The organism is Kitasatospora sp. NPDC058032, from assembly GCF_042885845.1.
Classification (GTDB): domain Bacteria; phylum Actinomycetota; class Actinomycetes; order Streptomycetales; family Streptomycetaceae; genus Kitasatospora.
The window spans coordinates 406,726-498,304 of sequence record NZ_JBHVRK010000003.1 but is presented as its reverse complement, the minus strand read 5'-3'; the positions used below and the strand labels follow the sequence as shown (position 1 = coordinate 498,304).

At 73.8% G+C, this 91,579-nt stretch carries 84 protein-coding genes and 1 tRNA gene (1 of these 85 cut by a window edge); 40 read left to right on the top strand and 45 right to left on the bottom strand.

Going from position 1 to position 91,579, the window contains the following annotated elements:
* Positions 1–228: 228 nt before the first annotated feature.
* Together ACFVUH_RS07775 and ACFVUH_RS07770 are read left to right on the top strand one after the other, a co-directional pair.
* A complete protein-coding gene (locus ACFVUH_RS07775) occupies positions 229–1,323 on the top strand; it encodes a hypothetical protein (protein WP_387911804.1) in 1,095 nt (364 codons plus the stop codon).
* A gap of 221 nt (positions 1,324–1,544) precedes the next feature.
* Positions 1,545–2,966 (top strand): C40 family peptidase, encoded by a 1,422-nt coding sequence (locus ACFVUH_RS07770; RefSeq protein WP_387911802.1) that lies wholly within the window; start codon positions 1,545–1,547, stop codon positions 2,964–2,966.
* A gap of 19 nt (positions 2,967–2,985) precedes the next feature.
* On the opposite strand, the gene ACFVUH_RS07765 is transcribed toward ACFVUH_RS07770, so the two are convergent.
* A complete protein-coding gene (locus ACFVUH_RS07765) occupies positions 2,986–3,711 on the bottom strand; it encodes a dienelactone hydrolase family protein (protein ID WP_387911800.1) in 726 nt (241 codons plus the stop codon).
* A 133-nt stretch (positions 3,712–3,844) separates the two neighbouring features.
* Between ACFVUH_RS07765 and ACFVUH_RS07760 the strand changes: the two genes are divergently transcribed.
* Complete coding sequence (locus ACFVUH_RS07760) at positions 3,845–5,173, top strand: GNAT family N-acetyltransferase (RefSeq protein ID WP_387911799.1); 1,329 nt, start codon at positions 3,845–3,847, stop codon at positions 5,171–5,173.
* Between the two features lie 61 nt (positions 5,174–5,234).
* Here the strand turns inward: ACFVUH_RS07760 and ACFVUH_RS07755 are convergent, their stop codons facing one another.
* Positions 5,235–6,032, bottom strand: coding sequence for a TetR family transcriptional regulator (locus ACFVUH_RS07755; RefSeq protein ID WP_387911797.1), 798 nt, complete (start codon positions 6,030–6,032; stop codon positions 5,235–5,237).
* 180 nt (positions 6,033–6,212) lie between these two features.
* Between ACFVUH_RS07755 and ACFVUH_RS07750 the strand changes: the two genes are divergently transcribed.
* Positions 6,213–6,755 (top strand): GNAT family N-acetyltransferase, encoded by a 543-nt coding sequence (locus ACFVUH_RS07750; RefSeq protein WP_387911796.1) that lies wholly within the window; start codon positions 6,213–6,215, stop codon positions 6,753–6,755.
* On the opposite strand, the gene ACFVUH_RS07745 is transcribed toward ACFVUH_RS07750, so the two are convergent.
* Positions 6,740–7,228 (bottom strand): macro domain-containing protein, encoded by a 489-nt coding sequence (locus ACFVUH_RS07745; protein ID WP_387911794.1) that lies wholly within the window; start codon positions 7,226–7,228, stop codon positions 6,740–6,742. The genes ACFVUH_RS07750 and ACFVUH_RS07745 overlap by 16 nt on opposite strands.
* Before the next feature lie 10 nt (positions 7,229–7,238).
* Positions 7,239–8,471, bottom strand: a complete 1,233-nt coding sequence (locus ACFVUH_RS07740; protein ID WP_387911793.1) for an MFS transporter — start codon at positions 8,469–8,471, stop codon at positions 7,239–7,241.
* Between the two features lie 160 nt (positions 8,472–8,631).
* Between ACFVUH_RS07740 and ACFVUH_RS07735 the strand changes: the two genes are divergently transcribed.
* Positions 8,632–9,597, top strand: a complete 966-nt coding sequence (locus tag ACFVUH_RS07735) for a LysR family transcriptional regulator (protein ID WP_387911791.1) — start codon at positions 8,632–8,634, stop codon at positions 9,595–9,597.
* Between the two features lie 257 nt (positions 9,598–9,854).
* On the opposite strand, the gene ACFVUH_RS07730 is transcribed toward ACFVUH_RS07735, so the two are convergent.
* Positions 9,855–10,469 carry a YceI family protein gene (locus tag ACFVUH_RS07730; RefSeq protein WP_387911790.1) on the bottom strand — a complete coding sequence of 205 codons (615 nt, stop codon included), beginning with the start codon at positions 10,467–10,469 and terminating at the stop codon, positions 9,855–9,857.
* Between the two features lie 171 nt (positions 10,470–10,640).
* On the opposite strand from ACFVUH_RS07730, the gene ACFVUH_RS07725 reads away from it, so the two are divergent.
* From ACFVUH_RS07725 to ACFVUH_RS07710, 4 genes are all read left to right on the top strand, one after another.
* Complete coding sequence (locus ACFVUH_RS07725) at positions 10,641–11,747, top strand: MerR family transcriptional regulator (protein ID WP_387911789.1); 1,107 nt, start codon at positions 10,641–10,643, stop codon at positions 11,745–11,747.
* 88 nt (positions 11,748–11,835) lie between these two features.
* Positions 11,836–12,249 (top strand): helix-turn-helix transcriptional regulator, encoded by a 414-nt coding sequence (locus ACFVUH_RS07720; RefSeq protein ID WP_355357719.1) that lies wholly within the window; start codon positions 11,836–11,838, stop codon positions 12,247–12,249.
* A gap of 20 nt (positions 12,250–12,269) precedes the next feature.
* On the top strand, positions 12,270–12,806 hold the full coding sequence (locus ACFVUH_RS07715) for a hypothetical protein (protein ID WP_387911788.1): 537 nt from the start codon (positions 12,270–12,272) through the stop codon (positions 12,804–12,806).
* Between the two features lie 113 nt (positions 12,807–12,919).
* On the top strand, positions 12,920–13,273 hold the full coding sequence (locus ACFVUH_RS07710) for a DUF2516 family protein (protein WP_355358864.1): 354 nt from the start codon (positions 12,920–12,922) through the stop codon (positions 13,271–13,273).
* Positions 13,274–13,373: 100 nt separating this feature from the next.
* Here ACFVUH_RS07710 and ACFVUH_RS07705 read toward each other — a convergent pair whose 3' ends face one another.
* The gene (locus ACFVUH_RS07705; RefSeq protein ID WP_387911785.1) at positions 13,374–14,879 is read right to left on the bottom strand and encodes a PP2C family protein-serine/threonine phosphatase; all 1,506 of its coding nucleotides are present in this window, start codon (positions 14,877–14,879) and stop codon (positions 13,374–13,376) included.
* 240 nt (positions 14,880–15,119) lie between these two features.
* Here ACFVUH_RS07705 and ACFVUH_RS07700 point away from each other — a divergent pair, with 240 nt between their 5' ends.
* Positions 15,120–15,671: an O-acetyl-ADP-ribose deacetylase gene (locus tag ACFVUH_RS07700; RefSeq protein WP_387911828.1), complete on the top strand. Its 552-nt coding sequence runs from the start codon at positions 15,120–15,122 to the stop codon at positions 15,669–15,671.
* Positions 15,672–15,789: 118 nt separating this feature from the next.
* Here ACFVUH_RS07700 and ACFVUH_RS07695 read toward each other — a convergent pair whose 3' ends face one another.
* Positions 15,790–16,623, bottom strand: coding sequence for a class I SAM-dependent methyltransferase (locus ACFVUH_RS07695; RefSeq protein WP_387911783.1), 834 nt, complete (start codon positions 16,621–16,623; stop codon positions 15,790–15,792).
* A gap of 225 nt (positions 16,624–16,848) precedes the next feature.
* Here ACFVUH_RS07695 and mshA point away from each other — a divergent pair, with 225 nt between their 5' ends.
* Positions 16,849–18,210: a D-inositol-3-phosphate glycosyltransferase gene (gene mshA / locus ACFVUH_RS07690; protein WP_387911827.1), complete on the top strand. Its 1,362-nt coding sequence runs from the start codon at positions 16,849–16,851 to the stop codon at positions 18,208–18,210.
* A gap of 98 nt (positions 18,211–18,308) precedes the next feature.
* Positions 18,309–18,866: a YbjN domain-containing protein gene (locus ACFVUH_RS07685; RefSeq protein WP_387911782.1), complete on the top strand. Its 558-nt coding sequence runs from the start codon at positions 18,309–18,311 to the stop codon at positions 18,864–18,866.
* Positions 18,867–18,879: 13 nt separating this feature from the next.
* On the opposite strand, the gene ACFVUH_RS07680 is transcribed toward ACFVUH_RS07685, so the two are convergent.
* Complete coding sequence (locus ACFVUH_RS07680; RefSeq protein ID WP_387911781.1) at positions 18,880–20,190, bottom strand: MDR family MFS transporter; 1,311 nt, start codon at positions 20,188–20,190, stop codon at positions 18,880–18,882.
* A gap of 149 nt (positions 20,191–20,339) precedes the next feature.
* Between ACFVUH_RS07680 and ACFVUH_RS07675 the strand changes: the two genes are divergently transcribed.
* Positions 20,340–21,098 (top strand): phosphoglyceromutase, encoded by a 759-nt coding sequence (locus tag ACFVUH_RS07675; RefSeq protein WP_387911779.1) that lies wholly within the window; start codon positions 20,340–20,342, stop codon positions 21,096–21,098.
* A 233-nt stretch (positions 21,099–21,331) separates the two neighbouring features.
* Positions 21,332–21,919, top strand: a complete 588-nt coding sequence (locus ACFVUH_RS07670) for a lytic polysaccharide monooxygenase (protein WP_355357742.1) — start codon at positions 21,332–21,334, stop codon at positions 21,917–21,919.
* A 161-nt stretch (positions 21,920–22,080) separates the two neighbouring features.
* Here ACFVUH_RS07670 and ACFVUH_RS07665 read toward each other — a convergent pair whose 3' ends face one another.
* Both ACFVUH_RS07665 and phoU read right to left on the bottom strand, forming a co-directional pair.
* A complete protein-coding gene (locus ACFVUH_RS07665; protein ID WP_355357745.1) occupies positions 22,081–22,257 on the bottom strand; it encodes a hypothetical protein in 177 nt (58 codons plus the stop codon).
* Positions 22,258–22,448: 191 nt separating this feature from the next.
* Positions 22,449–23,132, bottom strand: coding sequence for a phosphate signaling complex protein PhoU (gene phoU, locus ACFVUH_RS07660; protein ID WP_355357748.1), 684 nt, complete (start codon positions 23,130–23,132; stop codon positions 22,449–22,451).
* A gap of 307 nt (positions 23,133–23,439) precedes the next feature.
* Here phoU and ACFVUH_RS07655 point away from each other — a divergent pair, with 307 nt between their 5' ends.
* Together ACFVUH_RS07655 and ACFVUH_RS07650 are read left to right on the top strand one after the other, a co-directional pair.
* Positions 23,440–24,723 (top strand): ATP-binding protein, encoded by a 1,284-nt coding sequence (locus ACFVUH_RS07655; protein ID WP_355357751.1) that lies wholly within the window; start codon positions 23,440–23,442, stop codon positions 24,721–24,723.
* A 2-nt stretch (positions 24,724–24,725) separates the two neighbouring features.
* Complete coding sequence (locus ACFVUH_RS07650; RefSeq protein ID WP_030305055.1) at positions 24,726–25,418, top strand: response regulator transcription factor; 693 nt, start codon at positions 24,726–24,728, stop codon at positions 25,416–25,418.
* Positions 25,419–25,508: 90 nt separating this feature from the next.
* Here the strand turns inward: ACFVUH_RS07650 and ACFVUH_RS07645 are convergent, their stop codons facing one another.
* A complete protein-coding gene (locus ACFVUH_RS07645) occupies positions 25,509–26,168 on the bottom strand; it encodes a DUF461 domain-containing protein (protein ID WP_387911777.1) in 660 nt (219 codons plus the stop codon).
* Between the two features lie 416 nt (positions 26,169–26,584).
* On the opposite strand from ACFVUH_RS07645, the gene ACFVUH_RS07640 reads away from it, so the two are divergent.
* From ACFVUH_RS07640 to ACFVUH_RS07610, 7 genes are all read left to right on the top strand, one after another.
* The gene (locus ACFVUH_RS07640) at positions 26,585–27,067 is read left to right on the top strand and encodes a CarD family transcriptional regulator (protein ID WP_030244332.1); all 483 of its coding nucleotides are present in this window, start codon (positions 26,585–26,587) and stop codon (positions 27,065–27,067) included.
* A gap of 258 nt (positions 27,068–27,325) precedes the next feature.
* A complete protein-coding gene (ispD, locus tag ACFVUH_RS07635; RefSeq protein ID WP_387911826.1) occupies positions 27,326–28,093 on the top strand; it encodes a 2-C-methyl-D-erythritol 4-phosphate cytidylyltransferase in 768 nt (255 codons plus the stop codon).
* A gap of 4 nt (positions 28,094–28,097) precedes the next feature.
* Positions 28,098–28,625, top strand: coding sequence for a 2-C-methyl-D-erythritol 2,4-cyclodiphosphate synthase (ispF, locus tag ACFVUH_RS07630; RefSeq protein WP_387911775.1), 528 nt, complete (start codon positions 28,098–28,100; stop codon positions 28,623–28,625).
* A 146-nt stretch (positions 28,626–28,771) separates the two neighbouring features.
* Positions 28,772–29,167 (top strand): PPOX class F420-dependent oxidoreductase, encoded by a 396-nt coding sequence (locus ACFVUH_RS07625; protein ID WP_355357758.1) that lies wholly within the window; start codon positions 28,772–28,774, stop codon positions 29,165–29,167.
* Between the two features lie 117 nt (positions 29,168–29,284).
* The gene (cysS, locus tag ACFVUH_RS07620; RefSeq protein ID WP_355357761.1) at positions 29,285–30,679 is read left to right on the top strand and encodes a cysteine--tRNA ligase; all 1,395 of its coding nucleotides are present in this window, start codon (positions 29,285–29,287) and stop codon (positions 30,677–30,679) included.
* 138 nt (positions 30,680–30,817) lie between these two features.
* Entirely contained in the window at positions 30,818–31,813 is a 996-nt protein-coding gene (gene rlmB, locus ACFVUH_RS07615; RefSeq protein ID WP_355357764.1) for a 23S rRNA (guanosine(2251)-2'-O)-methyltransferase RlmB, read from the top strand.
* A 259-nt stretch (positions 31,814–32,072) separates the two neighbouring features.
* The gene (locus tag ACFVUH_RS07610) at positions 32,073–33,869 is read left to right on the top strand and encodes a DoxX family membrane protein (protein WP_387911772.1); all 1,797 of its coding nucleotides are present in this window, start codon (positions 32,073–32,075) and stop codon (positions 33,867–33,869) included.
* A gap of 100 nt (positions 33,870–33,969) precedes the next feature.
* On the opposite strand, the gene ACFVUH_RS07605 is transcribed toward ACFVUH_RS07610, so the two are convergent.
* From ACFVUH_RS07605 to ACFVUH_RS07595, 3 genes are all read right to left on the bottom strand, one after another.
* Positions 33,970–34,773, bottom strand: coding sequence for an NDP-sugar synthase (locus tag ACFVUH_RS07605; protein WP_387911770.1), 804 nt, complete (start codon positions 34,771–34,773; stop codon positions 33,970–33,972).
* 137 nt (positions 34,774–34,910) lie between these two features.
* Complete coding sequence (locus tag ACFVUH_RS07600) at positions 34,911–35,354, bottom strand: hypothetical protein (RefSeq protein WP_355357773.1); 444 nt, start codon at positions 35,352–35,354, stop codon at positions 34,911–34,913.
* Positions 35,355–35,538: 184 nt separating this feature from the next.
* Positions 35,539–36,630, bottom strand: a complete 1,092-nt coding sequence (locus ACFVUH_RS07595) for a sn-glycerol-3-phosphate ABC transporter ATP-binding protein UgpC (protein WP_355357776.1) — start codon at positions 36,628–36,630, stop codon at positions 35,539–35,541.
* Between the two features lie 288 nt (positions 36,631–36,918).
* Between ACFVUH_RS07595 and ACFVUH_RS07590 the strand changes: the two genes are divergently transcribed.
* Positions 36,919–36,995 (top strand) — tRNA-Thr (locus tag ACFVUH_RS07590).
* 54 nt (positions 36,996–37,049) lie between these two features.
* On the opposite strand, the gene ACFVUH_RS07585 is transcribed toward ACFVUH_RS07590, so the two are convergent.
* Positions 37,050–37,850, bottom strand: coding sequence for a hypothetical protein (locus ACFVUH_RS07585; protein ID WP_387911768.1), 801 nt, complete (start codon positions 37,848–37,850; stop codon positions 37,050–37,052).
* 204 nt (positions 37,851–38,054) lie between these two features.
* Between ACFVUH_RS07585 and ACFVUH_RS07580 the strand changes: the two genes are divergently transcribed.
* From ACFVUH_RS07580 to ACFVUH_RS07570, 3 genes are all read left to right on the top strand, one after another.
* Positions 38,055–39,425, top strand: coding sequence for an MFS transporter (locus ACFVUH_RS07580; RefSeq protein ID WP_387911766.1), 1,371 nt, complete (start codon positions 38,055–38,057; stop codon positions 39,423–39,425).
* 3 nt (positions 39,426–39,428) lie between these two features.
* Entirely contained in the window at positions 39,429–39,662 is a 234-nt protein-coding gene (locus ACFVUH_RS07575) for a hypothetical protein (protein ID WP_355357785.1), read from the top strand.
* Positions 39,663–39,762: 100 nt separating this feature from the next.
* On the top strand, positions 39,763–40,314 hold the full coding sequence (locus tag ACFVUH_RS07570) for a methylated-DNA--[protein]-cysteine S-methyltransferase (RefSeq protein WP_387911764.1): 552 nt from the start codon (positions 39,763–39,765) through the stop codon (positions 40,312–40,314).
* A 19-nt stretch (positions 40,315–40,333) separates the two neighbouring features.
* On the opposite strand, the gene ACFVUH_RS07565 is transcribed toward ACFVUH_RS07570, so the two are convergent.
* The gene (locus tag ACFVUH_RS07565) at positions 40,334–41,455 is read right to left on the bottom strand and encodes an ATP-grasp domain-containing protein (protein WP_387911762.1); all 1,122 of its coding nucleotides are present in this window, start codon (positions 41,453–41,455) and stop codon (positions 40,334–40,336) included.
* Between the two features lie 349 nt (positions 41,456–41,804).
* Here ACFVUH_RS07565 and ACFVUH_RS07560 point away from each other — a divergent pair, with 349 nt between their 5' ends.
* Together ACFVUH_RS07560 and ACFVUH_RS07555 are read left to right on the top strand one after the other, a co-directional pair.
* Positions 41,805–43,226 (top strand): family 2B encapsulin nanocompartment shell protein, encoded by a 1,422-nt coding sequence (locus tag ACFVUH_RS07560; protein WP_387911760.1) that lies wholly within the window; start codon positions 41,805–41,807, stop codon positions 43,224–43,226.
* A 65-nt stretch (positions 43,227–43,291) separates the two neighbouring features.
* The gene (locus tag ACFVUH_RS07555; protein ID WP_355357797.1) at positions 43,292–44,341 is read left to right on the top strand and encodes a family 2 encapsulin nanocompartment cargo protein polyprenyl transferase; all 1,050 of its coding nucleotides are present in this window, start codon (positions 43,292–43,294) and stop codon (positions 44,339–44,341) included.
* 105 nt (positions 44,342–44,446) lie between these two features.
* Here the strand turns inward: ACFVUH_RS07555 and ACFVUH_RS07550 are convergent, their stop codons facing one another.
* Positions 44,447–45,487 (bottom strand): NAD-dependent epimerase/dehydratase family protein, encoded by a 1,041-nt coding sequence (locus ACFVUH_RS07550; RefSeq protein WP_387911758.1) that lies wholly within the window; start codon positions 45,485–45,487, stop codon positions 44,447–44,449.
* A gap of 219 nt (positions 45,488–45,706) precedes the next feature.
* Between ACFVUH_RS07550 and ACFVUH_RS07545 the strand changes: the two genes are divergently transcribed.
* The 3 genes from ACFVUH_RS07545 to ACFVUH_RS07535 all read left to right on the top strand — a co-directional run bounded on the left by ACFVUH_RS07545 (position 45,707) and on the right by ACFVUH_RS07535 (position 49,180).
* Complete coding sequence (locus ACFVUH_RS07545) at positions 45,707–47,041, top strand: DUF1254 domain-containing protein (protein ID WP_387911756.1); 1,335 nt, start codon at positions 45,707–45,709, stop codon at positions 47,039–47,041.
* A gap of 70 nt (positions 47,042–47,111) precedes the next feature.
* On the top strand, positions 47,112–48,452 hold the full coding sequence (locus ACFVUH_RS07540) for a DUF1254 domain-containing protein (protein WP_387911754.1): 1,341 nt from the start codon (positions 47,112–47,114) through the stop codon (positions 48,450–48,452).
* Between the two features lie 56 nt (positions 48,453–48,508).
* Entirely contained in the window at positions 48,509–49,180 is a 672-nt protein-coding gene (locus ACFVUH_RS07535) for a GAP family protein (RefSeq protein WP_387911753.1), read from the top strand.
* 155 nt (positions 49,181–49,335) lie between these two features.
* On the opposite strand, the gene ACFVUH_RS07530 is transcribed toward ACFVUH_RS07535, so the two are convergent.
* Positions 49,336–51,150, bottom strand: a complete 1,815-nt coding sequence (locus tag ACFVUH_RS07530) for a hypothetical protein (protein ID WP_387911751.1) — start codon at positions 51,148–51,150, stop codon at positions 49,336–49,338.
* 159 nt (positions 51,151–51,309) lie between these two features.
* On the opposite strand from ACFVUH_RS07530, the gene radA reads away from it, so the two are divergent.
* The gene (radA, locus tag ACFVUH_RS07525; RefSeq protein ID WP_387911749.1) at positions 51,310–52,809 is read left to right on the top strand and encodes a DNA repair protein RadA; all 1,500 of its coding nucleotides are present in this window, start codon (positions 51,310–51,312) and stop codon (positions 52,807–52,809) included.
* Positions 52,810–52,997: 188 nt separating this feature from the next.
* Entirely contained in the window at positions 52,998–54,056 is a 1,059-nt protein-coding gene (gene disA / locus ACFVUH_RS07520; RefSeq protein ID WP_380682789.1) for a DNA integrity scanning diadenylate cyclase DisA, read from the top strand.
* 138 nt (positions 54,057–54,194) lie between these two features.
* On the opposite strand, the gene ACFVUH_RS07515 is transcribed toward disA, so the two are convergent.
* On the bottom strand, positions 54,195–55,094 hold the full coding sequence (locus ACFVUH_RS07515) for a hypothetical protein (protein ID WP_387911748.1): 900 nt from the start codon (positions 55,092–55,094) through the stop codon (positions 54,195–54,197).
* Positions 55,095–55,276: 182 nt separating this feature from the next.
* On the opposite strand from ACFVUH_RS07515, the gene ACFVUH_RS07510 reads away from it, so the two are divergent.
* Positions 55,277–56,230 (top strand): A/G-specific adenine glycosylase, encoded by a 954-nt coding sequence (locus tag ACFVUH_RS07510; RefSeq protein WP_387911746.1) that lies wholly within the window; start codon positions 55,277–55,279, stop codon positions 56,228–56,230.
* An 89-nt stretch (positions 56,231–56,319) separates the two neighbouring features.
* Here ACFVUH_RS07510 and ACFVUH_RS07505 read toward each other — a convergent pair whose 3' ends face one another.
* Positions 56,320–57,948 carry an MDR family MFS transporter gene (locus tag ACFVUH_RS07505; RefSeq protein WP_387911745.1) on the bottom strand — a complete coding sequence of 543 codons (1,629 nt, stop codon included), beginning with the start codon at positions 57,946–57,948 and terminating at the stop codon, positions 56,320–56,322.
* Positions 57,949–58,202: 254 nt separating this feature from the next.
* On the opposite strand from ACFVUH_RS07505, the gene ACFVUH_RS07500 reads away from it, so the two are divergent.
* Positions 58,203–58,829 (top strand): helix-turn-helix domain-containing protein, encoded by a 627-nt coding sequence (locus ACFVUH_RS07500; RefSeq protein ID WP_355357830.1) that lies wholly within the window; start codon positions 58,203–58,205, stop codon positions 58,827–58,829.
* 17 nt (positions 58,830–58,846) lie between these two features.
* Here the strand turns inward: ACFVUH_RS07500 and ACFVUH_RS07495 are convergent, their stop codons facing one another.
* From ACFVUH_RS07495 to ACFVUH_RS07380, 24 genes are all read right to left on the bottom strand, one after another.
* Positions 58,847–59,716, bottom strand: a complete 870-nt coding sequence (locus ACFVUH_RS07495; protein WP_387911744.1) for a M23 family metallopeptidase — start codon at positions 59,714–59,716, stop codon at positions 58,847–58,849.
* 425 nt (positions 59,717–60,141) lie between these two features.
* Positions 60,142–62,496 carry an immune inhibitor A domain-containing protein gene (locus tag ACFVUH_RS07490; protein WP_387911743.1) on the bottom strand — a complete coding sequence of 785 codons (2,355 nt, stop codon included), beginning with the start codon at positions 62,494–62,496 and terminating at the stop codon, positions 60,142–60,144.
* Between the two features lie 345 nt (positions 62,497–62,841).
* Positions 62,842–65,361: an ATP-dependent Clp protease ATP-binding subunit gene (locus ACFVUH_RS07485; protein ID WP_355357836.1), complete on the bottom strand. Its 2,520-nt coding sequence runs from the start codon at positions 65,359–65,361 to the stop codon at positions 62,842–62,844.
* A gap of 590 nt (positions 65,362–65,951) precedes the next feature.
* The gene (locus tag ACFVUH_RS07480; protein ID WP_355357839.1) at positions 65,952–66,302 is read right to left on the bottom strand and encodes an Lsr2 family protein; all 351 of its coding nucleotides are present in this window, start codon (positions 66,300–66,302) and stop codon (positions 65,952–65,954) included.
* Between the two features lie 91 nt (positions 66,303–66,393).
* A complete protein-coding gene (locus tag ACFVUH_RS07475; RefSeq protein ID WP_355357842.1) occupies positions 66,394–66,930 on the bottom strand; it encodes an amino-acid N-acetyltransferase in 537 nt (178 codons plus the stop codon).
* Positions 66,931–66,939: 9 nt separating this feature from the next.
* The gene (locus tag ACFVUH_RS07470; protein WP_387911740.1) at positions 66,940–67,401 is read right to left on the bottom strand and encodes a BlaI/MecI/CopY family transcriptional regulator; all 462 of its coding nucleotides are present in this window, start codon (positions 67,399–67,401) and stop codon (positions 66,940–66,942) included.
* 118 nt (positions 67,402–67,519) lie between these two features.
* Positions 67,520–67,642 carry a hypothetical protein gene (locus ACFVUH_RS07465; RefSeq protein WP_355357848.1) on the bottom strand — a complete coding sequence of 41 codons (123 nt, stop codon included), beginning with the start codon at positions 67,640–67,642 and terminating at the stop codon, positions 67,520–67,522.
* A gap of 4 nt (positions 67,643–67,646) precedes the next feature.
* A complete protein-coding gene (gene lysX / locus ACFVUH_RS07460; RefSeq protein WP_387911738.1) occupies positions 67,647–69,203 on the bottom strand; it encodes a bifunctional lysylphosphatidylglycerol synthetase/lysine--tRNA ligase LysX in 1,557 nt (518 codons plus the stop codon).
* A gap of 180 nt (positions 69,204–69,383) precedes the next feature.
* A complete protein-coding gene (locus tag ACFVUH_RS07455) occupies positions 69,384–70,136 on the bottom strand; it encodes a hypothetical protein (protein ID WP_355357851.1) in 753 nt (250 codons plus the stop codon).
* A gap of 86 nt (positions 70,137–70,222) precedes the next feature.
* Positions 70,223–71,458 carry an ABC transporter permease gene (locus ACFVUH_RS07450; protein WP_355357854.1) on the bottom strand — a complete coding sequence of 412 codons (1,236 nt, stop codon included), beginning with the start codon at positions 71,456–71,458 and terminating at the stop codon, positions 70,223–70,225.
* Positions 71,455–72,171 (bottom strand): ABC transporter ATP-binding protein, encoded by a 717-nt coding sequence (locus ACFVUH_RS07445; protein ID WP_387911825.1) that lies wholly within the window; start codon positions 72,169–72,171, stop codon positions 71,455–71,457. The genes ACFVUH_RS07450 and ACFVUH_RS07445 overlap by 4 nt, the downstream gene beginning before the upstream one ends.
* 86 nt (positions 72,172–72,257) lie before the next feature.
* Entirely contained in the window at positions 72,258–73,907 is a 1,650-nt protein-coding gene (locus ACFVUH_RS07440) for a peptidoglycan-binding protein (RefSeq protein WP_387911736.1), read from the bottom strand.
* Positions 73,908–73,997: 90 nt separating this feature from the next.
* The gene (locus ACFVUH_RS07435) at positions 73,998–74,942 is read right to left on the bottom strand and encodes a hypothetical protein (RefSeq protein ID WP_387911734.1); all 945 of its coding nucleotides are present in this window, start codon (positions 74,940–74,942) and stop codon (positions 73,998–74,000) included.
* A gap of 109 nt (positions 74,943–75,051) precedes the next feature.
* A complete protein-coding gene (locus tag ACFVUH_RS07430) occupies positions 75,052–75,882 on the bottom strand; it encodes a hypothetical protein (protein ID WP_387911732.1) in 831 nt (276 codons plus the stop codon).
* Positions 75,883–76,117: 235 nt separating this feature from the next.
* Positions 76,118–76,540 carry a hypothetical protein gene (locus ACFVUH_RS07425; RefSeq protein WP_387911730.1) on the bottom strand — a complete coding sequence of 141 codons (423 nt, stop codon included), beginning with the start codon at positions 76,538–76,540 and terminating at the stop codon, positions 76,118–76,120.
* Between the two features lie 144 nt (positions 76,541–76,684).
* Positions 76,685–76,966, bottom strand: coding sequence for a LuxR C-terminal-related transcriptional regulator (locus tag ACFVUH_RS07420; protein WP_387911728.1), 282 nt, complete (start codon positions 76,964–76,966; stop codon positions 76,685–76,687).
* Positions 76,967–77,145: 179 nt separating this feature from the next.
* Positions 77,146–77,940: a type III pantothenate kinase gene (locus ACFVUH_RS07415; protein ID WP_355357872.1), complete on the bottom strand. Its 795-nt coding sequence runs from the start codon at positions 77,938–77,940 to the stop codon at positions 77,146–77,148.
* Between the two features lie 81 nt (positions 77,941–78,021).
* Positions 78,022–79,014, bottom strand: coding sequence for a carboxylating nicotinate-nucleotide diphosphorylase (gene nadC, locus ACFVUH_RS07410; RefSeq protein WP_355357875.1), 993 nt, complete (start codon positions 79,012–79,014; stop codon positions 78,022–78,024).
* Between the two features lie 4 nt (positions 79,015–79,018).
* Positions 79,019–80,695: an L-aspartate oxidase gene (locus ACFVUH_RS07405; RefSeq protein ID WP_387911726.1), complete on the bottom strand. Its 1,677-nt coding sequence runs from the start codon at positions 80,693–80,695 to the stop codon at positions 79,019–79,021.
* A 15-nt stretch (positions 80,696–80,710) separates the two neighbouring features.
* Positions 80,711–81,160 carry an aspartate 1-decarboxylase gene (gene panD / locus ACFVUH_RS07400; RefSeq protein WP_355357881.1) on the bottom strand — a complete coding sequence of 150 codons (450 nt, stop codon included), beginning with the start codon at positions 81,158–81,160 and terminating at the stop codon, positions 80,711–80,713.
* A 57-nt stretch (positions 81,161–81,217) separates the two neighbouring features.
* A complete protein-coding gene (gene panC, locus ACFVUH_RS07395) occupies positions 81,218–82,123 on the bottom strand; it encodes a pantoate--beta-alanine ligase (protein WP_387911724.1) in 906 nt (301 codons plus the stop codon).
* The gene (locus ACFVUH_RS07390; protein WP_387911722.1) at positions 82,123–83,079 is read right to left on the bottom strand and encodes a Rossmann-like and DUF2520 domain-containing protein; all 957 of its coding nucleotides are present in this window, start codon (positions 83,077–83,079) and stop codon (positions 82,123–82,125) included. The genes panC and ACFVUH_RS07390 overlap by 1 nt, the downstream gene beginning before the upstream one ends.
* 96 nt (positions 83,080–83,175) lie before the next feature.
* Positions 83,176–83,868 carry a response regulator transcription factor gene (locus ACFVUH_RS07385; RefSeq protein ID WP_355357890.1) on the bottom strand — a complete coding sequence of 231 codons (693 nt, stop codon included), beginning with the start codon at positions 83,866–83,868 and terminating at the stop codon, positions 83,176–83,178.
* Positions 83,869–83,927: 59 nt separating this feature from the next.
* On the bottom strand, positions 83,928–85,160 hold the full coding sequence (locus ACFVUH_RS07380) for a sensor histidine kinase (RefSeq protein WP_355357893.1): 1,233 nt from the start codon (positions 85,158–85,160) through the stop codon (positions 83,928–83,930).
* 139 nt (positions 85,161–85,299) lie between these two features.
* On the opposite strand from ACFVUH_RS07380, the gene ACFVUH_RS07375 reads away from it, so the two are divergent.
* Complete coding sequence (locus tag ACFVUH_RS07375; protein WP_387911720.1) at positions 85,300–86,355, top strand: SAM-dependent methyltransferase; 1,056 nt, start codon at positions 85,300–85,302, stop codon at positions 86,353–86,355.
* Positions 86,352–87,521, top strand: coding sequence for an NADH-quinone oxidoreductase subunit D (locus ACFVUH_RS07370; protein WP_355357899.1), 1,170 nt, complete (start codon positions 86,352–86,354; stop codon positions 87,519–87,521). The genes ACFVUH_RS07375 and ACFVUH_RS07370 overlap by 4 nt, the downstream gene beginning before the upstream one ends.
* Before the next feature lie 46 nt (positions 87,522–87,567).
* Here ACFVUH_RS07370 and ACFVUH_RS07365 read toward each other — a convergent pair whose 3' ends face one another.
* A complete protein-coding gene (locus ACFVUH_RS07365) occupies positions 87,568–88,491 on the bottom strand; it encodes a hypothetical protein (RefSeq protein WP_387911718.1) in 924 nt (307 codons plus the stop codon).
* 218 nt (positions 88,492–88,709) lie between these two features.
* Between ACFVUH_RS07365 and ACFVUH_RS07360 the strand changes: the two genes are divergently transcribed.
* Positions 88,710–89,066, top strand: a complete 357-nt coding sequence (locus ACFVUH_RS07360; protein ID WP_355357902.1) for a hypothetical protein — start codon at positions 88,710–88,712, stop codon at positions 89,064–89,066.
* A gap of 105 nt (positions 89,067–89,171) precedes the next feature.
* Positions 89,172–91,579, top strand: the 5' portion of a protein-coding gene (locus ACFVUH_RS07355) for a toxin glutamine deamidase domain-containing protein (RefSeq protein ID WP_387911716.1). 532 nt of this gene lie beyond the right edge of the window; 2,408 of the gene's 2,940 nt are visible here — the first part of the coding sequence; it begins with the start codon at positions 89,172–89,174; its stop codon lies off the right edge, out of view.

Here is a 91,579-nt window from a genome sequence, read left to right as displayed (position 1 = left end):
ATCACCCGGGCCGCCGCGATCGCGATGGCGCTGGCCATCGGCGTGAACCTGGGCGGTGAGATCGCCCGGCTCTTCATGAAGCTCCCGGTCGGGGGCGAGCGTCCCTCGCTCGCCCCGGTGATCCCCCGCCGGGCCGCCAAGCGCACCCGCGGCTTCTGACGCCGGGCGTTGGCCCCCGGGCCATGTCGCGGCAGGTCGCACGCAGCACCAGGAACGAAGGTAAGAGCCATGACCACACTGCTGGACGGCTATCGCGAGCACATCGTCGCCACGCACAAGCAACCGCTGTTCCTGCTGCTGGTCGGGTTCACCACCTCCTTCGTCTTCATCCGGTTCAGCGTGCGGATGATCAGGGCCCAGGTGCGCTGGTGGCCCGGCAACGTGACGCCCGGCGGGCTGCACATCCACCACATGGTGTTCGGCCTGGGATTCCTGCTGGCCGGTGGCATCGGGGTGTTCGCGACCTACGGCGGGCACCCGTGGATCGACGTCTTCGGGCTGCTCTTCGGCATCGGCTGCGGCCTGGTGCTGGACGAGTTCGCGCTGATCCTGCACCTGGACGACGTCTACTGGAGCGAGCAGGGGCGCAAGTCGGTGGACGCGGTGATCTTCGGCATCCTCTTCACCGGCCTGCTGCTCGTCGGGTACGTCCCGCTCGGCGCCGAGCCCACCGGGGAGACCAGGTGGGGGCTGGTCACGGTGATCTCGGTGAACGCGCTGGCGATGGTCGTCACCCTGCTCAAGGGCAAGGTGTGGACCGGGCTGCTGGGCATCATGGTGCCCGGCCTCTCCTGGGTCGGCGCCGTCCGGCTGGCCCGCCCGAGCAGCCCCTGGGCGCGCTGGCGGTACGCCGCGAGTCCGCGCCTGCGGGCCCGGGCGCTCCGGCGCGAGCGCCTGCTGCACCGGCGTGCGGACCAGGCCCGCACCTGGCTCTTCGACCTGATCGCCGGGGCGCCCGACAAGGTGCCGGCCCACCACCCGGCGGCCCACCGGGTGGCCGAGCAGATGGCCGCCCGGGCCACCGCGCACCTGGACGCGCACGCCGCCCGGGCGCTGGCCCGGCGGTCCGCCCGGCTGGCCGACCGCCGTTCGGCGGCGGGCACCGCGGAGCACCCGTCGGGGAGCCGCCGCAGCGCCGGGGCCGGTGCGCCCGGCGACGGCGGGCCGACCGCCCGGGCGGGGCGGCACGGCCGGTCCCAGCAGCGACGGCGGGCGGTCCGGGCCGGCCGCAGCCGGACGTACGCGGTGGGCCCGGCCGGCCAGGTGACCCGGCCGGGCCGGCACCGCTGGCTGCGGCCGCGGACCCGCAGGATGAGCCGGTAGCGGGCGCGCCCGGGCGCACGGTAGCCCGGCTGGAGGCGGCTGCAGTCTGATCATCTGATGGTCACTCGGTTGGTGGCGCGGGCTTGAGGCATGAAAGCGCCTCGGCTTGAGAACATGGCGTTCAGTGACCGCCTTGTCACGGAATGGGATGGTTCGTCGGCCCGTCGGCCCACGTGTGCGTGGCCGCTCCACTCCCTCGTGGCCGTTCGAAGGGATGAATCGTGGCGCGCAGGCTCCTGCCGACCCTCCTGTTGTCCCTCGCCCTCTCCCTCGCCGCCCTGCTCGGACTGCTCCCCGCCGCGGTGTCCGTCACGGCGGCACCGGCCCCGTTCGCTCCGGCCGACGTGCCGCCCGGTGCGCCGCCGGTCACCGTGCCGCCGGTCACCGTGCCGCCCGGGGCCGGGGACCAGGCCTACCCGTCCGCCGAGGAGATCGACCGCGCCCGGGCCGAGGCCGATCGCCGGGCCGGCGGCGTCACCGCCATCGAGGCCGCGCTCACCGCCGCCAGGACCAAAGCCGACCAGGCGGCCCGGACCGCCGAACAGGCCGTCGAGGCCTACAACGGCGCCCAACTCGCCCTCACCCGGGCCCGCACCGAGGAGTCCGCCGCGGCCGTCCGGGCCGCAGCCGCCGAGGCCGAGCGGTCCGAGGCGGCCGAGGAGGCCGCCGCCCTGGCCGCCGAAACGTACCGGCAGGGCACCGGCGCCGAACTCTCCGCGATCAACGCCCTGCTCGGTGCGCGCGGTCCGCGCGAGGCCGGGGACCGGGCGGCCGTGGTCGGGATCGCCAGCCGCCGCACCCGGCAGATCCTCGACGCGGCGGTCTCCACGGCCGCCGCGGCCGCCCGGGCTGCCGCCGCCGCGCGCACCGCGACCGGGGCCGCCGAACGTGCCGCCGCCGCGGTCGGCGCCGCCCGGCAGCGCGCCGAGGCACGGCTGGCGGACCAGCAGAACCAGGTCACGGCCGCCGGACTGCGGCGCGAGCAGCTGCTCACCGAACTGGCCGCCGCCCGGAACACCACCGTCGAGCTGGAGCGGCAGCGGCGCGAGGCGCTGGAGGAGATCGCCGCCCGGGAGGCCGAGGCCGCCGCCCGCGCCGCCGCCGAGAAAGCGGCAGCCGAACGCGAGGCGGCGGAGCAGGCCGCCCGCGAGGCCGAGGCCAGGGCCGCCGCCGAAGCTGCCAAAGCCGCCGAACGGGACGCGGCTGCGGCCGAGGCCGCGCGGACCGCCCCGCCCACCGGCTCCGCCGCACCCCCGCCCCCGGAGCGCCCCTGGTCGGCCGAGGGCGCGGCCGAGGCCATCGCCTTCGCCCGCACCAAGATCGGTCTGCCCTACGTCTGGGGCGGCGAGGGCCCGGGCGGCTACGACTGCTCCGGGCTGACCATGATGGCGTGGCGCCAGGGCGGCAAGCGGCTCAACCACTTCGCCGCCGACCAGTACGCCCAGTCCACCCCGGTCACCTACCGCCAGCTCCGCCCCGGCGACCTGGTCTTCTGGAGCGCCACCGGCCGCGCCGCCGACATCCACCACGTCGGCCTCTACATCGGCGACGACCAGATGATCGAGGCCCCCCGGGCCGGCCGGCCGGTCAAGCAGGCCAGCCTCTGGATCATGGGCACCCCGGACTTCTACGCCCGCCCCTGACCCCCGGCCGGGCGCCCGTTCACTCCGTCACCGGCAGGCACTCGGCGAGCAGGCCGAGGACGTCGCGCCAGGCCCGCTCCGCGTGCCGGGGGTGGTGGCCGACACCGGGGAGCACGGTGTGGTCGACCGGCGGGTGGTGGAACGCGTGCAGCGCCCCGCCGTAGACCACGAGGCGCCAGTCGACACCCGCGGCCTGCATCTCGGCGGTGAACGCCTCCCGCTGCGCGGGCGGCATGATCGGGTCCTCCGACCCGACCCCGGCCCACACCGGGCAGCGGATGAGCGCCGCCTCGCCCGGCCGGCCCGTGGTCAGGGCGTTGACCGTTCCGATCGCCCGCAGGTCGACCCCGGCGCGGCCGAGTTCCAGGGCGATGGCGCCCCCGGTGCCGTAACCGACGGCGGCGATCCGCTCCGGGTCGGTGCGCGGTTCGGCGCGCAGCACGTCGAGCGCCGCGTGGCCGATGTCCCGCATCCGCTCGGGGTCGGCGAGCAGCGGCATCGCGCGCGCCAGCATCTCCTGGGGGTCGGTGAACCAGCGCCCGCCGTGGAGGTCGAAGGCCAGTGCCACGTAGCCCAGTTCGGCGAGGGCGTCGGCCCGGTGGCGGTAGACGTCGTTCAGGCCGGGCCCCTCGGGGCCGAGCAGGACCGCCGGGCGGCGGCCGGTTCCGGAGGGGAGCGCGAGGTGTCCGATCATTGTCAGTCCGTCGGCCGGGTAACTGACCGTGTGGGTGGTGATCGTCGTCATGGGCCGGACTCTAGGACGGCCGGCGCCCGTCCGGGCCGGTCTTCGCCGAGGGCGGACGGAACGGGTGGGGCCCGTGCTCCGCACCCGGAATAATTGGGATGCCTTCGCCGAAATCCCGCCGTACGGTGAGCGAATGGGCAACGAGACGAACGACGGCCCCCGCGATCCGGGCAGTGGCCGTCTGAAGGAACAGCGTTCGAAGGAGCAGGGCGACATCGTCGACGGGATCGAGGTCCGGGCGGTCGGCGAGGACGAGGTCGAGGCGTGGGACCGGGCGCTGGTCGTCGGCTTCCTGCGGCCGCACGTCGGCCGGGCGACGGAGTTCCGCCGCCGGCAGTGGAAGCCGGACCGGATGCTCGGGGCGTTCGACGACGGCCGGATCGTCGCCACCTTCCGCAGCTTCGACGCCGAACTGACCGTGCCCGGCGGCGCCGTGGTGAAGGCCGACGCGATCACCGCCGTCACCGTGACCGCCACCCACCGGCGGCGCGGCCTGCTGCGCCGGATGATGACCGGGGATCTCGCCGCGGCCCGGGAGCGCGGCGCCGCCGTCGCGATCCTGATCGCCGCCGAGTACAACATCTACGGCCGGTACGGCTTCGGCCCCGCCACCCGCGGCCACGGCTGGAACATCGACCTGCTCCGCGCCGGCGGCCTGCGGGCCGGCCTGCCCACCGTGCCCGGCGGGCGGATCGACCTGGTCGACATGGCGGAGCTGCGCAAGATCGGCCCCGAGCTGTTCGACCGCTGGCGGGTCACCCAGCCCGGTGTGATCGACCGCGACGAGCTGACCTGGCAGCGCCACACCGGTGAGATCGAGGTGCCCGGCTTCGACTGGAAGGAGCCCTTCGCCGTCGTCCACCGGGACGCCGAGGGAACCGCCACCGGCCTGGCCGTCTACAAGATCGACGACACCTGGGACGGCTCCTACCCGAACTGCACGCTCACCGTCCTGGACCTCTTCGCCCTGGACCGGCCGACGGCCCACGCGCTGTGGAGCTACCTCTTCTCGGTCGACTGGGTGCGCAAGGTCTCGGTGGAGAACGTCGGACCGGACGACCCGCTGCCGATGCTGCTGAACGAGCCGCGCGCCGCCACCCCGCACGTCGACAACGCCGACTTCATGTGGCTGCGGGTGCTGGACGTCGAGGCCGCCTTCAGCGCCCGGACGTACGGCGCGCCCGGCCGCGTGGTGCTGGAGGTCGAGGACCGGGAGGGCTACGCCGCCGGCCGCTGGGCGATCGAGGTCGCCGCGGACGGCACCGGCCGCTGCACCCGGACGACCGACGAGGCCGACCTGGCGCTGGACGCCTCGGCGCTCGGCACGCTCTACCTGGCCGGCGAGACGCTGCCCCGGATCGCGCTGGCCGGCCTGGTCACCGAGCTGCGCCCGGGCGCGGTGGCCGCCGCGGACCTGCTGTTGCGCAGGCCGCTGCTGGCCTGGAACATCGACGGATTCTGATCGGTCGTCACCCCCGGTCCGCGTGGCCGGGGGCGTCCGCCGTGCGGTGGCCGTTCCGCGGCTACTTCACCGCGGTCTTCCCGATGGTGGGCAGGATGAAGTCCTGGATGAGGCCCTTGGCGTCACGGACGATCGGCCGGAACACCCGGTAGCGCGAAAGGTTGATCACCCGGGCCGCCATGGGCACCGACCGCCGGACGAACTCCCGGGTGCGCTCGGTGTCCGGGGTCCGGTCGAAGACCCAGTAGAGCACCACGATCATCAGGTACAGCCACAGCACGTCGGGCAGCAGGTCGACCAGTTCGGCGTCCAGCTTCGGTGCCAGCTCGGAGCCCTGCAGCACCTCGCGGAACAGCTCGACGGCCGTCGCCCGGGCCGGGTGGGACTCGTTGGAGAACGGGCTCAGGGAGCTGTTCGGGTCGGCGGCGGTGCGGAAGAACTGGGCGGAGAACTCGTGGTACGGAGCGGCCGTGTCGAGCCAGGAGGCGAGGGCGATCTCCAGGCGCTCGCTGAAGTCCCGGGTGTGCGCCATGCGGTTCCTGGCGTCCGCCGCGTGCTCGTACGTCATGCGGTCGTAGAACCCCTGGATCAGGAATTCCTTGGCCGAGAAGTAGTAGTAGGCGTTGCCGACCGAGACGCCCGCCTCGGTGGCGATGGCGCGCATGGTGGTCTTCTCGTAGCCGCGCTCCTGGAAGAGCCGCATCGCGGTCTCCAGGATCAGGGCCCGGGTCTGCTCACTCTTGTCGGTCTTCGGCTGCGCGCGGCTGCCGCGGGACTCCGCGGGGGATCCGGCGCCCCCGTCCGCGCCGTTGGTGCCGTTCGCCGTGTTCGTGCCGTTCGTCGCTGCCAGGTCGTCCACGGCCCCGAGCCTAGCCCGATCGGATCAGTCCCAGGCGGTGTCGGCGCTCGCGGCACCGGACGCCCCCTCCGCGTCCGGTGCCGACGCCGCCCCACCACATTTTTCGAACGTGTTCAAAGGCATGTCCTGACTCTAGGTCAGCGCTTGAACGCGTTCAAGCGCGAATGAGAGGCTTGTCGAATGAGCACCGTGATCCGTCCGGGCGGTACCCGGGACGCCGAGACCGTCGCCGAACTGCACGCCGCCAGCTGGCGCACCGCGTACGCCGGCATCGTCCCCACCGAAGCGCTCGGCGACGGACTGGCCGCCGAGCGGCGCGAGATCTGGGAACTGCGGCTGGCCGCCGACTACGGCGGCCCGGAGAACACCCCTGAACTGCTGATCGCCGAACGGGACGGTGACGTCGTCGGGTTCGCCTACCTCGTCCCGCACTGGGACGGCCGGTTGCTGCTCGACAACCTGCACGTCCGCCCCGGGCTGACCGGCGGCGGCATCGGCCGGGAGCTGCTGGCCGCCGCCCGGGCCCACATGGCCGACCGCCACCCCGGGACGGACCTCTACCTGGAGGTGCTGCAGGCCAACACCCGCGCGATCGCCTTCTACGAGCGCGAGGGCGCCCACCGCACCGCCGCGCGCGAGGGCGTCTTCCCCGGCGGCCACACGCTGCCCGAGTACGAGTACACCTGGCCGGCCTCCGAACTCGCCCGTCAGTCGCGGTCGTAGACCGTCACCGGAACCCCCCGGCCGGTCAGCCGGGCGGTCACCAGGGGCTCCACCGACTCCCAGCGCCCGCCCGCCAGCCCGCACCCGATCCGCGGCATGTGCACGGACGCCCCCAGGTCGAGCGCGTGCCCGGCCAGCGTCGCCAGTGCGGTATCGATCGCCTCGTACCGCACCGGCGGCCCGGAGGAGCGGCCGGTGCGGATGCCGCGCTGGCCGACCATGTTGGCCACCCAGAGGTACTTCTCGACCCGCACCAACTGCACGGCGCCGAGCCCGAAGTCGTTCCCCGCCCGCTCGCGGTGCCAGCGCCGGTACGCCTCCTCCGGCTGCGGCCAGCGTCGGGAGACGGCCAGCACGAACCCCTTCCCCCAGCCCCCGACGTCGTTGCAGACGTGCGCGATCACCTTCACCCCCTTGCCCAGGGGTGCCGTGGCATCGCCACGGACGTAGCCGATGGTGCTCGCTGTCGTCATGGCCCGAAGGTTAGTGCGAGGCACCGACAACGCCTCGGGGAGCTTCCGCCGGTACGGCCAGCAGGTGGTGGCCGGCGAGGCCGATCAGTAGGGCGAGCGCCGCCGCCCCCGCCGGGATCCAGTAGCCCGCGCCGGGTCCCGCGTGCTCGGCGACCGTGCCCGCCAGTGCCGAGCCGGCCGAGATGCCGACCACGATGCCGGACACCGCGATCGCCATGCCCTCGTTCAACTGCCGCTGCGGCAGCAGCTCCTGGAGCAGCATCATGCCGGTGACCATGGTCGGCGCGGTCCCCGTCCCGGCCGCGAACAGCGCCACTCCGAGCAGGACGAGTCCCACGCCGCCCAGTCCGGCCGCCAACGGCAGCAGCAGCAGTCCCGCCATCGCCGCGAGGCCCCGCAGGAAGCGGACGCCCGCCGGCCCGTTCGGCCGCAGCGTGCCGAACACCAGCCCGGCCACGCAGGACCCGGCCGCCACCAGGGCCAGCAGACCGCCCGCGACCGGCCGGTGCCCCAGCGCGTCGGCGTAGGCGACGGTGGTCAGGTCGAGCGCGCCGAAGATCATGCCGGTGCTGAGGAAGGTCACCGTGAGCACCCGCAGCCCCGGTACCCGCAGCGGGGAGCCGTGCCGTCCGGCAGCCGGGTGTCCGGCGGTCGGCGGTTCGGTGCGGCGCTGGGCCGCGAAGAGCAGCCCGCCGACCGCGCCGAGCCCGCCGGCGGTGAGCAGTCCGGCCTCCGGCGCGATCGTGGTGCACAGCACCATGCCGAGCACCGGGCCGGCCATGAAGCAGAGTTCGTCCAGCGCCTGCTCGAAGGAGTTGGCGAGGTGCCGCTCGTCCGGCTCGTCCCGGAGCAGGTGCGCCCAGCGGGCCCGGGCCATGCCGCCGAGGTTCGGTGCCGCCGCGCCGGCCGCCCAGCAGACGTACAGCGTCCAGTCGGGAGCCCCGGCGCGGATGCAGAGCAGCAGTCCGGAGAGCGGCACCACGCAGTAGAGCACCGCGGGGACGGTGACCCGCGCCTGCCCGAACCGGTCGACCAGCCGGCCGATCACCGGCATGCCGATCGCCCCGGTGACCAGGCCGGTCGCCGCGACGGTGCCCGCCAGCGCGTACGAGCCGCGCCGTTCGGCGATCAGCACCACCAGCGAGACCCCGGTCATCGACATCGACAGCCGGCCGAGCAGCCCGGCCAGGGTGAAGGCGGTGGTGCCGGGCCGGGCGAACAGGCGTCGGTACGGGGAGAACATGGGACTCCGCAGGGAGAGGGGAAGGGGATGGCCCCTCAGCCTCGGGCCGCCGGCCGTGCGTGGTCCAACACCTGTTCTGCCGCACTGACAACAGCGTGGTGTCAATGTGGCCGGAAAAAATCGGCCCGCCCGCCCCCGGGGACGTTGTTAGCCTGCCGCCATGCCCCGTGACCTGCACCCCCGCCTGCTCCGCGGTTTCGTCGCGACCGCGGAGGCGCTGCACTTCGGGCGGGCCGCCGAGCGTCTGCACGTGGCCCAGCAGGCGCTCAGCCGGGACGTCCGGACGCTGGAACGGCTGCTCGGCGACGCGCTGTTCACCCGCACCACGCGCAATGTCGAACTCACCGCGGCCGGGCACGGGTTGCTGCCCAAGGCGCGCCGGCTGCTGGCGCTGCACGACGAGATCCTGGCCGGCGCCGCGCACCGTTCGCTGCTGCTGGACCTCAACAGCGACGTCACCGGACCGGACCTCACCGGCTACCGGCTGCTCCACCGGGCCCGCGCCGCTTGGCCGGAGGGCGAGCTCCTGGCCCGCTTCCACGGTGGGCTGGCGGCCGCCGCCGGTGAACTGCTCGCCCACCGGCTGGACGTCTCGTTCGGCCGCTTCGCCGGCCTGGCCTCCGGGGTGCGCGCCCAACTCGCCCAGCGGCCCATCCGGTTCGAGCGGGTTTCGGTGATGATGGCGGCCGGCCATCCGCTCGCCGGGCGGCCGGTGCTACGGCCGGCCGACCTGGCCGGCCATCCGGTGGACGTCTGCGCGGGCAATCCGGCCACCACCGAGTGGACCGACCTCGGCCTGCGGCTGCTGCGCGAGCACGGCCTGACGCCCGCGCCGCCGCGCGTCCCGCCGGTCGGGGTGGACGAGACGGCCCGCTACCTCGCCCGGCACGGCGATCCGATGCTGACCACCGCCGGCGGTCCGGTGCTGCCGGGTGCGGTGAACGTGCCGCTGGCCGAGCCGGTGCCGCTCAGCCTGGTGAGTCTGGTGCACCGCCCGGACCTGCGGCATCCCGGGCTGACCGCGCTGCTCTCCGCGGCCGTCGAACTCGGTGCTCGGGAGGGGTGGTTGCGGCGCCCGGTGGACAGCTGGCTCCCGGCGGCGGACGCCGCGCTGCTGGCGCCCTGAGCGGTCCTCCGCCCGGGCGGCGTGCTCCCCGGCGCAGGCGGAGGCGGTGCGCGGAGAAGACGGTGTGCGAAATTGCGCCGGATCAGGAATCACCCGGCGTCGGACGGTTGTTCGAGCCGAAGACGATCCCACCCCTGCCGCTCGGGGGTCGGCAGGGGTGGGGTCGGCTGCGGACGCGCAGTCGCAGGGGGGCGTCGAGACGGCGCGCCCGCGGTCGGGGGAGGGCCCCGCAGGGCCCGGGGCCGCGGTCGGCCGGGTCAGGCCGCCTTCACTGCGGAGATGTCGAAGGTGAGCTTCACCTTCTCGCCGATCAGCACGCCGCCGGTCTCCAGGGCCGCGTTGTAGGTGAGGCCCCACTCGGTGCGGTCCAGGACGGCCTTGCCCTCGAAGCCGACCCGGTCCGCGCCGTAGGCGTCGACGGCGTGGCCGGTGAAGTCGAGGTCCAGGACGATCGGACGGGTGACGTCCTTGATGGTCAGCTCGCCGGTCATCCGGTAGGAGTCGTCGCGCAGGCGCTCGGCGGAGGTGCTGCGGAAGCTCATCTCGGGGAAGGTCTCGGCGGCGAAGAAGTCGCTGGTGCGCAGGTGCTCGTCGCGCTGGGCCTGGTTGGTGTCGATGCTGCCGACCTTGATGACCAGCACGGCGCTGGAGTTGGTCGGCGTGGTGCCGTCGAGGTGCAGCTTGCCGTCGTACTCGGTGAAGCGGCCCTTGACGTTGGTGACCATCGCGTGGCGGACGGAGAAGCCGATCTCGCTGTGGGTGGCGTCGATGGTCCAGTCGCCCGAGAGGTGGCCGAGGTCCGGGCCCTCGGTGGCGGCGACGGCAGTGGTGGTCGCGGCGGCGGTGTTCTTGGTGCGGTTGAAAAGGCCCATGGCTCCTCCTCGGGTTCGAAGCCATTTGTTTAGGCTTCAACTTGTTGGCTCCACTGTAGCCCCACTTCGTTCAAAGTTCAACCATGCTGGTCGAGGGCCCGCCGGTAGGGTCGGAGCCGGTCGGCCGTCCGGCTTGACCCTCGACCCGGTCGAGGTCCCAGAGTCCTCGGCATGGAGAGCGACCTGCGCAGCATCGGAGAGCTGGCCCGCGACAGCGGTCTGAGCGTGAGCGCCCTGCGCTTCTACGACGGCGCCGACGTACTGGCCCCCGCCCGTGTCGACCCGCGCACCGGCTACCGCTGGTACGCGCCCGAGCAGCTCGCCGACGCCCGGCTGCTCGCCCGGCTGCGCCGGGTGGGCCTGCCGCTGGCCGACATCCGGGCGGTGCTCGGCGCGGCCCCCGGCGGCGACGCCGCCCGGCGGGTGCTCGACGCGCACCTGCGCCGACTGGAGCACGGCCTCGCCGACGCGCGCCGGGAGCTCTCCCTGATCCGTCGACTGATCGACCAGAGGGAGAACCCGATGACCGCCACCCCCGTCGAGTACCGCTGCACCGTCCCCGCCCGCGCGCTGGCCGAGGCCCTGGACGCGGTCCGCTTCGCCGTCGGCAGCGACCCCGAGCTGCCGGTCCTGTCCGGCGTGCTGTTCGACCTGGACGGCGGTCTGCTGCGGCTGGTCGCCACCGACCGCTACCGGATGGCCCTCGCCGAGGTCCCGGTCGAGGGCCCGGCGGCGGACGCCTCCGCCGCCGCGATCGTGCCGACCGCCCTGGCCGACGCCCTCCGCGCGCTGCTCGGCTCCGGCTCCGGTGCCGGGACGGCGGAGCTGGTGCTGGACGGTACGGCGGTGGGCGTCGCGGTGGACGGCCACCGGATCGAGGGCGTCGCGCTCGGCCACGACTACCCCGACTACCGCGCGCTGATCCGGCTGGACCCCGTCCGCCGGGTCGGCCTGTCCGCCGCCGACCTGCGCGAGGCGGTCGCGTCCGCCCCGACCCGCACCCTCCCGTCCGGCCCGGACGGTGCCGCCTGCGAGGTCGCCGTGCTGGCCGTCGACGAGGCCGGCCGTCTCACTGTCGCGGCGCCCGCTGCCGACGCGTCCGACCCGGACGCCCTGCGGGTGGCGGTCAACCGGGACTTCCTGCTGGAGGCGCTCCCGGCCGGCGCCCCGGGGCAGCTCGTCCTCGAACTCGGCGGGCCCATCGCCCCGCTCGCCATCCGCACCCCCGAGCACCCGGGTACCTTCTCGGTGCTCATGCCGGTCCGCCTCCCGGCCTGACCGGACCCGACACCGGCGCGCTCCCGAGGTGTTTGCTGGTGCTAGCGGTGCGCTTGCAAAAGCAAGCAGCGTGGGGCAGGGTGATCCCATGGCCTCCCTGAACGTCGGCTCGCTGGGCGAGTACATCCGCGAACAGCGGCGCAACGCGCAGTACTCGCTGCGGCAGTTGGCGGAGGCCGCCGGCGTGTCCAACCCCTACCTCAGCCAGATCGAGCGAGGGTTGCGCAAGCCGAGCGCGGAGATCCTGCAGCAGATCGCCAAGGCGCTGCGGATCTCGGCGGAGACGCTCTACGTCCAGGCCGGGATCCTGGAGGAACGGCGTGGTGAGGGCCTGGAACTGCGGGCCTCGATCCTCGCCGATCCGCTGATCAACGAGCAGCAGAAGCAGGCGCTGCTCGCGGTCTACGACGCCTTCCTCAAGGAGAACGCCGCCGGGCGACCGCCCGGTGCGGACGAGGGTGCGGGCGGGAGCGCGGACGAGCACGAGGGCAAGGCACCCTAGACACCACGGGAGGACCGGCCGTGCCGATCACGGACGACATCAAGAAGACCCTGACCGACCCCACCCCGCTGTACGCCCTCGCCGGCGCCGGGGACCTCGCCTACGAGAAGCTGCGGGAGGTGCCCGGCAAGGTCGAGGCGCTCGCGGCCGACCGCAAGGGCACCCAGGAGAAGGCCACCGCCCGGCTGGCCGAGGCCCAGGCCCGGCTGGTCGAGGCGCAGTCCAAGGTCACCGGCACCGTCACCGCGCTGCCGGCCGACCTGAGGACGCTGCAGGAGAAGGCGCAGACCTTCGCGCTCCAGCAGGTCGGCCGCGCCGTCGAGCTGGCGGTGAAGGCCAAGGAGACCTACGACGGGCTGGCCGAGCGCGGCAAGGTCGCGGTCGACCGCGGGCGCGGCGCCGAGGCCGGTGCGGACGAGGCGGTCGCCGAGCGGGTCGACGCCGAGGAGGCCGGGGGCGAACTCGTCGAGGGCGAGCTGGTCGAGGAGGCGGCGGCCGAGGACGAGGCGCCCGCCGCGGCCCCGAAGCGCGGCCGGTCCCGCAAGAGCGCGGAGTAGCACCGCGCGATACCGGGGCGCATCGGGCGCCACCGGGCCGTTGACCCCTTGGCGGACGCCCCGCCGTGCCAGGATGGACGGACGGGGTGCCGCAGCGAGACGAGGAGGCCGTGATGGGCGGAGTGGCCCAGATTCTGTTCCTGGACTACCTGAATCCGTTCTGGTGGCTGGCCGTCGCCATCCTGGGCTACAAGCTGTTCGCGCTGATCGACGCCGCCACCCGCCCGGAGGACGCCTACCGGGCGGCCGACAAGAAGACCAAGGGCTTCTGGCTCGCGCTCCTGGGCATCGCGTTCGGGCTGGACCTGCTGTTCGGCGCGAACTTCATGACCAGCTTCCTCACCCTGGGCGGCCTGGTCGCGGCGATCGTCTACGTGGTCGACGTCCGCCCGGCGATCCGGGCGCTCACCCAACGGGGCGGCGGCCGGGGCGACCAGCGCAACATGGGGCCGTACGGGCCCTGGTGACGGCGGGAGCACCGAGCCCCGGCGTCCGGCGGACCACCCGCGCGGACGCCGGGGCTCGGCGTTTCCCGGTGTCTCCGGCGTTTCCGGTGCCTCGGAGGAGCTATCCCAGGAGCAGCGGCGCCGGGTTGCGCTCCAGCAGCAGCACCGCGACATCGTCCGTCAGCGCGCCGCCGTTCAGCTCCTCGACCTCGGCGATCGCGCTGTCGACCAGCCGGCCCCGGGTGAGCCCGGCGGCCTGGTGGTCGCCGATGAGGTCGGCCAGGCCGTCCTGGCCGAGGCGGCGGGAGCCGGCGCCGATCCGTCCCTCGATCAGTCCGTCGGTGTAGAGCAGCAGTCGCCAGCCGGGGGGCAGCTCGAACCGGTGGGCCGGCCAGACGGCCTGGCGGTCGTCGCAGGGGAGCAGGCCGAGCGCGGGACCGGCGTGGTCGGCGGGCAGGCCGACCGGGGCGTGGTCCTCGCCGAGCAGCAGCGGCGGCGGGTGGCCGGCGAGGTGCAGCCGGGCCCGTTCGGCGGTCGCCGGGGCGGTGGCGTCGCCCGGTTCGATGCTCACCATGCAGAGCGTGGCGAAGATCTCGTCGCTGCGCCGCTCGTGCTCCAGCACGTGCTGCAGGGTGGTGAGCAGGGCCTCGCCGGTGAGGCCGGCGAAGACCAGGGTCCGCCACGCTATCCGCAGCGCCACGCCGAGCGCGGCCTCGTCGGGGCCGTGGCCGCAGACGTCGCCGATCACCACGTGGACGGTGCCGTCCTCGGTGCGCACCGCGTCGTAGAAGTCGCCGCCGAGCAGGGCGCGGCGACGGCCGGGGCGGTAGCGGCGGGTGAAGGAGAGGTTGGCTCCGTCGAGCAGCGGGGTGGGCAGCAGGTGGCGCTGCAGTCGGGCGTTCTCCTGGCCGCGCAGTTCGGCCTCGACGAGCCGGCGCTGCGACTCGTCGGCGCGCTTGCGCTCGACCGCGTAGCGCAGGGCGCGGGCCAGCAGCGGGCCGTCCGTCTCGTCCTTGACCAGGAAGTCCTGGGCGCCGGCGGCCACGGCGGCCGCGCCGAGTTCGGCGCCGGCGGCGTCGGTGAGGACGACGACGGCGGTGTGCGGGGCCCGGCGGAGCAGTTCGTGCAGGCCCTCCAGACCGTCCGAGGGGTCCGAGGGGTGCGGCAGGTCGGCGGAGGCGGCGAGGTCGAGCAGGACGCAGCTGAAGTCGCCGCGGGTGAACTCGGGGCCGCGCGGGCGGCCGCGCCGGGATCCGGAGGCGGTGGGGGTGAGCAGCGCGAAGGCCTGGTCGAGTCCGCGGGTCCAGTGGATCTCGATCGGGGCGCCGCTGTCGGCCACCGCGGCCCTGAGCAGATGGGCGTCGGTGGCGTCGTCCTCGATCACCAGCAGCTTGAGCGGGGCGGTGGCGGTGGTGGCGGCGCTGGGGGCGGAGCCGGACGGGCCCGCGGGGGCGGTGTCCGACCGCGGGTGGGGTATCGGCGCGGTGGCCGGGCCGGCCGGCGGTCGGCCCGGTGCGGGGGAGCCGTCGGGGCCGGACCGTTCGCGGGCACGCCCGGAGCGGGCGCCGCGCTGGGCGCCCGGCGGGTCCGCGGCACCAGGTGCCCGCCCGTCTCCCGTTGCGGGCATCGGCTGATCCTCCCTTTCCCCGCATGCGTAACGGCCGGCGTCCGTCCGCAGTGCCCGCTCGGCAGCTCGCGGCGGGGAACTTCTGGCGACCATAACGTGATCTCCGGGGATTTCTCTGACCGACCGGCACCGTCGGGGCTGTCGCCATGCCGGTGGCGGTGTGTTGGATGGCTGGCGGGACAGGAACAGGGGACCGTTCCGGCGGGTGCCGGGGCGGGCGACGAGAGGGGTTGCATGATGATGACGCGGATCACCCTGGTCGAGGGTGACATCACGGCTCAGCAGGTGGACGTCGTCGTGAACGCGGCCAATTCCTCCCTGCTGAGCGGTGGTGGTGTGGACGGGGCGATCCACCGCCGGGGCGGGGCGCGGATCCTGGAGGAGTGTCGCGGGCTGCGGGCCTCGCGGTACGGGCGGGGACTGCCCACCGGGCAGGCGGTGGCGACCACGGCCGGCGACCTGCCGGCCCGCTGGGTGGTGCACACCGTGGGGCCGGTCTACCTGGCGGACGAGTACGAGGAGCGGGCGGAGCTGCTGGCCTCCTGCTACCGCGCGTCGCTCCGGGTGGCGGCGGAGCTGGATGCGCGCACGGTGGCCTTCCCGGCCGTGTCGGCCGGGATCTTCGGGTGGCCGCCGGCGGATGCGGCCAGGATCGCGCTCGGCACCGTCGCGGCGGTGACGGCGGAGCCGGGCAGCGGACCCGAGGAGGTGCGGTTCGTCTTGTTCGGATCGGAGATGTACGAGGTGTTCGCGGGCGTGCGGTCGGAGCTGGGGCTGGCGGGACGGGAGTGAGCCTCCGGTCGGGTCCCATGGTGGCGCGACGAGGCGTCAACGCGCCAGAGATATTCGATAACTCGTTCGAGTGAAACCGTGGGTCCGGCCACCGGTACCCGGCGGTTCGCCGCCGTCGTTACGGGGCCAGCGCCGACCAGGGCAGGGTGACCTCGCCCTGCCGCCACCGCCCGCGCGCGTCCACCAGCGGCCACGCCCCGGCCAGCGAGGTGCAGGCCGCCACCCAGCGCTGCCGGGCGCCGAACGCCCCGTACGGCGCCGCCGCCGCCCAGGCGCGGTCGAAGTCGCGCAGGAAGGCGTGCACCGGCCGCCCCGGCACGTTGTGGTGGATCAGCGCCTTCGGCAGCCGTTCGGCCAGGTCGGACGGCTGACCGAGGCCGCCCAGCCGGGCCGCGAAGGTCACCGTCCGCGGCCCCTCGGGACCGAGCGCCACCCAGACGTGCCGGCGGCCGATCTCGTCGCAGGTGCCCTCCACCAGCAGCCCGTCCGGGGCGAGCCGGGCGCGCAGCCGCTCCCAGACCCCGGCCACCGCCGACTCGTCGTACTGCCGCAGCACATTGGCGGCCCGGATCAGCCGGGCGGGCGCCCCGCCGTCCAGCGGCACCTCGAAGCCGCCGCGCCGGAAGGTCAGCAGCGGCGGCACCGCGTACGGCAGCGCGGCGGCGACCCGGGCCGGTTCGATCTCGATCCCGACCACCCGGACGTCCGGCCGCACCGCCCGCAGCCGGCCAGACAGCTCGACGGCCGTCCACGGCGCGGCGCCGTAGCCGAGGTCGACGGCGACCGGCGGCTGCTCGGCGGCGCGCAGCGCGGGCCCCAGCGCATGGGCGATCCAGCGGTCCATCCGGCGCAGCCGGTTGGTGTTGGTGGTGCCGCGGGTGACGGTGCCCACCGGCCGCCCGGCCCGTCCGCGGGCGGGCGCGGTCGTGGTGTCGGGGAAGGAGGCGGCCATGTCCCACAGGGTACGGGGCCCGCGGCGGCGGCCCGCGGCGTGGCCCATCTCATGCGGCGGTCCGGGAATGCCGGTCGGTGATCGCGTGGTTGGCACACTGTTGGTGATGTGTGCCTTGGCGGCAGCGCACGCACACCGGGCAGCTGACGGCAGGCGAGCGCGGCTGCCCAGGCGGGCAGTACACGAGGAGGCTTCAGCCAGGTGATCCAGCACCCCGTCCGTTCGGTGCGCCGTGTCCAGCCGGCCACGCCCGCGCGAGGCCGGCTCCAGTCGCTCGTCCAGGGCGGTCGGCGCCGTCCGCGCCGGATAGCGATGCTCAGCGTCCACACCTCCCCGCTGCACCAGCCGGGGACGGGCGACGCGGGCGGCATGAACGTCTACATCGTGGAGCTGGCCAAGCGGCTGGCCGAGCTCAACATCGAGGTCGAGGTGTTCACCCGGGCGATCTGCTCGGACGACGCCCCCACCGTGGAGCTGGCCCCCGGCGTGCTGGTCCGGCACGTCACGGCGGGCCCCTACGAGGGCCTGCTGAAGGAGGACCTGCCCGCCCAGCTGTGCGCCTTCACCCACGGGGTGCTCCGCACCGAGGCCGGCCACCGCCCCGGCCACTACGACCTGGTCCACTCGCACTACTGGCTCTCCGGCCACGTCGGCTGGCTGGCCGCGCAGCGCTGGGGCGTGCCGCTGGTGCACACCATGCACACCATGGCGAAGGTGAAGAACGCGGCGCTGGCCGAGGGCGACACCCCCGAGCCGCCGGCCCGGGTGATCGGCGAGACCCAGGTGGTGGAGGCGGCCGACCGGCTGATCGCCAACACCACCGAGGAGGCCGCCGAGCTGTCCCGGTTCTACCGGGCGCGCCCGGACCAGCTGGCCGTCGTCCACCCGGGGGTCAACCTGGACGTCTTCCGCCCGGCGGCACCGGGCACCGCGCAGGCCCGCCGGGCCGCCCGGGCCCGGCTCGGGCTGCCCGCCGACGCCGCGGTGCTGCTCTTCGCCGGCCGCATCCAGCCGCTGAAGGCCCCCGACGTGCTGCTGCGCGCGGTCGCCGTCCTGCTGGAGCGGCGCCCGGAGCTGCGCGAGCGGCTGGTGGTGCCGGTGGTCGGCGGTCCGTCCGGCACCGGGCTGGCCAGGCCGGAGAGCCTGCACAAGCTGGCCGCCCAGCTGGGCATCGGCGACGTGGTGCGGTTCCACCCGCCGGTGGGCCAGGCGCTGCTCGCCGAGTGGTACCGGGCCGCGACGGCGCTGGTGATGCCCTCGTACAGCGAGTCGTTCGGGCTGGTCGCGCTGGAGGCGCAGGCCTGCGGCACGCCGGTGGTGGCGGCCTCGGTGGGCGGCCTGCCGGTGGCCGTCCGGGACGGCGAGACGGGCACCCTGGTGGGCGGCCACGACCCGGTGGACTGGTCGTACGCGCTGGAGCCGTACGTCACCGACCCGGAGCTGGTGGCCCGGCGGGGCGACGCGGCGGCCCGGCACGCGGCCGGGTTCGGCTGGGACACCGCCGCCGCGACCACCGCCGAGGTGTACGCCGGCAGCCTGGTCCGCTCGGTCGGCCGGCTGGCCGGGGCGCGCCAGCGGCGGGCCTGAGCCGGAGGAGGCCGGGCCGGTCCCGCGCTTGTACTGCTGCGGTGTACTGCTGCGGTGTACTGCTGCGCCCGGGCGTACCGCCGAGTAACGTCACCCCCATGGCAATCCGCACCAAGGACGAGGCCCTGACCCTCCTGCGTTCCGCCCTGGACGAGGCCGGGGTGGCCTGGGAGCAGGCCACCGCCGACCCGTACACCCTGGTGGCGACCCTCCCGGGCACCCGGAAGCTGAGCACCACCTGCGCGCTGCGGGTCGGCGACCACACCCTCTCGGTGAACGCCTTCGTGGTCCGCCGCCCGGACGAGAACCACGAGGCGGTCTACCGCTGGCTGCTGGAGCGCAACACCCGGCTCCACGGTGTGGCGTACGCGATCGACCGGCTCGGGGACGTCTACCTGGCGGGCCGGCTGCCGCTGGAGGCGCTGACCCCGGACACCGTGGACCGGCTGCTGGGCACGGTGCTGGAGAACGCCGACGAGCCGTTCAACACGCTGCTGGAGCTGGGCTTCGCCACCGCGATCCGGCGGGAGTGGGAGTGGCGGACCAAGCGCGGGGAGTCCACCCGCAACCTGGCCGCCTTCGCCCACCTCGCCACCCCGGTCGCCGAGCAGCCCGCGGCCGAGCAGCCCGCGGCCGAGCAGCCCGCCGCGGAGTAGCCCGCCGGGAGGCTCAGCCCGCCGCGGCCCGGTCCGGCTCGACGGCCCGCTCCGCGCGCGGGGCCGGGGCCGCCGCCAGGTCCACGGGCTTCGCCAGCGCCGCCCCCGGCCGTCGGCCGAGCAGCACGTACCCGCCGGCGGCGGCCATGCCGAGCACCGCGCACGCCCCCCACATCACCCCGCTGCCGGCCCGTTCCAGCAGCACCCCGCCCGCCGCCGGGCCGAGGAACGAGGCGAGCGACCAGGAGAGCGAGTAGACACCCTGGTAGCGGCCGCGCGCCTCGGCCGGCGACAGTTCGGCGACTAGGCCCATCATGGTCGGCGCGTTCAGGATCTCGCCGAGCGTCCAGACCGCCACGGTGGAGGCGTAGAACCAGGCGGAGGAGCCGGCCAGCGCGGTCAGCCCGAAGCCCCAGCCGATCAGCAGCGCGCTGGCGACCAGCAGCGCCGTCCGGTCCCGCCCCTCCATCCACCGGGTGAGCGGGATCTGCAGCACCACGATGAGCAGACCGTTGAGCCCGATCACCAGGCCGTACTGGGTGGAGGTGATGCCGGCCCGGCCCATGTCCACGGCCAGCGTGGTGGAGCCCTGCTGGGCGACCAGGGCGAGCAGCAGGTTGAGCACCACCACCGCCATGAAGCGGCCGTCCTGGAACACCGCGCCGAGGCCGATCGCCGGCGGGGCCCCCGCGCCGCCCGGGGCCGCGGCGGGCGCCTCGGGCCTGGTCTCGGGGATGCGCACGAAGATGACGACCGCGCAGACCACCGTGGAGAGCGCGTCCAGCAGGAAGAGCGTGAGGTAGCCGTGAGTGGCGATCAGACCGGCCACCGCCGCGGAGAGGCCGAAGCCGATGTTGATCGCCCAGTAGTTCAGCGCGAAGGCCCGGACCCGGTCCTCGGCGGGCACGATGTCCGCGATGATGGCCGAGGTCGCCGGCCGGGTCGCGTTGTTGCAGAAGCCGACCAGGAAGGCGACCACCGCGATGGTCACCTGTCCGTCGCTGAAGCCGAGCAGCGCGGTGAACAGGGCGGTGCCGAGTTGGGCGGCGACCAGCGTCGGCCGCCGCCCGATCCGGTCGGCCAGCACTCCGGCGACGACGGCGGCGATCGCCGAGCCCAGGCCGAACAGCGAGGCGACCAGCCCCGCGTACGAGGCCGAGTAGCCCCGGTCGGTCGTGAGGTAGAGCGCCAGGAAGGTGACCACGAACGCGCCGAGCTTGTTGATCAGCGTGCTGGTCCAGAGCCACCAGAACTGGCGCGGGAGCCCGCTCACCGCCTCGGCGACGGCTCTGGAGGTGCGGGCGGACAGGGAAGAATCGGGCATGTGGGGGCTCCCGGGCAGGCGGACGTCCGCTGAGCCGCACGGGCAGGACCGCTCAGCAGGAGAGTAAGAGTCTCTGGCGAGGGTCACACCTTACCTGTCGGGTCCGGGTCCCGACCAGCGGTTTTCCGGGCTCCACTAAGCTGGGGGCCATGGCTGACACGACGTACCGACTCATCCTGCTCCGCCACGGCGAGAGCGAGTGGAACCAGAAGAACCTGTTCACCGGTTGGGTCGACGTCGACCTCAACGAGAAGGGCGAGAAGGAGGCCGCGCGCGGTGGCGAGCTGCTCGCCGCCGAGGGCTTCCTCCCGGACGTGCTGCACACCTCGCTGCTGCGCCGTGCCATCCGCACCTCGCAGATCGCCCTGGACAAGGCCGACCGCCACTGGATCCCGGTCAGCCGCAGCTGGCGCCTGAACGAGCGGCACTACGGCGCGCTCCAGGGCAAGGACAAGGCCCAGACCCTGGCCGAGTTCGGTGAGGAGCAGTTCCAGCTCTGGCGCCGCTCGTACGACACCCCGCCGCCGGTGCTGGCCGACGACGCCGAGTACTCGCAGGCCGGTGACGCCCGCTACGCCGAGATCCCGAGCGAGCTGCGTCCGCGCACCGAGTGCCTGAAGGACGTCGTCGAGCGGATGCTCCCGTACTGGTACGACGCCATCGTCCCGGACCTCGCCGCCGGCCGTACCGTCCTGGTGACCGCCCACGGCAACAGCCTGCGCGCGCTGGTCAAGCACCTCGACGGCATCTCCGACGCCGACATCGCCGGCCTCAACATCCCGACCGGCATCCCGCTGGTCTACGAGCTGGACGCCGACTTCAAGCCGGTCACCAAGGGTGGCCGCTACCTCGACGCCGAGGCCGCCGCCGCCGCGATCGAGGCCGTCAAGAACCAGGGCAAGAAGTAACCCGGACCGGCCGTCGAGGGCCCCGTTCCCCCCGCCGGGGGAGCGGGGCTCTTCGCGTTCAACTGGCCTGCGGCTGCGGTGAGTTCGATGTGTCGCAGAAGTGGTTCAGACCATTGACGGCCCCGGTGGCGGCTCCTACGGTGTGAGCGCCGACCCGGCGCAGGCATGCCAGCCCCCCACGCGCGCGTGTCCGCGCCCGGCGCACTCTCCATCCACCCCCACGGAGGAGCACCATGCGCACACGTCATGTCGTCGGAGCCGTGACCGCCGCCCTCGCGGTGCCGGTCGCGGTCGCCCTTCCGGCGCAGTCGCACGGCTACATCACCACCCCGCCCAGCCGGGCCGCGCTCTGCGGCGCGGGCACGGTGACCGACTGCGGAGACATCCGCTGGGAGCCGCAGAGCGTCGAGGGACCGAAGGGCTTCCCGGCCGCGGGGCCCGCCGACGGCACCATCTGCGCCGGCGGCAACGGCCGGTTCGCCGAGCTGGACGACCCGCGCGGCGGGGCCTGGCCGACCACCGCCGTCTCGGCGGGCCAGCGGCTCACCTTCACCTGGCGGTTCACCGCCCGGCACGCCACCTCGGGCTTCCGGTACTACCTGACCAAGCCCGGCTACGACGCGACGCAGCCGGTCACCAGGGCCAACCTGGAGCTGACCCCGTTCCTGAACGTGCCCTACAACGGCACCCAGGTGCCCAGCACGCTCAGCCACACCGCGACCCTGCCGGCCGGCCGGACCGGCCACCAGGTGGTCGTCGCGGTCTGGGACGTCGCCGACACCGGCAACGCCTTCTACTCCTGCACGGACGTCAGCTTCTGACGCCCGGCCCGGCCGGCGCGGTCACCGCGCGGCGGGCGCTCACCCGGTGGACCCCGTCGGCGCTCCGGCGGTGAGGAGGCCGGGGTGCACGGCCGTCTCCCACGGCAGCCGTGCACCCCGGAGCTCCGCGACAGCACCGGGGGAGGGTCGGACGGGTGGCCTCAGTGGCCGCAGCAGCCGCCGTCGGCCCCGCCGCACTGGCAGGGCGCGCCGGACTGGCAGCCGCAGCCGCAGCCCGGTCCACAGCCGCAGCCGGCCGCGAGGACGGGCAGCAGCTTCGGGGCGACGGGTTCGATGGTGTCGGGAGCCGATGCCGGGCCGGTCGGGTTTGCCTTCATCGCGCTGACCCCTCCTTCTGATGGGCACACCTCGGTGCCTACGGCATCGAGTGAAGCCGCCGACCGGAGGGAGCGTCAACGGGCGCGCAGTGGTGGGGAGCCCGGCTGCCCGTGCTTCCCCACCACCCCCCGCCCGGGGTTTACTCACCCCCGGGGATGAAGCCACCCGAGGGGGGAGGGGCCGCCCGGGGTCACTCCACCTCGGCGGCGGCCTCGGTCGCCGCGACGAACTCGTCCACGTGCTCGCCGGTCACCAGGTACACCACGCGCTTGGCCACCGAGACCGCGTGGTCGGCGAACCGCTCGTAGTAGCGGCCGACCAGGGTGACGTCCACCGCGGTCTCGATGCCGTGGTGCCAGCGGTCGTCGATGAGGTGCGCGAACAGCTCGCGGTGCAGCGCGTCGATCGCGTCGTCGTCCTGCTCCAGCTCCAGCGCCTTGTCGACGTCCTTGGTGGCGATCACCAGACCGGCCTTGGCGACCAGCCGCTGGGCGAGCTGCCCGAGCTCCAGGACCGTCGCGTGCAGGTCGCCGGGGACGGCCGACTCGGGGTAGCGCAGCCGCGCGACCTTGGCGACGTGCTGGGCGAGGTCGCCGCAGCGCTCCAGGTCGGAGCTCATCCGCAGCGAGGTGACCACGATGCGCAGGTCGGTGGCGACCGGCTGCTGACGGGCCAGCAGGTCGATCGCCCGGTTCTCCAGGTCGTGGTGCAGCTCGTTGATCTTCTGGTCGGCGGCGATCACGCTCTCCGCCAGCGCCAGGTCCGCGTCGAGGAGCGCCGTGGTCGCCCGGCCGAGGGCCGAACCGACCAGCCGGGCCATCTCGACCAGGCTGTCGCCGATCGAGTCGAGTTCCTCGTGGTACGCGTCGCGCATGCTCTCTCCTCAGTAGCTGTGTCGGTGGCGGTGCCGACCGGCCATCCGGTACGACGATCTGAACGACGAATGGATGACCGCTGCTGGTGGCGCGCATCGTACGCGCACACCCGGGGCGGCGGGCGGCCGTCCGGCCGGGCCACCCCTCCCACACGGGCTCCGGCGCCCACTGTGGGCCGTCCGGGCGACCACGCACGACCCGTTCGGTGAATCGGTGGCTACCTGAAGGTGAATTCTCGGCAACGCGTGGCCGATCCCTTGATCGGGGCCTTGGGGAGCGCCCGCATCGTGCGCTTAGGCTGGCGTTATGGACGTGAACGTGGCCGCCGCCGCTGCCTGCGCCATAGCCGGGCTCGGCGTCGGCCTCACGGCCTCGATCGCCTTCCGTTGGAGCGAGCGCGAGCAGGCGAGGGGCAGGTACGGCGGAACCAACCGCAATCAGGGCCGGCACCAGAGCCTGGGCCCCGCGCAGGAACCCCCGCTGCCCCCGGGGGTCGACACCGTGCTCTCCGTGCTGCGCTCCTGCGCGATCGTGCTCGGCGAGAGCGACGACGTGGTCAAGGCCAGCTCGGCGGCGTACGCGATGGGCCTGGTGCGCGGCGGCGCCGTCGCCGTCGACCAGCTGCTCTCGCTGGCCCGCTCCACCCGCCGGGACGGCGAGATCCGCCAGCTCGACCTGGAACTGCCCCGCCCGGGCGCGGCGCGCGCCGCCGAGCCGCTCGCGGTCTCGGCCCGGGTCGCCCCGCTGGGCTCCCGGCTGGTCCTGGTGCTGGTCGAGGACCAGACCGAGCGCCGCCGGGTGGAGGCCGTCCGCCGCGACTTCGTCGCCAACGTCAGCCATGAGCTCAAGACCCCGGTCGGCGCGCTCTCGCTGCTCTCCGAGGCGGTCGCGGACGCGGCCGACGACCCGGAGGCGGTGCAGCGCTTCGCCGGCCGGATGCAGATCGAGGCGACCAGGCTGGCCAGCCTGGTCCAGGAGATCATCGACCTCTCCCGGGTCCAGGACGACCGGCTGATGGTCGACCCGGAGCCGGTCGCGGTGGACGAGCTGATCGCCGAGGCCATCGACCGCTGCCGCCAGCAGGCCGCCGCCAAGCAGATCCTCATCGCGGCCGGCGGCATCGCCGGCCTCTACCTGCACGGCAACCGCGGCCAGCTCGCCGCCGCGCTCGGCAACCTCGTCGAGAACGCCGTCAACTACAGCCCGCCGCGGACCAGGGTCGCCATCGCCACCCGCCGGATATCCAGCGCCGCCGCGCTGGGCGAGGCCGACGGCGAGCTGATCGAGATCTCGGTGACCGACCAGGGCATCGGCATCTCCGAGAAGGACCGCGAGCGGGTCTTCGAACGCTTCTACCGGGTCGACCCCGCACGCTCCCGGCAGACCGGCGGCACCGGCCTCGGCCTCTCCATCGTCAAGCACGTGGCCGCCTCGCACGGCGGCACCGTGTCGGTGTGGAGCGTCGAGGGCCAGGGCTCCACCTTCACCCTCCGCCTGCCCGCCGGGCAGGCTCCCGTGGACCGGCCCCGTGCGGGGGACTCCGCGGAACCCCTGTCAGAAACAACCCCCCAGCTTGCCCCGGAGGCCTGATCGTGACCCGAGTACTGGTGGTCGAGGACGAGGAGTCGTTCAGCGACGCCCTCTCGTACATGCTCCGCAAGGAGGGCTTCGAGGTGGCCATCGCCGCCACCGGCCCCGACGCGCTGGAGCAGTTCGAACGCAACGGCGCCGACCTCGTCCTGCTCGACCTGATGCTGCCGGGGCTGCCCGGTACCGAGGTCTGCCGCCAGCTGCGGGTCCGCTCCAACGTGCCGGTGATCATGGTCACCGCCAAGGACAGCGAGATCGACAAGGTGGTCGGTCTGGAGATAGGCGCGGACGACTACGTCACCAAGCCGTACTCCACCCGTGAGCTGGTCGCCCGGATCCGCGCGGTGCTGCGCCGCCGCGGTGAGAACGAGGGTCCCGGCGACGGCGGCGGCCCCGGCGCGCTGGAGGCCGGCCCGGTCCGGATGGACGTCGACCGGCACGTGGTGACCGTGGACGGCGCCAAGGTCGACCTGCCGCTCAAGGAGTTCGACCTGCTGGAGATGCTGCTGCGCAACGCCGGCCGGGTGCTCACCCGGATGCAGCTGATCGACCGGGTCTGGGGTGCGGACTACGTCGGCGACACCAAGACGCTGGACGTCCACGTCAAGCGGCTGCGGGCGAAGATCGAGCCGGACCCGGGCGCCCCGCGCTACCTGGTCACGGTGCGCGGCCTCGGCTACAAGTTCGAGCCGTAGACCCGGCCCGGTCACCCGAACGCGAAACGCCCCTCCGGCACCGGCCGGAGGGGCGTTTCGCGTGTCCGCGGTGGGACGGTGCCCGGTCTCTCAGTGGGCGGCCGGGACCGCCGGGACCGAGGCGGAGCCGGCCGCGGCCGGGGTGGTGGCGCCGGCGGCGGGAGCGGCCGGCGTGGTGGCACCGGCGGCCGGTGTGGTGGCCGGGGTGGCGGCCTTGCTCGGCGCGGCGGCCGGGGCGGTCGGGCCGAAGCCCTTGTACAGGCCGGTGTTCGAGTTGACCTGGGCCTGGGTCTCCAGCTTGTCGTGGTTCTTGAACGCGAAGGAGGTCGCCACGTAACCGCCCACGGTCACGGTGGTGGAGGCGACCTTGGCGGACGGGTTGCCGGGGCCGCCGAGCAGCACGGCGCCGCGGGGCGGGACGGAGATGCTGGTCAGCGGGGCGCCCTTGTCGTCGGCGAAGGTGGCGGCGGTGCCGCCGTCGACGGTGATGGACTGCAGCTCGAGCACCTCGGTCCCGGTGTTGCTGATGTTCACCGTCAGGTTGGCGGGGCCGGTGTGCTCACCGGCGGTCTCGCTCCCGGTGACCACGACGATGTTGTTCAGTCGGACGTCGGTGCCCAGGGTGGCCGACGCGGTGTCCGGCTGGATCTGCAGCGTGGCCGGGGTGTTCCCGGCGGCGCAGGAGGACAGCGAGGCGATGGCCAGGGCGGCGATGGCGGCGATGCTGCCGCGTCGAAGGCTGCGGCTCACGGCGGCGGCTTCTCCTAAGTCACGTGTCGGAAGGTCAGGTCTCAGATTATCGACCTCGCTTATGCCGTCCTCACGGGGTGGTCCCTTCGTGTCGCGCCGCGAGAGTGGACGGGCGTCCGGACGGCGGCACGTCCGCGTGTTCAGGTCAAGCGCCGACCAAGATCGGATCACGATCCGGAAACGGCCCGATAAACGGTGAAAGCTCAAGATCAAATCACGGTTTCGGGAGTGTTGCCAGAGGTTTCAGCGGGCGGCGGAACCGCCTCCGACCTGCGGGAAGCCCTCCTCGAACACCGGTCGCAGCACGTCATGGGGGTCCTTGTCAAGCCCCGAGACCCGCCCTGACCTGCGAAAACGCCCTTCGGGTGCGCCGAAAAGCGTGTTATTCTGGAAAGCCACGGAAGGGGTCCTGTCACATGACGTTCAAGGTTGGCGACACGGTGGTCTACCCCCATCACGGGGCCGCGCTGATCGAGGCCATCGAAATTCGCCAGATCAAAGGTGTGGACAAGACCTACCTGGTGCTCAAGGTGCAGCAGGGAGACCTGACGCTCCGCGTGCCCGCCGAGAACGCGGAGTTCGTCGGCGTGCGCGATGTGGTCGGCCAGGAGGGTCTGGACCGGGTCTTCGAGGTGCTCCGCGCGCCGTACACCGAAGAGCCGACCAACTGGTCCCGTCGCTACAAGGCGAACCTGGAGAAGCTCGCCTCGGGTGACGTTATCAAGGTTGCCGAGGTCGTGCGCGACCTGTGGCGTCGCGAGCGCGAGCGCGGCCTCTCCGCCGGGGAGAAGCGCATGCTCGCCAAGGCGCGCCAGATCCTCGTCAGCGAGCTCGCGCTGGCGGAGAACACCAACGAGGACAAGGCGGAGACGCTGCTCGACGAGGTGCTCGCCTCGTAGCGGCTGTCCGCTCCACAACGCTCACAGCGCCCGATGCCGGCGCGCCGCCCACCGGACCGAAGGTCCGTGGGTGGTGCAGTGGCACTTCGGGCGCTGAGGCGTGTCCGGACGACGCCCCCGCACCCGAGCGGCCTGGCCGGCCTCGGGTCCGCATGACCGTTTCTGCTGCTGTGCGGGCGGAAGACGGTGGTGCTTCGGAAGGGGTCCGCGCCCGTCGTGCACGCCATGGCCATACCCACTTCGCCGAAGGAGTGAAACCTGAACGCCACAGCAGCAGTCGCAGCAGCAGTCGTGCCCGCCGCCGGCCGGGGCGAGCGCCTGGGTCCGGGCGCCCCCAAGGCCCTGCGTGAACTGGGCGGCGTGCCGCTCCTGGTGCACGCCGTCCGGGCGCTGACCCGCAGCCGTGCGGTCGGCCTGGTCGTGGTCGCCGCCCCCGCCGACGGGGTGGCCGAGGTGGTCGCCCTGCTCGACAGCCACGGACTCGAGGACAAGGACATCCGGGTGGTGGCCGGCGGGTCGACCCGCCAGGAGTCCGTCCGGCTGGGCCTCGCCGCCATCCCGGCCGAGGTCGGCATCGTGCTGGTGCACGACGCGGCCCGTCCGCTCGTGCCGGTCGAGGTGGTGGACGCGGTGGCGTCCGCCGTCCGGGCCGGGGCGGAGGCGGTGGTGCCGGCGGTGCCGCTGGCCGACACCGTCAAGCGGGTCGAGCCGGTGCCGGGCGGGCCCGAGCCGGTGCTCGACACGCCGGACCGCGCCACCTTGCGCGCCGTCCAGACCCCGCAGGGCTTCCGCCGGGACACGCTGGCCGAGGTGCACGCCAAGGCGCTGGCCGAGGAGAGCGCGGCGGAGGGGGCGGCCGGGACCGCCCTGCCGCCGGTCACCGACGACGCCGGCCTGGTCGAGCGGTTCGGCGGCCGGGTGGTCGTGGTGCCCGGCCACGAGGAGGCGTTCAAGGTGACCCGTCCGCTGGACCTCGTCCTCGCCGAGGCCGTACTCGCCCGCCGGAGGGCCGCCGATGCCTACTGAGTCGATGCCTGAGTCGATGCCCACCGAGCCGCCGTCCACCGATCCGCGGACCCCCGTCCTCCCCCGGGTCGGCATCGGCACCGATGTGCACGCCTTCGAGCCGGGCCGCCCGCTCCGGGTGGCCGGGCTGGAGTGGCCGGACGCCGAGGCCGGCCTGGCCGGGCACTCGGACGCCGACGTGGCCGCGCACGCCGCCTGCGACGCGCTGTTCTCGGCCGCCGGGATCGGCGACCTGGGCGCCCACTTCGGCACCGACCGGCCGGAGTGGGCCGGCGCGTCCGGGGTGCGGCTGCTCGGCGAGGCGGCCCGGCTGGTGCGCGCGGCGGGCTTCGAGATCGGCAACGTCGCGATCCAGGTGATCGGGGTCCGGCCGAAGATCGGCAAGCGCCGGGACGAGGCCCAGGCCGCGCTCGGCGCGGCGGTCGGCGCCCCGGTCTCGGTCTCCGGCACCACCACCGACGGGCTCGGCCTCACCGGGCGCGCCGAGGGGCTCGCGGCGATCGCCACCGCGCTGGTGTACGAGCGGCGTTGACGTCCGCGGCGGCGCCCGGGGAACAATCCGCGGCTGACGGGTGTTCACCGGGCATTGCGGGGGCCCGAGTCGATAGTGTTCGGCTCCGGGCCCGCGCGGGCTTCCCCCCTCGGGCCGTACCCGCCGCCGACGAGATGAGGTTTCCGATGAGCGCCCAACTCTCCGAGCAGGCCAAAGCCCTGCTCGACACCAAGAGCTTCGCCGTGGTCTCCACGATCCAGCCCGACGGCAGCCCCCAGACCTCCGTGGTCTGGGTGAAGCGCGACGGCGAGGACATCCTGTTCTCCACCGTGGAGGGGCGCCGCAAGCACCTCAACCTGGTGAAGGACCCGCGGGTCTCGCTGCTCGTCAACCCGCCGGAGAACCCGTACACCTACCTGGAGGTGCGCGGCGAGGTCACGCTGACCCGGGAGGGCGGCCGGGAGCTGATCGACGAGCTGGCGAAGAAGTACCAGGGCCTGGACACCTACGGCTACGACGGTCCGGACGACGTGCGGGTGGTCGTCCGGATCAGCCCGCGGAAGGTGGTCGGCTCGATCTGAGCCACCGGCGCGGCGGGGGGCGACCCCGGGCGACACCCGGCGGAAAAGGCTCCGCCGGGGGCCTTGACATTCCGGAATGTCGCTGGGCACCCCCTGCCGCCCACTACGCTTGACGCTGTGAGCATTCGACTGTACGACACCAGCACCCGACAGGTACGCGACTTCGTCCCGCTTGTACCGGGTTGTGTCTCGATCTACCTGTGCGGCGCTACCGTCCAGTCGGCGCCACACATCGGGCACATCCGGTCCTACCTCAACTTCGACGTCATGCAGCGGTGGTTCGCGTACCGCGGCTACCAGGTGACCTTCGCCCGCAACGTCACCGACATCGACGACAAGATCATCGCCAAGGAGCGCGAGCTCGGCACCCCGTGGTGGCAGATCGCCTACGAGAACGAGCGCGCCTTCAACGACGGCTACAACGCCCTCGGCTGCCTCCCGCCGACCGTCGAGCCGCGCGCGACCGGGCACATCCCCGAGATGGTCGAGATGATGGCCGGGCTCATCGAGCGGGGCCACGCCTACGAGGCCGACGGCAACGTCTACTTCGACGTGAAGTCCTACCCGGACTACCTCGCGCTCTCCAACCAGAAGCTGGAGAACCTGCTGCAGCCCTCCGGCGAGGGCGAGACCGGCAAGCGCGACCCGCGCGACTTCGCGATGTGGAAGTCCGCCAAGCCGGGCGAGCCGAGCTGGGACACCCCGTGGGGCCGCGGCCGTCCGGGCTGGCACCTGGAGTGCTCGGCGATGGCCCACAAGTACCTGGGCCCGGCCTTCGACATCCACGGCGGCGGGCTCGACCTGATCTTCCCGCACCACGAGAACGAGATCGCCCAGTCCAAGGCCTACGGCGACGACTTCGCCAACTTCTGGGTGCACAACGCCTGGGTCACCATGGCCGGCGAGAAGATGAGCAAGTCGCTGGGCAACTCGGTGCTGGTCTCCGAGATGGTCCGCAACTGGCGGCCGATCGTGCTCCGCTACTACCTGGCGGGCCCGCACTACCGCTCGATGATCGAGTACAGCGAGGAGTCGCTGCGCGAGGCCGAGGCCGGATTCGGCCGGATCGAGGGCTTCGTCCAGCGTGCCGTCGAACGCTGCGGCGCCGTGGACGCGGCGCCCGAGGTGCCGCCGGCCTTCGCCGAGGCGATGGACGACGACCTGGGCGTGCCGCAGGCGCTCGCCATCGTGCACACCGCCGTCCGCCAGGGCAACAGCGCCCTCACCGCGGACGACAAGGAGAGCGCGGTGGCGCGCTTGGCCGAGGTCCGTGCGATGCTCGGAGTACTGGGTCTGGACCCGCTCGACCCGCAGTGGGCCGGGACGGAGCGCGGCGAGGACCTGCACGGTGTGGTCGACTCGCTGGTGCGCCTCGTCCTGGACCAGCGCCAGGCGGCGCGGGCCCGCAAGGACTTCGCGACCGCGGACGCCATCCGCGACCAGCTCGGCCTGGCCGGGCTGGCGATCGAGGACACCCCGTCCGGCCCGCGCTGGACGATCAACAGCCAGTAACCCCCCGGCGACCGAGGGGTGAGGTGGGCCGTACCGGACCGGTGCGGCCCTCCCGCATGACGGAGCGCATGCCGTCGGGCGCCACCGGCATCTCCGGGGCGGCCGGCCATGCCGGACAGACAGACAGGAAGTACAGCCATGGCCGGCAACAGCCAGCGCAGGAACCGCCGCAACCCCGGGTCGAAGAAGGGCGCGAGTGTCGGTACCGGCGGCCACAGCCGGAAGGCGCTCCAGGGCAAGGGCCCGACCCCGCCCGGGGAGGAGCGCAAGGGCCACCCGAAGCAGCGGGCCGCCAACGCCGCGCTCAAGCGCGAGCGGGACGCCAAGGCCCGGGCCGGCATGCGCCGGGCCGGTGGCGGCGGCCGGGGCGGCCGCGGCGGCGCGGGCTCCGCGGAGCTGGTGTTCGGCCGCAACTCGGTGGTCGAGGCCCTGCAGGGCGACGTGCCGGCCAACGCGCTGTACGTCCAGCAGTTCATCGACACCGACGACCGGGTCCGCGACGCCTTCCAGGCCGCCAACGACCGCGGCATCCCGCTGATGGAGGCCCCGCGGCCGCAGCTGGACCAGATGACCGGCGGGATGAACCACCAGGGCCTGGTGCTGCAGGTCCCGCCGTACGAGTACGCGCACCCCGAGGACCTGCTCGAGGAGGCCGCGGAGTCCGGCCGGGACGCGCTGATCGTGGCCCTGGACGGCGTCACCGACTCCCGCAACCTGGGCGCCGTGGTCCGTTCCGCCGCCGCCTTCGGCGCGCACGGCGTGGTCATCCCGGAGCGCCGGGCGGCCGGTATGACCGCCGGTGCCTGGAAGACCTCCTCGGGCGCGGCGGCCCGGCTGCCCGTCGCCCGGGCCACCAACCTGACCCGGGCCCTGGAGGCGTACCAGAAGGCCGGTCTGATGGTGGTCGGCCTGGCGGCCGACGGCGAGGCCGAGATCGGCGACCTGGAGGCGCTGACCGGGCCGGTGGTGATCGTCGCGGGCAGCGAGGGCAAGGGCCTGTCCCGGCTGGTCTCGGAGACCTGCGACCTGCGGGTGCGGATCCCGATGTCCGGGCTCACCGAGTCGCTGAACGCGGGCGTCGCGGCCGGCGTCGTGCTGTACGAGGCGGCCCGGCTGCGCGCCAAGGTCGGCTGACACCCGGCGGAGCGCGCGGGTGGCGGCACCCGGGTAGCGGTGCGCGGATGACGGCACCCGGGTAGCGGCATTCCGGCAGGAGCACGACGGGGCCGCCCACCGCAGGCGTTCTCCGCAACCGCCCGCCGTTCGCCCGCAAGTCAGGGGAAAGCGATCGGATCCGCCCGGGTCCGATCGCTTTTCTCATGGTCACTTCAAGGAGCCTCCCGATGTCCACCCGGGAGAGTGTCCTAACCGGGCGTCACCCGGTTAGACGGGCGTGGACACCAGAACACCTCGGCGCCCGCTCCTGGGCGGTGGCAGCACCGGGATAGACGCGGGCCCCGGCCTCAACACGGTCAAGGTGCCGTCCGACCCGGCGCGCCTCAGCAGCACCCAGGCGAGCTTCCGGCTCAACCTCGCCACCCCGGTGGCGCCGCTGATCGACGCCCCGGCCGGACTGCTGTCCACCGGTGCGGCGTTCGGCGACCCGTACGGCCCCCAGGGGCTGATCCGCCGCCCGATGGTCACCCCGCAGGTGGTCGTCCCCGCCGGCGCCGTGCCCCTGCTCGCCGGCGGTCTGGCCGGTGCGCCGCCGCGCCGCAAGGGCCGGGTCACCCCGGTCACCTGGACCGGCGAGGCGCGCCCGGACGACCTCGCGGCCACCCGGCTGCTGGAGGCCGTCCGGCTCGGCGCCGTCCCGGCCGGGGTCGGCGGGCGCGGCGGACTCTCCGGGGGCTCCCTGGCGGACGCCGACACCCAGCTGCTCCCGCCGTACGGCGGCGCCCGGGCGGTGCCGCGCCAGCCGCGCGAGGGCGACGGCACCGCCACCGAGGCCGGCGTCGGCCCGATCGGCGCGCCGCAGGGCTGGACGCCCAGCGGCGAGCTGCCCGAGGTCTCGGCCGCCGGCGCCGAGGGCAGGCAGCCCTGGTACCCCGGCCGCCGGGTCGACCTCGGCCTGGTGCTGCTGCCGCTGCGTGCCGTGCTCGGCTCGCTCTCCGTCTACGCCGGGTTCAGCAAACTCTGCGACCCGGTGTACTTCGACGGCGGCGAGCGCGGCTCGATGATGCGCTGGCTCTCCTCGCTGCACCCCTGGAAGGTCGCCGAGCCGCTGCTGGCCTTCGCGATGGCGCACCCGGTCGGCTCCGGCCTGGTGGTGTCGTTCATCGAGATCGTGGTCGGCGTGCTGACCGTGCTCGGGCTCTGGCAGCGCGTCGCGGCCGGCGCGGCGATGACGCTGTCCGCCGTGCTGCTGTTCACGGTGAGCTGGCGGGCCGTCCCGGTGTACGACACGCCCGACCTGATCTTCCTGGCGGCGTGGAGCCCGCTGCTGATCGCCGGGGCACCGTTCGCCTCGCTGGACGGGCGGCTCGGCCTGGAGGCCTGGCGGCGGTACGGCGCGGACGCCCCGGCGGCGCTGCGTCGCCGGGTGCTGCGGCGCGGCGCGGTGGTCACCTCGGTGGTCGTCGGCCTGACCCTGCTGCTCGGCTCGATGCTGGGTGCGGCGGTCCGTACCGGGGCCCGGCCGCAGCACCCGGCGCCGTCCCGGCCGGCCACCGACTACGGCACGCCGGTCTGGCCGAGCGGCGGACCGTCCGCCACCCCCGGCGGCAGGGCCCCGGCCGCCTCGGCGACCTCGCCGGCCCCGGCACGGCCGGCCGCGCCGAGCGCCGCGGCGACCACCGCCCCGCCGTCCGGCACCCCGACCCCGTCGAAGGCGAGCCCGAGCGGCACGGCCACGCCGAGCGGCAAGGCGAAGCCCTCGTCGGCCAGGCCGGAGACCGGCGCGGCCTCCTCCGGGGCCTCGGCGCCGCCGGCCGCGTCGATGCCGGCCGGGTCGGCGCCCGCGCAGCGCGGCACCCCGGCTCCGGCGTCCGGCAGCGGGGCGGCGCCGAAGCCCGCACCGAGCTCCGGGGCCGGCACCCAGGGCGGTGCCCCGAGCGGCTCCGGCAACGGCGCGGGCGGCTCCGGCTCGGGGCTGCTGGGCGGGGTGCTGGGCAGCGCGCCGCTGGCCGAGCTGTCCGGCGGCGGCGCCCGCACTCCGGCCGCCCACCCGGTGGCGGCGACGGCCACCTGACGGGCCGGGCGATCGGCCCGGTGACGGCGATCGGCTGGGTGCTCCGTGGGGGAGCACCCGGCCGATCGCGTGGTGGTCGCCGCGGTCGCGGCGCGGCGGACTACTGCGGCGAGCGGCCGGCGCCCGAGGCGAGCTCCTTGGCGGCCTCGGTGAGGTCCTTCGCGGTGTCGATGGCCCGCCAGTAGACGCCCTGCGGCAGCTGGTAGCCGGCCAGCCGCTTGCCGCGGGCCAGCTGCGGGAAGGTGGTCCGCTCGTGGTCGCCGACGTCCGGCAGCAGTTCGGCGAACTCCGGGCTGAACACGTAGAGGCCGGCGTTGATGAGGAACGGCGACGGCGGGGCCTCGATGAAGTCCAGCACGTTGCCGAACTGGTCGGTCTCCACGGCGCCCCACGGGATCCGCGGCCGGGCCAGCGCGAGGGTGGCGACGGCGCCCCGCTCGTGGTGGAAGGCGGCCATGTCGCGCAGGCTGAACCTGGTCCAGATGTCGCCGTTGGTGGCGTACCAGGGCTCGTCGGGGCGGGGCAGCGCCTTCGCGGCGTACTTGAGCCCGCCGCCGCGGCCGAGCGGCTCGGCCTCGACCACCGTGCGGACCCGCAGCGGCAGGTCGGCCTTGTCGAGCCAGTCCTCCAGCACGTCCGCGAGGTGGCCGCAGGAGACGACCGCGTCGGTGACGCCCTCGGAGGCGAGCCAGGCCAGCTGGTGGCCCAGGATCGGGGTGCCCGTGCCGGGGATCTCGACCAGCGGCTTGGGGCGGTCGTCGGTGTACGGGCGCAGCCGGGAGCCCTGGCCGCCGGCCAGGATGACGGCCTGGGTGACCGGCACCGGGCCCGGAACCGGCACCGGGCCGAGGGCGGGGGCGTGGGCGTTCGCGGGAGTGGCCGTGGGGCCGGAATCAGCGCTCATGGCTGAACAATAGGCGCACCCGTCCCGGGCGTTGCGCCGCTGTCCGCCCGGTGGGCCGGGCCGCTCGCCGCCGGTTGGGCGCCGACCGGCCTGGCGCCGACCGGTTCGGTGCCGGTGCCAGTTCGGTGCCGGTTCGGTCAGCTCGCGGCGCCGACGGCGAACGAGCCGTCGCAGACCGGGCGGGCGAAGGACCGGGCCCGCTGCACGTCGCCCTGGTACTTGCGCACCGCGGCCTTGCCCAGCTCGGTGGCGAGCGAGCTGCAGTACGGCGTGAGCGCGGGCTGCTCGCGCATCGAGCGCTCCAGCAGGTCGAGCGCGCTGCCCGGGTTGTGGGCGCGCAGCTCGTCCAGGAGCGTGACGCGCAGCGCGTCCTGCGGGGCGAGCCCGTCCGGGGTGCGTCCGGTGCCCGCCGTCCGGCCGATCCCGGCACCGTCCCCGCTGGACGCCGCGACCACCTGCTGGTCCAGCGAGGTCGGCGGGGCCCACGGCACCCTGGTCACGGCGAGGGTGCCGGTGGTCACCAGGACGACGGGCAGGGCGAGGGCGATGGTCTGGCCGATGCGGCGAACTAGCTGCTTCACGCACAGGAGAGTAGCGGTGAGTGCGGCCCTGCTCGCCCTCCGTTACACCATCGGGTGACAGGGTGTCCCGGTTCGTCCCGGCGCCGTGTTGACGCCCGTCACCCGTCGGAGTGGCCGTGAACGGCGGGAGCCCCGCCGGACCGGTGGACGGTCCGACGGGGCTCCGGGGCGCGGGCCGGTCGCCTCAGTTGGAGAGGCGGGCGCCGGTGCTGGTGGAGAACACGTGGGTCTCGCCGGCGACCGGCACGACGTGGATGGTCTCGCCGCGGGCAGGGATCTGGCGGCCGTGCACGCGGACGACCAGCTCCTTGTCCTCGCCGCCGATCTTGGTGGTGCCGTAGACGAAGCCGTCCGAGCCGAGCTCCTCGACCACGTTGACGGTGACGGCCACGCCCTCGATGCCGCCGCCGGCGACGATCTCGAAGTGCTCCGGGCGGATGCCGACGGTCACGGTCTTGTCGGTGCCGGCGCCGGCCAGGTCCTCGCGGGAGATGTTGACCAGCGAGCCGCCGAACTTCACGCCGCCGTCGACCAGCGGCACCTCGACCAGGTTCATCGCGGGGGAGCCGATGAAGCCGGCCACGAAGAGGTTGGCGGGCTTGTCGTACATGTTGCGGGGGGTGTCGACCTGCTGCAGCACGCCGGCCTTCAGCACCGCGACCCGGTCGCCCATGGTGAGCGCCTCGGTCTGGTCGTGGGTGACGTAGACGGTGGTGATGCCCAGGCGGCGCTGCAGGCCGGCGATCTGGGTACGGGTCGAGACGCGGAGCTTGGCGTCCAGGTTGGACAGCGGCTCGTCCATCAGGAAGACCTGCGGCTCGCGGACGATCGCGCGGCCCATCGCGACGCGCTGGCGCTGACCGCCGGAGAGCGCCTTCGGCTTGCGGTCCAGGTACTCCGTCAGGTCGAGGATCTTGGCGGCCTCTTCGACCTTGGTGCGGATCTCGGTCTTGTTGACGCCGGCGATCTTGAGCGCGAAGCCCATGTTCTCCGCGACGGTCATGTGCGGGTACAGCGCGTAGTTCTGGAACACCATCGCGATGTCCCGGTCCTTCGGCGGCAGGTGGGTCACGTCGCGGTCGCCGATCCGGATGACGCCGCTGTTGACGTCCTCCAGGCCGGCCAGCATGCGGAGGCTGGTCGACTTGCCGCAGCCGGAGGGGCCGACGAGGACGAGGAACTCGCCGTCGGCGATGTCCAGGTCCAGGGCGTCGACCGAGGGCTTGGTCGCCCCGGGGTAGACGCGGCTCGCCTTGTCGTACGTCACAGAAGCCATGGCTGTGCTCTCCTCCACCGGCAGGAACGTGCCGGACGATCCGAGTAAAGGTGGGTGGTACCGCTCCGCCGGCCCGCCCGTAGTGGTCTGAACCACTGCGCGAACCGACTCCCGGCGACGCTACCTGCGCGTCCGCTGCTTGTCAGCCCCCGGCCGACCCGAATTAGGCATCGGTTCCATCACGCCTGCCCCGCCCCCGTCCACCCCCCGGATATCCCCCCACCGCCCGCGCCCCGCCCGGTAGACTGCCCCCGGTGCCGCCGTGACCTCGTCGCGGACGGTCACCATGCCTCCTTAGCTCAGCTGGCCAGAGCACCGCTCTTGTAAAGCGTAGGTCGTCGGTTCGAATCCGACAGGGGGCTCCACGGGTTCCTCGCGAAGGCCCCCCGGCGTGCAGCCGGGGGGCCTTCGTCGTTCCGTCAGGGCCGTACCGGGCGGGTGCGGGGGCGGAGTTGGCGGAGGGTGTGGGTGGGGGCGTGGGCGGTGAGGAGTTCGGCGGCGCGGCGGTAGGAGAGGCGGGCGCGGTGGGTGTGGGGGCAGCGGTCGGGTGTGGGGGTGCCGGCGGGGGCGCGGCGGGTGGTGAGGAAGAGCGGGCCGGTGGTGCGGCCGGCGAGCAGGAGGGGGAGCAGTCGGGCGGTGCCCGCCTGCCAGGTGAGGGGCGGGGCCGGGGGCCGGGTGCGGCGGTGAGGGAGGTCGAGGTCGTCGGCGTCGAAGGCGAGGACGGTTTCGACGGGGGCGCCGCTCTCGTGCAGGAGGCGCCAGAGGACCTGTTCGCGCAGCGGGACGCGGAGGGCGAACAGGGCGCGTAGCTGGTCCGGGGTGAGCGGGGCCGGGCCGGTGCCGGGGGCGGGGAGGGGGCGGGCGCGCAGGCCGTCGGCGGGGTCGGTGCGGATCCAGCCCTGTCCGCGCCACCAGGTGAGGGCGGCGCGCAGGGTGGAGAGCTCGCGGTTGAGGGTGCGCGGGTCGGTGTCGCGGGAGCGGTGGTCGACGGCGGTGCGGAGGCGGGCGGGGGCCTCGGGGTGGTCGAGCAGGGCGAGCGGCAGGACCGGCGGCCGGGCCCGGCGGCGTTCGGGTCCGGTGGGGGCGGGGCGGTCGGCGAGCGCCCAGGCCCAGGTGTGCAGGGCGATCCGGTAGACGCGGCGGGAGCCGTCGCCGAGCCCGGCGGCGGTCAGGTAGCGCTCGACGGCCACTGCGTACTCGACCGGGGGAGGAGGGGTCATGCGGACCTGCTTTCCGCAGTAAACGACGACGGTGAGTGCCGGGCAAAGGATAGTCCGGCGCGCAGTAAATGGCAGGTGGATACCGATTGTCGGAGATATTTACTGCGGCAGGGAGGGGTTGGCTGAAAATTGATGGGGAAAGGCTCAGGTTTTCCGCCGGAATACCTTGTCGGCGGTTTCCGTCCGTGGGCAGACTGGACGACCATGACAGGGGAGACGGAGCGGCCTCCGGCCCGCCGTCGACGGCTGCGCGGCCGTCTTGCGGTGCTGGGGGAACGCGATTTCAGGTGGTTCTTCGTCGGCTACGCGACCTCGCTGGTCGGCTCCTCCATGGCGCCGGTCGCGGTGGCGTTCGCGGTGCTGGACGGCGGGGGCGGCGGGTCGCAGCTCGGCTGGGTGATGGCCGCCCGGATCCTGCCGATCGTGCTGGTGCTGGTGGCGGGCGGGGTGATCGCGGACCGGCTGGGCAGCCGGCGGGTGATGCTGGCGTCGGACGTGCTGCGCTGTGCGGTGCAGGGCGTCTTCGCGGCGCTGCTGGTCACCGGGAACGCGTCGGTCCCGGCGATGGTGGTGCTGGTCGCCGTGTGGGGGCTGGGCGAGGGGGTGTTCCTGCCGGCGCTGGGCGCGCTGGTGCCCTCGCTGGTACGTCGGCCGGAGCGGCTTCCGGACGCCAACACCCTGTTGGGCCTGGCTCGTTCGGTGTCCACGGTGGCCGGTCCCGCGCTCGCCGGCGTGATCACGGCGGGCCTCGGCCCGGGGGCGGTGCTGCTGATCGACGCGGCGACGTACGGGGTGGGCGCGCTCGCCCTGGCCCGGTTGTCCGCGGCAGTGTCGAAGAGCGCGGGCGCGGGCGGCGGCGAGGGTTCGATGCTGGCCGATCTGCGGCACGGCTGGGGCGAGTTCCGCTCCCGCCGGTGGCTCTGGGTGACCACGCTGCAGATGGCGCTGTTCAACCTGCTGGTCTGGGCGCCGTTCCTGGTGCTGGGGCCGCTGACCGCGCAGCGCGAGCTGGGCGGGGCGCGGGCCTGGGGCCTGGTGATGGGCGTGTACGGGGTGGGCGCGGTGCTGGGCGGGGCGCTGATGCTGGGGCGCAGGCCCGGCCGGCCGCTCGCGGTGGCGACGCTGGCGGGGCTCGGCTGGGCGCTGCCCTCGGCGGCGCTCGCGGCCGGGCTGCCGCTGGGCTGGGTGGCCGCGGCGGCGCTGGTGGCGGGTGCCGGGTCGGCGGTCTGCGGCTCGCTGTACGAGTCGACCCTGCAGAGCTGGGTGCCGGCGGAGGTGCTGGCGCGGGTGACGGCGTTCGGCGGGCTGGGTGCGTTCGTGCTGGGGCCGCTGGGCCTGGCGGCGGCCGGTCCGCTGGCCGACCGGGTGGGGGTGGCGGCAGTGCTGGCCTTCGGCGCGGGGTGGCAGCTGGTCGCCGTGGCGGCGGTGCTGGTGGTGCGCGAGGTGCGCTGTCGGAGCTGGGAGGAGTCGGAACAGGGGCGGAGCGGGGCGTGGAGCCGGCGCCGAGCGCGGCGGGTGCCGGGTGAGCCCGGCGGTCGTACCGTGGAGGGGTGCGGGGGCGAACGGAGGAGGTAGGCCATGCCCGGTTCTCTCACCATCAGCCACCACGAGGCTGCCGCGTCCGTGGACCACGCGGACGCCGTGCGGCTCGCCACCGTGCTGGACGAACTCGCGTACCTGCTGGAGATCCCGGGGCCGAACCGGGTCAACGAGGCGCAGCTCGCCGCCCTCTGCGAGGGTCGGGCGCCCGACCGGGCCGAACTGGCGCACTGGGCGCGGACGGTCGCCGCGGAGCTGAAGGGGCGCCGCTAGGCCCTGCCTCGTGGCCGCCCCGCGCCACCCGCCGGCCCCGCCGTACGATGACGCGCGGGGCGGGTGGTCCGCACGCGCCGCGGAGGACGTGGGGGAAGACGTGGCAGAGCGTACGGCGGCGCCGATGTCCTGGCTGACGGTGGACACCCCGCTGCCGAGCGGCCCGTTGCACGTCGCGGTGACCGCGCAGGGCGTGGCGGCCGTCGGCTACCTCGGTCGGGAGGGCGAACTCCCGCGCTGTGCCGACGAGTCGAAGATCGCCGCGGTCACCGGCCGGGTCGGTGAGTACCTCGCCGGGCGCCGGCGGCAGCTGGACCTGCCGATCGACTGGAGCCTGAGCACCGGCCCGCACCGGGCGGTGTTGCAGACGCTGCTGCACGAGGTGCCGTTCGGGCGGACCATCACCTACGGCGAACTCGCGGCCCGCAGCGGGGTCTTCGGCGAGGTCGAGGAACCCGGGCTGGCGGCCCGTACGGTCGGGCAGATGATGGCCGCCAACCCCGTCGCGCTGCTGGTGCCCTGCCACCGGGTGGTGGCGGCGGACGGGATCGGCGGCTTCGGCGGCGGCCGGGTCGGGATCGACGTGAAGCGCTGGCTGCTCACCCTGGAGGGTGTGCTGGAGCCGACGCTGGACTGGAACGGTCCGCTCTGACCGGCCGATCGGCGGCGGGTCAGTGCACCAGCTGGCCCGCCGCCAGGCTGCCCGGGGCGGCGGGGCCGGCCGGGGCGAGCGGCGGGATCGGCGGGATCGGCGGGAGTTGGCGCGGCAGTACCGGCTGGATCCCGGAGACGAGGGTGTACTCGATGCCCGTCGGGTCCCCGGCCCACTCGGTGTCGGGCCGCTCGCCGAGCGCCAACTGCACCGCGTTCCACGGCAGGTTGAGACCGCACAGGCTCAGCTGGTGGAGCCCGCCGGAGGGCCGGGTGTTGACGTCGATCACCACCGGCTCGCCGCGCAGGTGCCGGAACTGCACATTGGAGAGGTAGGCCATCCCGGTGGCCTCGACCAGGCGGCGGGCGGGTTCCAGGTACCGGGGCGCGGTGGTGAAGCTGCGCCGCCGTCGCTCCTTGCTGCGGCCGACGGCGGCGAGCAGCGTGCCGTCCAGGTCGGCGAGGCAGTCCACGGAGACCTCGGGACCGTCGAGGTAGGGCATGACCAGCAGGTCGGTGGCGGCGTCCGGGTTCTCCCGGGCCGCCCGGTCGAGCGCGGTGGCCACCTGGTCGACCTGGACCCGGCTGTCCCAGCCGGCCAGCCGGTGGAGCCCGAACGGCTCGCGGGTGAGGACCCGGAAGCCCTCGCCGCCGGCGCCGGAGGCGGGCTTGAGGCAGGCGGTGAGGCCGGCCGACTCGATCCGGTCGACGGCGTCGACCAGGTCCCCGGCGGTGCGCACCAGCCACCACGGCGGGGTGGGCAGTCCGGCGTCGGCCATCGCCGCGTAGCCGTCGGCCTTGCTCGCGAAGGCGGCGATCGCGGTGGCGGGCGGGCAGGCGAGGGCGGTGCCGACGGCCTCGAACTCCTGGCGGTGCAGGGATATCGCGAGCTGGTGCAGCCGGGGCACGAAGACGTCGACGCGGTGGCGGGCGCAGTGGTCGAGCGCGAAGGCGACGTAGGCGTCGGGGGTGAGGTCGGCGGGTTCCAGGCCGGCGGTGTCGGCGGCGGCGAGGACGGGGGAGTCGGGGTCGACGTGGGTCGCGTGGACCCGGACCGGGCGCGGAGCGGCGCGCAGCTGTTCGATGAAGAACACGTTCTCGGCGTACGTGCGGTTGAGCCAGACGGTGACGGGGGCGCTCATGGGGCCTCCCAGGGCAGGGGTGAACGAGGGGGAAGGGCTGTCTCGTGGCCGCGCTCGTCCAGTGGCCCGTGGCCCTTTGAGGTCGCACCTTAGCGGTCCGTCGAACGGGGTCGAACGCGGGGTGGCCTGCCGTGCACGGGCCGGGGAGGCGAACCGGACCGTCCCGTTCCGGAAAAGATTAGATCACCTGATCGAATAAGTATCGATCAGACATTCTATTCGTACTATTTTTTCGGTTATTCCGACCACTCGAAAGAGTGATTGCGGTTGCCCTTCGAAAGGGCCCACCATGATTCTTGCAAGTTGCAAGGCGACACTTCATCGGGTACGGGTACGCGAAGGGCTCCCTATGTCGACCGAAACCAACGTCGGTATTCCTGCACCGGGTGGTGAAGCGCAGGCCGCGGACCAGCAGAGTCTTGCCACCGCCGCCGCGCGGAACCTCGCGACGACGACCAAGTCCGCGCCCCAGATGCAGGAGATCAGCCCCCGTTGGCTGCTCAGGACACTCCCCTGGGTCCAGGTCTCGGCCGGCACCTACCGGGTCAACCGCCGACTGCGGCACGCCGTCGGCCGCGGCCGGGTCAGCTTCGACCGGACGGGCAGCGAGGCCCGGATCCTGGCACCGACCCTGCGCGAGGTGCCGGTGCTGCGGGGCTTCCCGGACGACGCCCTGCTGGAGGAGCTGGCCGGGCGCTTCGTCCAACGCGAGTTCTCCGCGGGTGAGGTCCTGGTCTCGGCCGGGTCGCCGATCGACGAGGTCTTCATCATCGCCTACGGGAAGCTCAGCCGGCTCGGAACGGGCAAGTACGGCGAGGAGGCCGTCGTCGGCTCGGTGGCCGACGGCGACCACCTCGGTGACGAGGTGCTCCAGCGGGAGGACGCCACCTGGCCGTACACCGTCCGGGCGGACACCGCCGCCACCGTGCTGTCCCTCCGGTGGTCCGCCTTCCAGGAGCTCGCCGAGCGCTCCGAGGCGCTCCAGCTGCAGGTCATGGAGTACCTGGCCGGGTTCCAGCAGCCGCAGAACAAGCACGGCGAGGCGGCGATCGACCTCTCCGCCGGTCACCACGGCGAGTACGAGCTCCCCAGCGCCTTCGTGGACTACGAGCTCAAGCCGCGCGAGTACGAGCTGAGCGTCGCCCAGACGGTCCTCAAGGTGCACACCCGGGTCGCCGACCTCTACAACCAGCCGATGAACCAGACCGAGCACCAGCTGCGGCTGACCATCGAGGCGCTGCGCGAGCGCCAGGAGCACGAGCTGGTCAACAACGCGGAGTTCGGCCTGCTCGCCAACGCCGCCTACGACCAGCGGATCCAGACCCACTCCGGCCCGCCAACCCCGGACGACATGGACGAGCTGCTGAGCCGCCGCCGCAGCACCAAGCTCTTCCTGGCCCACCCGCGGGCCATCGCCGCGTTCGGCCGCGAGTGCAACCGGCGCGGCCTCTACCCGGACACCGTCGAGGTGCAGGGCCGCCGGGTGTTCGGCTGGCGCGGTGTGCCGGTCTTCCCGTGCAACAAGCTCCCGATCGTCAACGGGAGCACCACGTCGATCCTCGCCATGCGCACCGGCGAGGACAACCAGGGTGTCATCGGTCTGCACCAGGCCGGAATTCCCGATGAAGTCGAGCCGAGCCTTTCGGTGCGGTTCATGGGAATCAACGAGAAGGCCGTCATTTCCTATCTGGTGAGCGCCTACTACTCCGCCGCGATTCTGGTGCCGGACGCCGTCGGCGTCCTGGAGAACGTCAACATCGCGCACCACTGAGGCTGACCGCGGCAGGGCCGGCCCGCCCCGGGGCCGGCCCGTCGCACCACCAAGGGGGAGGACCCATGGGAATGTTCACGCTGGAGCGCGACCATCGCGAGGGACACGAGGCGCAGGACGTCCTCGCGCGCGCCCGCGCCCTGGTCGACCCGGTGCTCCGGGCCGCCGTGGACTCGCTGCCCGGCACCATGCGCCGGGTCGCCGGCTACCACTTCGGCTGGTGGGAGGCGGACGGCTCGCCGTCGACCGCGTCCTCCGGGAAGGCCATCCGGCCCGCCCTGGTGCTCGCCGCCACCCAGGCGCTGGGCGGCGACCCCGCCAAGGCCACCGCCGCCGCGGCCGCCGTCGAGCTGGTGCACAACTTCACGCTGCTGCACGACGACATCATCGACCGGGACGAGACCCGCCGGCACCGCCCCACCGCCTGGCTGGTGTTCGGCACCACCGAGGCCATCCTGGCCGGCGACGCCGTGCACTCGCTGGCGCTGCGCCTGCTCGCCGAGGACGGCCACCCGGCCGCGGGCGCCGCGGTGCGCCGGCTGGCCGACTGCGTGGTGGAACTCTGCGAGGGCCAGCAGATCGACTGCGCCTTCGAGCAGCGCAGCGACGTCTCGCTGACCGAGTGCCTGGCGATGGCCGAGGCCAAGACCGGCGCACTGCTCGGCGCCGCCTGCGCCATGGGCGCCCAGTACGCGGGTGGCTCGGAAACGGCCGCCCAGGCGATGGACGGCTTCGGCCGGGAGATCGGCCTGGCCTTCCAGCTGATCGACGACCTGATCGGCATCTGGGGCGATCCGACCGTCACCGGCAAGCCGGTCGGTGCGGACCTCCTGGTCCGCAAGAAGTCGCTGCCGGTGGTCGCGGCGCTGGGCTCGGGGACACCCGACGGGGCCCGGCTGGCCGAGCTGTACGCACTGGACCGGCCGCTCACCGGCGAGGAGCTGGCGAGCTGCGCGGCCGCGGTCGAGGGCGCCGGCGGGCGGGCCTGGGCACAGGGCGAGTCCTGCGACCGGATGGCGGCGGCGATGACCCAGCTGGCCCTCGCGGTGCCCGAGCCGTCGGCCGCCGACGAACTGCTCGCGCTCGCCGAGCTGGTCACCCGCCGCACCCACTGATCCGACCTCCAACGGGGGAGCGGACACCCCGCTCTCCCCGTCGCCCTTCCCACCGCCGCGCCGGGGCCCGCATGGACGACCCCGGACGGACGGCTCCCGTACACGTCAGCCGAGCGGGGCCGGCGCGTCCAGCAACCGCTTTTCCTTCCCCGGCTCGATGCCGTGCAGGACCCGGCCGCGCTTGCGTCCGTCGGGCTCCGTGTCGTTCGCCGGCCCGCGCTGCCGCAGCCACTCCCAGGTGTCCCGGGCGGTCTCGGCGAAGGGCCGGCAGCGCAGCCCGGCCGCCTCGGCCCGTCCGGTGTCGGCCCGCCAGATGCCCGCGGCCTCCGGCCCGTCGGGCATCCAGAGCGGCAGCTCGCTCCACGGCTGGACGCGGTCCGGCCCCTCGGCCGTCAGTCGGCCGTCCGGGACCCAGACCAGTTCGGCGCCCCCGCCGCCGGCCGCCTCGGCACAGCCCGCGAGGAACTCCCCGTAGGTGAGCCGGCCGGGTGGCGCCGTGGTGATGAACCGGCCGGCCGTGCCCGCCGTCAGCAGGTCCAGCCCGAACACCGCGAAGTCCCGGACGTCGATCAGCTGCATCGGCCGCCCCGGCTCCCCGGGCGCCAGCACCCGCCCGCCGCGGGCCATCCGCTCCAGCCACCACGGCAGCCGGCCGCCCTGCTCGTGGGGGCCGATCAGCAGCCCGCTGTTGAGGACCGACGTGCGCCCGGCGCCGAAGTGCTCCAGGACGGCGCGCTCGCAACCTGCCTTGAGCGCGGCGCTGAACTCCTGCCCCGGCGGGGTGTCGGCCGGGCACTCGTGCAGCGGGGAGGCCTCGCCGACCACCCGGGCCGGCCAGTCGGCGAAGGCGTGCACGGAGGAGATCAGCGTGTAGTGGCCGGCGCGGTCGCGCAGCAGCCGGGCGGAGCGCGCGGCCTGGGCGGGCTGCTGGGCCGAGGTGTCGACCACCGCGTCCCACTGCCGCCCCTCGGCCGTCCGCGCCAGGTCGTCGGCCGAGTCGCGGTCGCCGCGCACCGCCTCCACGCCGGGCAGGTCGGTGGCCGTGCGGCCGCGGTTGAAGGTGGTGACCTCGTGGCCGCGGGCGAGGGCCTCGGAGGCGAACGCCCGTCCCAGGAAGGACGAGCCGCCGAGCAGAAGGATCTTCATACCGGCAAGGCTGTCCCGGCCCCTCGCCCCGCATACCGCCGTTCGCCGTGGGCGCAGACCGGTGCCCTCCCGGCCCGTCCGAGCTGCCCGCGGCGGCCGAGATGCCGACCCCCGGGGGCCCGCATAGCATCCGATTCATACCGATATGTCCATCCGATACGTCCGTCATGCAGCCGTCGCGCCCCGGTACCGGGGACCGGCGCAGGGAAGAGCGGCACCATGGTCAACCCGGCACTCGTGGACCCGGACACCATCCGCGCGACCGCCGCCGAGGCGTGGGTCCGCGGTTACCCGATCCTGCAGAACTACCGCACCCTCTACACCCAGGCGCTGGACGACGCGGACCCGCGCCACGTCGGCGGCTTCGGCGTCTTCCGGCACTACCCGCGCCCCGCCACCCCGGCCGACACCGACGTCATCACGCCCAACAACGACACCCCGTACTCCTGGGCCTGGCTCGACCTGCGGACCGAACCCTGGGTGCTCTCCGTCCCCGCCACCGACCGCTACTACGTGCTGCCGGTGCACGAACTCGACACCGTCTACGCCGGGTTCGTCGGCTCCCGGACCACCGGCCAGGAGGCCGGCGACCACCTGGTGGCCGGCCCCGACTGGCACGGCGAACCGCCGCCCGGCATCCGCGGCGTCATCCGCACCACGACCCGGCTGGCCGGCATCCTCGGCCGCACCCACCTCGTCGGCACGTCCCCCGAGGCGGTCGCGGAACTCGCCGCGCTCCAGCGGCAGTACCGCCTGCGCCCGCTGCACGCCTACGCCGGCACACCGGAGCCGGAGCCCGCCCCGCAGCCCGTCTGGCCGGTCTGGCGCGACGAGGTGCTCGACACCGTCGAGTTCTTCGTCTTCCTCGACTTCCTGCTCGGCTTCCTGCCCGCCGAGGCCGCCCCGCCCGCCGAGGCCGAGCTGCGCGGCCGGCTGGCCGACCTCGGCATCGACGGCCGCGGCGAGTTCGAACCGGCCGCGCTGCCGCTCGCGGTCCGCACCGAGATCGAGCGCGGCATCGCCGACGGCAAGGCCGAACTGGCCCGCGCCGCCGCCCGCACCGAATCGTCCGTCGGGCTCTTCGGCACCCGCGGACAGCTCGGCACCCGGTACCTCGACCGCGCGGTCGGCGCGCTCACCGGCCTGTACGGGCTGCCCGTCGAGGAGGCCTGGTACGGCGGCTGGCAGGCCGACAGCACCGGCCACCGCCCGCCCGACGCCAGCGAACGCGACTACCTGCTGCGGTTCCCGCCGGACGCGCTGCCGCCCGCCCGCCACTTCTGGTCGGTGACCCTGTACGCGCTGCCCGGGCTCCACCTGGTCGACAACACCCTGGACCGCTACTCCGTCGGCGACCGCACCCCCGGCCTGGTCCGCGACCCGGACGGCGGACTCAGCGTCTACGTCCAGCACAAGCGGCCCGCCGACGCCGACCAGTCCGCCAACTGGCTGCCCGCCCCGGACGGCCCGTTCACCGTCGTCATCCGCCTGTACGGGCCGGACGCCTCGGTGCTCGACGGCCGCTGGACACCGCCGACGCTCACCCCGCGCTGACCCCCGCGCCGCCCCCCTTCCACCCTCTCGCCCCGTGCCCCCGACCCCCGGCACCCGGGAAGGACGCCCCATGAACCAACCCGAGCTGGAGGCCCTGGCCGCCGACGCCTACGTCTACGGCTATCCGCTCGTCGCCGGCCTCACCACGGTCGACCGCTTCGTGCACGGCGGCCTGGGCGTCCTGCCGCCCACCCCGTTCAACCGCTTCGCCCACGCCCCGCGGCTGGCCGGCCCGGACGACGACTTCGTCTCCGTCAACAACGACGTCCTCTACTCGGTCGCCCAGCTCGACCTCTCCGAGGGCCCGCAGCGTCTGCACGTGCCCGACACCGCCGGCGGCTACCACGTGCTGCAGTTCGTCGACGCGTGGACCGACAACTTCGCCTACCTCGGCAGCCGCGCCACCGGCAGCGCGGCCCGGACCTGGCTGGTCGTGCCGCCCGGCCGGCACGGCACCCCGGCCGACCCCGACCGGGTGATCACCGCACCGACCGCCGTCGCCACCATCGTCGGCCGCTTCGCCTGCGCCGGGCCGGACGACCTCCCGCGGGTCCGCGCCCTCCAGGACGGGCTCGTCCTCGAACCGCTGGAGCCGGGCGGGGTCGCCGCCGGACTCCCCGAGCCGGACCCGGACGTGCCCGAGCGGCTCGCCTTCTTCGAGCGGCTCCGGGTCTGGATGGCCGCCTACCCGCCCGCCGAGGCCGACCGGGCCTACCAGCAGCGGTTCGCCCCGCTCGGCCTCCTCGACCCCGGTCCCTCGCCGTACCGGGCGGCCGCCCCCGACTGGACGCTCGCCCTGGCGACCGGTCTCGCCGCCGGCCGCGAACGCGTCGAGGACGCCACCCGGCCGCCCGAGGAGCACCCGCCCGGCGAGTGGCGCGCCGCCCTCCACCTGGTCGACCACAACACCGCCTTCCTCGGTCCGGGCACCCTCGACGACCCCGAGTGGCGGATCCCCGACCGCCGCGCCGCCTACCTCAGCCGCGCCGCCGCCGCCCGGGCCGGCCTCTGGGGCTGCCACGCCTACGAGGCCCTGCACGCCACCACCGGCGACGACGCCGACGGCCGCCCGCTCGACGGCACCCACCCGCACACCCTCCGCTTCCCGCCGGACGGGCTGCCGCCCGCCGAGGAGTTCTGGTCCCTCACCGTGTACGGCCTCCCGGACCAGTGCCTGGTCGCCAACCCGGCCGCCCGCTACTCGATCGGCAGCCGCACCCCCGGTCTGCGGCCCGACCCGGACGGCGGCCTCACCCTCCACCTGAGCCACGAACCCCCCGCCGACCCGTCCGGGGCGGCGAACTGGCTCCCCACCCCCGCCGGGCCGTTCCGCCCGGTGATGCGCCTCTACCGTCCGGGCCCCGCGGCCCTGGACGGCACCTACCGGCTCCCGCCCCTGCGCCGGGTGTAGGGCGTCCGGTGGGCCGGCCTTCCCGGGCGCGTCCGTCCGAGCAGGAAGGAAGTGCGATGGGCGACGCCGTCGGCCGGATGCTGGCCCTGGCCGTGGGCATCGCGATCAGCCCGATGGCGCTGATCGCGACCGTCCTGCTGCTCGCGACGCCCCGGGGCCGGGCCGACGGGGCGGCGTTCGCCGCCGGCTGGACGGCCGCGCTGGCGGCGGTGCCGGCCGTCGTGGTGCCGCTCGGATCACGGCTCGCCGCGGGCACGGTGGCCCCGGACTGGTCGTGGTGGTTCGAGCTGGCGGTGGGCGGGCTGCTCCTGCTGCTCGGCGCGCGCCAGTGGTGGGACCGCCCGCGCGAGGGCAGGGTGCACGGCCCGCCGGAGTGGATGCGGACGGTCGACCGCTCCACCCCCGCCCGATCCGCCGCACTGGGGGCGACCCTGCTGGCGACCGATCCGAAGAACCCCCTGCTCGCCCTCGCCGCCGCGGTCGTGATCGGCACCGGCGGCGCCCCGGCCTCCGGCAAGGCGGGCGCCGCCGCGCTGCTGGTGCTGATCGGCTCCCTCGCCACCCTGCTGCCCCTCGCCGTCCACCTCCGAGGCGGCGACCGCGCCGCCCGCCGGCTCGACGAGTGGCGAGCCTGGGCGGCCACCCACAACACGGCGGTCCGACTGACCCTCCTCCTCGTCCTCGGCACCTCCCACGTGGGCGCGGCGCTCTCGGGCCTGACCGCCTGACGTCCTCGGCGCCTCCCGTGCGGGTGCGGTCCTCGCCGACCTGGCCACCTGACCACAGGCCGAGGCGCCCGCCGTGTCGGCACCGCCGGGGCAGCGCCGCCACGGCGCCGCAGGCCTGGCGGCCGGCCCTGGACCGGCCCCCGTCGGCCCCCGGTTCAATGCGGTGCGGGGCTTGTCGGGGTGGTGGTGCCGGACGGGGAGGGGCTCGGGGACGTCGCGGACGTCGGTTCGGTGGTCGGCGTCGGTGTCGGGGTGGGTGTGGCGGTCGCGGTGGGTGTGGCGGTCGGGCTCGGGGTGGTGGTGGGTTCGGCGGGGCCCGGGTCGGTGGTCGGGGTCGGGGCCGGGGTGGCGCCGCCGCGGTGCTGCGGGCCGCCCTCGATGGTGACCACGGCCTGGGACGGCGGCAGTGCGATCCGGGCGGTCCAGTGGGTCGCGGGGGCGAGGTCCTCGTCGACGCTGACGATCACGGTGATCCGCTGCCCGGGCGCGAGCGTGCCCGCGTCGCGGCTGAGCCGGAGCCAGGGCGCGTCCACGACGGCGTGCCAGCGGATCTCGGTGCCGCCGGAGTTGGTGAGGGTGAGCACTGTCCGGCTGCCGTACTCGCCCGCCTCGACGGTCAACAGGCCGGACGGCGCAGATGCCGGCGCGCCCGCCGAGGCCGCCTCCCCCGCGCCGACGGGGGTCGGCGCACCGGAGGCGGCAGCAGTGGGAGCGGGGGTCGGGACCGGAACCGGCGACCCCTGGGTCCCAGGCAGCAACGTTTCTGCAGGGCGCGGTGCTGCCCCCGCCAGCTCCATCCCGGCCACCGCCGGACCGGACCCGCGGTAGACCCCGCCGACCGCCCCGATCACCGCCCCGACCGCCTTGGCGGCCCCGACAGCCCCCGCAGCCCCGCCCGGATCCGTCGCGCCACCCGCCGAGCCACCCGGCGCTGAACCACCCGCCGAACGGTCCCCCTCGACCCGGACCGAGGAGACCGACGCCGCCTCTCCGGCCCCGGTTCCGCCCCGGTGCCCGGCCCACAGGGCGACGACCGGCGCGGCCAGGACGGCGGCCAGCACCCCGGTGGTCACCACCCGCCGCCGCACCGCCGGGCCCCGTCCGCCGTCCGGCGCGCGGTGTCGGGGGAAGCCGCCCTGGTCGAAGCGGAGCCCGGCCTCGGTCGGCACCGAAACCCGCGCCGGCACCTGCGCCCGTGCCCGGACCGACACCGCCACCGCCACCGTCCCCGCCGCCCCGGCGTCCCCGCCCGGAGCGGTGAGCACCGGCAGCCCGGACAGCCCGGCGGTGCCGTCCTCCGGCACCTCGCCGGCCACCCGCTCCGCCGTACCCCGGCAGGTCGGGCAGTCGACCACGTGCCGCACCAGCTCCCGGCGGAGCGCGGGGCCGAGCACCCAGTCCCGCCAGCTCTCCGCGCCCGCGCCGCCGAGCCGGTCCAGCTCGGGGCAGCTGCCGACGCCGAGCACCAGCAGGGCGGCCCTGGTCCGGTCGACCTCGGCCCGTGCGGAGACGAGCAGCGTCCGCACGTTCTCGAACGGCTGCCCGAGGACGGCCGCCACCTCGATCGGGCTGAGCCGGTGCCGGACCGACAGCTCCAGGGCCTCGCGCTGCTCGGGGGCGGTGCCGGCCGCCTCGGGCCACGCCAGCGAAGCCAGTTCACGCCGCCGCCGGACCGCCTCCGCCCCGCCGTCCCCGAGACCCCTGCCGCCCCCGCCGGGCCCGCTCCCACCTCCGCCCGCCAGCCGCCGCAGGCAGCAGTACCGCGCCAGCGAGTACAGCCAGGCCCGGACCAGCCCGGGCTCGGCGAGCCGGTCGCCGTACCGGACCGCCAGCTCGCGCACCTCCCGCAGGGCGGCCGCGGCGGCCTCGTGCTCGCACAGCACCGAGAGGCAGTAGGTGAAGAGGCCGTCCACCTGTCGCTCGTACGCCGCGAGGACGGCGTCGCGCGGCCCTTCCGTACTCGTCGTCACCCGTCCGACGGTAGAGAGCGCACCAGCCCTGTCCGAGTGATTCCGCCCGGTTGTACTTCTTTCGGGTAACAACATCGCCCATTCGTGGACCCACCCCGGCCACCCCCTCGCCGCCCCGGTCACCCCCGCGCTGTCGTACCCAGGCGCTACGGTGACCGCATGGCTGCCCGTACCAAGACCACCGCCAAGCCGCGCCCGGCCTACCGCTGCACCGAGTGCGGCAACCAGCTGCCCAAGTGGGTCGGCCGCTGCCCGGAGTGCAACGCCTGGGGCACGGTCGAGGAGTACGGCGCGGTGCCGATCCGGACCACCGCCGCCGGCCCGGTCAGCGCGCCCGCCCGCCCGATCGCCCAGGTGGACGGCCAGGTGGCGACGGCACGCTCCACCGGCGTGTCCGAGCTGGACCGGGTGCTCGGCGGCGGCCTGGTCCCGGGCGCCGTGGTGCTGCTGGCGGGCGAGCCGGGCGTCGGCAAGTCCACCCTGCTGCTGGACGTCGCCGCCAAGGCGTCCTCCGCGCAGCACCGCACCCTCTACGTCACCGGCGAGGAGTCGGCCGGCCAGGTCCGGCTGCGCGCCGACCGGATCAACGCGCTCTCCGAGCACCTCTACCTGGCCGCCGAGTCCGACCTCGGCGCGGTGCTCGGCCATGTCGAGGCGGTCGGGCCCGGCCTGCTGATCCTGGACTCGGTGCAGACCATCGCCTCCGCCGAGCTGGACGGCGCGCCGGGCGGCCCGGCCCAGGTCCGCGAGGTGGCCAACGCGCTGATCCGGGCCTCCAAGGAACGCGGCATGGCCACCCTGCTGGTCGGCCACGTCACCAAGGACGGGCAGATCGCCGGCCCCCGCCTGCTGGAGCACCTGGTGGACGTGGTGCTGAGCTTCGAGGGGGACCGGCACGCCCGGCTGCGGATCATCCGCGGGGTCAAGAACCGGTACGGCGCGACCGACGAGGTCGGCTGCTTCGAGCTGCACGACGAGGGCATCGCGGGCCTGGCCGATCCGTCCGGCCTCTTCCTGACCAGGCGTGACAAGCCGGTGCCGGGCACCTGCCTGACCGTGACCCTGGAGGGCAAGCGGCCGCTGGTGGCCGAGGTGCAGGCGCTGATGGTGGATTCGCAGATCCCCTCGCCGCGCCGGACGACCTCCGGCCTGGAGTCGCCCCGGATCGCGATGATCCTGGCCGTGGTCGAGCGTCACGGCGGGGTGAAGCTGGGCAAACAGGACATCTACACCGCCACCGTCGGCGGGGTGAAGCTCTCCGAGCCCTCGGCGGACCTCGCGGTGGCGCTCGCGGTGGCCAGCTCCTCCTCCGACACCCCGCTGCCCAGCAACCTGGTCGCGATCGGCGAGGTCGGCCTGGCCGGTGAGGTGCGGCGGGTGACGGGTGTGCAGCGGCGGCTGGCCGAGGCGCACCGGCTGGGCTTCACCCACGCGCTCGTCCCGCCGGACCCGGGCAAGGTCCCGCCGGGCATGAAGGTGGTCGAGGTGGCGGACATCGGCGAGGCGCTGCGGGCCATCCCGGGCCGCCGCCGGGCCGCCGCCAAGCCGAGGAATGAGGCACCGTCGGCGCCGCCGGCACCCCGCGCGCCCCGCCCGCCGGCCCACCCGGAGGAGCTCATGGACGGGTGGGAGCCGCTGGACTCCGACGAACTGCGCTGACCCAAGCCCTGCCGTTGCCGCACGCAGTTAGACTTTCCCCTGTCTCATTGGTGATAAGGCAGTACTAAGCGACAGAGCAACAGACCCTAGGCCGGCGCCCGCACGAGGGGGCGCGGTACGGGGTCGACCGGAGGAGTCACGTGGCAGCCAGCGACCGGGCGGACAAGTCCTCCCGCGAGGAGGCCCTGCTGCGGGCCTCCCTCACCGCCATCGCCCCCGGCACCGCGCTGCGCGACGGCCTGGAGCGGGTGCTGCGGGCCAACACCGGCGGCCTGATCGTGCTCGGCTTCGACAAGACCGTCGAGTCGCTCTGTACCGGCGGCTTCGTGCTCGACGTCGAGTTCACCGCGACCCGGCTGCGCGAGCTGTGCAAGCTCGACGGCGCCGTGGTGCTGGACAAGGACATCACCAAGATCGTCCGGGCCGGCGTCCACCTGATGCCGGACTCCACCATCCCGACCGACGAGACCGGCACCCGGCACCGCACCGCCGAGCGGGTCAACCGGCAGACCGGTTTCCCGGTGGTCGCGGTCTCGCACTCGATGCGGCTGATCGCCATGTACGTCAACGGCACCCGCCGGGTGCTGGAGGACTCCACCACCGTGCTGTCCCGCGCCAACCAGGCGCTGGCCACCCTGGAGCGCTACAAGCTGCGCCTGGACGAGGTGGCCGGCACGCTCTCCGCGCTGGAGATCGAGGACCTGGTGACGGTCCGGGACGTCACCGCCGTCGCGCAGCGGCTGGAGATGGTCCGGCTGATCGCCACCGAGATCGCGGGCTACGTGCTGGAGCTCGGCATCGACGGCCGGCTGCTCTCGCTGCAGCTGGACGAGCTGATCGCGGGCGTGGAGCCGGAGCGCGAACTGGTCGCCCGGGACTACTTCCCGGAGCGCGCCGCCAAGAAGGGTCGGACCGTCACCGAGGTGCTGGCCGACCTGGAGGACCTCACCCACGCCGAGCTGCTCGACCTGCAGACGGTGGCCAAGGCGCTCGGCTACTCGGGCTCGCCGGAGTCGCTGGACTCGGCGGTCTCGCCGCGCGGCTACCGGCTGCTGGCCAAGATCCCGCGTCTGCCCAACACGGTGATAGAGCGCCTGGTGGAGCACTTCGGCGGCTTGCAGAAGCTGCTGGCCGCGAGCATCGACGACCTGCAGACGGTCGAGGGCGTCGGCGAGACCCGGGCCCGTTCGGTCCGCGAGGGCCTGTCGCGGCTCGCCGAGTCGTCCATCCTGGAACGCTACGTCTGACCCGGCTCCGAGCCGGCGCCGACCCGACCCGGCTCGGACCGGCCCCGCGCCGAACCGGCCCCGGACAGACCGAAGCCCGGACCGCCTGAGCGGTCCGGGCTTCCTGCTGTCGTGCCCCGGGGCGGTGGTGAGGGCCGGTCAGTTCTCCAGGCGGATCGAGGAGCGGGCCGAGGCCTGTCCGCCGGAGAGACCGGTGAGGTCGGCGACCACCAGGTAGGTGCCGGCCGGTGCGGTCGACGCGTCGGCGGTGGCGCACTGCGGCTTGCTGTGGACCCGGTCCCAGGTGAAGGTCTCGGTCAGCCCGCCGTTGGCCGGGAGCTGGACCCAGCTGCTGTTCCGGTCGGCCGGGCAGTCGCCCGAGGACCAGATGCGCTCGCCGTTGCTCGCGGTGACGGTGATCGCCGAGGCGGCCCGGCCCAGGTCCAGCCGGCAGGTGGTGCCGGAGGAGTTGTTGATGGTCAGTGCCAGCTTGGGCTTGTCCTTGGGCTGGTAGGCGTTCTGGGCGCCGGCCAGATTGAGCGTCACCTGCGAGGAGGCGCAGACCGGCAGGGCCATGATCTCGGCGGTGTTCACCGGGGGCGGGCCGCCGGTGCCGGCACCGCCGGTACCCCCGCCGGTGCCGCCCGTGCCTCCGCCGGCGCTGCCTCCACCGGCCGCCGCGCCGCCCGCCGCCGCACCGCCGGTCGCGGGTGCCGTGCCGCCGGTCGTGCCGCCGGTGCTCAGGCTGACGTCGCCGCCGCCGGAGCCGCCCACCGCGCCGCCGGAGGAGCCGCCGCTGCTGCCGCTGCCGGGGCGGGAGTTGTTGACCGGCCCGGTCGGCGAGGCGCCCGGCGTGATCGCCTGGGCGGGTGACTGGCTCTGCGACTGGGTCGGTACGGCCTGCGCGGCCTTGTCCTTGCCGTCGCCACCTCCGCCCTGATCGGACATCAGCCAGATGACGAGGGCGGCGACCGCGACGACGGCGACGAGCACGACGATGCGCCGACGCCAGTAGATCGAGGCCGGCAGCGGTCCTACGGGTTGACGCAGAGAGGGCACGCCCAAACTCTACGAGACAGTGTGTGCCCCTTGACGCACCAACACCGCACAGTCACCCCTTCCTTCACATGATCCGCCATTTGCGCCGTTCGAGGGAGGCCGAATGGGGTGTTTTGCGCCAACATGAGGAATCCCATGATCCGCTTCGGCTGCCGACCCGGGCGTGGGAGGATCGAAGGGCCATGGCTGCCAACACCATCACCCCCGTCACCCCCGCCGTCCCCGTCCCCGCGACGCCCGCCGAGGCGCCGAGGCTCGGGCTGCCGCTGCCCGTCCTGCACGGGACCGTCCTCGACTGGTACGCGGCCAACGCCCGCGACCTCCCCTGGCGCACCCCGGACGCCTCGCCCTGGGCCGTGATGGTCAGCGAGTTCATGCTCCAGCAGACCCCGGTCAAGCGCGTCCTGCCCGCCTGGGAGGCCTGGATGGAGCGCTGGCCGACCCCGGCCGAGCTGGCCGCCGAGGCGCCCGGCGAGGCCGTCCGGATGTGGGGCCGGCTCGGCTACCCGCGCCGGGCGCTGCGCCTGCACGCGGCCGCCGTGGCGATCACCGAGGAGCACGACGGCGAGGTCCCGGACGACCACGCGACGCTGCTCTCGCTGCCCGGCGTCGGCGAGTACACCGCGGCGGCGGTGGCCTCCTTCGCCTTCCGCCAGCGGCACGTGGTGCTGGACACCAACGTCCGCCGGGTGTTCGCCCGCGCGGTGACCGGCGTGGAGTACCCGGCGCAGGCCACCACGGCGGCCGAGCGGCGGACGGCGACCGCCCTGCTGCCCGAGGCCGCCGGGACGGCCGCCACCTGGGCGGTGGCCGTGATGGAACTGGGCGCCCTGGTCTGCACGGCCCGCGGCCCGGAGTGCGGGGAGTGCCCGCTGTTCACCGCCTGCGCCTGGCAGCGGGCCGGCCGCCCGCCGTACGAGGGCCCGGCCCGGCGCGGCCAGTCCTACGAGGGCACCGACCGGCAGGTGCGCGGCAAGCTGCTCGCGGTGCTCCGCGAGACCCACGGCGAGGTGCCGCAGGCCCGGCTGGACGCGGTCTGGCCGGACGCCGTGCAGCGGGCCCGGGCGCTGGACGGACTGGTCGCCGACGGCCTGGTCGAACCGGTCGAGCAGGGCGTCTACCGACTGCCCCGCTAGCCGCACGCGTGGCCACGCGCACGAGGGCCCCCGTCCGCCGGTTCGGCGGACGGGGGCCCTCGGTGCGTTCCCGTGTCGGACCGTGACCGTCAGATCGCGACGGCCTCGATGTTGTCGGTCGCGGCGCCCTTCTTGCCCTCGCCGCCCTCGGCGTCCTCCGACGGCCCGCCGGCCCCGCGCAGCGGCACCTCGCGCATGAAGACCGCGGCGGCGACCGCGATCACCGCGACGGCGGCGCCCCACAGGAAGACGGTGTGCATGCCGTTGGCCACCGCGTGGTGGTAGGCGTCCTGGACCGGGGCCGGCAGCGCCTTGAGCGCGGCCGGGCTCAGCTGCGCCGGGTCGCCGCCCTGCGAGCCGCCCGCCCCGGCGGCCGAACCGAGCCGCTCGTTCATGGTCTCGGTGACCCGGTTGTTGAACAGCGCGCCGAACAGCGCCACACCGAACGAGCCGCCGATGGTGCGGAACAGGGTGGCGGTGGAGCTGGCCACGCCCATGTCCTTGATCTCGACGCTGTTCTGCGCGACCAGCATGGTGATCTGCATCAGGAAGCCCATGCCGGCGCCGAGCACCACCATCCAGCAGGCGGAGACGAAGCCCGAGGTCCCGGTGCCGAGGGTGGAGAGCAGCAGCATGCCGGCGGTCATCACGATGGTGCCGATGATCGGGTAGATCCGGTACTTGCCGGTCTTGGTCACCGCCTGGCCGACCACCAGCGAGATCACCAGCATGCCGAACATCATCGGCATCAGCAGCAGGCCGGAGTTGGTTGCCGAGGCGCCCTGCACGGTCTGCTGGTAGAGCGGCAGGAAGACGGTCGAGCCGAACATCACGAAGCCGACCACGAAGCCGATGATCGAGACCAGGGTGAAGTTGAGGTTCCGGAACAGCGACAGCGGCAGCATCGGCTCCTGGACCCGCTGCTCGACGTAGCAGAAGCCGATCAGGGTGGCCGCGGCCAGCGCGGTCAGGCCGAGGATCTGCTTCGAGCCCCAGGCGTACTCCTGCCCGCCCCAGGTGGTGATCAGGGTGAGCGAGGTGATGCCGGTGGTGAGCAGCACCGCGCCGAGGTAGTCGATCCTGGCCTTGCTGCGGACCTTCGGCAGCTTCAGCGTGACGACCACGACGGCGAGCGCGACGGCGCCGAGCGGCAGGTTGATGTAGAAGGTCCAGCGCCAGTTCAGGTGGTCGGTGATGAAGCCGCCGACCAGCGGACCGCCGATGGTGGCGAGGGCCATCACCGCGGCGAACATGCCCTGGTACTTGCCGCGGTCGCGCGGCGGGACGAGCGCACCCATGATCGACATGACGCCGACCATCAGACCGCCGGCGCCCAGGCCCTGCAGGGCGCGGAAGCCGATGAGCTCGTTCATGTCCTGGGAGAGGCCGGAGAGCGCCGAACCCGCCAGGAAGATCACGATCGAGGTGAGGAAGGTGCCCTTGCGGCCGTACATGTCGCCGAGCTTGCCCCAGATCGGGGTGGAGGCGGCGGTGGCCAGGGTGTACGAGGTGACCACCCACGACAGGTGCTCGGCGCCGCCGAGCTCGCCGACGATGGTCGGCATCGCGGTGCCGACGATCAGGCCGTCGAGCATCGCGAGCAGCATGGTGACCACCAGGCCGATCATGACCAGGCGGATCTCGCGGGCCGAGCGGGGCTGCTCCTCCTCGGCCGGTTTCTTCTCTGGGGCGCCGGTGTCGGCCTTGGGGTGTGACATGGGTGGGTGTCTCCCGGACAGGATGTCGGGCGACCGGCGCGGCCTGCGACGGTCCTTACTTGTCGCCCGGCTAGTTTGTGGACCGTCGGCACGGTAGGTTGTGCACTAGCCGGTCGTCAAGCCAGTTTTTCGACAGGCGCCCTGGGCAGGAAGAATGAACGCAGGAGCGGCCGCCGCAGAGGTGTCCGCCGCTGCGCCGCGGCGGCCGTCGGCCGCCGCGGGGACCGGATCACTCACGCAGTCAGAGGCAGGCGATGGGCACGACGCACGGCCCCCGTAGCGACACCCGGGCGCGCATCGTCGCGGTCGCCCTGGAGCTCTTCTCCGAGCACGGCTACGAGCGCACCTCGCTGCGGGAGATCGCGGACCGCCTCGGTGTCACCAAGGCCGCGCTCTACTACCACTTCAAGACCAAGGAGGACATCGTCCAGGGGATCGTGGCAGCCACCGCCGCCCCGATCAACGAGCTGATCGCCTGGGGGCGCGAGCAGACCTGGACGCCCGAGGTGCGGGACGAGCTGATCCGCCGGTTCGCGGCCGGGATGTCCGAGCGGGCGCCGTTGCTCCGCTTCTTCCAGGAGAACCAGCCCGCCCTGCGCGACCTGCCGGCCGGGCGGGAGTTCCGGGCCACCATGATCGCGCTGGTCCGGCTGATGCACGGCCCGGCGGCGAGCTTCGAGGACCGGCTGCGGGCGGCGATGTCCCTGTTCACCATCAACTCGGCGCTCTTCCTGCTCCAGCAGGACGAGCGGCCGGGGGCCGAGCGCGGGGCCGGTGAGGCGCCGGTGGCGGAGGCCACCCGCGAGGAGGCGATCGTGGCCGCCCAGCACGTCGCGCTGGAGATCTGCCGACTGATCGGCAGGCCCGCGCCGACGGACTGAGCGGCCCGAGCGGGGGATCAGAAGTCGGACACCCCGTGCGCGGACAGGTAGGCGATCGGGTTGATCACCGCGCCGTACTTGTTGGCCGAGCGGATCTCGAAGTGCAGGTGCGGCCCGGTCGAGTTGCCGGTGTTGCCGGAGCGGCCGATCTGCTGCCCGGCGGCGACGCGCTGGCCCGCCGAGACCGAGATCGAGGACATGTGGGCGTACTGGGCGTACCGGCCGTCCGCGAGTCGCAGCACGACCTCCTTGCCGTACGCGCCGTCCCAGCCGGCCGACACCACGGTGGCGTTGCCGACCGCGAGCAGCGGGGTGCCGGGGGAGACCGCGAAGTCCACGCCGGTGTGGTAGCCGGCCGCGTAGTGGACGTTGCGCACGCCGTACGGGTTGCTGGTGGGCGCGCCCGGGACCGGCGCCGACCACTGCGGGGCAGGGGCAGGGGCAGGGGCAGGGGCGGGAGCGGGCGCGGGGGCCGGTTCCGGGGCGGGTGCGGGCGCGGCGGGCGCCTCCTGCGGAGCGGGCTGCGGCTCGGCCGCGGGCGCCTGTTCGGCGGCGGCCTGTTCGGGCACCAGGTTGGCCGCGACCGCCACGTACTGCTGGGCCGAGGCCCGCTCGGACGGCAGCGTGTACGAACTCGGACCCGCCACCTGGACCAGTGCCGAGGCGGGCGTCGCCCCCTGCGGCACGGTGAACGCCGAGCTGCCGGGGGTGGTCGGGTCGACCGTCTGCGCCGAGGCGCTGCCCGTGGCGGCGAGCAGCAGCGCGCCGGTCAGCACGGCCGCACCGGCCGCGGCGGCGGTGGTGGAGTGGTTGCTGCGGCCGGTCTGCCGGAGGAACGAGTCGGCGAGCCGGCACAGGGCCGGCCCCAGAGGCGGGACGGAAGGCATGGAGCTCGACCTCACGAACGTACGGGGGCAGCACGCTGAGCCCGTTCGGGCGGGCTGAGCGAGGGACCACTCAGGTGTAACCGTCACCGAGCGGAGTCCCAAACCGTGTGACGTACTACGGCGTGTAGTCATCAGCGCGGCCGGAAACCGCATCGGTGGAACGACGATCATGCGGTCGGATCGTCGGGTCATGGGTCGGCGGCCGGAGGGCGGCGTCCGGCCGCACTACTACCCCCGCTCGTACCGGCCCGGCGGGTTGTGAGCAGCACCACCCGCGGGCCGGGTTTGAGGCGCCCGCGGAGTCCCCGGAACGCGCCCGGGACGCGCCCGGACGCAAAGAATCCGGCCCGCCCCCGCAGGTGCGGGAGCGGGCCGGATCGGCTCAGCGGTGCCTGGTCAGGGACCGGGCGTCAGAGCTCGGTCGATCAGTTGTCGACCGGCCGGACGCGGATCCAGGTCTCCAGGTAGTTCGAGGACTCGTTCTCGACCTCGATGCTGGTGCCCGTCTTCGGGACGATGACGCTGCTGTACGGGTTGTCCTTCGACCAGTAGGACTTCAGGTCGGAGAACTCGTCGACGCCCTTGGCCTTCGGGACGACCGTCTCGACGCCGGCCCGGTGCAGGGTCAGGCCGTCGGTCTTGCGCGAGCCGAAGGTCGAGTCGTAGCCGTTGATGCGCGGGCGCATCAGCGTGCCGTCCTTCCACTTCAGCGGGGTCGGGTGCGAGTCGACCGGCAGGATCAGGCCCTGGCCCGGGTGGTTGGTGACGTTGTTGTCACTCTGCGACTCGTCCCAGTACCAGATCAGCAGACCGGGCTGGTAGGGGAAGTGCTCGACCCAGAGCGGCTTGTCGGCGAAGCCGAAGTTGTACGGGCCGACCTTCAGGGTGCGGTCGTACGAGACGTACTGGCGGTTCTCCGCGATGTAGTACTGGTTGTAGTCGTTGGTGAACGAGCCGGTGGTGCGGGAGAAGCCCTTGGCGGTCCAGCCGTTGTCGCCGTTCTCGGCGCCGTCGGTGAAGACGGTGGCGCCGTCGGCGGTCACCGCGATGTCGTCCAGCGCCAGGCCCTTGAGGTGCAGGCCGCCGTCGGTGACGTAGCGGAAGCGGACCTTGACGGCCTTGCCGGCGTAGGCGTCCAGCGGGAGGACCAGGTCGCCCCAGTTGCCGCCCGAGTTGCCGGTCAGCGAGGCGTTGCCCGAGGGGTCCTTCGGCAGCGCGGTGCCGTTGTAGGCGCCGTCGAGGGCCTTCCAGCTGGTGCCGCCGTCGGTGGAGACCTCGGCGTAGCCGTAGTCGAAGTCCTGCTCGATGTCGTACCAGGCCTTGGCCGACAGGGTGGCCTTGGTCTTGCCGGTCAGGTCGAGGTCACGGGTCAGCGAGACGTTCAGGTCGTCCGCGCTGCCGCTCCACCACTCGTTGGCGCCCGCGTAGGGCTTGTTGATGGTGGTGGTGACGGACTTCTTCGGCAGGTCGACGACCAGCGCCTGCGGGAGCTTGCTGTTGTACTCCGCCGGGCCGATGTGGTGGGTCGACTCGGTGCCGGCCTTGGCCTTGTCGAACTTCAGCCAGCCGAGCTGGAGCTTGCTCCAGGCGTCGAGGTCGTTCGGCATGTCGCCGATCGAGTTCTTGCCCTCGCCCAGCCAGGAACCGGAGGACATCAGGGACCAGAAGCCGACCGAGTTGTCGATGCCGCTGCCGGAGGTGTCGTAGAGGTCCGGCAGGCCGAGGTCGTGGCCGTACTCGTGGGCGAAGACACCGAGGCCGCCGTTCTCGGGCTGCATGGTGTAGTCGCCGACCCAGACACCGGTGTTGCCGACCGGGGTGCCGCCCAGCAGGTTGCTGGCCGGACCGGTGCTGCCGGCGCCGGTGCCGTAGACGTACGAGCGGTGGGCCCACAGGGCGTCAGTGCCCTGCTTGCCGCCGCCCGCCGACTGGTCCTCACCGGCGTGCACGATCTGGAAGTGGTCGATGTAACCGTCCGGCTCGTTGAAGTTGCCGTTGTGGTTGTAGTCGTACCGGTCCCACTGGTCGTACTGCGCGATGGTGGCCTTGATCTGCTCGTCCGTCTGGCCCTTGGCCTTCTGGTCGGCGACCCAGGTGTCGATCGCGTCGCGGATCAGGTCCTGCGCGTTGGCGCAGACGTGCTGGCCGCAGTAGTCCGAGCCGTAGCGGGCCTCGTTCCACTTGACCTTCACCCAGTCGGTGACCTGACCGTCCACCGTGTAGCGGCCCGAGGACTGCTTCTCGTAGTAGGTCTTCAGCGAGTCACCGGACTTGTTGAAGTACAGGTCCTGGTAGTGCTGCTGGTTGTAGTCGGCCTGCCAGAGGGTGGAGTTGTTGGTGGCAGCGTCCGGCTTCTCGATCTGGTTGCGCTGCGGACCGGGGGTGCCGCCGTACTTGATCCGGCCGTCCGCGGTCTTGGTGGTGTTGTCGACCTCGTCACCGAACTCCACCAGGATGGTGAAGATCTTGTCCGTGCGCTCACGGGCGAGCTCGACGTACTTGTCCTTGCCCAGCTTGATGCTGGAGCCGCCGCCGTGCTGCTCGACCTTCGCGGTGCCGTCGAGCAGCTGCTGCGTGGCGGCCTTCTGCTCGGCCTCGACCTTCTCGGTCAGCGGGCCGGGCAGGTTGTGCTCGGTGCTGGTCTGAACGGCGTCGGCCGGGTCCTGCGGAACGGGGGCGGAGCCGGCGGCAACGGCCGTGCTCGGGAGCAGCCCCGCGCCGAGCGCGGCTATGACCGCCGCGGACGAGGCGACCGCAGCGACTTTCCTGGTGATCTTCAACGTTGTGACGTCCTCCCCAAACCGTCCGGCTCTTGGCCTTCCGGTAAACCAATGAAAGACAGGTGGACGTCATTTGATCCAAGCGTGGACGGAAAAGATAGACCTTGACCGTGACATGGCTACAGCGCTATGCTCCGCGACCCCCTATCAACTGACGGCCCGTCAATAGCATTGCCATTAAAGATGGTCACAGCTTTGGTCGCACCCGCACCGGCCCTCCATCCGGCCCCCGGCCTGGTCCTTCGTGGTCCGGGTCACGACTTCGGCGGCGGTACGGAAAATGGTTTGGGCCCCCGGCGCGAACGCCGGGGGCCCAAACCGTTTGCTGTTATCTGTTAAATGTTGCTACTTCGTCAGGTCGGGGCCCGAGGAGGCGACGGCGGCCGGGGTGTCCGCGATCGCGGTCTTCTCCTCGCCGCGGAAGGTGAACTTCGCGTCCTTGCCCTCGCCCTCGACACCGACGACCACGATGTGGCCGGCCCGCAGCTCGCCGAAGAGGATCTTCTCGGAGAGGTGGTCCTCGATCTCGCGCTGGATGGTCCGGCGCAGCGGCCGGGCGCCCAGGATCGGGTCGTAGCCGCGCTTGGCCAGCAGCTTCTTGGCCTCGACGCTGAGCTCCAGGCCCATGTCCTTGTCCTTGAGCCGCTCGTCCACCTTGGCGATCATGAGGTCGACGATCTGGATGATGTCGTCCTCGGACAGCTGGTGGAAGACCACGATGTCGTCGACACGGTTCAGGAACTCGGGGCGGAAGTGCTGCTTGAGCTCCTCGCCGACCTTCGCCTTCATCCGCTCGTAGCCGGTCTGGCTGTCGCCCTGGGCCGCGAAGCCCAGGTTGAAGCCCTTGGAGATGTCCCGGGTGCCGAGGTTGGTCGTCATGATGATGACGGTGTTCTTGAAGTCGACCACGCGGCCCTGGGAGTCGGTCAGGCGACCGTCCTCCAGGATCTGCAGCAGCGAGTTGAAGATGTCCGGGTGGGCCTTCTCCACCTCGTCGAAGAGGACGACGGAGAACGGCTTGCGGCGCACCTTCTCGGTGAGCTGGCCGCCCTCCTCGTAGCCGACGTAGCCGGGGGGCGAGCCGAAGAGCCGGGAGACGGTGTGCTTCTCCGAGAACTCCGACATGTCGAGGGCGATCAGCGCGTCCTCGTCGCCGAAGAGGAACTCGGCGAGCGTCTTGGACAGCTCGGTCTTACCGACACCGGACGGGCCGGCGAAGATGAACGAGCCACCGGGGCGCTTCGGGTCCTTGAGGCCCGCACGGGTGCGCCGGATGGCCTGGGAGAGCGCCTTGATGGCGTCCTTCTGGCCGATGACGCGCTTGTGCAGCTCGTCCTCCATGCGCAGCAGCCGGGAGGTCTCCTCCTCGGTCAGCTTGAAGACCGGGATGCCGGTGGCGGTGGCCAGGACCTCGGCGATGAGCTCCTCGTCCACCTCCGCGACGACGTCCATGTCGCCGGCCTTCCACTCCTTCTCGCGCTTGGCCTTGGCCTGCAGGAGCTGCTTCTCGTCGTCGCGCAGGGACGCGGCCTTCTCGAAGTCCTGCGCGTCGATCGCGCTCTCCTTCTCGCGGCGCACGTCGGCGATCTTCTCGTCGAACTCGCGCAGGTCCGGCGGCGCGGTCATCCGGCGGATGCGCATCCGGGAACCGGCCTCGTCGATGAGGTCGATGGCCTTGTCCGGCAGGAAGCGGTCCGAGATGTACCGGTCGGCCAGGGTGGCGGCGGCGACCAGGGCGGCGTCCGTGATGGAGACCCGGTGGTGGGCCTCGTAGCGGTCGCGCAGGCCCTTGAGGATCTCGATGGTGTGCGGCAGCGACGGCTCGGCGACCTGGATCGGCTGGAAGCGGCGCTCCAGCGCGGCGTCCTTCTCCAGGTGCTTGCGGTACTCGTCGAGCGTGGTGGCACCGATGGTCTGCAGCTCGCCGCGGGCCAGCATCGGCTTGAGGATCGAGGCGGCGTCGATGGCGCCCTCGGCGGCGCCCGCGCCGACCAGGGTGTGCAGCTCGTCGATGAACAGGATGATGTCGCCGCGGGTGCGGATCTCCTTGAGGACCTTCTTCAGGCGCTCCTCGAAGTCACCGCGGTAGCGGGAGCCGGCCACCAGGGCGCCCAGGTCCAGCGTGTAGAGCTGCTTGTCCTTGAGCGTCTCCGGGACCTCGCCCTTGACGATCGCCTGGGCCAGGCCCTCGACGACGGCGGTCTTGCCGACGCCGGGCTCACCGATCAGCACCGGGTTGTTCTTGGTGCGGCGGGACAGCACCTGCATGACCCGCTCGATCTCCTTCTCGCGCCCGATGACCGGGTCGAGCTTGGCCTCGCGGGCGGCCTGGGTGAGGTTGCGGCCGAACTGGTCCAGGACCAGCGAGGTCGACGGGGTGCCCTCGGCCGGCCCGCCGGCCGTGGCCGACTCCTTGCCGCCGGGGGTCTGGTAGCCGGAGAGCAGCTGGATGACCTGCTGGCGGACCCGGTTGAGGTCGGCGCCCAGCTTCACCAGGACCTGGGCGGCGACGCCCTCGCCCTCGCGGATCAGGCCGAGCAGGATGTGCTCGGTGCCGATGTAGTTGTGGCCGAGCTGCAGGGCCTCCCGGAGCGACAGCTCCAGGACCTTCTTCGCCCGGGGGGTGAAGGGAATGTGACCGGACGGGGCCTGCTGGCCCTGGCCGATGATCTCCTCGACCTGCTGGCGAACGGCCTCAAGAGAAATCCCGAGGCTCTCCAGGGCCTTAGCGGCGACACCCTCACCCTCGTGGATCAGACCCAGGAGGATGTGCTCGGTGCCGATGTAGTTGTGGTTGAGCATCCGGGCTTCTTCCTGAGCCAGGACGACAACCCGCCGCGCGCGGTCGGTGAACCTCTCGAACATCGTTTATCGCTCCTCAGAGCGGTCGGGCAGTTCGGGGTCCGTCCCCGCCCTGTCCTTCCGCATGCTAGTCCCGCTCAGCGGCGCGGCCCACGGATTCGCCCCCTTGAAGGGGAGCGACATACAGCGCGACCAGCCGACACCAATCCCAACCCGATGCTGGGAGACGGTGTTCCCGCACGCGGGCCGGATGCACCGGATACCGCTACGCCATCGGCGAACAACCTCCGCCGTGGCGCTGCCGGTGAGTGTCCGACCGGTCACGCGTCCTGCCCCGGGCGGAGTCGCGGACCCCGTCCCCCTGCATTCATACCCGGTATCGGGGCGGTTCTCGCGCAGTTTCCGCGGTGGCGGTGTTCGCCTGGCGAGAAGTCGGGCCGCCGCTGACGGTGGATCAGCCGCGGCCGGGACGGCCGGTGTGCGCCGCCCGGTGGCGTCCGCGTCGCCGCTTCGCCCTTACAGCCTTGCACAGGCCGTGACGCGGTGCGCCGCGGGGCGCGGAGGGGACCCCTCCGCGCCCCGCACGTCTGCCGTGGACGCCTCACGCGGCGCCCGGAACCCCGCACCCGTCCGGACTGCCGGGCGTCACCGGTTCAGGACGCGTTGGCCTTCTCGTAGGCCTCGCGCACGTTGCTGGGGACGCGGCCGCGGTCGTTGACCTCCAGGCCCTGCTCCTTGGCCCACGCGCGGATCTTGGCGGTGTCCGGGACGCTGCCGGACGGACGCGGGGCCGAGCCGCGGCCGGGGCGGCGGGCACCGGCGAGCCGGCCGCTCTGCTTGCGGCCCTTCTCCACGTACGGCGCCAGCAGGCCGCGGAGCTTGTCCGCGTTGGCGCTCTTCAGGTCGATCTCGTAGGCAACGCCGTCGAGCGCGAACGTCACCGTTTCGTCCGCCGACCCGCCGTCGAGATCGTCTTCAAGAATGACCTGCACCCTCTGTGCCACGGGCTTCCCTTTCCGCTAAACGACCCATTGCCTAAGGGAAGGAAAGCGCCTTTCTCCGGAAAACACAAACCCCTGGCCGTCCGGGGGCGGCTCACAGGTGCAGCAGCATGCGCGAGTTGCCCAGTGTGTTGGGCTTCACCCGCTCCAGGTCGAGGAACTCGGCGACACCTTCATCGTACGAGCGGAGAAGTTCTTCATAGACATCCGTAGCGATCGCCGCCGGGTCTGTCGTACCATCATCGGTTTCCTGGAGCTCCCCGATCTCGGTGAAACCGTGTTTCGCGAAGAAGGCGACCTCGAACGTCAAGCAGAAAATCCGACGGACGCCGAGCCAGCGGGCGGTCTGCAGCAGCTTCTCCAGCAGCAGGTGACCGACCCCGTGGCCGCGGCAGGACGGGTCGACGGCGAGGGTGCGGACCTCGGCGAGGTCCTCCCACATCACGTGCAGCGCGCCGCAGGCGACCACGGTGCCGTTGTCGTCGCGTTCCGCGACCCAGAACTCCTGCACCGATTCGAACAGTGTGACGGTGGGCTTGTCGAGCAGAATGCCGTCGCGTGCGTAGGCGTCGATGAGCCCGCGTACGGCCCGCACGTCCGTGGTCCGCGCCCGGCGGATGGTGACCTCCATGGCGGGACGTTATCGTGCCGACCCCGACCCGGTCCCGCCGGTATCCGGTCCGCTCTCCGGTCCGCTCTCCGGCCCGCTCGGGCGGGAATCCGCGGCGGCCGGATCGGACGGGGACAGAGCGGCCACCCGCAAGGCGTCCCGCAGCGCCTCCCGCTGCTCGGGCGACATCAGGCCGAAGAAGTGCACCAGGGCCGCGGCGGGATTGTCGCTCGTGGCCCACGCGTCGTTCATCAGGGCCGCCGTGTACGCCTCGCGCGAGGAGACCGGTTCATATCGATAGGCCCGGCCCGCGCGCTCCCGGCGGAGCCAGCCCTTTCTGTGCAGCTTGTCCAGCACGGTCATCACCGTGGTGTACGCGATATCGCGTTCCGACCGCAGATCCAGGAGAACCTCGCGAACCGTGACCGGTCGGTTCCACTGCCACACCCGGGTCATGATGGCGTTCTCAAGTTCGCCGAGTTGCCGGACCATAGTGCGGCCAGGATAGGGAGTGAATGGGGCAAATCTTGTGAAGTGCCGCAAACCGGCGCGCCGCCACCCCCGGAATCCGGGAATGGCGGCGCGGGGTGATCGCGGGCGACCGACGGGGTCAGTCGACCAGGTCCTCCTTGGTCTTCTGGGCTCCGCCCTGGCTGCGGATGATGGCCCGCACCAGGAAGCCGAAACCGATCGCCATGACCAGCGGCGGGACGATCGCGCTGACGTAGTCCATCAGGTCACTCCTCCTCGGTCTTCTCCGCCGCACCGGCGGACGCCTTGGGCTCCGGCTTCACCAGCGGGAAGAGCACCGTCTCCCGGATGTTCTTGCCGGTCAGCAGCATGATCAGGCGGTCCACCCCGAGACCGAGGCCACCGGTGGGCGGCATCGCGTACTCCAGGGCCCGCAGGAAGTCCTCGTCGACCTGCATCGCCTCGACGTCGCCGCCGGCCGCGAGCAGGGACTGCGCGGTCAGCCGGGCGCGCTGCTCGACCGGGTCGACCAGCTCGGAGTAGGCGGTGCCGATCTCGGTACCGAAGATCACCAGGTCCCACTTCTCGGCCACGCCCGGGATCGAGCGGTGCTGGCGGGTCAGCGGGGAGACCTCGGTCGGGTAGTCCTTGATGAAGGTCGGCCGGACGGCGTTCTCCTCCAGCAGGCGCTCGACCATCTCCAGCACGATCTGGCCGTGGCCCCACTCCTTCTCGAAGGGGATGCCGTGCTCGGTGGCCAGCTTGCGCAGCTCCTCGACGCCGGTCTCCGGGGTGACCTCGGCGCCCAGCCGGGCGGAGATGCCCGGGTAGACGCCGATCTCCTCCCAGGGCTCGGCCAGGTCGATCTCGTGCTCCACGCCGTGCGGGTCCAGGCCCTTGATCACCGTGGTGCCCAGCGCGTCCCGGGCGGCGTTGATGATGGTGGCCCGGATCAGCTCGGCCTGGGTGTCGTAGTCGCCGTAGGCCTCGTACGACTCCAGCGAGGTGAACTCGGGGTTGTGGGTGGAGTCCGCGCCCTCGTTGCGGAAGTTGCGGTTGATCTCGAAGACCTTCTCCGCGCCGCCGACCACCAGCCGCTTGAGGTACAGCTCGGGGGCGATCCGCATGTAGAGGTCGATGTCGTACGCGTTGATGTGCGTCTTGAACGGCCGCGCGTTGGCGCCGCCGTGCACCGGCTGCAGCATCGGGGTCTCGACCTCGATGTAGCCGCGCTCCTCGTAGGTGCGGCGGATCGAGCGGACGACCTTGGAACGCAGGTGGAGGATCTCGCGGGCCTCCGGGTTGACGATCAGGTCGACGTAGCGCTGGCGGACCCGGGCCTCCGGGTCGGTCAGGCCCTTGTGCTTGTCCGGCAGCGGGCGCAGGCACTTGGCGGTGAGCTCCCAGCGGTCCACCATCACCGACAGCTCGCCGCGCCGGGAGGTGATCACCTCGCCCTCGACGCCGACCTGGTCGCCGAGGTCGATGTCGGACTTCCAGGCCGACAGCCGCTCCTCGCCCAGCTTGTCCAGGGAGAGCATCACCTGGAGGTCGCCGGAGCCGTCGCGCAGGGTGGCGAAGCAGAGCTTGCCGCCGGTGCGGGAGAGGATCACCCGGCCGGTGATGCCGACCCGCTCGCCGGTCGCGGTGTCCGGGGTGAGGTCCGGGTGCTTGGCCCGGAGGTCGGCGATGGTGCTCGTCCGGGGGAAGCCGACCGGGTAGGGGTCGACGCCGGCGGCCCGGAGCCGCTCCAGCTTCTCGCGCCGGACGCGCATCTGCTCGGGAAGGTCGTCGGTCGCGGGGATAGGGCTCTGATCGCTCACCCCACCAGAGTAGCCAGCCGCCACCGGTGCTTTGCCACAGGATTACCGTGCCGTGCGGTGCGGCAGTGGTGCCGCGGTGGTGCGACGGGGCCGCCGGGAACGGGAGCCGGGAACGGAACCGGGGAGGCCGGGCCGGACGGATCCGGCGCGGCCTCCCCGGGAGGCGTCGGTGGCGCGGGCTCAGCCGGTGCCGGTGGCCAGTTCGACGTCCGCGTCCTCGGCCGCCGCCGGCGCGGCCGGGTGGACCGGCGGCTTGGGGCGGCGGCCGAACAGCTCCGCGGGGGTGGGCATCCGGTGCGGCCGGACGGGCTGGCGGCCCTGGGGCGCGCGGGGGTCGGCGGACTGCTCGACGGGGGGCTCGGTGCTGCTCATCGGGATCCGTCCTCCAACAGGGGTGAGGGGACTGCCGCTCGGTGCGGCGGGGCTCGGTACGGCGACGAGGTGGCGCTGGCCGGTGGTGAGGGCGAGCCGCTCGCGGACCGCGGCCTCGGCCAGCGCGTGGCAGCGCCCGGCGAGCCGGGAGCGGCGGGAGCGCTCGCCCTGGCCGCAGGGCTGGCGGCTCAGCCCGCGCAGCGCGGTGAGGTCCTCCGGCCCGGGGAGGTAGCCGTCGGCCACCGCCTCCTCCAGCCGTTCCAGGTAGCCGCTGGCACTGCCCGGCAGGGCGGTGCGGTAGCGGGCGAGGTCGGCGAGGAGGAAGGCGCGCAGCCGGCCGCCCTCCTGGACGGCCTCGTCGATCGCCTCGGTCAGGCGCAGCGCGTCCTGGACGTCCTCGGCCCACAGCGCGGCACCCGCGTCGGCGGAGGCCGGCAGGCCGGGGAGCTGGAGGTGGACGGGGACGACGGGGTGCAGGGCTTGGGCGAGGGCGCGGCGCAGCACGCGGACTTCGTCGGCGCTGAAGGCCATGCCGCCGCGCGATCCGTGTGGCGTAGGCATGGGCTGACACTACGTGAGGAATATCCGATTTGTCGGTAGCGTCGCGCCGACGCCGCGCGTCCGGCCCGGGAACGTGCCGGGGCGGCTCAGCGGCGCAGTGCCTCCGCCGGCTGGATCCGGGCCGCCCGCCAGGCCGGGTAGACCCCCGCCAGCAGTCCGGTGAGCAGTCCGATCACCGGCGCCGCCGCCACCGTCGCCGGGTCGACCACCGGAGTCCAGTCCCGGGCGAGCGCCACCCCGAGCACCGTCAGCACCCCCAGCGAGGTGCCCACCAGGCCGCCGATCAGCCCCAGCGAGGCCGACTCGGAGAGGAACTGGCCGGTGATGTGCCGGCCCCGCGCGCCCAGCGCCCGGCGCAGGCCGATCTCACCGGTCCGCTCCAGGACGGCGACCAGGGTGGTGTTGGCGATGCCGACCGCGCCGATCACCAGGCAGATGCCGGCCAGCAGCAGGAACAGCTGGTTGAGGTCGGAGGTGACGTTGGAGCGCAGCGTGCGCGGGTCCGGCGGCGGGACGGGCTTGAAGTACTCCGGGTGCGCCGGGTCCAGGGCGAGCGGGGCCTCGGCGGCGATCTGCCGGGCGGCGCCGATCCGGGTCGAGATGATCATCTTGGCCCGGTCGCGCTCCGGCTCGCCCCAGAGCCTGGCGGCGGCGCCGCGCGGCACCGTCACCGAGAGCAGCAGGTCCGGCTTGCGCTTCACGTCGTCGACGATCCCGATCACCGTGAACGGCTTGTTCTGCAGGAAGATCGCCGGCTGGGTGTCCAGCGTGGTGATGCCCAGCCGGGAGGCCAGCGCCGCGCCGATCACCGCGACCTGGCGGCCGGTGGAGTCGTGCCAGCTGTCGAAGGTCCGGCCCTGCAGCAGGTGCGGCTCGGCCGCCGCGAGCACCCCGGCCGAGGCGGCCACCACGGAGACCTGCTCGCCGCCGCCCTGCCGGCCCACGGGGGCGGCCCGGACCGTTCCGGAGGCCTGGTCCACCGGCCAGTAGACGCCGGCCGCCTCGACCCCGTTCAGTCGCTGGATCCGGGCGTCGGCGTCGGCGGGGAAGGCGAGCGGCACCAGCTCGGGGCGGGTGCCGCCGATGTCCTCGACGCTCACCTCGGTCGCGCTCAGCACGCTGAACCGGGAGTCGATCTGCGAGGAGGTGGTCGCGGTCAGTCCCAGGATGGCCACGAAGGTGCCCACCCCGAGCACGGTGCCCAGACCGGTCAGCGCCGAGCGGGCGGGCCGCTGGAGCACCCCGGCCAGGGCTTCGGCGAACAGGTCGCGCAGCGGGAGGCGGGAGGGCTCGACCACCCGGTCGCGGCGGGTCGGCCTCATGCGACGGCCACCTCCTCGCGCAGCAGGCCGTCCCTGATCGCCACCGTCCGCCGGCCGCGCGCGGCCACCTGCGGGTCGTGGGTGATCAGCAGCACCGTCAGGCCCTGGGCGTGCAGTTCGTCCAGCAGGGCCAGGATCGACTCGGCGGTGACGGTGTCGAGGTTGCCGGTCGGCTCGTCGCAGAGCAGCAGCGACGGCCGGCCGACCAGCGCCCGGGCGATCGCCACCCGCTGGCGCTCGCCGCCGGAGAGCCGGGTCGGCAGTGCGTCCAGCCGGTGGCCGAGGCCCACCCGGACCAGCGCCGCCCGGGCCAGTTCGCGCCGCTCGGCGGCGGCGCGCCGGCCCCGGGTGGCCGTGTAGAGCATGGCGAGGGCCACGTTCTCGGCCGCCGAGCGGTGCGGGAGCAGGTGGAAGGACTGGAAGACGAAGCCTATTCGGCGCCCGCGCAGCGCGGTGCGGTCCGCGTCCGGGAGCCCGCCGGTGTCGATGCCGTCCAGCAGGTAGTGGCCGGTGGTGGGGGCATCCAGCAGGCCGGCGATGTTCAGGAAGGTGGACTTGCCGGAGCCGGAGGGGCCGATCACGGTCACGTACTCGCCGGGGGCGATCGCCAGGTCGCACGGCTTCAGGGCGGCCACCGGCGGCGGGCCCGGGTAGGTCAGGCCGACCTGACGGAACTCGATGACGGGGGTGGCCGGGCCGGTCGCCTCGGCCACGTCGGTCGCTTCGGTCAGCTCGGTCAGCTCGGTCAGCTCGGCCAGCTCGGTCAGGTTGGTCAGGTCGGTCACCTGGGTCGGGTCGGTCACTTGGCACCCGCCCCGGTGGCGTCCTTGACGCCGACGATGACCTGGTCGCCCGGCTTCAGGGTGTTCTCGGTCAGCGGCCGGACCTCGGTGCTGCCGCCGCCCACCGTTCCCGGGGTGACCTCCACCCGGCGGCGCTGCCCGTTCTCGTACACCGTCACCACCGTCCTGCCGTCCGCCGTCGCGGAGACCGCCGACAGCGGGACGACCAGCACCGGGCCGGCCGAGGAGGCGGCCTGGACGGTCAGCCGGACGTCCTGGCCGGCCAGCCGCTGGTCCAGCGGGGCGTCCGGCTGGACCACCATCTGGTAGCCGGTCGCGGCGCCGCCCTGCACGGTGGGCGGGTTCTGGCCGCCGCCCTGGCCGCCGCCCGGCGCGGCGCCGGCCGGCTGGCCGTCCCCGGGGGTGTCCGCGACCGCCGCGACCTTGGCGGCGGCCTTGAGGCCGGTCACCTCGGAGAGGATCTCCACCGCCTGCCCGGGGTGCACCAGGCCCTTGTCGGAGATGGTCAGACTGCCCTTGACCACCAGCGCCCCGGCCGAGACGGTCAGCACCTTGCCGGACACCTCGCCGCCGATCCGGCCGGCCACCGAGTCGACCCGGGCCGGGAAGCCGGAGAGGAACAGCAGCTCGGTGGCCGGGACCATCGGGCCGGCGACGGCCTTCGCGTCCGTCACCTTCTTCCGCAGCTTGGTGAGGTCCTCGGTGGAGCGGTTCACCAGCTTCTGGGCGGTGTCGACCGCGGTGCGGGCGGCGTCCACCGGGCTCTCCCCGGCCGGGGCCGGGGCCGCGCCGCCGCTCGCGGCGGGGCGGCCACCGGTGTCGCCGGCACCGGAGGTCGCCCCGGCCGTCGGCGCGGTGCTCGGCGCGGCGCTCTGCTGGGCCTGCTGCTGCGCCTGCTGCTGGGCGGCCGCCACCGCCTCGTCGTAGCGCTTCTTGGCCTGCTTCAGTGCGTCCTTGGCATCCGCCAGGGCGCGCTCGCCCCCCGTGACCGCGTCCTGGGCGGCGGTCACCTGGGTGTCCCCGTCGGGGGTGGCGGGCAGCGGGTCGTAGCCGCGCGCCGCGTAGAACGCCTTCACCGCGTCCTTGGTGGCGGCGCCGTACGTCCCCTCCGGGTCGGCGGACGACTCGAACCCCAGCTCCTTCAGCGCCTGCTGGAGCTGCTTGACGTCCTGGCCGGTGGCGCCCGGCTTGAGGTCCCGGTACACCGGCAGGTCGCCGTGCAGCGCGAACACCGGCCGCCCGGCCACCTCCAGCACCGACTGCCCGGCCTGCACCTGGTCGCCGACCTTGACCGGCAGCTTGGTCACCACCGGCTTCGCCCCCGCGGCCCCGCCGCCCCCGGCCGGCGCCACGTCCACCGACTGCCCGGCGCTCACCTGGCCGCGGATCACCACGGAGTCGGTCAGCACCCGCTGCTCCACCGCGGCGGTCAGCACGTCCGGCGCCGGCGGCTCGCTGTCCGCGGCCGCCTGTGCGGGTGACTTGATCATCGTCGACGCCGCCACGCCGCCCCCGGCCAGCGCCACCGCGGCCGCCATGACCAGCACCAGCGCCCGCCGGCGCCGCCGGACACCCCGTTCGCCGCCGGCCACCTCGTCGTCCGCCGCCGCCTCCGGCGTCACGTCCGGCTGCTCGAACTCTGCCACGCCCCCACCCTCGTTCCGGGAGATCAAAACAACTGTCCAGCTGTACCGACAAGTTGAACCAGCGTCAAGGTTGCCGTCGGGGACGCCGGTTCATCCGGTCGCCGCCTGGCCCGCGGCCTGGCTCGCCGCCTGCGCGGCACGCTTGTCGGCCTCGGCGGCATCCTTCAGCACCTGGGCGTTCTGCTCGACGAGCCGCTGTTCCACCTGCAAGCGCACCTGGTACCACACGTCCGCCAGTCGACTGCTCGACCGGCACTCGGCGTCCGCCCGGGCGATCGCCAACTCCTGGGCCCCGGCGGCGCCGACGACCTTCTCGAACTGCTGCTCCGCCTCCGTCGGGCTCGCGTACGTGTAGCCGCTGGGCCGCATGCACCCCGACCACTGGGCGAGCGCGGCGACCAGGCGGGAGTCGGCCGTGGTCTGCTGGTCGGCCTGCGTCGTCAGCTCGCGTATCCGGCCCCGGGCCGCGTTCATGGCCGGGTCCGCCGCCGTGTGCCGGATCGCCGCCTCCTTGGCGCACTTGGTCTCCGCGTTGCGTCCCGCAGCGTCGGCGGCGGGGGGCTGCCCCGTCTCCGGTGGCTTCGGGTCGCGTCCGTGCTCGGAGCCGGCGTACCCGAAGTCCTTCAGCGCCTGGGCGGACGGCTGTGCGTACGGGTTCGAGCCCGAACCCTGCGCCTTCCGGTCGGCCAGGAGCTGTGCGGCCGTCACCGGCGGCCGTTCGGTGAGCTGGTACCCCTGGTCCCGTGCGCACTTCGCGGCGATCTTGTTCAGCGCGTTCTGAGTGACGGCCTGGCTCTCCGCGTCCCCCAGCATCGCCGTCTCCAGCGGCAATCCCGTCTCCCGTGCGGCCTCGGCGGCGGCCGGTGCCCCGGACGGGGTGGCGGCGGGAGCCGAGGAGCCCCCGCCGGAGCCGCCGGAGGAGCATCCGGCCAGTGTCACGGCCGCCGCCATGACCAGCAGCAGCGCCCGCCGGCGCCGCCGGGCCGCCCGCTCGCCGCCGCCCGCCTCGTCGTCCGACCGCGTGTCATCGGCCACGTCCACACCCTCGTTCCGGAAAGTCGATCCAACTGTCGACCGTGTAGACCGATTGACTGTCCGTCATGGTTGTCGTGCGGTGGTGTCGACTTCATGCGGGTGCCGCGGGTCAGGAGGCCAGGGCCTGGGCGGCGAGCTTCACGCGCTTGTCGATGTCCTGCTTGACGGCGCGCAGGGCCTCGGCGTTCTGCTCGATCAGCGCGCTCTCGTAGGCGGACTCGACCGTGAACCAGATGCCGACGACGTTGTGTTCGGCCTTGCAGGTCGCATCGGCGGTGGCGGTCTGCCGGGCCTTCTCGGAGGCGGCGCCCAGGGTCTGCCACTGCGGGTCGTCGGTGGCCGCGATCGGGGTCGGGTAGTCGTAGCCCTTGGCCTTCATGCAGCCGGACCAGGCGGAGAAGGCGGCGAGCAGCCGGGTGTCGGCCTGCGACTGCTTCCAGCCGGTGTTCTTGACATCGAGCGCGAGTTGGGTGTCCCCGCCGTTGCCGTTTTCTGCGGTGGCGCCCAGCCTGCCGCTCGCTTCGCCGATGCAACCGCCGGGCGGGACCTTCTGGCCGTTGACCTCCTTGCCGTCGCCCTGAGGGGTCTGTCCTGGCAGGACGGCGGCCCGGCCGTCCGGGCTGCCGGTGAGGGCCAGCAGGTACGCGGGTGGCTCCGGAGCGCGTGAAGGCTTCTCGTCGGAGGTGGGGGTCTTGGAGGTGTAGCCGTACTGGGCGGCCTCGGCGACGTCCGTGACGAAGTACCGCCGCTGCGTCAGGCTCTTGGCCATGCTCCCCCCACCGGGCGGGGCGGGAGGCGGGGTGACGACGAAGCCGAACCGGGCCATGCAGCGGTTCGTCAGTGCTGTCCTGGCCGCGACCAGCTGCTTGCTCTGCTCGGTCGTCAACAGGTACGCCTCGATGGGTAATGTCTTGTCCTCGACCTGGACGAGGGTTGGCACGGCGGAGACTGGCGGTGGGGCCGCGGAGAGGCCGCCCGAAGGCTTGCCGTCGGGCGTGGCCGACGAGGTGCAGCCGACCGCGAGGAGAAGTAGTGCTCCCCCTGCGAGCAGTAGCGGCCGACTGAGTGGCGAGGCTTGTGTGGCCATCTTGTTCAGATCTCCGTGGTTCGGTCGTGCGGGAGCGGCGCGGGCCCGAGCGACGCTCGTGACCGGGCCCGCGCCGTGGTGCAGCGGGTCAGTTGACCCGTTGCCAGGTACCGGCGGCGTTGTCGTTCTTCACGACGGTGAGGTCGGCGAAGCTGTAGGGCCTGATGGACTCGTGGTTGCCCCAGGGCGTGGCGCCGCTCCGCTCCCAGATGGTGATCTGGAAGCTGTCATCCCCGTTGGCCACGGCGGCGGCGTGGTTCTTGACCTCCACGCCCGCACCGGCGCTGCCGTACATGCCGGCACTGAAGTACGAGCCGGTGTAGTTGTTGACGTTGATGTCGTGTGCGAACTGGGCGCCCAGGTTGTAGTTGGAGGAGTTGTAGAACAGGCAGGCGTAGCTGTAGGTGCAGGCGCCGATGGTGGCGGCCGAGGCGGCCGGGGCGACGGCGACGGCGGTGCCGAGGCCGGTGGCGAGGATCGCGGCCATGGCCGTGATGCGCTTGACGTTCACGTTGGACCCTTCGGACGGCCCGCCCGTGGAGCGGGCGGGGGCGCGAAGGAGAGAAGCATGGTACTTCCCCCCGTGTGGAACGCCGGGGGCCGCGGATGTGGACCCGAGCCCCCGAGTGCTGCCGAATCTAGGCGATCCTTCGCATCAAGACCATTGTCCGCAGGGACAGTTGGACATCCGCTCGTACAGTGCGACCATCGCCAGGCGCAGCCGCGAGTCGACGCCGAGGCGGTCCATCAGTGCGGCGACGTGGGCCTTGACGGTGCGTTCGGTGATGCCGAGGCGCGCGGCGACCTCCTGGTTGGAGAGATCCAGGACGAGGAGTTCGAGTACCTCGGCCTGGCGGCCGCTCAGGCTGTCGATCCGGGACGCCGAGGTGCGCAGGTCGTCCAGGGTGGCATCGACGGCCGTGATGGTTCCGTGCATGTGTTTCCCCCCTCAGTGCCTACCGCTCCTCGATGGGGAGCGGCGGGTGATGGGGCCCCGGCGTTCGACGCTAGCACGGGGCCGAGAGGGCGGAGATGATCACGCTCGGTCGCGATGGGGGGACCGTGGGTGAATGTCCCCATTCGCGCGGGTGTGATGTCCGTCACACCCGCGGGGCCTCAGCTCGGGCGGTTGCGCTCGTAGACCAGCCGCAGGCCGATGAGGGTCAGCCAGGGCTCGTGGACGTCGATCGAGCCGGCCTCGCCGAGGACCAGCGGCGCCAGGCCGCCGGTGGCGATCACCTGGACGTCGTCGGGGTCCTTGGACAGCTCGCGGGCCATCCGGTCGACCAGGCCGTCGACCTGGCCGGCGAAGCCGTAGAGGATGCCGGACTGCATGCCCTCGACGGTGTTCTTGCCGATCACGTTGCGCGGGCGGGTCAGTTCGATCTTGCGCAGCAGGGCGCCGCGGTTGCCGAGCGCCTCGACCGAGATCTCGATGCCGGGGGCGATCGCGCCGCCGACGTAGTCGCCGCGGGCGTTGACCGCGTCGAAGGTGGTGGCGGTGCCGAAGTCGACCACGATGCACGGGCCGCCGTAGAGGTGGTTGGCGGCCAGCGCGTTGACGATCCGGTCGGCGCCGACCTCCTTGGGGTTGTCCATCAGGACGTGCACCCCCGTCTTCACCCCCGGCTCCACGATCACCGCGGGGACGTCGCCGTAGTAGCGGCGCGTCACCTCGCGGAACTCGTGGAGCACGGAGGGGACGGAGGAGCAGATCGCCAGGCCCTCGACCTTCGCGTCGGCGATCGCGGTGCGCGATCCCTGCGAGCCCATCAGGCCGTTCAGCAGAACCGCCAGTTCGTCCGCCGTGCGCCGCGGATCCGTGGAGATCCGCCAGGTCTCGACGACCTCTTCGCCGCCGAACAGGCCGAGGGTGGTCTGGGTGTTGCCGACGTCGATGGTGAGCAGCATCAGGGTGCTTTCTGCGTCGAGGGCCAGCGGGCGGACGGAGCGGTCGGACGGGTGGAACGGCCGGACGGAGCGGACGGTCGGTCAGGCGCGCAGGTCCAGGCCGATGTCCAGGATCGGCGAGGAGTGGGTCAGCGCGCCCACCGCCAGGTAGTCGACACCAGTCTGGGCGACCTCGCGCGCGGTGGCCAGGGTGAGTCCGCCGGAGGCCTCCAGCTTGGCCCGGCCGGCCACCAGTGCGACCGCCTCGACCAGCTGCGGAACCGTGAAGTTGTCCAGCAGGATCAGATCGGCCCCGGCCTCCAGGACCGGCGCGATCTGCTCCAGGGTGTCGACCTCGACCTCGACCGGCAGCTCCGGGTAGGCGGCCCGGACGGCCCGGAACGCCTCGGCGACGCCGCCGGCCGCGATCACGTGGTTGTCCTTGACCAGGGCCGCGTCCGACAGCGCCATCCGGTGGTTGGCGCCCCCGCCGCAGCGGACCGCGAACTTCTCCAGCGCGCGCAGGCCCGGGGTGGTCTTGCGGGTGTCGCGGACCACCGCGCCGGTGCCCTCCAGGGCGTCGGCCCAGGCGCGGGTGGCGGTGGCGATGCCGGACAGGTGGCAGAGCAGGTTGAGCGCGCTGCGCTCGGCGGTCAGCAGGTCGCGGGTGCGGGAGCGGACCGAGAGCAGCACCTGGCCGGCCTCGACCCGGTCGCCGTCCTGGACGTGCCGCTCGACCTCGAACTCCTCCTCGCAGACCAGCGAGACGACCGCCTCGGCGATCCGCAGACCGGCCACCACGCCGGCCTGGCGGGCGGTGAAGTCGGCGGTGGCGACGGCGTCGGCGGGCACGGTCGCCACCGAGGTGACGTCCTCGCCGCCGGCCAGGTCCTCGGCCAGCGCCAGGGTGGCGATGTCCTCGACCTCGATCGGGTCCAGACCGGCCTCCTCCAGCAGCTCGGCGAGCTGCGGGTCCAGGCCGGTCTCGTAGCCCTCGCCGTCGCCGCAGGCGCAGCCGTCGCCGCAGCCGCCGGCCAGCGGGAGCTCCTCGTGCTCGTGCTCGTGCAGGTGGGTCACGTCGGTCGCGTCGGTCATGGTGTTACTGCTCCTCGAGGGTGCTGACGGGGCCGCCGGAGGCGGTGAGGGTGATGATCAGGTGGCGCCGCCAGTGCGCGTCGTCCCGGTCGGGGAAGTCCTCGCGCCAGTGGCAGCCGCGGGTCTCCTCGCGTTGCGCGGCGGTGGTGACCAGCGCGTCGGAGACCAGCAGCAGGTTGGCGGCCTCCCAGGTCTCCACCCGGGGGTCGGCCGGCTTCTGCTCGGCGGCGTCGGAGCGGGCCTGCTCGGTGAGCAGCGCCAGCCCGCGCGCCGTGGCGGCCATGGACGCGGCGGAGCGCAGGACGCCCGCGCCGCGCGACATCAGCCGCTGGATCTCGGCCCGCGCCTCGGGCGCGGGCAGCGGCACCGGGCGGGCGGCGCGGGCTGCCGCCGCGTCGACGGTGCGCGCGGGCAGGCCGCCGGCCGCGTGCCGGGCGGTCAGGTCGGCGGCGATCCGCTCGGCGAAGACCAGGCCCTCCAGCAGCGAGTTGGAGGCCAGCCGGTTGGCGCCGTGCACACCGGTGCAGGCGACCTCGCCGCAGGCGTACAGGCCGGGCACGGAGGTGCGGCCGATGGGGTCGGTGCGCACCCCGCCGGAGGCGTAGTGGGCGGCCGGGGCGATCGGGATCGGCTCGGTGACCGGGTCGATGCCGTGCGCGCGGCAGGTCGCCAGGATGGTCGGGAAGCGCCGCTGCCACATCTCGGCGCCGAAGTGCCGCCCGTCCAGGTACATGTGGTCGGTGCCCAGGAGCTGCATCCGGCGGGTGATCGCCTTGGTGACGATGTCGCGCGGGGCCAGCTCGGCCAGCTCGTGCTGTCCGAGCATGAAGCGGACGCCGTCCGCGTCGACCAGGTGGGCGCCCTCGCCGCGGACCGCCTCGGAGATCAGCGGCTGCTGGCCCTCGGCCTCCGGGCCGAGCCAGAGCACGGTGGGGTGGAACTGGACGAACTCCAGGTCGGTGACCTCGGCGCCGGCCCGCAGCGCGAGCGCCACGCCGTCGCCGGTGGAGACCACCGGGTTGGTGGTGGCCGAGAAGACCTGGCCCATGCCGCCGGTGGCGAGCACCACCGCGCGGGCCCGGACGGCGCCGACGCCGTCCCGCTGGCCCTCGCCCATCACGTGCAGGGTCAGTCCGGCGGCGTGCCCCTCGGCGTCGGTGAGCAGGTCGAGCACGAGGGCGTGCTCGATGAGCTCCACCTCGGGGTCGCGCCGGACGGCGTCGACCAGGGCCCGGGATATCTCGGCGCCGGTGGCGTCCCCGCCGGCGTGCGCGATCCGGTTGCGGTGGTGGCCGCCCTCGCGGGTGAGCAGGACCGCGCCGTCCTCGCCCAGGTCGAAGGCGGCGCCGGCCTCGATCAGCCGGCGGACCGCGCCCGGGCCCTCGGTGACGAGGGTGCGGACGGCGTCCTCGTCGCACAGCCCGACGCCGGCCACCAGGGTGTCGGTCAGATGCTGCTCGGGGGTGTCCCCCTCGCCCAGGGCGGCCGCGACGCCGCCCTGGGCCCAGCGGGTGGAGCCGTCGTCCAGCATCGCCTTGGTGACCACGATGGCCCGCAGGCCGGCCTTGCGGACGTTGAGCGCGACGGTGAGCCCGGCCACGCCGGAGCCGACCACGACGACGTCGGTGTCGGCGGTCCAGCCCGGTGCGGGGGCGGTGAGGCGGTGCGTGACGGCGGACATGTCGGTGATGGCTCCTTAGCGCGCGGCGGCGTCGACGGCGCCGCTGTCGCCACGGTACGCGGCGTCCCCGCGCAGCAGTCCGGTGCCCTCCCCGGCCTCGGCCGGGTCGCCGCCGGTGCCGGTGATCCGGTTGTGCTCGTCGACGAAGACGACCTTGGGGAGGTAGCCCTTGGCCTCGGCGGTGTCCATCTGCCCGTAGGCGATCAGGATGACGAGGTCGCCGGGGTGGACCAGGCGGGCGGCGGCGCCGTTGATGCCGATGACGCCGGAGCCGCGCGGGCCGGCGATGGTGTACGTCTCCAGCCGGGCGCCGTTGTTGATGTCGACGATGTGGACCAGCTCGCCGGGGAGCAGGTCGGCGGCGTCGAGCAGGTCCTCGTCCACCGTGACCGAGCCGACGTAGTGCAGGTCGGCCTGGGTCACGGTGGCCCGGTGGATCTTGGACTTGAGCATGGTGCGGAGCATTGCGGGTCACGCCTCCTGTGAGTGCATGCCTAGGGGAACTGCGGGGGAGCTACCGGATCACCGGACGATGATGCGGACGTTGTCGATCAGGCGGGTCGTGCCGACCTTCGCGGCGACGGCCAGCACCGCCTCGCCCTGGAAGTCGTCCGGCGCCTCGGTGAAGTCGTGCGGATCGACCAGGGCGAGGTAGTCGAGGTCGACGCCCTCGGCGGCGTCCAGCACGGCCGCGGCGGCCTCGCGCGCGGCCTTCGGGCCCCGCGAGGCCGCGTCCCGGCCGGCGAACAGCGCCTCGGACAGGGCGAGGGCGCGGGTGCGCTCCTCCGCCGAGAGGTAGCGGTTGCGGGAGGAGAGCGCCAGCCCGTCCTCCTCGCGCAGGGTCGGCACGCCGACCACCTCGACGTCGAAGTCGAGGTCGGCCACCATCCGGCGGACGATCGCCAGCTGCTGGGCGTCCTTCTCGCCGAAGAAGGCGAAGTCCGGGTCGGTGATGTGCAGCAGCTTGGCGACCACGGTCAGCACGCCGTCGAAGTGGCCGGGCCGGGTGGCGCCCTCGTAGCGCTCGCCCATCGGGCCGGCCGCCAGCCGCACCTGCGGCTCGCCGTTCGGGTAGACCTCGTCGACGGACGGCGCGAAGACCACGTCGGCGCCGTTGGCCTCGGCGAGCCGCACGTCCTCGTCCAGGGTGCGCGGGTAGCGCTCCAGGTCCTCGCCGGCGCCGAACTGCAGCGGGTTGACGAAGACCGTGACGGCGACCCGGCCGTCCCGGCCGACCTGCTTGCGGGCGGCGCGGATCAGCGCGGCGTGGCCCTCGTGCAGGGCGCCCATCGTCATCACGACGGCGTTGTCCACCGGCTGCTCGTCCGGCCAGAACGCCGCCTCGAAGTCGTCGACGGTGTGCGTGACCACGGCCCGGTGGACCTTCGGGGCGCGCTGGGCCTTGCCCGGCTGCTTGCCGCGTGCCATTACTGCTTCTCCTCGTTCAGTACGTCCAGCAGCGCCGCCGCCGACGCTTCGTCGATCGTCCCGTGGGCCAGGGCCCGCTGGGCGGTGGCGCGGGCCATCGCCCGGTAGGCGGCCGGGATGTCCGGGGACACCGTACTGAGCTGCGCCAGGTGGCGTCGCACGGTGCCGGCGTCGCCCCGGGCGACCGGGCCGGTGAGGGCCGCGTCGCCGGAGCGCAGTGAGTTGTCGAGCGCGGCGCCGAGCAGCGGGCCGAGCATCCGGCCGGGCTCGGCGACGCCGGCCGCGCTCAGCAGCTCCATCGCCTGCGAGACCAGGGTGACCAGGTGGTTGGCGCCGTGCGCGAGGGCGGTGTGGTAGCGCGGGCGGACGTCCTCGGGCACCCACTCGGGCTCGCCGCCCATCTCCACCACCAGCGCCTCGGCGACCGGGCGCAGTTCCTCGGGGGCGGTCACCCCGAACGGGCAGCCGGCCAGCCGGGCCAGGTCCACCGAGGTGCCGGTGAAGGTCATCGCCGGGTGCAGTGCCAGCGGCAGCGCGCCGGCCCGGGTGGCCGGCTCCAGCACGGCCACGCCGTGCGCGCCGGAGGTGTGCACCAGCAGCTGGCCGGGGCGGACGGCCCCGGTCGCGGCGAGGCCGGCCACCAGGTCGGCCAGCGCGTCGTCGGGGACGGTGAGCAGCACCAGGTCGGCGGCGGCCAGCACCTGCGGCGGGGTGACGATCCGCACGCCCGGCAGCAGCGACTCGGCGCGGCGGCGGGAGGCGGCGGACACCCCGGAGGCGGCGACCACCTTGTGGCCGGCGAGCTGGAGGGCGGCGCCGAGCGCCGGGCCGACCCGGCCGGTGCCGACCACGCCCACGGCGAGGCGGGCGGGGCGGTTGCCGGGGTCGGCCGGGTCGCCGAGGCCGTCGGCGAGCGGGGCGAACTCGCCGGGGTCGGCGAAGTCGGACGGACTCACGGGTCCACCTTTGTCCAAGGGCTCCGTTCCAGTCCACCTGACGGGGTACCGGACGTACCGGCCCATTCTACGGGGGCGGGAACGGGCCCGGGCGGCTCAGTCCGTGGCGCCGGCCCGGACCAGGCCCGCCTCGTAGGCCAGCACCACCGCCTGGACGCGGTCGCGCAGGCTGAGCTTGGCCAGGATCCGCCCGACGTGGGTCTTCACGGTGGCCTCGGAGAGCACCAGCCGGGCCGCGATCTCCCCGTTCGACAGGCCCTGGGCGACCAGCAGGAACACCTCGCGCTCGCGCTCGGTGAGCGGGCCGAGGGTGTCCGCGCGGCCGGGGCCGCCCTGCGGGGTGGGCAGCACCTCGGCGAACCGGTCGATCATGCGGCGGGTGGTGGTCGGCGCGACCACCGCGTCCCCGCCGTGCACGGCGCGGATCGCGGCCACCAGCTCGGTCGGCGGCACGTCCTTGAGCAGGAAGCCGCTGGCACCGGCCTTGAGCGCGGCGAAGGCGTACTCGTCGAGGTCGAAGGTGGTGAGGATGAGCACGTGCGGGGCGTCCGGCAGCGGGCTGCCGTCCTCGGCCAGGCAGATCCGCCGGGTGGCCTGCACGCCGTCCAGCCGCGGCATCCGGACGTCCATCAGGATCACGTCGACCGCGGTGTGCCGGAGCTTCTCCAGGGCCTGGGCGCCGTCCCCGGCCTCGGCGGCGATCTCGATGTCGCCCTGCGACTGCAGGATCATCCGGAATCCGGTACGCAGCAGCTCCTGGTCGTCGACCAGCATCACGCGGATGGTCAAGGGGGGCTCCTAAGCTCCTCGGGGGAACGGCGGGGGTCGATGGGCGCCCGGGCCGGGGGTCAGTGGGCCGCCTTGAGCGGCAGCACGGCGCGGATCCGGAAGCCGCCGCCGGGGCGCGGCCCGACGTCGAGGCTGCCGCTGACCATGCCGACCCGCTCGCGCATGCCGATCAGGCCGTGGCCCTGGCCGTCGCTTCCGCCGGTGGCCAGCTGCTCGTCGGTGCTGCCGCGGCCGTCGTCCTCGACCAGGACGGCCAGCTCGCGCTCGCCGAAGTCGACCGCGACCCGGGCGTGCACGTCGGGGCCGCCGTGCTTGCGGACGTTGGTCAGCGCCTCCTGGACGATCCGGTAGACGGTCAGCTCGACGCCGCGCGGCAGTTCGCGCGGATCGCCCGAGGTGGCGAAGTCCACCTGGAGGCCGGCCGTGCGGACCTGGTCCAGCAGCTCGGGGAGCTCCTCGACGCCCGGCTGCGGCACGTACTCCTCGCCCTTGGTGTCGGCGGTGCGCAGCACACCGAGCAGCCGGCGCATCTCGACCAGCGCCTGCCGGCCGGTGGAGGCGATGGTGCCCAGCGCCTCCTTGGCCTGCTGGGGCGAGTTGTCCAGCACGTACGCGGCGCCGTCCGCCTGGACGATCATCACCGAGACGTTGTGCGCGACCACGTCGTGCAGTTCGCGGGCGATCCGGGCCCGTTCGGCGGCGACCGCCACCTTGGCCTGGGCGTCGCGCTCGCGCTCCAGCCGGGCCGCGCGGTCCTCCAGCTCCACCAGGTAGGCCCGGCGGACCCGGGTCAGCCGTCCCCACGCCCAGCAGAGGATGAACGGGGTGGACATCATCCCGGAGAAGAACAGCGCCTCGGGAACGGAGTACTGGACGTAGCTGATGTCGCCGTCGGGCAGTCGGGTGGCCTTCTCCGGATGGATCTGCCAGAACACCAGCGGGCCGGCCAGCAGTCCGGCGACCAGGGCCGCCCGGGACGTCCAGGGCCGGCCGAACGCGGCACCCGTGTAGGCGAACACCAGGAAGGCGACGCTGGAGAACGCCGGGTTGACGTTCAGGACCACCTGGGTGAGGCCGACCACGATCGCGGCGGCCACGGTGAGGTCGGGGAAGCGCCGACGGAACACCATCAGCAGCGGCAGCACGACGGCGATGACCGTGTCGGCCACCAGACGCCAGCCCTCCGGGCGGCCGCTCTCGTCGGGCAGCAGCCCGAAGACCAGCACCAACGCCGCCCAGGCGGAGTCGACCACCATGGGGTGACGGCGGAGCCAGGCGTTGAGTCGATGCACGGGTCAAGCGTAGGCAACCGCGGCGTGTCCCCAGGTCCGCCGGGAGAGCGATCCGTCCTACTCCCTAGGTCGGAGAGGCCCGGGTACCGATGCCGTACGGATTGGGCGGGTGCCCACCGGGTGTGTAGCGTCCCGCCCCATGACCTGGATGCGGTGGGCGCCCGCGACCGAACACGCCCTCTACGGACCCGACGGCGGCTTCTACCGCAGGCCGGAGGGCCCCGCCGGGCACTTCCGCACCTCGGTGCACGCCTCGCCGCTGTTCGCCCGCGCGGTCGCCCGGCTGCTCCGCGAGGTGGACGCGGTGCTCGGCCGTCCGGAGGAGCTGGCGTTCGTGGACGTCGGGGCCGGGCGGGGGGAACTGGTCGCCGGGGTGCTGGCCGAGCTGCCCCGGGCGCTGGGGGAGCGGCTCCGGGTGTACGCGGTGGAACTCGCCGACCGCCCGCCGCTGCCGCCCGCCGCTCCGTCCACAGGGCTGTGGACGGAGTCGCGGTGGAACGCCGTGGTGTGGACGGACGAGGTGCCGCGCGGCGTCACCGGGCTGCTGTTCGCCAACGAGTGGCTGGACAACGTGCCGCTGGACACCGGCGAGGTCGGCGAGGACGGGCGGCTGCGCTACCTGGAGGTGGACACCGCGACCGGCGAGGAGCGGCTCGGCGCCCCGGTCGACGCCGCCGACGCCGCCTGGGCCGCCCGCTGGTGGCCGGCCGAACGCCTCGGCGACTTCGCCGAGTTCGGCGGCCCGCGGGACGCCGCCTGGGCGCACGCGGTGGCCGGCCTGGAGCGCGGTCTCGCCGTCGCCGTCGACTACGGGCACACCGCCGACGGCCGCCCGCCGTTCCCCACCCGCACCGGCTTCCGCTCCGGCCGCGAGGTGGCCCCGGTGCCCGACGGCTCCTGCGACGTCACCGCGCACGTCGCGCTGGACGCCGTCGCCGTCCCCGGTCTCCACAGCCTGTGGACGACGCAGCGGGAGGCGCTGCGGGCGCTCGGCGTCAGCGGCGCCCGGCCCTCGCTCGCCCTCGCCTCCACCGACCCGGCCGGCTACCTGCGGGCCCTCGGCGGGGCCGGCGAGGGCGCGGAGCTCACCGACCGGGCCGGTCTCGGCGCCTTCGGCTGGCTCGCGCAGACCGTCCGGATGCCGGTACCGCCGAGCCTGGAGGCACTGGCGGGATGGCAGACTCTCACCCCATGAGGGAGACCACGGTCGGCATCGGGGCGGGAGCCGAGAACTTCACGGGCGAGGCGGGCGCCACCGACATGGTGCTCAACATCGGCCCGCAGCACCCGGCCACCCACGGCGTGCTGCGCCTGCGGCTGGTGCTGGACGGCGAGCGCATCGTCAGCGCCGAGCCGGTGATCGGCTACATGCACCGGGGCGCCGAGAAGCTCTTCGAGGCCCGGGACTACCGGCAGATCATCATGCTGGCCAACCGGCACGACTGGCTCTCGGCCTTCTCCAACGAGCTCGGCGTGGTGCTCGGCGTCGAGCGGATGCTCGGCATGGAGGTGCCCGAGCGGGCGGTGTGGATCCGCACCCTGCTCGCCGAGCTGAACCGCGTCCTCAACCACCTGATGTTCCTCGGCTCCTACCCGCTGGAGCTGGGCGGGATCACCCCGATCTTCCATGCCTTCTCCGGCCGCGAGGACCTCCAGCACGTGCTGGAGGAGGCCTCCGGCGGCCGGATGCACTACATGTTCAACCGGGTCGGCGGCCTGAAGGAGGACCTGCCGGCCGGCTGGCTCGGCCGGGTCCGCGCCGCCGTCGCCGTCGTCCGCTCCCAGCTGCCGGTCTTCGAGGAACTGGTGCTGGGCAACGAGATCTTCCGCGCCCGCACCGCCGGGGTCGGCGTCCTCACCAGGGCGCAGGCCGAGGCGTACGGCGTCAGCGGCCCGATCGCGCGGGCCAGCGGCCTGGACTTCGACCTGCGCCGCGACGAGCCCTACCTCGCGTACGGCAGCGAGGAACTGCGGCGGGTGCTCACCGTGGTCACCCGCGAGGAGGGCGACTGCCTGGCCCGCTTCGAGTGCCTGCTGGAGCAGACGGCCAACGCGCTGGACCTCGCCGACGCCTGCCTGGACAAGATCGCCGGACTCGCCCCCGGGCCGGTCAACCTGCGGCTGCCCAAGGTGCTCAAGGCCCCCGAGGGCAGCACCTACGCCTGGACGGAGAACCCGCTCGGCGTCAACGGCTACTACCTGGTGTCGCGCGGCGACAAGACGCCGTGGCGGCTCAAGCTGCGCTCGGCGTCGTTCAACAACATCCAGGCGCTGACCGAACTGCTGCCGGGGACGCTGGTCGCCGACATGGTGGCGATCCTCGGCTCGATGTACTTCGTCGTCGGCGACATCGACAAGTGAGCCGCGCCGGCGGGTGAGGGGGCGGGCGGGCCCGCCCCCTTCGGCGCTACTTGCTCTTCGCGGCCTTCGGCTTCTTCGCCGGGTCGGCCGGGTGCGGGGCCACCTTGCGGTCGCCCTTGGTGGCGATCCGCTCCTCGCACAGCTCGGCCAGCACCCGGTACGCGGCCCGGCCCATCAGCTCGGTGAGCTCCGGGCGGTAGCTGACGTAGACCGGGTCGGCGCCCTGGTGGGCGTCCGGGCTGCCGGTGCACCACCAGTGCAGGTCGTGGCCGCCCGGGCCCCAGCCGCGCCGGTCGTACTCGCCGATGGTGACCTGCAGGTAGCGGGTGTCGTCGGGGCGGTCGATCCAGTCGTAGGTGCGGCGCACCGGCAGCTGCCAGCAGACGTCCGGCTTGGTCTCCAGCGGCTCGCGGCCCTCCTTGAGCGCGAGCGCGTGCAGGGCGCAGCCCGCCCCGCCGGCGAAACCGGGGCTGTTCACGAAGATGCAGGCGCCGTTGACCCGGCGGGTCTGGCGGTCGCCGTCCTCGTCGAGCATGGTGATGCCGCCGTCGGCCTTGATCCGGCCCTTGGCATCGGTGCCGTGCGGGTGGTTCTCCCACAGCTCCGGGGTCAGCCGGGCCGCGTGACCGGTGACGCGCTTCTCGTCGTCCTCGTCCGAGTAGTGCGCGCCCAGCGTGCAGCAGCCGTCGGACTCGCCGCGGCCCTCGCGGATGCCCTGGCAGCCCTGGCCGAAGATGCACGACCAGCGCGAGGTCAGCCAGGTCAGGTCGCAGCGGAAGACCTGCTCCGCGTCGTCCGGGTCGGTGAACTCGACCCAGGCGCGCGGGAAGTCGAGCGGGACCTCGGGGCGGAGCTCGGAACGCAGGACCGGCATCGCGAGGTCGACGGCGGTCGGGCCGCCGTCCTTCGGCTTGGCCTTCTTCCCCTTGGAGGTGCTGCTGCTGTGCTTGGACGTGTCTGCTGCTGCCACTCGGCAAGGGTAGAGCCTCCGCGCGCCGGCCAACCGTCCGTGGCCACGGGGTTTACGGCGAGTTCACCGCGCGGCGGCCGGGCGACGGCGGGGCGACGGCGGGTGCGCGGCCGCCGTGAAGGCCGGGTGAAGCCGGGTGAAGGGGCCGTCGGCGGGCGCCGGGCGGGGGCTCGGCGGGCCCTAGGATGGCGGCCGGTCCAGCACGGGGAGGTACGGGGATGGCCGGCGGCGGCGAGTTCGTCATCAAGCCCTGGGAACTGCACGGTGAGGGACGGGAGTTCGAGCGGATCTCGGCGGACTTCGGGAAGGCCGCCACCGCCCTGGAGCAGGGGCTCGCGGCGCTCGGCAGCCCGTGGGGCGGGGACAAGCCGGGCAGCGGGTTCGCCGCCGCCTATCGGGAGGCGCACGGCGGGCTGCTCGGCGGGCTGCGCGGGCTGGCCGGGCGGCTGGGGACGGTCGGCGCGGGTCTGCACGGCATGGCCGAGCGGACCGCCGACACCGACACCTCGGCGGCGAGCGGCTTCGCCGGCGGCCCGGCGGGCGGGCCCGGTACCGCCGAGGTCCGGCCGGTCTGAGCACCCGCGGGCGGGCGCGCGCACCGTTCGGGGCCCGGCGCGCGTCCCTCCAGGGGGCGGAGCGCCGCCCCGCTCCGCAGGCCCGTCCGTCGAAGGGGGAAGCGCGTGTCGCGGAAACTGCCCGAGGAACTCGTCCCGGTCCTGGCCCGGACCGGGCGGCGCTGGCCGCTGGCCGACGAGGAGGGGCTGCGCAGGGCGGCCGGGCTCTGGCGCGAGTTCGGCCACGAGGCGGACCGGCTCGCCAAGCGCGGGGGCGACGCGGCGCGGCGGGTCACCGGGGACAACTCCGGCCGCGCCGTCGAGGCCTTCGCCGCGTACTGGCAGGCGTTCCGGGGCGGCGGCAAGGGGCACCTGGACGACGCGCACGGCGCCGCCGGGCTGGTCGCCGGCGCCTTCGACACGGCCGCCCGCGCCGTCGACTCCTGCAAGGCCGACATCGTGGCCGCCCTCAACGAGCTGGCCGCCGAACTGAAGAAGGCCGACGAGCAGGAGGCCAAGGCCCGGACGGCGGCCGAGGCGGCCCCGGCCGCGACGGCACCGGAGGCGGGCGGGCTCTTCGACGCGGTGCGGCAGAGCGCCGAGGCCGCCGCCGCGGTCGCCGCCGAAACGGCCGCGCGGGCGGTGGCCGCCGCCGCCGTCGAGGCCGCCGGACTGAAGATCGGCGGCCTGCTGGACGAACTCGGCCGGGCGATGAAGGACGGCCTGGGCACCACGCTGCGGGAACCGGCCGTGGTCGCGCTGCTGCGCCTGGCGCCGCCCGGTGCCGAGGGCGTGCGGGCGGCCGGGTACCCGGGCGGCGTGGGCGCGGCCTTCGACCCGGTGGCGGCCGGACTGCCCGCCGTCCTCGGCGAGCCGGGGGTGCTCGGCGGTCCCGGCGGGACGGGGTTGGCCGTGGTGCTCGGGCAGGACGGCAAGCCGGTGGTGGGCGTGCCCGGGTTGGCGGTGAAGCTCGACGAGGCCGGGCGGCCGGTCCTGGACGAGCACGGCGAACCGGTCATCGTGCGGGCCGACGGCACCCCGGTGGCCGATGCCGCCGGGCTGGTGGTCGTCCCGGGTGCGGACGGCCGTCCGGTGGTCGGGGTGGAGAACCTGGCCGTGAAGCTGGACGAGCACGGGCGGCCGGTGCTGGGCAGGGACGGGCAGCCGGTGCTGACCGGGCAGGACGGCCGGGAGATCACCGGGGTGCCGCTGGCCGGGGTCGCGGGGACGGACGGGCGGCCCGGACCTGGCACGGGTGTGGACGGGGCGGACGGTGACGGCCACGGGCACGGCCGCGATCACGGGCCGGTGACGGCAGTGACGGCAGTGACGGCAGTGACGGCCGTGACGGCCGGGGCGGACGCGGTGCTCGGGGCGGGGGCCTCGGCGGTGTCCGGTGGGCCCGGGGGCGACTCCGAGCCCGAGCGGTCGGGCCCCGGCCACGGCCCGGGCGGGCACGGGCCGAGGCCGGGGCCCTCGGCGGGCTTCGCGGAGGCTCCGAGTGGTGGGGGCCAGGGGGGCGGCGACCGGACGTCGGCCGGCCCGGCGCCCGGTCCCGCCCCCGCGCCCGCTCCGGCCCTCACGCCGGTCCACCACGCCGACGGGGGCGGGGGGCCGTCAGGTTCGGCCGGCCCGTCCGGGCCCGCCCGCGCGGCCGACGACGACTACCTGCTGCCTCCCGCCGCCGCACCCGCACCCGCACCGAGCCCGGCCCACGGCGGCGGAAGCGGGCACCCCGCCGCCGCCCCGGTGACCGTACGCACCGACTCGGTGCTCGCGCCGCCCGCGCCCCGGTCCGCCCCCGCGTACGACGTCCCGGCGCAGGCCCCGGCCCCGCCACCCGCACCGGCTGCGGGGGGCTGGACGGCCGCGCCGCACGTCGCCGCGCACCCCGGCCCCTACGCCGCGCCGTTCGCCCCGCCGCCGTTCACCGCACCGCCGGTTCCCGGCGGGGGCGGGGCGCTCGGCCCGGGACCGCTGGCCGTGGGCGCGGCCCCGGGGACGTCCGGCGCGCACGGCCCGGCCCCGTTCGGCAGCGGGATCGGCGCGGGCGCCCCGGCGGCCCCTGCGCAGCCCGCCCCGGCCCCCGTACCCGGCGCCCCCGCTGCGGCGGTCCCGCGCGCCGCCGCCGGGCCCGCCCACCCGGCCGTCGCCCCGGTGGCTGCCCCGGTGCCGCTGCCCGTTCCCCCGCCGCCGACCGTCCCGCCGTCGGTCGGACCCGGCACCGGCCAGGCCCCGGCCCCCGTGCCCGGCCCGGGCTCCGCGCCCGGGCGCTCCGACGACCACCCGGACGGCCACCACCCGCACCGCCGCCGCACCGACGGCCCGCCCGCCGACGACGGACCCGGGCTCGCCTGGGGCGCGGTGCAGGTGGCCACCGCGCACGCCACCGCCCTGCACCTGGCCATGCGCGCGCTGCGCGGGGAAGGCGCCGCGGGCGCGCCCGTCGTCCGGCTGCGGACCATCGCCGACAGCCGCCCGACCGGCCTGCCCGGCGGGCTCGCCCCGGTCGACCCGGAGCACCAGCGCGAGAT

Bases quoted from the DNA above. Each gene is read 5' to 3' on its own strand.
- ACFVUH_RS07760 (WP_387911799.1), top strand. From the start codon at position 3,845: ATGGGCAACGAGACGAACGACGGCCCCCGCGATCCGGGCAGTGGCCGT.
- ACFVUH_RS07510 (WP_387911746.1), top strand. From the start codon at position 55,277: ATGGCTGCCAACACCATCACCCCCGTCACCCCCGCCGTCCCCGTCCCC.
- ACFVUH_RS07545 (WP_387911756.1), top strand. From the start codon at position 45,707: ATGGTCAACCCGGCACTCGTGGACCCGGACACCATCCGCGCGACCGCC.
- ACFVUH_RS07560 (WP_387911760.1), top strand. From the start codon at position 41,805: ATGTCGACCGAAACCAACGTCGGTATTCCTGCACCGGGTGGTGAAGCG.
- phoU (WP_355357748.1), bottom strand. From the start codon at position 23,132: ATGCGCGACGCGTACCACGAGGAACTCGACTCGATCGGCGACAGCCTG.
- ACFVUH_RS07655 (WP_355357751.1), top strand. From the start codon at position 23,440: ATGGACGTGAACGTGGCCGCCGCCGCTGCCTGCGCCATAGCCGGGCTC.
- ACFVUH_RS07725 (WP_387911789.1), top strand. From the start codon at position 10,641: ATGGAGAGCGACCTGCGCAGCATCGGAGAGCTGGCCCGCGACAGCGGT.
- ACFVUH_RS07495 (WP_387911744.1), bottom strand. From the start codon at position 59,716: ATGCCTTCCGTCCCGCCTCTGGGGCCGGCCCTGTGCCGGCTCGCCGAC.
- ACFVUH_RS07730 (WP_387911790.1), bottom strand. From the start codon at position 10,469: ATGGGCCTTTTCAACCGCACCAAGAACACCGCCGCCGCGACCACCACT.
- ACFVUH_RS07575 (WP_355357785.1), top strand. From the start codon at position 39,429: ATGCCCGGTTCTCTCACCATCAGCCACCACGAGGCTGCCGCGTCCGTG.
- panD (WP_355357881.1), bottom strand. From the start codon at position 81,160: ATGCTCCGCACCATGCTCAAGTCCAAGATCCACCGGGCCACCGTGACC.
- ACFVUH_RS07775 (WP_387911804.1), top strand. From the start codon at position 229: ATGACCACACTGCTGGACGGCTATCGCGAGCACATCGTCGCCACGCAC.
- ACFVUH_RS07505 (WP_387911745.1), bottom strand. From the start codon at position 57,948: ATGTCACACCCCAAGGCCGACACCGGCGCCCCAGAGAAGAAACCGGCC.
- ACFVUH_RS07465 (WP_355357848.1), bottom strand. From the start codon at position 67,642: ATGGACTACGTCAGCGCGATCGTCCCGCCGCTGGTCATGGCGATCGGT.
- ACFVUH_RS07500 (WP_355357830.1), top strand. From the start codon at position 58,203: ATGGGCACGACGCACGGCCCCCGTAGCGACACCCGGGCGCGCATCGTC.
- ACFVUH_RS07375 (WP_387911720.1), top strand. From the start codon at position 85,300: ATGACCTGGATGCGGTGGGCGCCCGCGACCGAACACGCCCTCTACGGA.
- ACFVUH_RS07405 (WP_387911726.1), bottom strand. From the start codon at position 80,695: ATGTCCGCCGTCACGCACCGCCTCACCGCCCCCGCACCGGGCTGGACC.
- ACFVUH_RS07475 (WP_355357842.1), bottom strand. From the start codon at position 66,930: ATGGAGGTCACCATCCGCCGGGCGCGGACCACGGACGTGCGGGCCGTA.
- ACFVUH_RS07565 (WP_387911762.1), bottom strand. From the start codon at position 41,455: ATGAGCGCCCCCGTCACCGTCTGGCTCAACCGCACGTACGCCGAGAAC.
- ACFVUH_RS07420 (WP_387911728.1), bottom strand. From the start codon at position 76,966: ATGCACGGAACCATCACGGCCGTCGATGCCACCCTGGACGACCTGCGC.
- ACFVUH_RS07360 (WP_355357902.1), top strand. From the start codon at position 88,710: ATGGCCGGCGGCGGCGAGTTCGTCATCAAGCCCTGGGAACTGCACGGT.
- ACFVUH_RS07585 (WP_387911768.1), bottom strand. From the start codon at position 37,850: ATGACCCCTCCTCCCCCGGTCGAGTACGCAGTGGCCGTCGAGCGCTAC.
- ACFVUH_RS07555 (WP_355357797.1), top strand. From the start codon at position 43,292: ATGGGAATGTTCACGCTGGAGCGCGACCATCGCGAGGGACACGAGGCG.
- rlmB (WP_355357764.1), top strand. From the start codon at position 30,818: ATGGCCGGCAACAGCCAGCGCAGGAACCGCCGCAACCCCGGGTCGAAG.
- ACFVUH_RS07455 (WP_355357851.1), bottom strand. From the start codon at position 70,136: ATGCCTACGCCACACGGATCGCGCGGCGGCATGGCCTTCAGCGCCGAC.
- ACFVUH_RS07550 (WP_387911758.1), bottom strand. From the start codon at position 45,487: ATGAAGATCCTTCTGCTCGGCGGCTCGTCCTTCCTGGGACGGGCGTTC.
- ACFVUH_RS07750 (WP_387911796.1), top strand. From the start codon at position 6,213: ATGAGCACCGTGATCCGTCCGGGCGGTACCCGGGACGCCGAGACCGTC.
- ispF (WP_387911775.1), top strand. From the start codon at position 28,098: ATGCCTGAGTCGATGCCCACCGAGCCGCCGTCCACCGATCCGCGGACC.
- ACFVUH_RS07695 (WP_387911783.1), bottom strand. From the start codon at position 16,623: ATGGCCGCCTCCTTCCCCGACACCACGACCGCGCCCGCCCGCGGACGG.
- ACFVUH_RS07710 (WP_355358864.1), top strand. From the start codon at position 12,920: ATGGGCGGAGTGGCCCAGATTCTGTTCCTGGACTACCTGAATCCGTTC.
- ACFVUH_RS07675 (WP_387911779.1), top strand. From the start codon at position 20,340: ATGGCTGACACGACGTACCGACTCATCCTGCTCCGCCACGGCGAGAGC.
- ACFVUH_RS07415 (WP_355357872.1), bottom strand. From the start codon at position 77,940: ATGCTGCTCACCATCGACGTCGGCAACACCCAGACCACCCTCGGCCTG.
- ACFVUH_RS07720 (WP_355357719.1), top strand. From the start codon at position 11,836: ATGGCCTCCCTGAACGTCGGCTCGCTGGGCGAGTACATCCGCGAACAG.
- panC (WP_387911724.1), bottom strand. From the start codon at position 82,123: ATGGCACGCGGCAAGCAGCCGGGCAAGGCCCAGCGCGCCCCGAAGGTC.
- ACFVUH_RS07640 (WP_030244332.1), top strand. From the start codon at position 26,585: ATGACGTTCAAGGTTGGCGACACGGTGGTCTACCCCCATCACGGGGCC.
- ACFVUH_RS07370 (WP_355357899.1), top strand. From the start codon at position 86,352: ATGAGGGAGACCACGGTCGGCATCGGGGCGGGAGCCGAGAACTTCACG.
- ACFVUH_RS07540 (WP_387911754.1), top strand. From the start codon at position 47,112: ATGAACCAACCCGAGCTGGAGGCCCTGGCCGCCGACGCCTACGTCTAC.
- ACFVUH_RS07765 (WP_387911800.1), bottom strand. From the start codon at position 3,711: ATGACGACGATCACCACCCACACGGTCAGTTACCCGGCCGACGGACTG.
- ACFVUH_RS07580 (WP_387911766.1), top strand. From the start codon at position 38,055: ATGACAGGGGAGACGGAGCGGCCTCCGGCCCGCCGTCGACGGCTGCGC.
- ACFVUH_RS07735 (WP_387911791.1), top strand. From the start codon at position 8,632: ATGCCCCGTGACCTGCACCCCCGCCTGCTCCGCGGTTTCGTCGCGACC.
- ACFVUH_RS07470 (WP_387911740.1), bottom strand. From the start codon at position 67,401: ATGGTCCGGCAACTCGGCGAACTTGAGAACGCCATCATGACCCGGGTG.
- ACFVUH_RS07705 (WP_387911785.1), bottom strand. From the start codon at position 14,879: ATGCCCGCAACGGGAGACGGGCGGGCACCTGGTGCCGCGGACCCGCCG.
- ACFVUH_RS07625 (WP_355357758.1), top strand. From the start codon at position 28,772: ATGAGCGCCCAACTCTCCGAGCAGGCCAAAGCCCTGCTCGACACCAAG.
- ACFVUH_RS07605 (WP_387911770.1), bottom strand. From the start codon at position 34,773: ATGAGCGCTGATTCCGGCCCCACGGCCACTCCCGCGAACGCCCACGCC.
- ACFVUH_RS07670 (WP_355357742.1), top strand. From the start codon at position 21,332: ATGCGCACACGTCATGTCGTCGGAGCCGTGACCGCCGCCCTCGCGGTG.
- ACFVUH_RS07485 (WP_355357836.1), bottom strand. From the start codon at position 65,361: ATGTTCGAGAGGTTCACCGACCGCGCGCGGCGGGTTGTCGTCCTGGCT.
- nadC (WP_355357875.1), bottom strand. From the start codon at position 79,014: ATGACCGACGCGACCGACGTGACCCACCTGCACGAGCACGAGCACGAG.
- ACFVUH_RS07450 (WP_355357854.1), bottom strand. From the start codon at position 71,458: ATGAGGCCGACCCGCCGCGACCGGGTGGTCGAGCCCTCCCGCCTCCCG.
- ACFVUH_RS07535 (WP_387911753.1), top strand. From the start codon at position 48,509: ATGGGCGACGCCGTCGGCCGGATGCTGGCCCTGGCCGTGGGCATCGCG.
- radA (WP_387911749.1), top strand. From the start codon at position 51,310: ATGGCTGCCCGTACCAAGACCACCGCCAAGCCGCGCCCGGCCTACCGC.
- ACFVUH_RS07685 (WP_387911782.1), top strand. From the start codon at position 18,309: ATGGCAATCCGCACCAAGGACGAGGCCCTGACCCTCCTGCGTTCCGCC.
- ACFVUH_RS07665 (WP_355357745.1), bottom strand. From the start codon at position 22,257: ATGAAGGCAAACCCGACCGGCCCGGCATCGGCTCCCGACACCATCGAA.
- ACFVUH_RS07740 (WP_387911793.1), bottom strand. From the start codon at position 8,471: ATGTTCTCCCCGTACCGACGCCTGTTCGCCCGGCCCGGCACCACCGCC.
- ACFVUH_RS07700 (WP_387911828.1), top strand. From the start codon at position 15,120: ATGACGCGGATCACCCTGGTCGAGGGTGACATCACGGCTCAGCAGGTG.
- ACFVUH_RS07680 (WP_387911781.1), bottom strand. From the start codon at position 20,190: ATGCCCGATTCTTCCCTGTCCGCCCGCACCTCCAGAGCCGTCGCCGAG.
- ACFVUH_RS07595 (WP_355357776.1), bottom strand. From the start codon at position 36,630: ATGGCTTCTGTGACGTACGACAAGGCGAGCCGCGTCTACCCCGGGGCG.
- ACFVUH_RS07745 (WP_387911794.1), bottom strand. From the start codon at position 7,228: ATGACGACAGCGAGCACCATCGGCTACGTCCGTGGCGATGCCACGGCA.